This window comes from Lentimicrobium saccharophilum (assembly GCF_001192835.1).
In the GTDB taxonomy this organism is placed as follows: domain Bacteria; phylum Bacteroidota; class Bacteroidia; order Bacteroidales; family Lentimicrobiaceae; genus Lentimicrobium; species Lentimicrobium saccharophilum.
Genome location: NZ_DF968182.1, coordinates 777,419 through 892,761 on the forward strand (window position 1 = coordinate 777,419; position 115,343 = coordinate 892,761).

At 46.7% G+C, this 115,343-nt stretch carries 83 protein-coding genes and 1 tRNA gene (1 of these 84 cut by a window edge); 46 read left to right on the forward strand and 38 right to left on the reverse strand.

Annotated elements, in window-relative coordinates:
- Nucleotides 1-100: 100 nt before the first annotated feature.
- The 5 genes from TBC1_RS02755 to TBC1_RS02775 form a co-directional block, all read right to left on the reverse strand.
- Nucleotides 101-1,654, reverse strand: a complete 1,554-nt coding sequence (locus tag TBC1_RS02755; RefSeq protein WP_062038167.1) for a RagB/SusD family nutrient uptake outer membrane protein — start codon at nucleotides 1,652-1,654, stop codon at nucleotides 101-103.
- A gap of 18 nt (nucleotides 1,655-1,672) precedes the next feature.
- Nucleotides 1,673-4,768, reverse strand: coding sequence for a SusC/RagA family TonB-linked outer membrane protein (locus tag TBC1_RS02760; RefSeq protein ID WP_062038170.1), 3,096 nt, complete (start codon nucleotides 4,766-4,768; stop codon nucleotides 1,673-1,675).
- Nucleotides 4,769-4,970: 202 nt separating this feature from the next.
- Entirely contained in the window at nucleotides 4,971-6,080 is a 1,110-nt protein-coding gene (locus tag TBC1_RS02765; protein ID WP_062038173.1) for a glycoside hydrolase family 16 protein, read from the reverse strand.
- Nucleotides 6,081-6,137: 57 nt separating this feature from the next.
- The gene (locus TBC1_RS18220) at nucleotides 6,138-7,646 is read right to left on the reverse strand and encodes a PKD domain-containing protein (protein WP_082189452.1); all 1,509 of its coding nucleotides are present in this window, start codon (nucleotides 7,644-7,646) and stop codon (nucleotides 6,138-6,140) included.
- A gap of 473 nt (nucleotides 7,647-8,119) precedes the next feature.
- On the reverse strand, nucleotides 8,120-11,074 hold the full coding sequence (locus tag TBC1_RS02775) for a triple tyrosine motif-containing protein (protein ID WP_082189453.1): 2,955 nt from the start codon (nucleotides 11,072-11,074) through the stop codon (nucleotides 8,120-8,122).
- A 168-nt stretch (nucleotides 11,075-11,242) separates the two neighbouring features.
- On the opposite strand from TBC1_RS02775, the gene TBC1_RS02780 reads away from it, so the two are divergent.
- Both TBC1_RS02780 and TBC1_RS02785 read left to right on the forward strand, forming a co-directional pair.
- Nucleotides 11,243-12,379: a glycosyltransferase gene (locus TBC1_RS02780; protein WP_137305392.1), complete on the forward strand. Its 1,137-nt coding sequence runs from the start codon at nucleotides 11,243-11,245 to the stop codon at nucleotides 12,377-12,379.
- Nucleotides 12,373-12,963 carry an RNA polymerase sigma factor gene (locus tag TBC1_RS02785; protein WP_062038186.1) on the forward strand — a complete coding sequence of 197 codons (591 nt, stop codon included), beginning with the start codon at nucleotides 12,373-12,375 and terminating at the stop codon, nucleotides 12,961-12,963. The genes TBC1_RS02780 and TBC1_RS02785 overlap by 7 nt, the downstream gene beginning before the upstream one ends.
- A 49-nt stretch (nucleotides 12,964-13,012) precedes the next feature.
- On the opposite strand, the gene TBC1_RS02790 is transcribed toward TBC1_RS02785, so the two are convergent.
- From TBC1_RS02790 to TBC1_RS02805, 4 genes are read right to left on the reverse strand one after another with little or no spacing between them, the layout of a single operon-like run.
- Nucleotides 13,013-13,939, reverse strand: coding sequence for a patatin-like phospholipase family protein (locus tag TBC1_RS02790; RefSeq protein WP_062038189.1), 927 nt, complete (start codon nucleotides 13,937-13,939; stop codon nucleotides 13,013-13,015).
- Between the two features lie 4 nt (nucleotides 13,940-13,943).
- Entirely contained in the window at nucleotides 13,944-14,642 is a 699-nt protein-coding gene (locus tag TBC1_RS02795; RefSeq protein WP_062038192.1) for a 4'-phosphopantetheinyl transferase family protein, read from the reverse strand.
- A 3-nt stretch (nucleotides 14,643-14,645) separates the two neighbouring features.
- On the reverse strand, nucleotides 14,646-15,920 hold the full coding sequence (locus tag TBC1_RS02800; protein WP_062038195.1) for a dipeptidase: 1,275 nt from the start codon (nucleotides 15,918-15,920) through the stop codon (nucleotides 14,646-14,648).
- The gene (locus TBC1_RS02805; RefSeq protein ID WP_062038199.1) at nucleotides 15,908-16,522 is read right to left on the reverse strand and encodes a class I SAM-dependent methyltransferase; all 615 of its coding nucleotides are present in this window, start codon (nucleotides 16,520-16,522) and stop codon (nucleotides 15,908-15,910) included. The genes TBC1_RS02800 and TBC1_RS02805 overlap by 13 nt, the downstream gene beginning before the upstream one ends.
- 310 nt (nucleotides 16,523-16,832) lie before the next feature.
- Here TBC1_RS02805 and TBC1_RS02810 point away from each other — a divergent pair, with 310 nt between their 5' ends.
- Entirely contained in the window at nucleotides 16,833-17,996 is a 1,164-nt protein-coding gene (locus TBC1_RS02810; RefSeq protein WP_062038202.1) for an AraC family transcriptional regulator, read from the forward strand.
- A gap of 564 nt (nucleotides 17,997-18,560) precedes the next feature.
- The gene (locus TBC1_RS02815; RefSeq protein ID WP_062038205.1) at nucleotides 18,561-19,559 is read left to right on the forward strand and encodes a carboxypeptidase-like regulatory domain-containing protein; all 999 of its coding nucleotides are present in this window, start codon (nucleotides 18,561-18,563) and stop codon (nucleotides 19,557-19,559) included.
- Here TBC1_RS02815 and TBC1_RS02820 read toward each other — a convergent pair whose 3' ends face one another.
- On the reverse strand, nucleotides 19,560-21,005 hold the full coding sequence (locus tag TBC1_RS02820; RefSeq protein ID WP_062037166.1) for an IS1634 family transposase: 1,446 nt from the start codon (nucleotides 21,003-21,005) through the stop codon (nucleotides 19,560-19,562).
- Between the two features lie 88 nt (nucleotides 21,006-21,093).
- On the opposite strand from TBC1_RS02820, the gene TBC1_RS02825 reads away from it, so the two are divergent.
- The 17 genes from TBC1_RS02825 to TBC1_RS02905 all read left to right on the forward strand — a co-directional run bounded on the left by TBC1_RS02825 (nucleotide 21,094) and on the right by TBC1_RS02905 (nucleotide 47,524).
- Nucleotides 21,094-23,223, forward strand: a complete 2,130-nt coding sequence (locus TBC1_RS02825; RefSeq protein WP_062038208.1) for a SusC/RagA family TonB-linked outer membrane protein — start codon at nucleotides 21,094-21,096, stop codon at nucleotides 23,221-23,223.
- A gap of 13 nt (nucleotides 23,224-23,236) precedes the next feature.
- Nucleotides 23,237-24,808, forward strand: a complete 1,572-nt coding sequence (locus tag TBC1_RS02830; protein ID WP_062038211.1) for a RagB/SusD family nutrient uptake outer membrane protein — start codon at nucleotides 23,237-23,239, stop codon at nucleotides 24,806-24,808.
- An 88-nt stretch (nucleotides 24,809-24,896) separates the two neighbouring features.
- Entirely contained in the window at nucleotides 24,897-25,955 is a 1,059-nt protein-coding gene (locus TBC1_RS02835; RefSeq protein ID WP_062038214.1) for a LamG-like jellyroll fold domain-containing protein, read from the forward strand.
- Nucleotides 25,956-26,280: 325 nt separating this feature from the next.
- On the forward strand, nucleotides 26,281-27,072 hold the full coding sequence (locus TBC1_RS02840; RefSeq protein WP_062038217.1) for a phosphatidylinositol-specific phospholipase C/glycerophosphodiester phosphodiesterase family protein: 792 nt from the start codon (nucleotides 26,281-26,283) through the stop codon (nucleotides 27,070-27,072).
- 51 nt (nucleotides 27,073-27,123) lie between these two features.
- Nucleotides 27,124-28,776 carry an MGH1-like glycoside hydrolase domain-containing protein gene (locus TBC1_RS02845; RefSeq protein WP_062038221.1) on the forward strand — a complete coding sequence of 551 codons (1,653 nt, stop codon included), beginning with the start codon at nucleotides 27,124-27,126 and terminating at the stop codon, nucleotides 28,774-28,776.
- A gap of 3 nt (nucleotides 28,777-28,779) precedes the next feature.
- Nucleotides 28,780-30,207 (forward strand): glycoside hydrolase family 125 protein, encoded by a 1,428-nt coding sequence (locus TBC1_RS02850; protein WP_062038224.1) that lies wholly within the window; start codon nucleotides 28,780-28,782, stop codon nucleotides 30,205-30,207.
- Between the two features lie 12 nt (nucleotides 30,208-30,219).
- On the forward strand, nucleotides 30,220-33,150 hold the full coding sequence (locus TBC1_RS02855; RefSeq protein WP_062038227.1) for a GH92 family glycosyl hydrolase: 2,931 nt from the start codon (nucleotides 30,220-30,222) through the stop codon (nucleotides 33,148-33,150).
- A gap of 16 nt (nucleotides 33,151-33,166) precedes the next feature.
- Nucleotides 33,167-34,018 carry an endonuclease/exonuclease/phosphatase family protein gene (locus TBC1_RS02860; protein ID WP_062038229.1) on the forward strand — a complete coding sequence of 284 codons (852 nt, stop codon included), beginning with the start codon at nucleotides 33,167-33,169 and terminating at the stop codon, nucleotides 34,016-34,018.
- 86 nt (nucleotides 34,019-34,104) lie between these two features.
- Nucleotides 34,105-35,265, forward strand: a complete 1,161-nt coding sequence (locus TBC1_RS02865; protein ID WP_062038231.1) for an alkaline phosphatase — start codon at nucleotides 34,105-34,107, stop codon at nucleotides 35,263-35,265.
- A gap of 1 nt (nucleotide 35,266) precedes the next feature.
- Complete coding sequence (locus TBC1_RS02870) at nucleotides 35,267-37,066, forward strand: PA14 domain-containing protein (RefSeq protein WP_062038233.1); 1,800 nt, start codon at nucleotides 35,267-35,269, stop codon at nucleotides 37,064-37,066.
- Between the two features lie 9 nt (nucleotides 37,067-37,075).
- A complete protein-coding gene (locus TBC1_RS02875) occupies nucleotides 37,076-38,818 on the forward strand; it encodes a metallophosphoesterase family protein (protein ID WP_062038270.1) in 1,743 nt (580 codons plus the stop codon).
- Between the two features lie 17 nt (nucleotides 38,819-38,835).
- Nucleotides 38,836-40,335: a PA14 domain-containing protein gene (locus tag TBC1_RS02880; RefSeq protein WP_062038273.1), complete on the forward strand. Its 1,500-nt coding sequence runs from the start codon at nucleotides 38,836-38,838 to the stop codon at nucleotides 40,333-40,335.
- 140 nt (nucleotides 40,336-40,475) lie between these two features.
- Entirely contained in the window at nucleotides 40,476-41,327 is an 852-nt protein-coding gene (locus tag TBC1_RS02885) for an ROK family protein (RefSeq protein ID WP_062038276.1), read from the forward strand.
- A 24-nt stretch (nucleotides 41,328-41,351) separates the two neighbouring features.
- Entirely contained in the window at nucleotides 41,352-42,377 is a 1,026-nt protein-coding gene (locus TBC1_RS02890) for an SIS domain-containing protein (protein ID WP_062038279.1), read from the forward strand.
- 62 nt (nucleotides 42,378-42,439) lie between these two features.
- Nucleotides 42,440-43,891: a pyridoxal phosphate-dependent decarboxylase family protein gene (locus TBC1_RS02895; protein ID WP_062038282.1), complete on the forward strand. Its 1,452-nt coding sequence runs from the start codon at nucleotides 42,440-42,442 to the stop codon at nucleotides 43,889-43,891.
- Nucleotides 43,892-43,895: 4 nt separating this feature from the next.
- Entirely contained in the window at nucleotides 43,896-45,326 is a 1,431-nt protein-coding gene (locus tag TBC1_RS02900; protein WP_062042679.1) for a pyridoxal phosphate-dependent decarboxylase family protein, read from the forward strand.
- Nucleotides 45,327-45,517: 191 nt separating this feature from the next.
- Nucleotides 45,518-47,524, forward strand: a complete 2,007-nt coding sequence (locus tag TBC1_RS02905) for a urocanate hydratase (protein WP_062038285.1) — start codon at nucleotides 45,518-45,520, stop codon at nucleotides 47,522-47,524.
- Nucleotides 47,525-47,703: 179 nt separating this feature from the next.
- On the opposite strand, the gene TBC1_RS02910 is transcribed toward TBC1_RS02905, so the two are convergent.
- The gene (locus tag TBC1_RS02910) at nucleotides 47,704-49,377 is read right to left on the reverse strand and encodes a T9SS type A sorting domain-containing protein (protein WP_137305396.1); all 1,674 of its coding nucleotides are present in this window, start codon (nucleotides 49,375-49,377) and stop codon (nucleotides 47,704-47,706) included.
- Between the two features lie 226 nt (nucleotides 49,378-49,603).
- Here TBC1_RS02910 and TBC1_RS02915 point away from each other — a divergent pair, with 226 nt between their 5' ends.
- The 7 genes from TBC1_RS02915 to TBC1_RS02950 all read left to right on the forward strand — a co-directional run bounded on the left by TBC1_RS02915 (nucleotide 49,604) and on the right by TBC1_RS02950 (nucleotide 57,341).
- Nucleotides 49,604-50,338: a T9SS type A sorting domain-containing protein gene (locus TBC1_RS02915; RefSeq protein ID WP_172668811.1), complete on the forward strand. Its 735-nt coding sequence runs from the start codon at nucleotides 49,604-49,606 to the stop codon at nucleotides 50,336-50,338.
- Between the two features lie 637 nt (nucleotides 50,339-50,975).
- A complete protein-coding gene (locus tag TBC1_RS02925; RefSeq protein ID WP_062038297.1) occupies nucleotides 50,976-51,455 on the forward strand; it encodes a DoxX family membrane protein in 480 nt (159 codons plus the stop codon).
- Complete coding sequence (locus tag TBC1_RS02930) at nucleotides 51,452-53,017, forward strand: Gfo/Idh/MocA family protein (RefSeq protein ID WP_062038300.1); 1,566 nt, start codon at nucleotides 51,452-51,454, stop codon at nucleotides 53,015-53,017. The genes TBC1_RS02925 and TBC1_RS02930 overlap by 4 nt, the downstream gene beginning before the upstream one ends.
- A gap of 16 nt (nucleotides 53,018-53,033) precedes the next feature.
- Complete coding sequence (locus tag TBC1_RS02935) at nucleotides 53,034-54,101, forward strand: Gfo/Idh/MocA family oxidoreductase (protein ID WP_062038303.1); 1,068 nt, start codon at nucleotides 53,034-53,036, stop codon at nucleotides 54,099-54,101.
- Nucleotides 54,102-54,117: 16 nt separating this feature from the next.
- Nucleotides 54,118-54,969, forward strand: a complete 852-nt coding sequence (locus TBC1_RS02940) for a sugar phosphate isomerase/epimerase family protein (RefSeq protein ID WP_062038305.1) — start codon at nucleotides 54,118-54,120, stop codon at nucleotides 54,967-54,969.
- 17 nt (nucleotides 54,970-54,986) lie between these two features.
- Entirely contained in the window at nucleotides 54,987-56,471 is a 1,485-nt protein-coding gene (locus tag TBC1_RS02945; protein WP_394330749.1) for a Gfo/Idh/MocA family oxidoreductase, read from the forward strand.
- Nucleotides 56,472-56,582: 111 nt separating this feature from the next.
- The gene (locus TBC1_RS02950) at nucleotides 56,583-57,341 is read left to right on the forward strand and encodes a 3-keto-disaccharide hydrolase (protein ID WP_062038308.1); all 759 of its coding nucleotides are present in this window, start codon (nucleotides 56,583-56,585) and stop codon (nucleotides 57,339-57,341) included.
- Between the two features lie 81 nt (nucleotides 57,342-57,422).
- Here TBC1_RS02950 and metK read toward each other — a convergent pair whose 3' ends face one another.
- On the reverse strand, nucleotides 57,423-58,748 hold the full coding sequence (gene metK, locus TBC1_RS02955) for a methionine adenosyltransferase (RefSeq protein ID WP_062038311.1): 1,326 nt from the start codon (nucleotides 58,746-58,748) through the stop codon (nucleotides 57,423-57,425).
- 273 nt (nucleotides 58,749-59,021) lie between these two features.
- Complete coding sequence (gene gldA / locus TBC1_RS02960) at nucleotides 59,022-59,933, reverse strand: gliding motility-associated ABC transporter ATP-binding subunit GldA (protein WP_062038314.1); 912 nt, start codon at nucleotides 59,931-59,933, stop codon at nucleotides 59,022-59,024.
- A 240-nt stretch (nucleotides 59,934-60,173) separates the two neighbouring features.
- Here gldA and TBC1_RS02965 point away from each other — a divergent pair, with 240 nt between their 5' ends.
- From TBC1_RS02965 to tsf, 6 genes are all read left to right on the forward strand, one after another.
- A complete protein-coding gene (locus TBC1_RS02965) occupies nucleotides 60,174-61,823 on the forward strand; it encodes a nucleotide sugar dehydrogenase (RefSeq protein WP_062038316.1) in 1,650 nt (549 codons plus the stop codon).
- 704 nt (nucleotides 61,824-62,527) lie between these two features.
- Nucleotides 62,528-62,911: a GIY-YIG nuclease family protein gene (locus TBC1_RS02970; protein ID WP_082189456.1), complete on the forward strand. Its 384-nt coding sequence runs from the start codon at nucleotides 62,528-62,530 to the stop codon at nucleotides 62,909-62,911.
- Between the two features lie 626 nt (nucleotides 62,912-63,537).
- Nucleotides 63,538-63,993 carry a 50S ribosomal protein L13 gene (gene rplM / locus TBC1_RS02975; RefSeq protein WP_062038319.1) on the forward strand — a complete coding sequence of 152 codons (456 nt, stop codon included), beginning with the start codon at nucleotides 63,538-63,540 and terminating at the stop codon, nucleotides 63,991-63,993.
- Between the two features lie 2 nt (nucleotides 63,994-63,995).
- Nucleotides 63,996-64,382, forward strand: a complete 387-nt coding sequence (rpsI, locus tag TBC1_RS02980; protein ID WP_062038322.1) for a 30S ribosomal protein S9 — start codon at nucleotides 63,996-63,998, stop codon at nucleotides 64,380-64,382.
- A 118-nt stretch (nucleotides 64,383-64,500) separates the two neighbouring features.
- Nucleotides 64,501-65,409, forward strand: a complete 909-nt coding sequence (gene rpsB, locus TBC1_RS02985; protein WP_062038325.1) for a 30S ribosomal protein S2 — start codon at nucleotides 64,501-64,503, stop codon at nucleotides 65,407-65,409.
- A gap of 30 nt (nucleotides 65,410-65,439) precedes the next feature.
- Nucleotides 65,440-66,276 (forward strand): translation elongation factor Ts, encoded by an 837-nt coding sequence (tsf, locus tag TBC1_RS02990; RefSeq protein WP_062038329.1) that lies wholly within the window; start codon nucleotides 65,440-65,442, stop codon nucleotides 66,274-66,276.
- A 229-nt stretch (nucleotides 66,277-66,505) separates the two neighbouring features.
- On the opposite strand, the gene TBC1_RS03000 is transcribed toward tsf, so the two are convergent.
- The 14 genes from TBC1_RS03000 to TBC1_RS03065 form a co-directional block, all read right to left on the reverse strand.
- Nucleotides 66,506-66,955: a GatB/YqeY domain-containing protein gene (locus tag TBC1_RS03000; protein ID WP_062038335.1), complete on the reverse strand. Its 450-nt coding sequence runs from the start codon at nucleotides 66,953-66,955 to the stop codon at nucleotides 66,506-66,508.
- A 15-nt stretch (nucleotides 66,956-66,970) separates the two neighbouring features.
- A complete protein-coding gene (gene ftsZ, locus TBC1_RS03005; RefSeq protein WP_062042686.1) occupies nucleotides 66,971-68,584 on the reverse strand; it encodes a cell division protein FtsZ in 1,614 nt (537 codons plus the stop codon).
- A 95-nt stretch (nucleotides 68,585-68,679) separates the two neighbouring features.
- Nucleotides 68,680-69,942 carry a cell division protein FtsA gene (gene ftsA / locus TBC1_RS03010; protein WP_062038338.1) on the reverse strand — a complete coding sequence of 421 codons (1,263 nt, stop codon included), beginning with the start codon at nucleotides 69,940-69,942 and terminating at the stop codon, nucleotides 68,680-68,682.
- Nucleotides 69,929-70,735, reverse strand: a complete 807-nt coding sequence (locus tag TBC1_RS03015; protein WP_062038340.1) for a cell division protein FtsQ/DivIB — start codon at nucleotides 70,733-70,735, stop codon at nucleotides 69,929-69,931. The genes ftsA and TBC1_RS03015 overlap by 14 nt, the downstream gene beginning before the upstream one ends.
- Complete coding sequence (murC, locus tag TBC1_RS03020) at nucleotides 70,732-72,102, reverse strand: UDP-N-acetylmuramate--L-alanine ligase (RefSeq protein WP_262490398.1); 1,371 nt, start codon at nucleotides 72,100-72,102, stop codon at nucleotides 70,732-70,734. Before murC ends, TBC1_RS03015 begins: the two co-directional genes overlap by 4 nt.
- 11 nt (nucleotides 72,103-72,113) lie before the next feature.
- Nucleotides 72,114-73,217 (reverse strand): undecaprenyldiphospho-muramoylpentapeptide beta-N-acetylglucosaminyltransferase, encoded by a 1,104-nt coding sequence (gene murG / locus TBC1_RS03025; RefSeq protein WP_201781670.1) that lies wholly within the window; start codon nucleotides 73,215-73,217, stop codon nucleotides 72,114-72,116.
- A complete protein-coding gene (locus tag TBC1_RS03030; RefSeq protein ID WP_062038346.1) occupies nucleotides 73,210-74,382 on the reverse strand; it encodes an FtsW/RodA/SpoVE family cell cycle protein in 1,173 nt (390 codons plus the stop codon). The genes murG and TBC1_RS03030 overlap by 8 nt, the downstream gene beginning before the upstream one ends.
- Nucleotides 74,383-74,477: 95 nt before the next feature.
- On the reverse strand, nucleotides 74,478-75,821 hold the full coding sequence (gene murD, locus TBC1_RS03035) for a UDP-N-acetylmuramoyl-L-alanine--D-glutamate ligase (RefSeq protein ID WP_062038348.1): 1,344 nt from the start codon (nucleotides 75,819-75,821) through the stop codon (nucleotides 74,478-74,480).
- A gap of 3 nt (nucleotides 75,822-75,824) precedes the next feature.
- A complete protein-coding gene (gene mraY, locus TBC1_RS03040; protein WP_062038351.1) occupies nucleotides 75,825-77,078 on the reverse strand; it encodes a phospho-N-acetylmuramoyl-pentapeptide-transferase in 1,254 nt (417 codons plus the stop codon).
- An 18-nt stretch (nucleotides 77,079-77,096) separates the two neighbouring features.
- A complete protein-coding gene (locus TBC1_RS03045; protein WP_062042692.1) occupies nucleotides 77,097-78,566 on the reverse strand; it encodes a UDP-N-acetylmuramoyl-L-alanyl-D-glutamate--2,6-diaminopimelate ligase in 1,470 nt (489 codons plus the stop codon).
- 10 nt (nucleotides 78,567-78,576) lie between these two features.
- Nucleotides 78,577-80,676 carry a penicillin-binding protein gene (locus TBC1_RS03050; RefSeq protein WP_062038355.1) on the reverse strand — a complete coding sequence of 700 codons (2,100 nt, stop codon included), beginning with the start codon at nucleotides 80,674-80,676 and terminating at the stop codon, nucleotides 78,577-78,579.
- A gap of 3 nt (nucleotides 80,677-80,679) precedes the next feature.
- On the reverse strand, nucleotides 80,680-81,093 hold the full coding sequence (locus TBC1_RS03055; protein ID WP_062038359.1) for an FtsL-like putative cell division protein: 414 nt from the start codon (nucleotides 81,091-81,093) through the stop codon (nucleotides 80,680-80,682).
- Nucleotides 81,086-81,988: a 16S rRNA (cytosine(1402)-N(4))-methyltransferase RsmH gene (gene rsmH, locus TBC1_RS03060; RefSeq protein ID WP_062038362.1), complete on the reverse strand. Its 903-nt coding sequence runs from the start codon at nucleotides 81,986-81,988 to the stop codon at nucleotides 81,086-81,088. The genes TBC1_RS03055 and rsmH overlap by 8 nt, the downstream gene beginning before the upstream one ends.
- Before the next feature lie 3 nt (nucleotides 81,989-81,991).
- Entirely contained in the window at nucleotides 81,992-82,456 is a 465-nt protein-coding gene (locus tag TBC1_RS03065; protein WP_062042695.1) for a division/cell wall cluster transcriptional repressor MraZ, read from the reverse strand.
- 269 nt (nucleotides 82,457-82,725) lie between these two features.
- Between TBC1_RS03065 and TBC1_RS03070 the strand changes: the two genes are divergently transcribed.
- The 3 genes from TBC1_RS03070 to yihA are packed head-to-tail and all read left to right on the forward strand — an operon-like array spanning nucleotide 82,726 to nucleotide 85,181.
- Entirely contained in the window at nucleotides 82,726-83,592 is an 867-nt protein-coding gene (locus TBC1_RS03070; RefSeq protein WP_062038365.1) for a 1-acyl-sn-glycerol-3-phosphate acyltransferase, read from the forward strand.
- 33 nt (nucleotides 83,593-83,625) lie between these two features.
- On the forward strand, nucleotides 83,626-84,552 hold the full coding sequence (locus tag TBC1_RS03075; protein ID WP_062042698.1) for a GNAT family N-acetyltransferase: 927 nt from the start codon (nucleotides 83,626-83,628) through the stop codon (nucleotides 84,550-84,552).
- Between the two features lie 2 nt (nucleotides 84,553-84,554).
- On the forward strand, nucleotides 84,555-85,181 hold the full coding sequence (gene yihA / locus TBC1_RS03080; RefSeq protein WP_062038369.1) for a ribosome biogenesis GTP-binding protein YihA/YsxC: 627 nt from the start codon (nucleotides 84,555-84,557) through the stop codon (nucleotides 85,179-85,181).
- A 98-nt stretch (nucleotides 85,182-85,279) separates the two neighbouring features.
- Here yihA and TBC1_RS03085 read toward each other — a convergent pair whose 3' ends face one another.
- Both TBC1_RS03085 and TBC1_RS03090 read right to left on the reverse strand, forming a co-directional pair.
- Nucleotides 85,280-85,603 (reverse strand): acetyl-CoA carboxylase biotin carboxyl carrier protein subunit, encoded by a 324-nt coding sequence (locus tag TBC1_RS03085; protein ID WP_062038372.1) that lies wholly within the window; start codon nucleotides 85,601-85,603, stop codon nucleotides 85,280-85,282.
- An 11-nt stretch (nucleotides 85,604-85,614) separates the two neighbouring features.
- The gene (locus TBC1_RS03090) at nucleotides 85,615-87,162 is read right to left on the reverse strand and encodes an acyl-CoA carboxylase subunit beta (RefSeq protein WP_062038375.1); all 1,548 of its coding nucleotides are present in this window, start codon (nucleotides 87,160-87,162) and stop codon (nucleotides 85,615-85,617) included.
- A gap of 355 nt (nucleotides 87,163-87,517) precedes the next feature.
- Here TBC1_RS03090 and TBC1_RS03095 point away from each other — a divergent pair, with 355 nt between their 5' ends.
- On the forward strand, nucleotides 87,518-87,847 hold the full coding sequence (locus TBC1_RS03095) for an MmcQ/YjbR family DNA-binding protein (RefSeq protein ID WP_062038377.1): 330 nt from the start codon (nucleotides 87,518-87,520) through the stop codon (nucleotides 87,845-87,847).
- 4 nt (nucleotides 87,848-87,851) lie between these two features.
- Here the strand turns inward: TBC1_RS03095 and TBC1_RS03100 are convergent, their stop codons facing one another.
- The 5 genes from TBC1_RS03100 to TBC1_RS03120 form a co-directional block, all read right to left on the reverse strand.
- Nucleotides 87,852-88,127, reverse strand: a complete 276-nt coding sequence (locus TBC1_RS03100; protein WP_394330750.1) for a DUF6132 family protein — start codon at nucleotides 88,125-88,127, stop codon at nucleotides 87,852-87,854.
- Between the two features lie 70 nt (nucleotides 88,128-88,197).
- Nucleotides 88,198-90,666: an endonuclease MutS2 gene (locus TBC1_RS03105; RefSeq protein ID WP_062038380.1), complete on the reverse strand. Its 2,469-nt coding sequence runs from the start codon at nucleotides 90,664-90,666 to the stop codon at nucleotides 88,198-88,200.
- A 29-nt stretch (nucleotides 90,667-90,695) separates the two neighbouring features.
- Complete coding sequence (locus tag TBC1_RS03110) at nucleotides 90,696-94,058, reverse strand: CHAT domain-containing protein (RefSeq protein ID WP_062038383.1); 3,363 nt, start codon at nucleotides 94,056-94,058, stop codon at nucleotides 90,696-90,698.
- A 134-nt stretch (nucleotides 94,059-94,192) separates the two neighbouring features.
- Nucleotides 94,193-95,413 carry a T9SS type A sorting domain-containing protein gene (locus TBC1_RS03115; protein ID WP_062038386.1) on the reverse strand — a complete coding sequence of 407 codons (1,221 nt, stop codon included), beginning with the start codon at nucleotides 95,411-95,413 and terminating at the stop codon, nucleotides 94,193-94,195.
- Between the two features lie 521 nt (nucleotides 95,414-95,934).
- Nucleotides 95,935-97,149: a carboxypeptidase regulatory-like domain-containing protein gene (locus tag TBC1_RS03120; protein WP_062038389.1), complete on the reverse strand. Its 1,215-nt coding sequence runs from the start codon at nucleotides 97,147-97,149 to the stop codon at nucleotides 95,935-95,937.
- A gap of 509 nt (nucleotides 97,150-97,658) precedes the next feature.
- On the opposite strand from TBC1_RS03120, the gene TBC1_RS03125 reads away from it, so the two are divergent.
- Complete coding sequence (locus TBC1_RS03125) at nucleotides 97,659-98,243, forward strand: RNA polymerase sigma factor (RefSeq protein ID WP_062038392.1); 585 nt, start codon at nucleotides 97,659-97,661, stop codon at nucleotides 98,241-98,243.
- Complete coding sequence (locus TBC1_RS03130; protein ID WP_062038395.1) at nucleotides 98,236-98,997, forward strand: tetratricopeptide repeat protein; 762 nt, start codon at nucleotides 98,236-98,238, stop codon at nucleotides 98,995-98,997. Before TBC1_RS03125 ends, TBC1_RS03130 begins: the two co-directional genes overlap by 8 nt.
- Nucleotides 98,998-99,760: 763 nt before the next feature.
- Here TBC1_RS03130 and TBC1_RS03135 read toward each other — a convergent pair.
- Nucleotides 99,761-99,834: transfer RNA gene (locus tag TBC1_RS03135), tRNA-Pro, on the reverse strand.
- Nucleotides 99,835-100,092: 258 nt separating this feature from the next.
- Here TBC1_RS03135 and trxB point away from each other — a divergent pair.
- Nucleotides 100,093-101,037, forward strand: a complete 945-nt coding sequence (gene trxB, locus TBC1_RS03140; RefSeq protein ID WP_062038398.1) for a thioredoxin-disulfide reductase — start codon at nucleotides 100,093-100,095, stop codon at nucleotides 101,035-101,037.
- A 144-nt stretch (nucleotides 101,038-101,181) separates the two neighbouring features.
- Here the strand turns inward: trxB and TBC1_RS03145 are convergent, their stop codons facing one another.
- Together TBC1_RS03145 and TBC1_RS03150 are read right to left on the reverse strand one after the other, a co-directional pair.
- Nucleotides 101,182-103,014: a DEAD/DEAH box helicase gene (locus TBC1_RS03145; RefSeq protein WP_062038401.1), complete on the reverse strand. Its 1,833-nt coding sequence runs from the start codon at nucleotides 103,012-103,014 to the stop codon at nucleotides 101,182-101,184.
- A 171-nt stretch (nucleotides 103,015-103,185) separates the two neighbouring features.
- Nucleotides 103,186-104,457, reverse strand: a complete 1,272-nt coding sequence (locus TBC1_RS03150; RefSeq protein ID WP_062038403.1) for a YeiH family protein — start codon at nucleotides 104,455-104,457, stop codon at nucleotides 103,186-103,188.
- 135 nt (nucleotides 104,458-104,592) lie between these two features.
- On the opposite strand from TBC1_RS03150, the gene purL reads away from it, so the two are divergent.
- The 5 genes from purL (at nucleotide 104,593) to TBC1_RS03175 (ending at nucleotide 114,819) form a co-directional block, all read left to right on the forward strand.
- Nucleotides 104,593-108,306 (forward strand): phosphoribosylformylglycinamidine synthase, encoded by a 3,714-nt coding sequence (purL, locus tag TBC1_RS03155; RefSeq protein WP_262490401.1) that lies wholly within the window; start codon nucleotides 104,593-104,595, stop codon nucleotides 108,304-108,306.
- Nucleotides 108,307-108,502: 196 nt separating this feature from the next.
- Entirely contained in the window at nucleotides 108,503-109,261 is a 759-nt protein-coding gene (locus TBC1_RS03160; protein WP_062038409.1) for an SDR family oxidoreductase, read from the forward strand.
- Between the two features lie 111 nt (nucleotides 109,262-109,372).
- Entirely contained in the window at nucleotides 109,373-111,142 is a 1,770-nt protein-coding gene (locus tag TBC1_RS03165) for an AMP-dependent synthetase/ligase (protein ID WP_062038412.1), read from the forward strand.
- A 15-nt stretch (nucleotides 111,143-111,157) separates the two neighbouring features.
- The gene (locus tag TBC1_RS03170; RefSeq protein WP_062038415.1) at nucleotides 111,158-112,939 is read left to right on the forward strand and encodes an AMP-dependent synthetase/ligase; all 1,782 of its coding nucleotides are present in this window, start codon (nucleotides 111,158-111,160) and stop codon (nucleotides 112,937-112,939) included.
- A gap of 35 nt (nucleotides 112,940-112,974) precedes the next feature.
- Nucleotides 112,975-114,819, forward strand: coding sequence for an AMP-dependent synthetase/ligase (locus TBC1_RS03175; RefSeq protein ID WP_062038417.1), 1,845 nt, complete (start codon nucleotides 112,975-112,977; stop codon nucleotides 114,817-114,819).
- Between the two features lie 166 nt (nucleotides 114,820-114,985).
- Here the strand turns inward: TBC1_RS03175 and holA are convergent, their stop codons facing one another.
- Nucleotides 114,986-115,343, reverse strand: partial view of a DNA polymerase III subunit delta gene (gene holA / locus TBC1_RS03180; RefSeq protein WP_062038420.1) — the final stretch only. Its footprint extends 647 nt past the window's final position; only the last 358 of its 1,005 coding nucleotides appear in the window; its start codon lies beyond the right edge, outside the window; it ends in the stop codon at nucleotides 114,986-114,988.

Sequence of the window (115,343 nt, forward strand, 5' to 3'; positions counted from 1 at the left end):
TCACTGAAATTCTCAGAACAATCGACCCGGTACCTCACCGTGCATTACTAAACCAACCAACCAAGGTTATTTTTATGCTTTTTAAACCGGAACCAGGAGATCAATATCCCTGATTCTGGACAAATGCGCCACCCGAAAGATCCATTTCTGTTTGCGGAATCGGAAGAAATCCTTTGGTTGCGGCATTGAAGGTAACATCAAAGAGTTGCTGTTCGCCCACGTAGTTGGGCCCGCGGACTCCTGTAACGGTGAGTTCCTGCGTAGCGTAGGCTAGCCCCTTGCGCAACACGTCGAAATAGCGGATGCCTTCGAGTGAAAGTTCCAGCCTTCTTTCTTTGTAGATATTGTCAGGCGTAGCAGGAACGCTGCCCAGGCCAACCCTTGCCCTTACCCGGTCGAGGTATTGCTGTGCATTGGCGCTGCCCAGTTCTGCCGCCATCAGCAGCACATCCGAAAACCTGATGACGCGGTGATTGCAGGTACGGTTCAGTTCAAACTGTCCGCTGCCTCCCCAGTGCTCGGCATCGGAGCTGTACTTTTTGGAGAAATATCCGGTATGCTGATATCCGACGGTAAGCACCCCGTCCAGTTCCTCCTGGGTAAGTACCGTGTATTGATACCTCGGGTCATTCTTCAGGTCGTCCACCAGTTTCTGGCTGACCGTTCCGAAGCTCCAGCCGCGGTTCCAGTTTGTAGAGTTGGCTACCCTCGGGCCCTGCATCTGCGCCGAGAGGTTGCCTTCTCCGCCGCGCACATAGCCCCAGTCCCACCAGGGAGGGGTGTCGCCGTAGGATATTTCAAAAACCGATTCTTTTCCGTATTCACCAACAAGCTTGAAGTTATCCTGATAATTTTCGAAAAGATCGTGGCCGCTTGTTGCGATGAGTTCATCGAGGTAATCCACCAAAACCGCTTTATTGATGGTATTGCTTCCCGCCACAAGGTCTTTTCCGTAAACCCCGTTGTAGAACAGATAAACCCTTGCCAGCAGGGCCTGCGCGGCCCATTTGGTGATTCTTCCGGCTTCGGCCGGAGTCACCGTTGCCGGCAGGTCGGAAATGGCTTCGTTCAGGTCGAGGGCAATCTGGTTGTAAACCTGTTCAGGTGTGGCCTGGGGCTGTTTGTATTCCGAAGGGCCGCTTAAGGTACGCGTAAGCAGGGGGATGTTTTCGAAATAAGCTGCCTGCTCAAAGTAAAAATAGGCCCTGAGAAATTTACTTTCCGCAATCAGCCTTTTTTTGAACTCGTCGGAAGCTTCCACTTCGTCAATCCTTTCAAGCAGGAGATTTGCGCGGTAGATTCCGGTGTAATTTTTCAGCCAGATGGCGTGGGCTATCTTGCTGGTGGTCGGAATATTGAATGTATTGAATTCATTTTCATCCTGGCCGTCGTTGGCGTCAGAGCCCCCCGCATAAGCGTCGTCCGAGAGAATGTCGGATACCACGATAAACGGAGCCCATGATACCCCCGGGGTTTCCTGGTAACCCAGCACATCATAGATGGAAACCAGCGCCTGCATGGCCTGATCCTCGGTTTTATAAAAAGAGGTGGATACTTCCTGATCCAGCGGTTTCAGGTCGAGAAAGTCCTTGCTGCAGGCTGATAGCAGGACAATCAGAAGAAAGGTGCTGAAAGTTTTATATATGGTTTTCATGATCTTTAATTTTTGGCGTTAAAAAGTAATGGTTGTTCCCACCCGCCATGTTCTGGCCTGAGGATAAATACCACGGTCAATTCCGATGTCAAATGAGCTTCTGGCTCCGATTTCGGGGTCAGCACCCGTATACTTCGTGAGCGTGAGCAGGTTTTCGGCCGAAATATAGAACCGCCATACGGATGCGCCCATCTTTTTCAGGATACTTTCCGGCAGGGTATATCCAAACTGAATATTTTTTACCCTGAGATAAGATCCATCCTCAATATAAAGGTCCGAAACCCTGTAATTCAGGTTCAGGTTATCCTGCATCACAAACCTGGGAACGGTGTTTGAAGTGCCTTCGCCGGTCCAGCGGTCCAGAATGGTTGCGGGGCGGTTGGTGAATTCCAGGTCCTGCCGTTGACTGCCGTTAAAGATTTCATTGCCGTAAGTCCCGGTTAACAGCACAGCAAAGTCAAACCGTTTGTAGTCTGCCGAAGCATTAAAGCCAAATGTCCAGTCCGGTGTCGGATTTCCGATCATGGTCCGGTCGTCGGGGCTGAGTACCCCGTCATTATTGACATCCACAAACCTGACATCTCCGGGTCCGGCATTGGGTTGAAGCACATTGCCGGTGACTCCTATATGCTGGAATACCTCCGTCTGGTTCTGGAAAATTCCATCTGTTTTGTAGCCATAGAAATATGCAATCGGCAATCCGACCTCAGTTCTTGTTACCATGCCGGCAATCGACCAGTTTGCCCCGGGAAGAATTCCTTCGTCATTCCCGATTACTGTCATCTCGTTTTTATTGTAAGAGGCATTTATGCCAACATCATAGCGCAGGTCTTTCACCATATGACGCCAGTTAACACCAAGCTCTACACCTCTGTTCTGCACACTTCCCACATTGGCAACCGGCGGATTGTTTCCTACATGGCCGGGGATAGGAATGGTTTCCAGCAGTCCTTTGGTGGTTTTCACATAATAATCAACGGTGGCGATCAGGCGGTTGTTAAAGGCCGCCAGATCAAGCGCAATGTCTATCTGTTCTGACTCCTCCCAACGGATGTCGGCATTTTCGATGGAGAAAGGGGATGCGCCGGTGTATCTTCCGCTGCCGAAAATGTATCCCCTGGTCTTGTCAATCCTCGAAACAAACTGATAATCACCGATTTCCTGATTGCCGTTAACACCCCATGATGCCCTGAGTTTAACCTGGTCGATGTTTTTGATTTCAGGGAAAAAGGCCTCATCGCTGGCCACCCACGATACCCCTAATGAGGGGAAGATGCCGTAACGGTTGTTGGCACCGAATTTCGAAGATCCGTCCCTGCGGAGGATTCCCGTAAATGCATATTTACTTTTGAAGTCATAGGTGATACGGCCGAAGGTGGAAGCCAGGGATGAATGTGAAGCTCCGCCGGTGGCAACCCATACCGTATCCGTTGCCATATTCAGGTAAACATTATCAGGATCGGTAAGCGGTACTTTTGCATTAAAGCCGTATAGATTCTCGTAGTTGTATTTACTGGCTGTTGTTCCGCCAAGCACTGAAAAATTATGATCACCGATTTGTTTGCTGTAGGATATGGTGTTTTCCCACTGCCAGGTGAAATACCTGTCAATCTGTTTGTTAACGGAGGTTTCGTCAATGTTGAGCTGTGCGTCATTCAGGTAATAAAGCGGCCGGTACCCGTCATTCAGCACGTAGGCGAGATCAATACCCAGGCTGGTATTTACTTTTAGGCCTTTCATAATTTCAGCTTCACCGAAAATGCTTCCTACAATTTTATCCACCCGGGTTTCAGCCGTCTGGATTTCGAGCAGGGCGATCGGGTTGATAACTTCACCGCCAACCAATGTGGAAATTCCGTATACTCTTCCGAGTTTATCCCTCAGAACGGGGTTGTTGGAATAGGGCGGCTGGGCAAGAATATCGGGGTCTTCTTCGAAAAGCGGGGTCAGGGGGTCCATATTCAGGGCACTGCTGAACGCGCCGTTGAAGGACTCGTTGCTGCCGATGCCCCTTCTGATGATATGGGTATAGGAGAGATTATTTCCGAAACTGAACACCTTGTTAACCTGGCTCTTGGTGTTCAGCCTGGCCGTGATCCTGTCGAACTGCGACTTATCCCCGCCTATAATTCCCTGCTGGGAGAAATAGGACATCGAGGAAGCGTAAGTCGTTTTTTCATTGCCCCCGGTGATGGATACCTCATGGTTCTGCATGGGCGCGTTTTTCACAAACAGCAGCTCCTGCCAGTCGGTATTGTATTTCGGAATCTCATTCAGGTCAAATTTCTCTGGTCTTCCTTTATTCCTCAGACCTTCATTCATGATCATCATGTATTGTTCGGCATCCAGCATTTCAATTTTTTTGGCAACGTTCTGAAAGCCGGTGTAACCGGAATAGGTAATGTTCATTTTACCTGCTTTTCCGCCTTTGGTTGTAATAAGTACAACCCCGTTGGCGGCCCTGGCTCCGTAAATGGCAGCCGAAGCAGCATCTTTCAGTACATCAATGGATTCAATATCGCCCGGGTTCAGGTAATCTATACCGCCAACAGCGATACCGTCAACAATGTATAAAGGATCTGAATTGCCGGTTGTACCTGTTCCGCGGATACGGATGGTTGGCGCTTCACCCGGTTGCCCCGAAAGGTTGGTTACCTGCACCCCGGCCGTGCGGCCCTGCATGGCCTGCTCAATACGCAGCACCGGGGTTGAGGTGATTTCCTCGGCTCCGACACTGGCAATGGCCCCGGTTACCACCTTCTTTTTCTGGGTGCCGTAGCCGATCACTACCAGTTCGCTGAGCTGGGTAACTTCTACATTAAGGATAACATTGATTACAGACCGGTTATTTACCGGGATTTTTTGTGTCTGATACCCGATAAAGGAAACTTCCAGCGTGGCATCGGGCCCTGACATCATCAGTGAGTAATTACCGTCTATATCTGTGGTAGTTCCTTTGAAAGTACCGGATTCTATAACGGTTACGCCCGGAATACCTTGTCCCGTCTCCTTATCGGTAACGGTTCCGGTAACGGCATGGTTCTGCGCCTGCAGGATTCCTGCAGTCAACAGCAAAACCAGCAGAAACATTGTTTTATAAAAATTTGTCATCATCAGCTTGTTTAGGTTAAAATGAATTACCTGTTTTACCGGATTTATCGCAATCCCCGGCGCCCGACAGGGCGTTCCGGAAGATGGCAATAGGCATTAATAGTTAAATCCAATCAGATACAATTCCTCCGATTACATCACTGAAATCAGTAAACGCATCTCACTAAAGCCTCAGCAGAGATCAGAGGCAGGCAATAAGGATTTGTCAGGTCTTCTGAAAAACCCGGATGTAGTCAACTTTCAGTTGTTGCGGGAATGTAGTGGTTGCATTCGGATTGCCCGGCCAATTTCCCCCGACAGCAACATTGAAGATAAAGAAATGAGGAAGGTGGAATTCCGACATATGTGCCGGAGTGATGTCAACTTCATTAAATTTGGTATCGTTGACATACCAATTGATGGAGTTTTCGTCCCATATAATGGTAAATACGTGATACTCATCGGCAAAAATACCGGATGTAAGGGTATATCCCTCCCCGGTCTGGTTATGACCGTTGTTATCCCAGTGAACTGTTCCGTGTACCGTTTTTTCCCTTCCGCTTCCTCCTATCATTTCCATGATATCAATTTCGCCGCAGGCAGGCCACCCCACTGACGTTATATTGTTGCCAAGCGTCCAGAGCGCCGGCCAGATGCCCTGACCTTTTGGAAGCAGGGCCCTGATATCCACCCTGCCATAAGTAAAGGTTTTCTTGTTGCGGGTTATCAGCCTTGATGAGGTGTAATTGCTTCCCTGATAAGACTCCTTGCGGGCTTCAATGGTAAGTACGCCTCCGTCAACACTGGTATTCTCACTTCTGTAATGCTGAAGTTCGTTGTTGCCCCATCCGCCTGCACCGGATTCGTGACTCCAGAACTGGGTATTAAGCGTGTTCCCGGCAAATTCATCATTCCAGACCAGTTGATAACCAGGGTATTGCATTGGTGTTAAATAGCCATCTTCAACGGTCACCGGGTCATTGTCGGTTATCACAGCTACCTTTGTCACAGCAATAAACCTTCCTGAAGCTCCATATGCCCTCACGGTCAATTCATATGTACCTGGTTGAGTAAATACATACTCGAACTTACCGGTTACATTTGAAGCGGCAGGTTGATCAGCAGGTTCTATGAATAATTGGTATTCGGCAGCATTTTCTGCACTTGCCTCAATAAGTACCAGGCCTGAATCTGCAATGGGAATGGTAACCTCAACTACCAGATTTGATGGATTATCTGTATCAGTATTGTTTTTCTCATCTTTGCTGCAGGAGCTGAGAAAAGCCAAAACCAATAAGCACAGAAAATATACATTTAACCCAGTAGCACTTCTCATGGACAGGTTACATTAAAGCTAAGACCGGCCGGAGCCGATCTTAGCCTGATTAATTTATTACTGAAATCTGAAATTGCGGATATAGAAAACTCCTTCATCCGTATGACCCCCGCCTCCAAGTGAAATGGCAAAGAAGTCAAGGTCTGTTCTGCTGCCGGGAGTATATACACCCGTACCCGGGCCGCTGGTGGGCTCATTCAGGTTGAAAGTATATGTAACCCACTCATCCATGACCGTGGCCTCGGCATCATATTGGAGATGACCTGTCCACCATTGCTGGGTCTGACTGGCTTCACCAATAATAATTGCAATGGTTTTTGTTAACGTACCCGTATAATTGTTTGAACTGGGAACATAAACATCAAGAGACACCGTAGTAAAGTTGTCAAACTGGATGTCGTTTTCCATCTGGAACTGAAGTTCCTGATAGGTGCCTTTTCTGTCATACTGGCCGACGTTTACGCCAACGCCCGCAGGATCAGCAACGCCCATGGTGAAAGCCATGCCCCCATTTGCAGCCAGACCATTGCCCGGATATACTCCGGCGGTATCAAGCACTACAAAACTGGTAGCAGTCTCAAAAGTATTCCACATTTCAGTTGGCGTAGCATTGGGAAGGTCTTCGCCGTAGGGCGGCTCTTCACTTACTACTTCCGGCTCAAGTGCAGGGTTCGAATAACTTGCATAAGTGGCATCCCAGTATACACCATCATAAGTGAATGAAACGGTCATTAAATCATAGCCTTCTTTTTGTTCAAGTACAGCTTTGAACGTTTTGGAAGCTTCCGGAACAATTGATTCTCCGGTGGTGCCAAGCTGAGGCAGCCCGATCCAGGCGCCATTTCCGGTCAGCGTGATTTCGTTGGTTGCCGGATTGTAGGTGAAAGCGTGTGTGCCGCCGAGCCATGCGCTGACATCCACTCCGTCTTTATTGATCATATTGGCAGGAATTGCATCAAAACATACTTCGTTATTGGCAGTTCCGCTGAAAACGGCAGTTTCGCCCCAGAAAGATCCTTTATCATCAAACGTAAATGAACCATCACGGGCGAAAGTAAATTCATGATAATATACGCAAGGACGGGCACCTGTATTTTCAAGCGCAAACCATGAACGTGCATTTGCTGCGTCAGGACCAACGCCCAGGCTTGACCCCTCCCTGAAGAGCTTCCAGGTTTTGGAAGTTTCACCGGCAAGCAATGCCAGCGCGGAATTGGGATCTTTAATTTCAATAGTCTGGCTGTAATCGGCAGATGCATTTGCAGCATTCTTTGCAGTCAGTACAATCGTGTATGTTCCGGCTGAAGCATAGGTATGGACCGGATTCGCTTCGGTGGATGTACCGCCATCACCAAAATTCCACGCATAGGATGTGGCATTCTGCGAGAAATTGGTAAATGTAACTTTTAGAAAATCAGTCTGATCGATTGCATATTGAAAACTTGCAATCGGATTTTCAGGCGTATCCTCATCCTTGTCGTCTTTACACGAGGTCATGGTTGCAAGTGAGAAGATACCTGCAATGAGCAGCAACATGGTGCTCCATCTAGAAAATTTGTTTTTCATCGGGTGTGTGTTTGATTTGGTTTAAAACTGATTTGTTGGTTGATAGGTTGAATTTACAGAGTCAAAGGCGATCAGAAATCAGCATATTTGTGCTGTTGTTCATTTTATTGCATACTCCGAAACAATGAAACCAGCATGTTATCAGGAGAATTACCTGAATGGCAGCACAAATATAATTTAAGAGGCTCCCTTTGTCCATTTTATCCCTTCATCAATACCACATCAATTAAACAATACTACTACATCATTGCTACAACATTTAATTTTTAAATATTTGAAAAACAAGATATTATAATTGATAACTCCGTATTAAGTAACTCATCAGATTTTACAGATCAATATAGGAATACCTTGACTCCGGGCTGAGTTAAGGAGTATAAAAATCTTGCATTTTAATGGTTTTCGAAGAGAGGGCAGAAATCTGCTGATGGTTGGGTAATCAGACTGATATCGTAATGTGATGCCGGCAGATTTCAGAATGACATGATAAAGTCAGTAAGATTTATATTGTGTTCAATATTAAGTTTCTTTCGGAGACGATATCGGCTGATTTCCAGTCCCCTGACAGATATGTTCATCAGGGGTGCAATTTCCTTGCTCGAGAGGTTCATTCTGAGGTAAGCGCAAAGCCTGAGCTCTTTGGGGGTAAGTGAAGGGTAAGCATTTTTCAGTCTGGAGATAAAGTCCTGATGCACTTCATCAAAATAGGTGTTGAAGGCTTCGAGGTGCTGTTCGTTTTTGATTTCCCTGTTAATTTTTCTTATGAGTTGAGAAATCTGATGCTTTAAGTTATACCCGGGCTGCGGATGCAGGAGGGAGGTGAGGTTTTCTTTAAGATGAGACAGGATTTTGTTTTTATGCAGGAGGTTAAGCGTGGCATTGGCCAGTTCTTTGGTCTTGTGGTTCATCTCGCTTTGGAGCGCTTCATTCCGGAGGTGTATAATTTCCTTCTCTTTGGTAAGGGCTTGTTCTCTGAATACAAGCGCCTGGGCTTCGAGATCTTTTTCGCGTTTGAGGATTTCGCTGAGGCGGGCTTTCTCGATGCGTCTTCTCAGGAATATAATATTACCGGCCAGGATAAGCAGTAATAAAATGGCATAAATCAATTTGGCTGCAAATGACCGGTGAAAGGGCGGCCTGATGGTGAAACTGAATTTTACCGGTTCACTTTCCGCATTAAAGGCATTGATTGATTTAAGTTCGAAGGTATACTCTCCCTCCTTCAGGTTGGTATATTCTTTGAAACCCTGACTGCTCCATGCTGACCAGTCATTGTCAAACCCGCTGAGGCGGTAGGAGAAAAGCGTGCCTTCGGGAAATTCAAATGAAGGAGAAGAAAACCTGAAACTTGCTGAATTATACCGGAAAGGGATGGGAGCCTGCATGACCTGGCTGCCGTTTTTTTCTTTGTCAACCGGCGGGTCAGTAACGGCAAGTGCGGAATCCTTGCTGAAAAAGCGGATACTCCGGATATAGGCCGGATCGCTTCCTCTTTTCCTGAACTCATTAAACCGTGGCGAAAAATGGATCAGACCGTTTTGTGAGCCAATATAGACATTTGCCTGGTTGTGGATAAAAAGATGTTCAAAAGAAGGGAGCAGCATGCTGTTTATCCTGAAAAAGGGAGCTTGTTCAGCCTGATATTTACCCCGCTCAGTCTCTCTGATCACGCCCATGCGGGTGTGTGTAAAAAACCAGAAATTGCCGCTGTTGTCCCTGGTTATTTTGTCGATGTATGGAAAACCGCCAAAAATTTCGGTATATTTTGGATTTTTGTAAAAAACATCACCCTTGCTGTCGTACCTGTATAATCCGGCGCTGGTGGAAATATTCAGTTCATTTTCAATTTTGTGTATATTATATGGAAGATCCGGTGGCAAGCCCTTGGATGCTTTGTAAAGGGTCACAGATTCAGCCCTGCTCAGGTCATGGCTCAGGGAAATATGAAAGATGCCCCGGTAACCGTGCGACATCCAGATGGTATTATCCTCGTCCTGGAGAATGGTTCTGCTGGATTCTTTAAAGCCTTTCACTTCGTAAGCATAAGACCATGTTCCGGCTTTTTTTGTAAAGACCGCCAGGCCGTTATAGGTACCCGCGATCAGGGTGTCGCTGGTTTCGCGGTGCCGGATAAAGGTCCAGTATCCGGGGATGTCAGAGATCTTCAGGGCTTTTATACCATTCACCAGAAAGCAGCCAGTGTTGTGTCCGCAAAGCAATTGCTCATCGAATACCTGAAGGCTCCATACCTGCCCTTCAGTGCCGGAAATCAGCGTAAATTTTCCGCCGTCCTCATCTGAATTTCTGATGTTCGAGAGTTCGGTGTAAAACAAGCCCTGGTTTGTCCCGGTATAAAGCCGGCCGTCATGAACGATGGAAGTGTAGGATGCTTCAAGATTATAATTAAAATCGAATATCGACAGCGGGGAATTGATTTCTGCATAATCAATCCCGTTGTCGAGCCCCATCCAAAGGTTGTAGTGCCTGTCTTCGAACAGGCATAAAATGGTATTGTTCTGCAGGCCTTTTGAACGGTTAATGTGCTGATAGATTCTTCCGTTCCTGTCGGTGATATAGAGGCCATTCTGAACGGTTCCGAAGGCATAAAAGCTTTCGGAAAGGGCTATTCCGCTGAAAAGCTCATAAGTCTTCAACTTGAGGTTTACAGGCGAAGCCCAGGCTTCGAGGGATTTATTTTTCAATATGTACAGGCCTTCGGTGGAGGTTCCCAGCAGCAGTTCATCCGCCCCTCTGTAAAGCAGGCTCCTGACTTCTGTTCGCTGAAACAACGGGTCGTTGAAAACCGGCTCAAGTCCGCGTGCACTCAGCCGGTACAACCCTTTCTTCCTGTCGATGACATAGGCGCTTCCGTTTACCAGAAACGACTGGGTGAAGGACGAGAAAGGTTCAATCACCTTTATCTGATGGTTATTGTAGACAAAGAGAAACCGGAAGGATTGAAACACAATGCCCGAGGAGGTATTGTGAATTTTCCATATCTCATCAAACGCCCTGAAGTATTCCGGGATTAAGTGAACAAGGGAATTAAAATGCATTTTTCCGTCGCCCCCGGGTACGAAATAGCCGATTTCTTCAAAGGCCCCTGCGAAAATGGTATCTTCTTTTGCCAGGATTGACCGGAGAATGGTTCTTTTCGGCAGTGGGTACAATTCCCAATAACTGCCGTCAAATTCAAGCAGGCCGTCGTTATTCCCGAAATAGAGAAAACCCTTGTCATTCTGGGCGATTGACCAGTTCTGATTGCTGGCTTTGTAAGTGTTTTTATTATAGTTGTTGATAAAAGGCAGGCCCATATCCTTGATTTGTCCCAACCCTGCAACAGTGAATAAACCATTCAGGATGACCAATAGCCAGAATCTGCCGTATCGGCTGAAATAATTCCGGTTTGTATACATTTTTGATAACATACTGGTACTTGATGCGGGTTACCTGAGGTTTAGCAAAAATAACAATAATTGGTTCAACCGGGATACAGTTTAATCACTGATGGCCTGTCTGCCTGATAGATTGTTGAAAACTTGTCGGTGCCAATTCAATGCCTTTGGGTAAATTTGCCGGTCGAAATTCTGTATGTTATGTTATGGCTGCAAGGTATTCTGTCTTCTCCCTGGATTGTCCTGATATGGGTACTGTTGGCAGCCTTGCTGGTGCAAATGATTTATTACTGGTTTATTTTCAGCCGTCTTGCATTTTACAATGCCTCCAAACGGCCGGTAAGCGATCAGAAACTCCCTGTTTCGGTGGTTATCTGTGCGAAAAATGAATATCATAATCTGGTTCGTTTTCTCCCCCTGATCCTTGAACAGGAGTATCCCGAATATGAGGTTGTCGTTGTTAATGATGCCTCCGATGATGACACCTTTTACCTTCTTCGTGAACTCACCGACAAGTACAGCCGGTTGAATGTGGTAAACATCCATCAGAACCTGAATTTTTTTGTCGGGAAAAAGTTCCCCCTTTCGATAGGCATTCGTTCTGCCAGGTATGACACCGTGTTGCTGACCGACGCTGATTGCTTCCCTGCAGGGCCTCACTGGATCGAAGGCATGCAGTCGGTCTTTACAGCGAAAACCAGCATTGTGCTGGGTTATGGTGCGTATATTTCACAGCCCGGATTGCTCAACAAGCTTATCCGTTTTGATACCCTGCATGTGGCCATGCAATACATGTCGCTGGCTCTGGCGGGATTGCCCTATATGGGCGTAGGCCGGAATCTGGCCTATCACCGTGAATTATTCTTTAATTCCGGTGGATTCATGAAACATTACAAAATCACCTCGGGCGACGACGATCTGTTTATCAATGAAGTAGCCAACCGTAAAAATACCCGGATACAAACGGCGCCTGAAGCGGTAACCTTTTCAAAGCCAAAGCAGACTTTCGGAGCCTGGTTCCGTCAGAAGAAGCGCCACCTGACTACCGGAGGATTTTACCGGCCCTCGCACAAATTTGTTTTGGGGCTTTTCTCTCTTTCACAATTTGTTTTCTTTGGTTCACTCATTGCACTGGCAATTCTGAAGGTGGACTGGATACTTTTGCTGGGCATCTATATTTTACGTCTGATTACACAAACGGTAATCATAAAAAAAAGTATGATCCGCCTTGGCGAGAAGAATTTTCTGCTCTTGTTTCCTTTTTTTGAAGTATTTTTGATGATGATCAACCTGTTGCTGGGATTTACAGGATTGTTCTCACGAAAAACTCAATGGTAGAAAAGCACACCTCAGGAGAGGCCTCCATCAGGGATTATCAACTGGTAGTTCAGGCAATCAGCGGTGATCAGAAGGCTTATGCCGAACTGATGGCGCTGTATGAAGACCTGGTTTACCATGCCCTTCTCAAGCGGGTTGGTGATCCCATGGTAGCGGAAGATCTGACCATTGAGACATTTGGTAAAGCTTTCAGGAATCTTCACCGCTTTTCGCCCGATTTTGCCTTCAGTACCTGGCTGTTCCGGATTGCAATCAATCACTGCATTGATTTTCAGCGGAAACAAAAGAAGGATCCTTGTCAAAGGGATAAAGGTAATATACAGATAAGCCCTCCGGAGGTGGTGGATGATACACCCGATCCGGAAGAAAACTACATCCGGGAACAACGCCTCAACCTGATGCGCGAAACGGTGGAAAAATTAAAACCGCGTTACAGGCGGCTGATTGAACTCAGGTATTTTGATGAACTCTCTTACGAGGAGATTGCTGCGGAACAAAATCTGCCCATAGGGACGGTAAAAGCTCAACTTTTCAGGGCTAAAGATCTTCTTTTTCAGATACTTTCCGGCTCACGGGAGTTATAGTGTGGCTTCCTTTAAGGATTCCTCCGTAAAACGCTGCTTTCAGCATTAATCATTTTTTAGCGGCTTTACTGCGAAGTTTTTCCGTTTTTTTCAGTTCGGCCTTCATCTCTTCGTATCCCAAAGCGATCAGTTCCTTCGCGCGGTGAAAATCGAAGGTATCGGCCACATTCACAGGAATATTCAGGATGATGTCGGGGGTTTGCCGCTCCAGTGCGTTGAGTGTGAGCTTATGCTGCATCAGCTCGAAGGAGTTGTTCACTATGGTAAAGATGCCGCTTACATGCGAGCGCTCTTTGTGGTTGCCGGTCATGCTGTTCCATTTTTGATTGATCAGCTGTCTGGCCCTTTCGATCACCGAGTCCGATACGGAATCATGGTGCTCTTCCGGTATCTTTTCTTCTTTTACGGTCTCGGTTTTATCAATGCGCGGCGCATTTACGTTTATAGCCACAAGCAAGTTGCCTTCGGGGAGGGCAACATGTTCCATGGGGAGCGGGTTTACCACACCCCCGTCAACCAGCAGGGCGCCGTCTTTCGAAACGGGCATCAGTACGCTGGGAATGGCGCTGGAAGCGCGGATGGCCATCAACAGGTCCCCTTCCTTAAATACAACTTCCTTATGATTGCTGATGTCGGCAGCAACTGCTGCAAATGGTATGTGCAAATCTTCAATACGCTTGTCACCTATAAACTGTTTCATTTCATTGAATACCCTTTCGCCTTTGATAATGCCGGTTTTGCTGACTGCCAGGTCCATCAGCCTGATTACATCAAGACGGGTAAGACCGGTCATGAATTTTCGGTAATCGTTAAGGTTGCCGCAGGCAAACATTCCCCCGACCAATGCCCCCATAGAGGTGCCTGCGACGGCGGTAATGCGGAATCCGGCTTCCTCAAGCGCTTCGATGGCCCCGATGTGAACGAGTCCGCGGGCTCCGCCGCTCGATAATACCAGTGAAATATTTGCAGGTTTCATGCTGTCAGATTAATTCGTTAATAGTCAGGATTACCGGTTCACTGGCAAAACCCGGACTGCCGGAACAGGCAGAGAGTTTATAGCCTTCGCGGAAAGGCCAGTTTTTAAGATAATAGCGCCCGGATCCGGAGTCGTCTTCAAGGCTGAACAGTCCCCGGGCATCATTTACTATCGTAAATGTTGACAGACTGCGTGTCAGCCCGGTTCCTATGGCTTTCAGAAAGCTCTCTTTCAGCGTCCATAAGGTGAAAAATATTTCGGCTTTTTCTTTCCCGTCAGTCGCGGAGGCCAGCCAGGCTTTTTCCTTTTCTGAGAAAAACCGGTTTGCCACTCCCTCAGGAACCTTACGCATCCTTTCTACATCCACGCCGACTGCCGAGGATGACAGCGCTGCCACCACCCAGTCGCCGGAATGGGATATATTAAAATGAATTCCCCGGAAACCTGCCGGTTCGGGCTTTCCTTTTTCGCCGGCGGTAAATACCATATCTTCCGGAAGCTTTCCGAAAACCCTTTTCAGCAAATGACGTGTCAATACCTCACCCAGCAAACTTCGCTGAACATCTCGTACCTGGGCATACCTGGCGAATTTAGAGCGGCTGCTTTCGGGCACTTTTGCCAGCAACTGTTGCCGCAGATCCCCGAATTGTTCATCAGGCAGGAGTTCAATGGCATATACTTCAGTAAGGGTTAGTGCGATCATTCTTCAGGTGGTTTTTTCGTTCCCGCGGTCAGCGTTTTTCCGGGCATATTTTTCTGTTTCACGCATTACCCTGAGCAGGTTTTTACTCCAGATCAGCCGGATCTGCCTGGCCGAGTATCCCCGCTTTACCAGCTCCAGGGTAATATTACCCAGTTGTGAGGCGTCTGCACATCCCTCAACACCGCCTCCGCCGTCAAAATCGGTGCCAATGCCCACGTGCCGTATGCCCGCCGTTTTCACGATGTGGTCGATGTGGTCTGCCACATCACTTACCGTTGCCAGCTTCTGCGGATAAATATCATCAATGGCGTACCATTCCTTCCTGGCCTTGTTCATTTCCTCCTCAGTAAGGTCTCTGAATCCGTTGTATTTCAGCCTGAGCGCTGCTTGTGCCGAATCGCGGCGCGGATTGGGGTCCGGCGTTTTTACATAACTGCTCAGTATGCACATCTGGATCACACCCCCGTTTTCGGCCAGCGCCCTGAGCATGGCATCGTCCAGGTTCCGGGGGTTGTTGCACAGCGCCCGTGCACATGAATGCGAGGCGATAACGGGTGTTTTGCTCAGCCGTATGGCATCATAAAACGCTTTGTCGGAGATGTGCGACACATCCACCATCATGCCGAGGCGGTTCATTTCTGCCACCACGGATTCACCGAATTTGCTGATTCCGTTGTGCTCCGTGCTGTCGGTCGAAGAATCGCAGATATCGTTGTTGCGGGTGTGACAAAGGGTAATGTAAAGGGCCCCGAGTTTGTAAAATAATTCAACATTTCCCAATTTGTTGCCAATTGGGTATCCGTTTTCGAGGCCAATATAGATAGCCCGCTTATTTTCTTTTTCAATGCTGCGCGCGTCACCGGCACATCGTGCCATGGATATTTTATCGTCATGCAATTTCAGGTTCCTGTCTATGGCTTTGAAGGTCTGAACTGCCTGTTCGAAAGCTTTGGCATTCCCTTTTTCATTTCTGTCACCCTGCCCTGCAAAAACGGCGAAAAATGCACCGTCCAGTCCTCCCGCTTCCATCCCCGGAATATCCACCCGGTTGCGGGGCCGCTTTCCGCGATGGTCTTCGGCAAAGTTGTACGAAGTGTCTGTAAACCACATGGGCGTATCGTTGTGAGAGTCGATCGTCAGCGCCCGGGCGTGTATGCGGGCGGCTTTGCGGATATTCTTTTGATTACCCGGATTTATGCCTGCAGATAAAAAAGTATTGCAGCAACCCCAAAGGATAATTGTAAAAAAGACAGAGGTTTTATTTTTCATTGCTGACATACCGGAAAGGGTTTTTGTGCAAACAGCCTCACTACATGGGCTTCTCCCCTGTGAAGGGGGCCTTCGTCGAGTATCACTGTTGATTCTGTGAAATCAATAAATCGGAGTTGGTTAAAATCGCGCTCAATAATTTTAGAATTATACAGAAGCAGGGGCGTTTTCGGCCCTCCCGAGGTATTCTTCAGTTGCTCATCGGTAAATGCCTCAAGAATAAGGAATCCGCCCGGTTTGAGGAATCCGGTAAGATGGCGGTGGACCTGTTCACGTACTTCCGGGGGTAAATGCACGAAGATCAGTGCAATTGCATCAAACGTCATGCCGATGTCATTAAATTCATGCAGGTTGCTGATAAGGTAATCTATCCGAACCCCTTCGCGATCTGCCAGCTTCAGGGCTTTCTTTCTGCCTTCGGTACTTTGGTCAAGCGCAAGAACCTTCCAGCCGTTTTTCGCTGCAAATACAGCATTACGGCCTTCACCTTCGGCCGGCAGGAGCAGGGAGCCGGGTGTCAGCTGCAACAATTTATCCCTGAACCATAAATTGGGATTTGTACCATATATATAGTCAGTGGCCGAATACCGTTCGTCCCAGTGTTCTTTCATTGTTTATCAGTATTTCTCTATCCGGGCCGGATAAAAACGCGGGTACCCCTGTTTTAATTTCACAAAGATAGAATGGTTTTCTGAGTTTCAGGTTAATCATTTTGCTGCCTGCGAGCGGATGACACTTTACATGGTAAGTTCGTAATTTGATTCGCTGGAATTGATTTCTGACGTTTGCTTGAAAAAGTTGCCGTCAATTTCAGAGAAGACCGGAATGGCCGACAGCCAGCACATCATTTCAATAATGCCTTAAAATCCATTATTCTGCCCAACAGTAAAAAATGTATATTTACTGCTGAAACCGGATATTATGCACAAGATAATTCTGCTCTTTGATATTGGCGAAGAGTATGGTCAGAAGTTGTTGAAAGGGATTGCCCGTTATTCAAAGGAAAACGGGCCCTGGATTTTTTGCCGGATGCCGCTGTTTTATCGTGAGACCTTAGGGATGAAGGGAATTGTAAAATTTGCCAGGGAATGGGAGGCCGATGGAATTATTGGTCAGTTATATAATAATGATGACATCAAACAGATTCTGAATGCCGGCATCCATGTAATTGCCCAGGATTTTAAAGAGCGGTTTTCCAATATCCCGAACATAACCGGCGGATACTTTGAGGCCGGTGAAATGGGAGCCAGGTATTTTCTTAAAAAGGGGTTTAAAAATTTCGCCTTCTACGGGTTTAAAAATATTGTCTGGTCGCGTGAGCGGAGCGATGGGTTTGAGCATTATCTCAGGTCTCAGGGGTATAAAGTCCATTATTTTGATCAGGATATGGCTCCGACACGCGAATTGTGGTTTTACAAACCTTCGGTCCTTAGCCAGTGGTTGCAGTCACTACCCAAGCCCATTGCCATCATGACATGCGATGATGAACGGGGACAGCATATTACCGAAGCCTGTAAACAGGTGGGTATCCAGATTCCTGAAGAAATGGCTATTCTGGGCGTGGATAATGACGAGATGACCTGTAACCTCTCGGATCCGCCTCTGTCGAGCATAGCACTCAATACCGAGAAAGGAGGATATGAGGCTGCAAAACTCATGGATGAAATGATTACCGGTAAAATCGGCGTGCAGTATGATATTTATGTAATGCCGACACAAATTGTAGAACGTCAGTCAACTGACATTGCATCAACCAGCGACCGTTATATTGCCAAAGCCCTGAAATTTATTCATCAGAATATCGAAAAACGGATTACCGTAAAGGATGTGCTCAGGCAGGTGCCATTGTCGAGAAGGGCACTGGAAATGCGTTTTCAGGAAACCACCGGCACCGGAGTATATAAGTACATTTATAATCTTCAGATTGAGAAGTTTGCCCAGAAGTTGCTGGACTCTGATAAAACCATATTTGAAATCGCCATTGAATCGGGCTTTGAAAGCAGCAAGAATATTTCGAGGCAATTTAAACAAATAAAAGGTTGTACGCCTGCTGAGTACCGTCGCAGACATCTTTCAAAAAGGTAGAAATCGTCAGCATTGTAATAAGCTAAAGATATTCAGTGGTTTCCGGCCGGCATTTCAGAAGTTCCGGAAATGTTCATCTGTTGTTTGTGATTTTAATGTTAAGCAGGGTCCGTTCCGGACTTGCTGGAGTCATCGTCAGATATAGATATCTGTGTATTTGCGTAAATTGAGGATTATAATACGCAAATAATTACACAAACCCTTCCTTTCGGTCATATCTTTGGCGGTGTAATGGTGAACATTTTGCTGCATACCCCTGGCAAAAGCAAGGATGAAATAAGATGAAAATCATCAGTTTAAAGTCTTACATCAATGTGCTGTTACTAACCGGGGCAACTACTTACACTCAGCAGGTCTGCTCAGAAAGTCCGGAATCAGAATTAACATCCGGTTAATTTACAATTTCAATACAATAATTTTCTTTGCAAGCAGGATTTTAACAAATATCAGATGCTTTCAGAAAACGAAAATCAAGTCCAACCAAAAGGTAAGTGGAGCCTGCATTGCGATCGCAATGTGAAATTGCACAACACACAATTATTCACCAATCAATAACAAATCACTATGAGAATTCCTCTTTACACAATTCTGTTGCTTGCATTGATATCAGTGCAGGCGAATGCACAGGGGCTGGTAAGCGGTGTTGTTAAATCGGCTAGTGATGGCAGTACAATACCCGGTGCTACCGTAGTAGTAAAAGGTACTACAACGGGGACAGTTACTGACCTTTCCGGTGCTTACTCAGTGAATGTTCCCGGGGGCAGCAATACCCTGGTATTTTCATTTGTGGGAATGAAAACCCTTGAAGTAGCCATTGATGGCAGAACTAAAATTGACGTATCGCTTGAGACAGATGTGATCGGCATCGACGAGGTTGTGGTTATCGGTTATGCAAGTACCCGGAAACAGGACCTTTCGGTTGCTGCTTCTACCATTAAAATCGGCGACAACAATAAAGGCCGCCCTGCTTCATTGGGCAACCTTATCCAGGGGCAGATGTCGGGGGTTAAAGTAACCCAGAGCGGAGACCCTACAGCCGAAGCTGCCATCAGTATCAGGGGTAAAGGAAACAAGAGCGGCGATGCCGTTCTGATTGTTGTTGACGGTGTGCCCAATGCTCCATATAATCCCGCGGATATTGAGACAATTACTGTGCTCAAGGATGCTGCTTCATCAGCTATTTACGGTGCTCATGCCGGGTCGGGCGGAGTCATCATTATTACAACCAAACAAGCGAAGGAAGGTAAACTTTCTGTTGAAGCCAATGTTTGGCAGGGAGTTCAGCAGGCATGGCGTTTGCCCGAGGTGCTGACTTCCGAGCAATTCAATATGGTGTGGAAGGATGCTTCAGAAGCTGCCGGCAAGACTGTTCCTGCAACCTACGATCCCATTCAGTTTCCTTATGGTAATGTTACCCGAACCGACTGGGTGGATGCAATCTTCAGGATCGGACGTATGGAACATTATGATCTCACCCTCAGGGGAGGATCCAAAGACCTGAAGGCCTTGGCTTCAATCAGCTATGATAATGTTGAAGGAACCTTAATCCGTAACTTTTCTTAGTTACGTAATATGCACACCAATTTTTCCGATCAGGTCAGCGGTTTTCCGTGTGATCTCGGCATTATGCCACGATTCGTTGATTTTTACTTTGCGCACTTCGGTTAGTATTTTCAGAAAGTCAGCCGGGGAATACACTTTGTTGAGATTGTTCTTGATGAGCAGGTGGAATAACTTGTAGTACCAGTGCAAACTGATGTAGTTGATAAACATCCAGCCTTCAAGGGCTTGCTCGTCCTGCATATAACTTCTATCTGCTTCGACAACATTTTTCAATGTATCTATCATCAGTTCGATTTGGTCGCGGCTCTTATAGTCTTCATAAATTTCTTTAGGGGTTTTCTCCAGGTTGTTCAGTAAGGAGATGGTACCAAAAGTGTGTTGTTTTTGATGGAATTTCTCAATGGTAAATTTTTTAGGGCATGTTTCTATGCGGTCAAGAAAATCACGTTCTTCTCTCGTTTTCAACTCCGGATCCAAATAAACAACTGTATTGAATTGCCCTGATTGAATGGTGTAATGCCAGATAAACCTGTCTTCGAATTTGAAATAGTTGTCAAAAATCTGTTTATCTGTCTGCTTGATCTTTGAATAATCAATCCGCAAACTATCACGTTTGAGGGGGATTATAAATTTTAGCCCTTCGCCATACAACTGATTAACGTTGTTCTCGGAATAAAACCCTTTATCAGCAATTATCACGGCATCTTTTACCCCACTCTCCTTCAGGCAGAGTTTGAAGGACTTCACATCTTTTATGTTTCCTGGTGTGATCCGGTAATATATTGGCAACTGCTGTCCAACTGAGAAGACAAACATCAGGTTGATAAGTTTGTCGTAAGTCCCTTTTTTGCTCTTTCCATTCTTATTTATGCCAATCTTTTCCGAGCACGAATTAATGTCGGTGCCATCAAACAGAATACAGTCGTTGGCTTTGCTAAATTCTCTGAAAAACGCCACAATATCGCTTCGGCTATTGCCAAGTTCACGCAAAACCCATCCAAGTTCTTTGGCTGACAGAGTTGTATCTGTATATAGCTCGGATAAAAAGCTGTGTTGAAAATGAAATGCCATGTTTTTTAATGGCGCCTGGTGAAGTATCCGGCCATAGGCAAGAGCCATGATCGTTTGCCAATGTAAGGGGAAGTGTTTTTGCAGAAGTTTTGGATATTGCTCCAATATCTCTGTAATAAAATGAGTAACTCCATATTCCTTAACCGAGAGGTGAGAAATCATGGGTTCTTTTGTTCGAAGCCGGTCTTTATCGGACATAACAAAACCGTCTTCCTCAGTAATCTTTCCCAGGAGTTTTCCAGTAATCTTTTGGGGTCTCTTTTTCTCCGGGTTCCATTTACTGCTAACCTCATAGAGGTAGTAATGACCGTTGAGCAGTCTAAGCTCAGTTCCTTTACGTTTGTGGCGGGTTGCCCACTCTGGATGTAAAACCATAATGTAACGTATTTACGTAATATCAAAGTAACACTAAAAAACCTGAAATGTCAAGCAAATCAGGCCTTTTGTTAATAAATATTACGTATTGTTGAAAAGTTACGGCTTAATCAATACATACAACAAGAAACTTACTACCCGTATGGGGGTTGAGATGGCCGTCAATAAATGGACCACACTCCGCCAGAACCTTGTTTATGATTATTCAAACGGAAAAAGCGGTATCGGGGACGGACACACCGGGACTATTTTCGGAGCAATGGCATATCCGAGATTCTCCACCGTTTACGAATATGATGCCGATGGAAATAAACTTTATGGTGGTACTGTTCCCCGCTGGGCGCTTGCCGAAGGATACAGTGTGGAGGCCGACCTCCGCAATCCGGTGGCTATGCTTGAAAAAGTAAGACAAAACAATCCTGCCAACAGGATTTTCTCCAACACTTCACTCGAGATCAAACCCATTGACGGACTCAGCCTGAAGTCGGATTTCTCCATTGAACTGAACAGCCTTCGCAATGAATCGTTCCAGCAGCGTTTCCTTGAGCCTGGCCGGACCATTGACCAGAACTACCGCACCATTTCCAATTCACTTTACCGGGGATGGAACTGGGACAATATTCTTTCGTATTCCAAAATCGTGAATGAAAAACATTATTTCTCCGCACTGGCCGGGTTTACCATGAATCAGAAGAATTACAGATACAACAGCAACCAGGTGAGGGGATTTGCATTCGAAGACGAATATCAGGCAATTTTCCTGAATGGTACCGACTGGACAGTTAAACCGATCGAAGAAATCTGGGATGAGGCTTACGTTTCAGTCCTCGGACGTGCTTCCTATTCATACGATGACCGCTATTTTATTACCGGTAGTCTCCGCAGGGATGCTTCATCAAAACTCAGTCCGGATAATAACTCAGATATTTTCCCGGCAGTTTCGGCATCCTGGAAGTTGTCGTCAGAATCATTTATGAAACAGGTGACGGCTGTTAGTTTCGCCAAACTTCGTATCAGCTGGGGTCAGGTAGGTAATATCAACTCAGTAAGAAGATTCATATATGCCCCGCCTTATCAGGTAACCAGCTGGCCTTTATTCCTTGGCCCTGACGGTGAAAATCAGGGGTATGGTATTTTCCAGCCTACTATCCCGAATCCTGACCTGAAATGGGAACGTACCGAGCAAACCAATATTGGTATTGATGTTGGTTTCCTGCAAAACAGGCTGATGCTTACTGCTGATTATTTCTTCAAGCACACCAAAGATCTTATAGAAGAAATGCCTATCTCTTCTGTTGCCGGTGTTGCCTCCCCGCCTGAATTCAATATCGGAGAAGTTGAAAACCGCGGATGGGAATTTACGCTTAACTACAATGAAAAAGTAGGGGATGTAAATCTTAACTTCAACGGAAACATCGGATTTGTTAAAAACGAAGTGATCAGCATTGGTGAAACCGAATTTATCGCCCACACCAATGATGTTAACTCCATGAAACCATTGCAGTCGACAGCAGGTCAGCCATGGCATTCCTATTACCTGATTGATGCAGTTGGAATTTTCAGGAGTCAGGATGAGATTAATGCCTACACCTGGACCGATCCCGAAACCAACACGACATCACTTATTCAACCCAATGCCAAACCCGGTGACCTCAAATTCCTTGATGCCAACAATGATGGCAAGATCAATGATGAAGACCGCATATACATGGGTGCTTACGACATGCCCGATTTCATCTACGGTTTTAACGTCGGTGCCAACTGGAGAAACTTCAGCCTTAATATGTTCTTCCAGGGAGTTAAGGGCGTAATGGTATTCAATGGTGTTAAAGCCATGACATACTCAGGCCTGAAAGGCTGGAACATGAGCACAGATATTCTGGATTCATACAATTACGATCCAAATTCAGAGATTCCCCGCTTGTCAGTAGTTGAAGATCCCAATGGCAACTATTCAAAGGTTTCTGACTTCTTCCTTGAAAAAGCCGATTACCTGAGGCTTAAAAATCTGAATTTCTCTTATACCCTGCCAAAGAGTCTGGTAACCAAAGCCGGCCTTGCTTCTACCTCGAACATCAGGTTGTATTTCAACGGAGAGAATCTGGTTACTTTCACCAACTACTCTGCATTTGACCCCGAAGTCGGCAACCTTGGAGTTGACGGCGGCAGATTCCCTGTCTCGAGGATGTACAGTTTTGGCATCAATGTTTCATTCTAAATAACTGAAAATCATGAAAAAGAACATAATAATTATATCAACACTTCTGATTGCACTGATGTTCTCATCATGCGAGAAGTTTCTGGAATATGAGCCTTACGGCCAGCCCAATCAGCTGTCGAACATGACAGACGAGCAGGCAATGCAGGCTGTTTATTCACTCTTCTACTGGCAGTATCGTGAGGGAACCATGGGTCGTGGTTTCATGTGGTACGAAAACTGCAGCGATAACCTGATTACCGGTCGTACACAGGCTGAGGCCCAGAATATTAAAAATTTCCTTGATAATGGATCAGCATCCCGCGATGTACGCGACAACTGGCCCCAGATGTACCAAACCATCAATTATGCAAACCAGTTGATCCGTTCGGCTCCGACGGCCACCAAATTATCCGAAAAAGTTCGCAACAGTGTGCTTGGACATGCCTATTTTATGCGCGCATTTGCTTACCTGTGGCTGGCTCCCTGGTACGGCGACAATGGTCCCAACGGTGGTATCCCTATCGTGACTGAGAATACAGGTATTGATGAGATTGACGTTCCCAGGCCGCCCTCAGTATTGGATAATTACGATATGATCATTGAAGATCTGGATAAAGCGGCTGAATTATTGCCCTATTTTGATGAAATTCCATCGAATGACTGGGGCCTGATGCACAAAACCGCTGCCTGGTCATTAATGGCCCGCGCTGCCCTTTATGCCGCCCAATACGACAATTCCTATTATCAGAAAGTAATTGAATATACCGACCGTGTTATCAATACAGGTAAGCATTCGCTCGTTACTAACTATGCCGATGTGTTTACCATTGAACAGAACTGGAGCCCTGAGTATATCATGAGTGTTACCAGCACTGAAATCGACGGTTCAAAACTTCCGGGGGTGCTCTTCCAGAATGGCGGTTTCGGAATTTACAATACCTGGGGATATTTCCAGCCGACGCTGGAACTTTACAATGCATTTGAAGAAGGCGACACCCGTCGAGCAGCAACCATACTTGCCCCGGGTGAAACCGTTCAGTTTGTCGGAAACGAAATAGTATGGGCAGTAAATCCTGCGTCTGTTTCAAGCCCGTCAGCACTTACTTTCCGTAAGTATCTGGCCCCTTTCGCTCCGGCTGACGCCGTTGGAACTACGGTCAATCCAAACAGCGACAACGGAACCACTGATCTTAATATTCCGCTTGTAAGGTATTCCGATGTACTGCTTATGAAAGCAGAGGCCCTTATCTGGACAGGCCAGAATGGCGATGGTCCGCTCAATGAGGTAAGAGTTCGTGCCGGACTTACGCCCAAAACCAATGCAACCAAGGCTGACCTGAAAAACGAACGCAGGTGCGAATTTGCATTGGAGTTCGGGGTCTTCCGTCATCTTGACCTGGTTCGCTGGGGAGATGCTCAGGCAGTTTATGCTCAGCCATTACACGGTTATAAAGTTAACCTCGGCGGGAACGGTATTGAATCACTCGAAGTTATTGAAGTATGGCCGGCCCGTAATTTCAATCCTTCCATTCACCACGTATTTCCGATTCCTGCCCGCGAAATTGCAAAGAGCACGAATCTTAAACAAAACCTTGGTTATTAATATGAGGAGGGAAAAGAGAGGGGTTAATACCTGATGGTTTTAATACCCCTCTCTTACCAGACTTTTTTAACATTAAAAACGCTGAACAATGAGAAAAATATTCACCTTTTTATTCATTGCCATTACCATAGCCTTTTTGGGTTGTACCGATGAGGAAAATAAGGTAGATGGCCGCCTTCTCGGACTTGATATTAAATTCAAGCATACCAGCCCCAGAACCGGTGAGGTTTTAACCAACGTTTACGAAGATGCTTACCGCGATGGTGACATGGTTCAGATCAGCATTGAATCAAGCTACGAAATTGAAAGGATTGAAGTGGTAAACGGAACAACCAAAACCGCCCTGACAACCATTGATGTTAACGGCACAACTGCTTCATTCAGTTATCCCGCTGCAGATCTCGAAATACCGTTCGGACAGCGGGCAGCACTTAAGTTTCATTTCTATTTTAATGATGCCGGGAAAGACGGATTTGATTACCCTTCAATGAAGTCCATCACCTTCAATGCCAACAGCGATATCCCTTCCATCGTAAATTTCAAAAAATCTGATGGAAGTGTTGTGGAGCTGAAAACTACAGATTACAACATTGTTGGTTTTGCCGAAGATGAAGTTCATGGTGTTTATGCAACAACCATTCCTGATGAGATCTCTTATCTGGAAGTCGAGAACTCTTCATTACTCAATTTTGGTGCCAGCCGCAACTTCTCCATCAGTTTCTGGATTCAGTCAGACCATGATGAAAGTGATCCTGCAATTATGGGAACCCAGGACTGGAACAGTTCAAACAATAAAGGTTGGGTAATTGCATGGCTCAATGGCCGCATCAGGGCGGTTGCCTGCGATGGCGATGGAAATAAAACCGACCTGCGCACGGCAGAGGAACAATCAATTTTAGGGGCTGACTGGCATTTTGTTACCGTTGTTTTCAATCGCACCGCGAATGCCGAGATATGGATTGACGGACAACTGGCTGTTTCTACCGTTATGGTTAACGGCAACATTGACACAGGGCTCCCTGTGAAAATCAACCAGGACGGAACCGGGACTTACAGCCCGAGGCTGGGTGCAAAATACAGCGATATTTTCTTTTACGACTATGCACTCACAGAAGCACAGATACAGGCAATTTTTAACGCCAAATAAATGATCTCCTGCTGCAGGATTGAAGTAACGATTCGTTCTGATGCACAATTAATCAACCCATTGATGAATAATACTGCTTTTGAAGGCATATATTGAATAAACACGTTTTGGTTGGTTGCGTGTGGTGGCTTGTACACAGTTTTTGCGGGATGTAGTGCCTTTTTCCTGTAGAAATGGCGAAAGCGGATAAGGTTGGATGATTGTTGATTCTGACCTTATCCGGTACAAGCATATGGTTCAGCGTACTTTTCCTGATGAATCCGATAATGACCAACATTCCGGTTTTAGCATACGAATTTATTAAAACCTTATTAAACCCGCCTTTATGAAAATCAGGAACATATTTATCCTGTTATTACCCGGCATAATCATGATGCAGGGAAGTCATTGGCTGCATGCTCAATCGCTTACCCTGCGCGGACATTCGCACAACGATTATGAGCGGGAAAGGCCGTTTTTCTCTGCGTGGGAGAACCGGTTGGGTTCGATTGAGGCAGATATCTGGGCGGTGGATTCAGTTTTATATGTTGCGCACGACCGGGAGGAAGTAACTCCCGGGATTACCCTTTGGTCATTGTATCTGAATCCGGTCATTGAATTGTATACTGCAAACCACGGAAAAGCATGGAGTGAAGATAACGGTTCATTCCAGTTGCTGATCGACCTTAAAAGCCCGGTTGTACCAACGCTGGATCTGCTGGTTGAAGTGTTGCTGCCGTATCCTCAGGTTTTTGACAGAGACATAAATCCCGGTGCGGTGGAAATCGTAATCAGCGGTTCGAGGCCAGCTCCTGATGATTTTAAAAAATATCCGGAGTTCATAAGGTTTGACGGAAATATCGGGGAAACTTACAGCCTGCAACAACTCGAAAGAATTTCACTGCTTAGCGCGTCTTTCAGTGATTTCAGCAACTGGAACGGAGAGGGTGCCCTGCCGTTGGCCGACCGCCGGAAACTTCAGCGCATAGTTGATGAAACACATCAACTGGGTAAGAAAGTCAGATTCTGGGGCGCACCGGATACTGAAAACGCCTGGGCGCAATTTATGGATTTGGGCATCGATTTTATTAATACCGATAAACCGGCACAATTTGCTGCTTTTTGTTTCAAAAAATGACAGATACGGTGAAAACCCGTATTTTCATAAGCAAAAACAAATTTTGTGATCATGACCTCAAGAAGGAATTTTTTAAGGAACGCTGCCTTGCTGGCAGCCTCGGCGGGGGCTCCCTCCATTGCCATGAAGGCAGCCGGTTTATCAGCCGGGAGCAGTTCAGATGCGCAAGCACCTGCCGACAGCAATGCCCGGTTCAAGAATACCTATGTTAAGAACGTATTTGTAACCGAAAACGAATTCCGCAATGCGCGTCCATCCATAACTCCATCTCCCGGGTTCGATATGGCGCGCGAAATTCTGCCCGTGCCTTTCTGGGAAGGGAATCCTGCAGCTGCTGAAATGTATTGGAAAGCATGGGAAATCGCATTCCGGAATATTAAAGATCCAGCACCGGCGTCCGGTTTTATCAGTTCGTACCTCGACACAGCTTACAACGGCAACATTTTCATGTGGGACTCGGCCTTTATTACCATGTTCGCACGATATGGAAGCCGGGCATACCCGTTTCAGAAAACTCTGGATAATTTCTATGCCAAACAGCACCCGGATGGATTCATTTGCAGGGAAATATGGGGCGATTCGGGTGAAGATTGTTTCCATCGTTACGATCCTACAAGCACAGGACCCAACATTATTCCCTGGAGCGAAATTGAGTATTATCATCATTTTGGCGACCTCGACAGAATTCATAAAATATTTCCGGTTTTAGTTGCCTATTACCAATGGTTACGCCTGAACCGGACGTGGCAGGATGGCTCGTACTGGTCGAGTGGATGGGGCACTGGTATGGATAACCAGCCCAGGGTGCATAAAAACTACAGCCCTATTTTCTCTCACGGGCATATGACCTGGCTCGATACCTGCCTGCAGCAGCTGTTTATCGGGAAAATTCTGGTTGACTTTGGTTTTTATACAGAGCGCTGGCAAGAGATTGAAGACATTGAGGACGAAACCAAGTTCCTGAAAAAATTCATCAAAGAAAAATTGTGGGATCCCAAAACATCCTTTTTCTATGATAAATATGCCGATGGCAGCCGTGGCAACTTCATGGGTATAGGTGCTTTCTGGGCGTTGTGGACGGATATTCTGGAGAAGCAGGAACTGGATTCTTTTGTAAAGCATCTGGTTAACAAAGATACCTTCAGCCGGCCTCATCCTGTGGCATCCATGCCGGCAAATCATGAAAAATATCAGTCCGATGGCAGGTACTGGCAAGGCGGGGTTTGGGCGCCCACCAATTATATGATCATCAGCGGACTCCGGTCCAAAGGATATCATGATGTTGCTTTTGACATCGCCGGCAGGCACTACAAACAGGTGGCTGAGGTTTTCCGCAAAACCGGTACATTCTGGGAATATTATTCTCCCGAAACTCCGGACCAGGGATTCTTAGCCCGCCCCGATTTTGTGGGCTGGACAGGCCTGGTACCTGTTTCTGTGCTTTTTGAAGGCATTTTTGGTATCAAAGTAGCGGTAACCAGCAAAACATTGAACTGGGATGTGCATCTGACCGACGCCCATGGAATTGACAGATATCCTTTTGGAAAAGATAACCTGCTCAATCTGAAGTGCAACGCCAGAAAAAATGCAGGCCATAAACCGCTCATTGAAATTCAGTCGGATACAGAGCTTACCTTGAACTATTCGTGGAAGGGAGGCAAAGATTCCATGAAAATTGTTCCCGGTACCAATCAAAACTTTTAAGCCATGAAAAGAAGGGATTTTGTGCTTACATCGGCTTTGGGCCTGAGTTACATCGGATTGGCGGGTACCCCTCTGAATGTATTTGCAAATCAGGGTTTTGTCGGAATGAGGCCCGCAAGGGAAAAACGCACATACATCAGTAAGGCAGTTGAAGAAGAGCTTGCTTTGATAAAGAAAGAAATTGCTGACCCGGAGATTGCCTGGTTGTTTGAAAACTGCTACCCGAACACCCTGGATACAACAGTAAGGTTTTCATTAAAAGGGGAAGAGCCCGACACTTTTATCATCACCGGTGATATTAATGCCATGTGGCTGCGCGATTCAACCGCCCAGGTATGGCCTTACCTGCATCTGGTGAACAAAGATGAAGCGCTTAAGGAATTATTCAAAGGGCTGATCAACCGCCAGGCCGGTTGCATCATTCTTGATCCTTATGCCAATGCCTTTAATCATGGTGCTGAAGGAAGTTATTGGGAAACTGACCTCACCGAGATGAAAAAGGAATTGCACGAACGCAAATGGGAGATTGATTCACTTTGTTACCCGGTGAGGTTATCCTATCATTACTGGAAAGAAACCGGTGATGCCTCGCCTTTTGGTGAAAAATGGCAGAAAGCGGCAAAACTGATCGTGCAAACCTTTAAAGAGCAGCAGCGCAAAGATGGCAAAGGTCCTTACAGTTTTATGCGGGTGACCGAACGCGCAACCGATACTGTGCCCGGTCAGGGTTATGGGAATCCGGTGAAGCCGAACGGGTTGATATGTTCAACCTTCAGGCCATCGGACGATGCCACCATTTTTCTTTTTCTGATTCCTTCCAACTATTTTGCCCTGGTTTCGCTCAGGCAGTTGGCCGAGATATCAGTAAATATCCATGGAAATGCTCCGTTTGCTGCTGAATGCAATGCCCTGGCCGATGAAGTGGAAGCGGCACTTAAAGAGTTTGCCATAGTCAGGCATCATAAACTCGGTGAATTTATTCCTTTTGAGGTGGATGGTTTCGGGAATTATCACCTGATGGACGATGCCAATGTTCCCAGTCTGCTTTCGCTGCCATACCTCGGTGCACTGAAGAATGATGATCCCCTTTATCAGCAGACCCGCAAGCTTTTACTCAGCGAACATAATCCCTGGTTCAGCAGGGGGAAATATGCCGAAGGCATTGGCGGCCCGCATGTTGGTGAACATATGATCTGGCCCATGAGTATCATTATGCGGGCCATGACTTCCACTGACAAACAGGAAATCAGGCAGTGCCTGGGCTGGCTGAAACGCACCCATGCCGATACCGGATTTATGCATGAATCATTTCACAAAGATGACCCGAAGAATTTCACCAGGTCATGGTTTGCATGGGCAAATACCTTGTTTGGTGAACTGATTGTCAAAGTACACCAAAATCATCCTGAAATTCTAAAAGAGATTCTGTAAAAACCTGCTGACATGAAAAAAATTCTTGTTTTACTCACATTAACAGTAATTCTTTTTACTTCCTGCTCCAGAAGCAGGCAAAAACCTGCCGATTACGTCAATCCGTTTATAGGAACCGGCTTTCATGGACATACCTATCCCGGAGCAACCACTCCATTCGGTGCAGTGCAGTTGAGCCCCGATACCAGGCGCGGAAACTGGGATGCCTGTTCAGGATATCACTACAGCGACAGCAGCATGTACGGGTTTTCACATACCCATCTGAGTGGAACGGGATGTATTGACCTGGGCGACATACTGTTTCATCCTACCATAAAGGATGTGGCCCTGAAACCGGAAGGCTATATTTACGATATGCTTCCGTTTTCACACGATAATGAGAAAGCATCTCCCGGATTTTACGAAGTAAGTTTCCCTGAAACCGGTATCAAAGCTTCTTTAACTGCTACGCCAAGGGTTGGAATTCATCAGTATACTTTCCCTGAGTCGGCCGGATCAAAGATTATTATTGATCTGGCACACAGCCTTGACAATGAAAGAATAGACCATCTGGATCTTAAGGTGGTGAGTGATACTGAGATTGCCGGGGCCAGGCTCACCAGCGGATGGACCCCCAATCAGCACATATACTTTGTTGCCAGGTTTTCAAAGCCATTTGGCAATGTAAGGTTGGTTTCGTCGGGTATTGAGATTCAGGACTCCATCAACATCAGCGGTAAAAATATTCAGGCCATCATTGGCTTCGAAACCGGAAAAGGCGAAAAAATTGACGTGAATGTCGGCACATCGCTGGTAAGTATTGACAATGCAAGGCTGAATCTTGAAGCCGAAGCCCCTGATTTCGGCTTTGAAAAATACAGAAAAAAAGCTGAATCCCTTTGGGATGAAGCATTGTCATCAATTCAGGTAGATGGCAGATCCGAATCTGACAAGGAGATCTTTTACACAGCCATGTATCACACCATGGTGGTGCCCAATCTTGTGAGCGATGTCAACGGAGATTTTCGCACGCACGATATGCAGATAAAGCGACTGCCGGAAGGCCGGAATATGTACTCAACGCTTTCGCTGTGGGATACTTACCGGACCTGGCATCCGCTGATGACATTGGTTAACAGCAATTTGACAACCGATATCGTCCATTCCATGCTTGAAATGTACGAAACCACCGGAGAATTACCGATCTGGCCTTTGGCTTCCGGCGAAACAGGAACCATGATTGGTTATCACTCGGTTTCTGCAATCTGGGATGCCTGGCAAAAGGGAATCAGGGATTTCGACGGAGAAAAGGCGCTGAATGCGATGGTTGTTTCTTCACAAAAGCCCAGAAAGGGAGGAAGCCACTACCTTACGCAGGGATGGATTCCTGCAAATATGGAAAAGGAATCGGTTTCATGTCTGCTTGAGTATGCCTATGATGATTGGTGTATTGCAATGATGGCCAAAGAGTTGGGTAAGGAGGACATACATAAGGAATATACCCGCCGGGCATATAATTATCTGAATGCTTTCGATGGAAATACTGGCTTTTTCAGAGGGAAGCGCTCCGATGGAAACTGGGTTACTCCTTTCAGTCCAGTGGTGGTGAGCCGCGATTATACCGAAGCCACAGCCTGGCAATACCGTTTTTATGTACCGCATGATGTTCATGGATTTACCCAGCTATTGGGCGGATATGAGCAGTTTAATGCTGCCCTCGACCAGTTATTCAGCGAGAACACAAAGTTTATTGCCGAAATACCTGATATTACCGGACTTATCGGGCAATATGCACATGGCAATGAACCGAGCCATCATGTGGCTTTTCTCTATAATTATTCCGGCGAGCCATGGAAAACCCAGGAAAGGGTGAGATACATCCTTAAAGAATTGTATCAGGCCGCCCCTGAAGGTATTCCGGGTAATGAAGATTGTGGACAGATGTCGGCCTGGTACATTATGAGCAGTCTTGGGATTTATCCGGTTTGCCCCGGAAGCGGTGAGTATGCCCTATCTTCACCCCTGTTTGAGAAGGCCAGTATGAAACTTCATAATGGCAAGACATTGGAAATCAAGGCGAATGATCCTCAAAAGAACGCTTATATCAGCAAGGTTACCTTTAACGGCACTGAAATTACTGCCAATTTTATCACTCATGAAATGCTGATGCAGGGCGGAGTGCTGGAATTTACCCTTACCGGCAAACCTGTTAAAACACGTGGAGTAACCGATGCTGATGCGCCTTATTCGCTTACGGCAAATAATATGGTTTCAACAGTTTATTGCCCCAACGATCTGCACTTGTTTATTGATGAAACCATGCTCGAACTGGGCTGTATCACCCCCGGTTCGGAGATCAGATTTACGCTGGATGGCTCGGAGCCCATGCAAAATTCAACGTTGTATGCCAATCCTGTTAAACTGACTCAATCTGCGCAGGTGAGGGCGAGGGCTTTCAGGGAAGGCTATGCTCCCGGCCCTGAGTTTAATGTAAAAGCTACCAAAGCGCTGATGCGCCTGCCCGAAAAGAAATCGGCCACTGAAAACGGGGTGCGTTTCAAATACTTTGAAGGAAAGTTTAAACGTACAGATGACATGCTGGGAGCCACCGCTCTGAAAAGTGGAATCCTTCCCGAACCATCTATTGACGGAGCTGAGGTTGAAGATTCCTTTGGCTTTGAATTTACAGGATACCTTTTTATTCCTGCTGATGGAATTTACGATTTCTATACCGAATCAGACGATGGCAGTGTGCTGATGATTGGATCCGAAGTGGTGGTGGATAACGACGGATCACACGGAGCCATCCGGGCAACCGGAAAGATTGCCCTCAGCAAAGGTTATCACAGCTTCATACTGCGGTATTTTGAAGATTACGAAGGCAACTCCCTGGAATGGGGCTGGAAAAAGCCCGGCAGTTATGCGATGGAGTTAATTGCCGCAAAAGACCTGTTTCTGAATTAGTTAAAATTGTTTCTCAATGAAGAAGATACTCTTTCTGGTAATATTAGCGCTGCCACTTGTTTACAGTTGTAAAAACAATGAGCTGGTCAGGATCAATGTGCTGAGTTTCAACATCAGATACGATAACCCGGACGATTCGCTCAATAACTGGAAATACCGCAGGGATTTTGCTTCAGAAATGATTCGTTTTTACGGGGCTGATATTATCGGTGCCCAGGAAGTGCTTAAAAATCAATTAGATGACCTGGATAACGCATTGCCCGGGTTTTCTTACATCGGTGTTGGTCGCCTGGATGGCAAGGAAGATGGAGAATTTGCACCCATCTTTTATAATTCCGGCAGGTTTTCGGTGCTTGAAAGTGGTCATTTCTGGCTCAGTGAAACACCTGAAATTCCCGGATCAAAAGGTTGGGATGCTGCCTGCGAGCGCATTGTAACCTGGGCGGTTTTCAAAGATAAACCGAGCGGTAAATCCTTTGCTTTCTACAATACACACTTTGATCATGTGGGAGAAACCGCTCAGCAGGAGAGTGCCATCATGCTGCTGGCTCATATCCGGGAAAATGTCAAGGGAATTCCGGTAGTTCTTACCGGAGATTTTAATGTAATCCCCGGTTCTGAAGCCGTGAACACCCTGCTTTCGGGTGATCTGCTGGTTGAAGCCGGTAATATTTCCGGAATCAACTATGGCCCGTCATGGACATTTCATGACTTCGGCCGTGTTCCTTTAAAGGATCGTGTAAAAATTGATTATATGTTTGTCAGTCAACCCATAAAGGTCGAATCTTATGCATCAATTTCAGAACAGAAAGACTCGGTCTACCTGTCTGACCATAATCCTGTCTTTGCAAAACTGGTTCTTCAATAAATAATTTTCGGAAAACCAGATTGTCAAATTAATAACAAACTGTTTGGTCTCCTTAAGTTCAACAACAAGATAAAATTGATCTCACAATGAAGAAAAAATATTTTCTGTTTGTCTTTGCCCTGGCTATTGCCTGGTTATTTATAAGTCCTGCTGTTTTTGCACAATACGAAAAAACGGAAGAAAGCGGCGATAAACTGGCTTATGTTAAGCAGCAACCTTACGAAACGGTAAAGGTAACTACTCCTGCGGGAAAAGTTGTTAAGAATGTGATACTTATGATTGGCGATGGTATGGGTTTGACTCAGGTTTCAACTGCCTGGGTTGCCAATCACGGAAATTTGAACATAGATAACTTCCCTGTTATCGGGCTTAAAAGGACTTATGCTGCCAATAAGCTGATCACCGATTCAGGAGCAGCCGGCACGGCCCTGGCAACCGGAAAAAAAACCAATTACCATTCGGTGGGGGTGGATACTGCGGGCAATTCCATTCCTTCGCTCACCGATCTGGCATCGGAAAAGGGATTGTCAACCGCTGTGGTTGTTACCTGCAATCTTTCAGATGCTACGCCTTCGGCCTTCTGCGCAAGCAACAAAGACCGGGATAACGAGGAGGAAATTGCCGCCGATTATCTCAACTGCAATGTAGACTATATTTTTGGCGGAGGACGCAATCAGTTTTATAAAAGGAAAGACGGTCGTAACCTTTTTAAGGAAATGGAGGCCAAAGGTTATCAGGTGTGTTTCACCTGGGAAGAGACCGCCAAAATAGAAACAGGGAAGGTTTTCTCTGTGCTTGATGATGGTCAGTTGCCATTGTATCCCGAAAGGGGAGAGGTTTTTAAAGATGCCACCCTGCATGCGCTGAGTCTGCTTTCCGGAAGCGAAAAAGGATTTTTTGCCATGTTCGAAGGGTCGCGTATTGATGATTGCGGACACTGGCATGATATTCCCGCCCTCATCAATGAGATGGCTGATTTTGATCAGACCATAGGCAGAGTGCTGCAATGGGCCGAAAAGGATGGAGAAACGCTGGTGATTGTGCTGGCCGACCACGAAACCGGAGGACTTACCCTGCTGGGAGGTGACATCAGCAAAGGTGAAGTAAAAGGGCATTATTCTACCGGAAGTCACTCGGGCATTCATGTGCCGGTGTATGCCTGGGGACCCGGAGCGGAGGAGTTTGCCGGAATCTATGAAAACACCGACATCTTCAACAAAATCGCAGGACTCCTCAAATTAAAATAGCATGAGAAAAACCTTTATATTACTATTTGCTTTTTTTACTGCCGTTGCTTTACAAGCTCAGGAGCGCGACATTCAGTTTGAATGGATTGAAGGCTTTCAGAAGGTAGATTCCCGACGTGAGATAAAGATTCCGGACATACCAGGTTATAAAACGCTGAAAGGTGATTTTCACTCCCACACCATTTTCTCAGATGGGATTGTTATGCCTTCGGAGCGCATTCATGAGGCCTGGCGGGAAGGACTCGATGTGATTGCCATCACCGACCACACCACCAGGCAGCCATCCTATCTTACCTCCGATTACAATACTTCCTTTAAAATGGCAGAATCAGTTGCCAAAAGGCGGGGTATCACCCTTATTCCTGGTATTGAATACACTAAAAGTGAGCCGGTAGGGCACTTGAATATTTTGTTTTTAAAAGATGCCAACTACTACGCCCGCCCTGATATTACCCCGGATGAAGCGCTGGATTATGCCGGAAAGGAAGGTGCTTTTGTTATTTACAACCACCCCGGATGGCCAGATAAGGACAGCAGACTTGATGCGTTTCAAATCAGGCATCTCGAAAAAAAGAACATCAGGGCCATGGAAGCCATCAACGGAAATGAGTTTTATCCTGTTGTGCTTGACTATTGCGCTCAATATCAGATTTCACCTTTCAGTAACACAGATATTCATTCCCCCATTTATGCTTCCTTTCCGGTTGACCAGACCATACGAAACCTGACCCTTGTTTTCGCAAAGGAAAACTCAGAAGAAGCAATAAAGGAAGCGATGTTTGCCGGCAGAACCCTGGGATTGGCCAATAATATGCTGGTTGGTAACGGATTGTACATCAGTCAGTTGATCAAGGAGTCGCTTCGTGTAACCAATTTGATTCTGGATGACTACAACTTCTCGTGCAATGTTACCAATCTAAGTGACATCACCTGGGTACTTTACGGGCCAGGCCACAGACGGTATGTCTTTCCCGCGGGAAGAACTGTTCAGCTAAGCGACTTATTGTCGGATGCCGAACTGGTTTACAAGGTTAAAAATACATGGGTGGCTTCTGATCGTCACCTGGAAATACCGCTTATGTATATTCTGGCAGAAAAAGAAGAAGTTCACATGCCTGTAGTCGGGCAAAATCTTACCCTTATCGATAAGGATCAGGCCATTTTTGCTGAATGCCTCACCCAGGGAGCCGAAATCAGGTACACAACCGATGGCAGTGTGCCGGATCAGAATGCTCAGCGCTGGCAACAACCACTTCGACTGAATCAGTCCGCAACCCTCACCCTGAGGGCATTTAAGGAGGGAATGAAACCCAGCAGGTTATTCCGCAGGCAGGTAATTATCAATCAGTTGCATGAACCATCAGGAATCAAAGCCAAGGAAAGGGGACTGAATTATCAGTATTATGAAGGTGAAATTCTTTCAGTGGTTGAGATACCGGTCAAAGGGAAAAAAATATCTGAAGGAATATCAGAATCTTTAGATATTAAACTTGCCAAAGCTGATGACCACTTTGGAATAATTTTTACCGGTTATCTGTACGCCCCTGTTTCCGGGCTGTACACCTTTGCGCTGGAAAGTGACGACGGGGCAACCTTCAGCATTTCAAATGTTGAATTACTTGACAATGATGGTTCACACAGCCTCAAGCGCGTGGAAGGAAAGATTCAGTTGAAAAAAGGATTTCACCCGATCACAGTCCGGTATTTCGACGACTACGAGGAACAGGAAATCAGGCTTTTGTGGTCATTTCCGGGAAAACCCGAAACGGAAATTTCGCCAGAGTATTATTTTGCAAGATAAGCAGCATCAATGCACCTGAAATATATCTTTTTCATTCAATTACTGATTTTTTCCATAAACGGAAACAGTCAGTTTATTCATCAAAGGCAGGTTTCAGGGGCAAATCCATGGACGTCAGCGCCTGAGATTTCAGGAGATAATTACAGGTTTATTGTTGCCGGAGATATTACCGGAGGAGAAGAACCCGGAGTTCTGGCAGAAGCGGTGCATAGAATTAATGAACTTTCTCCCGATTTTGTTATTACGGTTGGTGATCTGATTGACGGTTACACTACCGACAGCCTGCGGGCCGAGAGACAGTGGGATGATTTTCTGAAAGTGATCGGAAATCTTGAAATGCCCTTCTTTTTTACAGCCGGAAATCATGACATCACCAATCCAATGCTTGAGGATATCTGGAATCGCAGGTTTGGAAGCCTTTGGTATAGTTTTAAGGTTGGCAGTTCTTTATTTTTTGTAATCAATCCTGCAGGAATAGCCAACAAAGGTTTTGATGCCGGACAGCTTGAATATTTTAAGAGCAGGCTTGAAAATCATAATGCAGGTGCTCCGGTGTTTATTTTTATGCATTATCCGGCAAAGGAAATGGCTGACAATGATCATTTCGTCGAGTTCAGCCGTTTGCTGATGAATTACAATGCTTACTGGTTTTGCGGACATGAGCACCGGTATGTTTATGAAAAATTCAATGGACAGCCACATATTATGCTCGCCGGACTTGCCACCGGAGGACCGGGAATACGCGGGCACAAACTGGGAGAGTATCATAATCTTATGCAAATCTCAGTGCGGGGCAGTGAAGTGCGCATAGCAAACCTCGATCTCGCAGGACTATTGCCCGTGGATGCGGTGAACCCGTCAACAATAAAACAGGTTGATGTGTTGCGCCGCGGCAGTTGGGCTGAAGCTGAAGTTGTGTATTCAACGGACAGAATGGTTTCATCTGTTTTCACAAGAATGTTGCTGAAGAATGAAGGTGAATTCCCTTTACATGTCAGCGGCTCATTTATGTCAGAAAAAAATATCTCAATTAATCCGGTCCGGATTGATACGTTGATTCAGCCAGGTGAAACTTCACTCATTCCGGTGGAATTTTCAGCCCCGGAGAAGTTTGATTTAGCCGGCTTAAACGGAATTACATTCAATTCAACCGCTGAGTTTTATCAGCCGGGAGCAGCTTTAATGACTACGCATGAATTGATTGTTTTATCTGATTATCTCAGAATTTGCCATTATTCCGTTGATCCTCAGGTAAGTTTCACGGATACTGAAGTGCCTTTTGAAATTGAAGAAGACTGGGACTGGAAAGGGAATCATGATGCCTCATTCTCGCTTGAAACAACGCACGATGAAAAGCACATTCATATCAGCGTTAAAATAACCGATGACCGGTGGGTGTTGTCTGACCATAGGGCGCATGATAAACTGTTGGTTTATTTTTCTCCGGAAACCACATCGAAACCACAGCAGGCTTTTCAGTTTCAGTTCAATGCGGGCGAAGGCAGTGCCAGGGTTGTTTCCGCATCCGGAAGAAAAATCAAATTCAGGTCATCTGCTGAAATGCATGGTGAGGAAATGTATGTAAATCTGTCTGTTCCTGCCGGCCAGGTTAAAACGGGTTATTTCAGGCTGAACCTGATATACACCGATGTGGATGACCCGTCTGGTATTGATCATACAAAGTTGAACTGGCGTCCCTGGGAAACCTCCGGCAGGTGGAACAAGGGAGCCGGAATTTTTCTGGTAAAATAACTTTATTCAAAGATACTATGAGTATACCCTCTTTTATTCATTTCAGGACCAGGTGGCCAATGTCGCTGCTTTTGTTGCTGTGGTGCGGTTTTTCTGCTGCCCAGAATTCAGCAGTTCTAAGATTCCGTCATGGTGAACCATTTAAAATCGTTCAGTTTACTGATGTACATTGGGACAATACTCAACCCAATTGTGCTGAAACAGCATCGGTAATTAAGCATGTACTTGCCGCTGAAAAACCCGATCTTATAATCTTGACCGGAGACATCGTAACCTATTCTCCGGCTGCAAAGGGATGGGATGCCATTGCGGCTATAATGTCGGAGTCGGGTATTCCATGGGCTGTGACACTGGGCAATCACGACGATGAACCCGGGTTGTCCCGGTCAGAGATTTTTGATTTACTCGAACCCAAAAAGGGTTTTATCGCTCAAAAAGGGCCCGAAGAAATTTCCGGCACCGGCAACTATATACTGGAAATAAAAGCTTCAGATTCCGATAAAACCTCGGCGCTGATCTATTGCATTGATTCACATAGTTATCCTGAGGATAAAAAGTTGGGTAGTTACGACTGGGTCAAGTTTGATCAGATTGAGTGGTACAGAAAACAAAGCCGGAAGTTTACCGAAGTCAACGGTGGTAATCCATTGCCTGCACTGGCTTATTTTCATATTCCAACTCCTGAGTACAAAGAGGTATATGACTCAAAATCAAGCCTTGGAGAAAAAAACGAGGGAGTTGCTTCCCCATTGTTAAACTCGGGTTTGATTACTTCCATGATTGAGATGGGTGATGTAATGGGCACTTTTACCGGTCACGACCATGAAAACAATTACATAGCCTTGTATCACAGTCTGGCGTTGGCGTACGGACAGGTTACCGGAGTAAATGCTTATGGCAAGTTTGAACGCGGGGCCCGGGTGGTTGAAATTAGCGAAGGAGCTCACAGTTTTAATACCTGGATCAGGACAAATTCCGGAGTTAGCTTTCCCTATAATTTTCCTTTCGGAGGTACTTACGATGAATCAGCCTACGATTTTCTGAAAGCTGAGCAACTTTCAGACATGAAACCTGGCATCTCATTCAGTTATTTTGAGGGGGAATTCAAATCCACTGATGATTTTACAGGTTCTGAGCCCGTTAAAAATGGCCTTGTCAGGGAAATAACGCTGGAACCCCGGCAAGCAGAGGATCATTTCGGTTTTGAATTCAACGCCTGGATTGAAATTCCGGAAAAAGGGCTCTATCGCTTCTCTACTTATTCCGACGATGGATCCAGACTTTATATAGGAGGGAAATTGGTGGTTGATAATGACGGTTCGCACAGTGCAAGGCGAAAAGAAGGGGCTGTTGCACTGGAAAAAGGCCTGCATCAGTTCAAACTTTTATACTTTGATGACTATATGGGCCAAACCCTTGAAGCCGGGATTTCGGGACTTACGTTCAGAGAAAAACCGGTCACCGGGGCTATGCTTTTCATCCCGGAAACTAAAAGCAAGCCGGACCACAAAAAATAAACCTTCTCTTGTGTCTCTCCGGTTAGGGATTGCCCGGTTTTTAATCCGGAGAAATACTCTAAATAACAGTTAATCAATGCAATGCTTGTTTGTTTGCTGTACCTTGTAAGCAAAGGAGATTGCCCGAAATATGTTCTTTTATGACAAAAAGCAAAATGCTGGGTTTCGATATCGGCGGAACCAATCTAAGGGCCGGAGTAATTGAAAACGGAAGCGTTCTGAGCATTTACCGCGAACCCATTGGCGATCAGTTTGACGAACAGGGGACCATAAATCAGGTTATTAAACTGATATCTATGGCCATGTCGCCGGGAATAATTTCAATAGGTGTTGGAGTGCCCTCTGTGGTGGATGTCAAAACAGGGATAGTTTATGATACTGTCAACATCCCGTCCTGGAAGGAAGTGCCACTGAAAGACATTCTGGAAAAACAATTCGGAATTCCCGTTCTGATCAACAACGATGCAAATTGTTTTGTACTCGGTGAAAAATACTTTGGTTCGGGTAAAAACGTGAGTAATCTTACCGGACTTATTCTGGGAACAGGGGTAGGGGCCGGCCTTATCATGAATAACAAACTCGTTCCTGGCCATAATTGCGGAGCCGGCGAATTTGGGATGGTTTCCTACCTGGAGCACGATTATGAGTATTATTGCGGAGGAGGGAATTTCGAACTACTCTATGGTAACAGTGCTGTTGAAATATCCAGACTGGCCGGAGCGGGCAATCCGGAAGCATTGAGAATCTGGAACACTTACGGAAAGCACCTGGCCGAATTGATTAAACTTGTGCTTTACACGGCCGATCCCCAATCCATTGTTCTGGGAGGTTCACTTTCGCAGGCATATCCGTTCTTTAAGGAGAGTATGCTGCAATCACTGCAAACATTTGCCTTCAGAAATACACTGAAAAACCTGAGTATTCATGTTTCGGAGCTTGAATATGCCGGCGTGCTCGGGGCGGCCTGCCTGTACAACGATTCCGGGATATGAACGGCAACTATAATTAAAACAGCAATGAAAACCACTGAGGAAAGATACCAGCGTTTCAGCTTATGCCGTGAGATGTCTGAAACCATCGGCATTGTCAGAAATTTTGATCCGGGCAGATTAATTCCACTGGCTGAAGAATTATCCTCGAAGGATAAACTGATGCTGGCCGGGGAGGGGAGCAGCCGGATTTTTCCGGCCATGAATGCCATCAGCAACCTGCTGAAAAATTCTGCAAATAAAACAATCATCACCGAAGGCTGTCTTCAGGCAATGGAATATAATCTTGGTGATTTTGCTGTTTTGGGGTTGAGCAACTCGGGCCGTACCCGTGAACTGCTCAATCTGTTCGGGAAACTGCGTCATGAAAAACATGATGCACTTTATTCCGTCACTGCTTATGCGGACTCGCCGGTAACAGGAATTTCCAGGGCATGCGTTCTGAATTGCGGACCCGAGAAGGCTGTTGCTGCAACAAAAAGCGTGGTGGAACAGGCCCTGACACTGCAGGTTTTAACAAGTTTCTATGCCGGTGATTTTTCTGCATTGAACGATGATTTTAAAGAAACCACCCGGAGACTCGCAAATGCACTGGAATACACATTGACTGCTGATATTGAAACAGATATAATAAAGGTTTATGCCGGGGCTTCAAAGGTCTATTTTGCAGGGCGAAACAATGGAGTAGCCGAAGAACTGGCTTTAAAGGCGAACGAGATTACCCGTAAAAAGTCAATGTATCTCGGGGGGACCTTTCTTTTACATGGGATTGAAGAAGTAATGGATGCCGGTGAAATAGTGATCCTGGTTGACCCCTGGCAAAGTGAAGAAGAGAAAATCAGGAAGGTGATCAGTCATGGCGCGGGCCTGCAGGTATTTGCCATCAGCAGCCGGCAGACTTCTTTCCCCACCATCCTGGTGCCGGATTTGAAGAAATTTCAAGGTTATATTCAGCTTCTTGCCGGTTGGAATCTGCTGGTGGAAGCGGGATTATCCATGGGGATTAACATTGACAAAGGCCTTCGGGCCAGAAAGATTGGCAACGAAGGGTGATTTTGCATTCCAGGCCGGGTGGGGAGAGAAAATATTTAATTTTACCACCCAAACCTCCTGCAATGAAACCATTACTCGAAAAAGCCTTTGATCCTGAAGATTTTCGCCGTGAAGGCCATAAGCTCGTTGATCTGCTCACCTCTTATCTCGAAAGCTGCCGGCAAAAAGCTCAGATGCCGGTATTACCACCTTCTGATCCGGAAACGATGGCAGGATTCTGGAAGAATGACCTGCTGAATCCCGGGTTTGAACTTCAGTCCTTTTACTCAACCCTCATTGCGCAATCCAATCATATTCACCATCCCCGTTACATGGGGCATCAGGTGGTGCCTCCGGCGCCGCTTTCAGCATTGACTGAGCTGCTGGAAGCCTTGCTGAATAACGGAATGGCGATTTACGAGATGGGTCCGGCTGCCACGGCCATCGAGCGGGTTGTACTGCAATGGCTGGCACAGCGCCTGGGAATGCCTGACGCCGCTGATGGGGTGCTAACCTCCGGAGGTTCGGCTGGAAACCTTACAGCCCTGCTCGCTGCCCGTCAGGCTGTGTGCGGGCATAACATCTGGGAAGAAGGTAATCAAGATCATGCACCGCTGGCAATTATGGTATCTGACGAAGCCCATTACAGTATGGCACGGGCTGCCCGCATCATGGGTTGGGGTGAAAAGGGTGTAGTGAAGGTGCCGGTAAATGACAGAATGCAGCTTGATGCCGGCAAACTGAAAGAAGCATTACATGATGCCAAAGCCCGCGGACTCCAGGTGATTGCATTGGTTGGAAACGCTTGTTCAACATCAACGGGTTCATACGATCCTCTCAATGAGATGGCTGATTTTGCGCAGGAAAACAATCTCTGGTTTCATGTGGATGGCGCGCATGGCGGGGCTGCAGCCCTTACAAATAAATACAGCCATCTCACCAAAGGAATTGAAAAGGCAGATTCGGTGGTGATCGATTTCCATAAAATGATGCTGGCGCCGGCCCTGACTACTGCAGTGCTTTTTAAAAACGGAGCGCATTCCTACGAAACATTTGCACAGAAGGCCGCTTACCTCCTGGCTTCAGGGGCTCAGAAGCCCTGGTACGACAGTGCCGGGCGTACCCTGGAATGCACAAAAAAGATGCTGGGAGTTAAAGTTTATGCAATGATCAAACTATACGGAGATCAACTCTTCAGCGATTATGTTGAAAGCGCTTATGATCTCGGGCAGGAGTTTTTTAACCTGCTCAGCCTGCAAAGCGATTTTGAACCTGCCCTTAAACCCGACGGGAATATTGTGTGCTTCAGGTTTAAGCCTGAGGGTTTTAACGGCAACCTCTGTGTGCTGAATGCCGAAATCAGAAAGAAAATTCTGAATGATGCAGGATTTTATGTTGTGCAGACACAAATACTGGGGCAGGTTTATCTCAGGGTAACCCTGATGAACCCTTTCACTGAAATCAATGATCTGAATGATTTATTGCTGTTAATCAGAGAATTGGGTAACGGGATTTTAGAAACTGCTAATGCTTGAAGTTATGGACAGCAAAGAATTCCGGAAACAGGCGCATGTCCTTGCCGACAGAATGGCTGATTATTTTGAAGAGATTTCGGATTATCCCGTCAAATCTCAGGTGAAACCGGGCGAAATACTTTCAGCTTTGCCTTTATCAGCGCCGGTAAATGGGGAATCTTTCGAAACGATTATGTCTGATTTCGAAAGAATTATCATGCCGGGAATTACTCACTGGCAAAGCCCGTCTTTCTTTGCTTTCTTCCCGGCAAATTCAAGTTATCCATCGGTATTGGCCGAAATGCTCACTGCCGCTTTGGGCCAGCAGGGAATGATTTGGGAGACATCGCCTGCAGCTACCGAACTTGAACAGCGTGTTATGGAGTGGCTGCGCGAACTTTGCGGTCTCCCGGCTTCCTGGACAGGTGTAATCCAGGATACGGCTTCGGCATCAACGCTCACGGCGCTGCTGAGCGCGCGCGAAAAAACTACCGGATTCAGAACAAACCTTGAAGGCTTCACTGGCATGGGAAAGCTCAGGGTGTATTGTTCTTCCGAAACACATTCATCCATTGAAAAAGCCGTAAAGATTGCCGGTTTCGGAAAAAACAATCTGGTAAAGGTAGCGGTGGATGAAAATTTTGCCTTGATTTCCGCTCAGCTTGAGATGGCTATCAAAGAAGATCTGAAGAAAGGATATACGCCGTGTGCTGCGGTTGCCAGCATCGGCACCACAGGTTCTACGGCTGTGGATCCGGTAGATGAAATCGGTAAAATTTGTGAACGCTACAAAATCTGGCTGCATGTGGATGCCGCCTTTGGCGGAACCGCTTTCCTGCTCCCTGAAATGAGGCATTTTGCTGCAGGACTGGAATATGCCGACAGCTACGTTTTTAATCCGCACAAATGGATGTTTACCAACTTTGATGCTTCGGCCTATTTTGTGCGTGATCCTGAATTGCTGATCCGGACTTTTGAAATACTGCCCGAATATCTCAAAACCCGTACACGCGGACTGGTAAACGACTACCGCGATTGGGGCGTTGCCCTTGGAAGAAGGTTCAGGGCACTCAAACTCTGGTTCGTTATCCGGAGCTTTGGTGCAGAAGGACTCAGGGAAAAGATCAGACTTCATAACTCCCTGGCCGGCTGGCTGAAAGACAGAGTCAGCGAACATCCCGATTTTGAACTTATGGCCCCTGTAGACTTCAGCCTGGTTTGTTTCAGGTATAAACCCAAAGTGCTATCCGCCGGAGAAGATCTTGATCGTATAAATGCTTCCCTGCTATCAGAACTTAACGGGAGCGGAAAACTTTACCTCTCCCACACCCGGCTCAATGGCAGATTTGTCTTAAGGATGGTCACTGCCCAGACAACCATCACCAGAGACCATGTGCTGCGGGCCTGGGACCTGATACAACAAACAGCGTTGAAGTTGTCCTTAAAAATTGAGTGATCTGAGCTATTCTTCATATTGGTGCTGATATTTCTCATTCTTTAACCGGTATTCTTTCACCATACCGGATGGTATGCCAATATCTGCAACCAGCGTGTTTGTTACTCCCGGCCGGTTGTTCACAATTTCTTGCCACACCAGATTCCTTTATTACCTTTGCGGCATTAAAAGCTACCAAATAAATTATTATCATGCAACTTGCTGATTTCCGGAAATCTGTAATGGAAGGAATTCCTTCGGAACTTCCTTTACCTCAACCTTTCGACGACGCCGTGAGCCATGCTCCTGTGCGCAAGGATATACTTACAGCCAATGAGAAAAAACTGGCACTGCGCAATGCACTCCGTTATTTCGATCCTGTGCATCACCCGGTGCTGGCTCCCGAGTTTGCCGATGAACTGAAGAAGTACGGCCGGATTTATATGTACCGGTTCAGGCCGTCATACCCCATGTACGCGCGGCCCATTGAAGAATATCCGGCGAAATCAAAACAGGCGGCAGGCATTATGCTGATGATACAGAATAACCTGGATCCAGCCGTTGCCCAGCATCCGCATGAACTCATCACCTATGGAGGCAACGGGGCTGTGTTTCAAAACTGGGCGCAGTACCTGCTTACCATGAAGTACCTTTCAGAAATGACGGATGAGCAGACACTGGTAATGTATTCGGGCCACCCCATGGGGCTTTACCCGTCGCACAAGGATGCCCCAAGGGTGGTGGTTACTAATGGAATGGTTATCCCCAACTACTCCAAACCCGACGACTGGGAGCGTTTCAACGCGCTGGGCGTTTCGCAGTACGGGCAGATGACGGCCGGCAGCTACATGTACATTGGCCCCCAGGGCATCGTACACGGAACTACCATTACCGTGCTCAACGCAGGGCGTAAAATCGCCGGTGCGGGTCATGGGCTGGGAGGAACGCTCTTTGTAACTTCGGGACTTGGCGGGATGAGCGGCGCTCAACCCAAAGCAGGGAACATTGCCGGTGTGGTGACCATCTGCGCCGAGATAAATCCCCATGCCGCGCACAAACGGCATAGCCAGGGCTGGGTGGATGAGATTTCCGACGATGCGGATACCGCCATTGACCTGGCAATGAAATACCGGAAGGAGAAAAAAGCCCGTTCCATAGCCTACCTGGGCAATATCGTAGACCTCTGGGAACGGCTTGCAGAACGCAATATCCCTGTTGATCTGGGCTCCGATCAGACCTCGCTGCATAACCCCTGGGCCGGAGGTTATTACCCCGTGGGACTTTCCTATGAAGACTCCAACGAAATGATGGCGCATCAGCTGGAGGAGTTCAAAAAGCGGGTGCAGGAAACCCTCAGGCGTCACGTTGCTGCAGTTAACAAGCTCTGCAGCCGCGGAATGTACTTCTTCGACTACGGCAATGCCTTCCTGCTTGAGTCGGGCAGGGCGGGTGCCGATATCTTCAAAGCCGATGGCAGTTTTAAATATCCTTCCTACGTACAGGATATTATGGGGCCCATGTGCTTCGACTATGGGTTCGGGCCCTTCCGCTGGGTGTGTACATCGGGCAGCGCAGCCGATCTGGATACCACCGACCGCATTGCCATGGAGGTACTGGAAGAAATTGCCGCCACTGCTCCTGCTGAAATCAGTCAGCAGATGAAAGACAATATACAATGGATCCGGGGAGCCAAGGAAAACCGTCTGGTAGTCGGCTCGCAGGCAAGAATCCTTTATGCCGACTGCGAAGGACGGACTAAAATAGCCGCTGAATTCAACAAAGCCATTGCCGACGGGCGGATCTCCGCACCGGTAGTGCTGGGCCGCGACCATCACGATGTATCGGGTACCGACTCACCCTTCAGGGAGACCTCCAACATTTATGACGGCAGCAGCTTCACCGCCGATATGGCCATCCATAATGTGATCGGCGATTCCTTCAGGGGTGCAACCTGGGTTTCCATTCATAACGGTGGCGGTGTAGGCTGGGGTGAAGTCATCAACGGAGGTTTCGGTATGCTCCTCGATGGCAGCGCCGACAGCGACCGCCGTCTGCGCGCAATGCTTTACTGGGACGTGAACAACGGCATCAGCCGCCGCTCCTGGGCAAGAAACGAAGGCGCCGTTTTCGCCATTAAGCGGGCCATGGAGGCGGAACCCCTGTTGAAAGTGACCCTGCCCAATATGGCGGATGACAAAATTATTGATGCACTCTTTTAGTTTTTTTTGAATTGTATTTCTGCCCGGTTGAATCATGCGAAGCAACCGGGCAGTTTTGTTATTTCCGAATCAGGAGGCCCTTCGTCTGTTATCAATAGATTATAAAGTCATTCCGAAGTACACATAAAAAAACCTGCGTTGAAGGCCGCAGGTTTTTATATTTTTTCAGAACCGGGTTCTTATCTGCTGACGCTCAGCTTGCGACTGCTGATCCCGTTTCCGTTATCCAGTTGTATCATGTAGATACCGGCCGGCCAGTTTGAAGTATTGATATCAATCTTCTGTATCAGATCGGCTGGTGCATTCATTTCATTGATATACACCCGTTGTCCGAGCTGGTTGATGATACTGATCTTTACGGTCTGGTTTCTTTCAGGAGTAAATCCGATGAATACCTGTTCTCCGGCGGGGTTGGGATAAACCTCAAATTCGGTCAGAACCGGCAGGTGGCTGACACCCACACTCACCACATTAAACTGGGCGGTAAGCATTGAACCGAAATCAGTGCCCTGGGCGATGGTTTGCGAACCGGATGAGAGCCTGACAAAGCCTGCGCCATTGGTACAGCAGATTCCGTTACCGCCGGCATCGTAAACGAAGAAATCATAGCAACCGTCAGCCTCAAGCTGCACATCGGTATTGATGACCGTTCCTGACTCGGTATAAGGCCCTCCGCTGGCAACCACCTCTCCGGCCATATTTTTGATTTCCCAGGTGGTTTCATGAGGATTGTTATCGGTTCTTACCTTCACGAGCAGGTCGCGGGTTGTCTGAAGGGCTGTTGCAAAATCATGTACAAGGGTATCGTTGCGGGTGTATCCGTCGCTTCCTCCATTAACACTGGCTGCCCATACTTTCAACTGATTGTTTTCCTGAAGCTGGTAGTTCAGCGCGGGAAGTTCAATTTCAACCGACTGCAGCGGATCCAGATTACCTGTCCAGTTGTAAACAAAAGTCTCCTCATCATTCACCTGGTAATTAAGTTCTACGGCAGTTACAGCATTGTTGCCGTTATTGCGGAATCTTAACAGAGGATTGAGGGTTTCATTGCAATAGCGGTCTGTCATATTGGGCAGCGAAAGCACTTCCACATCATTGGCATACAAACCGACATAATTGCCCGGGGTAAGGTTGCACGACTGATAAATTTCTTTTGACAGCGTATTCTGCACATATCCGACAAGGCTCAGCTCATTGATATTGTATACGTTTGCTAAAACCCAGTATGACTCAATAATCAGGTAGTCGCCGGCAGCCATCGGGGTAGGAAGGGATTGCCCGGATTTGGAAGGAAGCAGTTTCTTCATCACATTATAGAAGTCCTTTTCGCCGTTGCTTCCCGGAGCTGAGTTAAAATGAATATGTTTTTCAATCACGGCTGCCGTTGCAGCAATTTGTCCGGTAATTTCCGCTGTAGCCTCTACCACCAGGGTAACAAACAAGGTGTCCTGACCGGACGAAAGCCGCTGAAAAGCCATAAGATTGCAGGGTGAAGGTACCGCATACCGCTGGTTTACGGAGTTGATATTCCATCCGTTAGGATGGCCATTGTAAAAATTGCCATCGAGTACTGAGTTCGGGACGCTGCTCACATTGTAATAAGAGGTTCTGCCTGCATTATCAACGGTATTGTGGTTATACATGGGGTCGAATCCCGGCCAGCTGGTATGGTAATTAATGGAGGTAATCTTATCCGGGTTGTTCACCAGCAAAGTATGGATGGAGGGGTTGTAGGTGGCACAGGGCCCGCAGCTTGCCTGTGTAAAGTGCTCAAGCAGCACCAGCCGCTGAGATTGTGCATAAAGACCGGAGGAAAGCAACAGCACGGCTGCAATCAGGGTTAATCTTTTCATAAGCTGTGTTTGTTTGTCGTTATGCAAATATCTGCATTTTTAAATAGCAAAACCGGAGGTTGAAAAGTTTTTAATATTTTTTTTGAAGATTGATTGCAATTATGAAGCTGAAAGTATTAGTTTTGCAATGCTAATTGGGGGTTCTTTGTTAGCGTTATTTTTTTTGAATCAGCCAATGTTTTGCATGGTTTTTGCATTAAATTTCTTGTTTCTCAAAAACAATCCTATGAAAAAAATATTACTCTCACTGATTATCGGCACTTTTATTCTGTCGGTTGGTAATGCCCAGTCATTAGTCATTAAGGATAAAACCGGAGTGGATGTATCCGGGCAGACCATTGATCATTACTGTACTCCGGGTGTTGGATTTGTTTCTCTTGGCCTGGATGTTTACAATGTTTCTGAAACTGCGAAAAATGTCAAAGTGAGGAAAAATGATATGGCCCTGGTAGAAGGTTCTTTCTCCAACATCTGCTGGTTGTCCTGCTATCCTGATTTTATATTGGAAACACCGGATCCTTTGCTTATCGAGCCTGGCTCTTTTGTAACCAACTTTACTGGTGACCTTACCTATGGCAGTATTCAGGGGACTTCAACCGTGAAATTTACCTTCTTCGATATGGATAACGATTCAGATTCGAGTTTTGTAGTTATTAACTTCATCATCGGTACTTTGGGGATTAATAATAACGTCTCGCTCAAAGCTGCAACCGTTTCAAATGCTTATCCCAACCCGGCTGTGTCAGTGGCTGCCATTGAATACAAATTGCCCGCCGGAGTAAGAAATGCAAGCATTAAAGTCAATAACCTGCTTGGCAACATCATTCAGGAAATAGCACTCAGCAATGCAGAAGGCAAAGTAACCTTAGATGTTGCAAACCTCAGCAATGGCGTATATTTTTACTCACTGATCATAGATAATTCTGCCGTTTCCACACGAAAATTCATTGTGAAGCGTTAGATACTCAATACTTGGATTACTTGGATTACTTGTTTAGCTTAATGTGAAGAGATTCCCCGGTGATGCCGGGGATTTTCTTTTTTGTACCGGGCCATTTCTTCCAGAGAAAGAATTTTCTTAACTCCGGATTTTAGTAAAGCCGGTAAAAGTTCAGTGCCTGATTCTCTTTGTCTGCCTGCATCCCCACTGAGGCCTTTCCCTTTATAAGTGGCCGGGATCCCTCACATTTTAAGTGAATACCAATAAATCCCCACTCTTCTTTAAAGTCTTATTATTCCGGCAATTATCCCATATATGTACAGGTAATCCTGTCATTGACCTGTCTGCTTGTGTCATTGGCCTGAATTACTGTTATCTTCAGACTATAAAATTTATAAACAAAACCTTAAATTTTTTCAATACAATTCCTTTAAAGGGAAAGAAAGGAAGCATTTTTCCTTAAATTTGAAGCAGGCATTTTTCTTTAAGGATGGCGATATGGTTTGACTTTCCTGAATAATGATTTTGCCTTTGGTGGTTCCATTACAGTGACGGAAGAATCCGGAAGGATCAGGTAAAATCCCGGATATCACTGACGGTTCCGGCCTGGTGGACGATCCGGGATTAGAATTAGTAAAGTATAAGTTATTCATTCTGCATGAAATACTCCAAAACCGGTCTGGTTGCACTTGTCGTACTCCGGCTTGCCACAGGATGGCACTTTTTTTATGAAGGGATGGTAAAAGTTCTGAATCCCGACTGGACTTCAAAGGCCTACCTGCTCGACTCCGGCGGGTTCCTGAAAAGCATGTTTGAATGGATGGCGTTGAATGACAGCGTATTGCCCGTAGTTGATTTTCTGAATGCCTGGGGCCTTACCCTGATCGGGCTTTCCCTGCTACTGGGTATTTTCTGCCGGGCCGGAGCTTTAGCCGGGATGCTGTTGCTGCTTTTCTATTACTTGTCGCATCCGGCATTCCCGGGCATCGAATACCTGTTCCCGACCGACGGTAGCTATTTTATCATCAATAAAACACTTGTAGAACTCTTTGCCCTGTTTGTGATTTTTGCCTTTCCCACTGCGCATATTATCGGAGTGGAAAGGTTTTGGGCTGCGAAAAACAGAAGACCTGAATGAAAAAGGATGAGCAAAATGATAAAAAAGGGATCAGCCGGCGCGATATGCTGGCCGGTCTGGCTTCCCTTCCGGTGCTTGGCGCTTTGGGCTATGGACTTTTTCTTCATGCAAGCGAGCGGAATAAGTATAAGTCAGGCCTGCTGAAAGGCATAAAACCGGTTTTGCCATCCGGAATTCCTCCATTGGTTGATGGTCCGGTTTTGCGCCTGGGTGTTGTCGGCACGGGCGGCAGGGGAATGTATATCATGAAAGCACTGGGATTTGTCCTTCCTGAGCGGATCGACGAATGGAAATCCCGGGCAGCCACCGACAAATACTGGAGGGATTACCTGGATGAATTTATGGCCCAGGAGCAGCTCAATGTGAGGGTTACCGGGGTTTGCGATGTATTCGGAAAGCATGCCGCGGAGGGAATGGCCGCCGGTTCCAACCTTTACCGGAACGGGCAGTCGGGTGAAATGGCGGATGTGCCCCGCCGTTACCTTACTTATCAGGAATTATGCGCCTCGCCTGATGTGGACGCGGTGATTGTCGCCACCCCCGACCATCTTCATGTACCCGTTGCCCTCGAAGCAGCCCGCAACGGAAAGCATGTGTACTGTGAAAAGCCTTTGTCATGGACGGTTGAGGAGACTTTTGAGGCAAGAAAGGTAGTTAAGGATACCGGCATCGTATTTCAACTGGGGCATCAGGGCAGGCAGACCGAAAGTTACCAGGTGGCGAAATCCCTGATTGAACAGGATGTTATCGGCAAGATATCGCTGATTGAAGTCTGCACAAACCGCAACGACCCCAACGGCGCATGGGTTTATGATATTGATCCCGAAGCCAATGAAAATAGCATTGACTGGAAACAGTTTATCGGTCCGGCCCCGTGGCACGATTTCAGTCTGGAACGCTTTTTCCGCTGGCGCTGCTGGTGGGATTACAGCACAGGCCTGAGCGGGGATCTCTTCACCCATGAATACGATGCCCTCAACCAGATACTTGGCCTGGGCATCCCGCATTCAGCCATGGCTTCTGGGGGTATATATTTTTATAAAGACGGCCGCACTGTGCCCGATGTACTCAATATGGCCTTCGAATACCCTGAGCGGGACCTTACCCTGCTCTACAGCGCCACCCTGAGCAGTGAAAAAAACCGGGGCAAGAGCATCATGGCCCACGATGCCTGGATGGAGCTGGATGAAACCCTCACCGTTTACCTTGACAGAAGTTCCACCCGCTACAAAGACCAGATTGAAAAGGGATTGCTGGAACCAAATAAACCCATATTCTCTTATGTTCCCGGGCAGGATAAAATTGATGCCATCACAACACCTACCGAGAAATATTTTGCCGGCAGGGGGCTGCTCTACACTTACCGTGACGGAAAGGCGGTAGATACCACGCACCTGCATCTTCGCGAATGGCTGAACTGCATCCGGCTGAACAACGGAACACAGCCCAGTTGCGATATTGATCAGGCCTTTGAAGAAGCGATTACTGCCCATATGGGAACCATTTCTTACCATGAGAAAAGGCGCACATTCTGGGATGCAGTCAATGAACGCATTATATGATTAATAGCAAAAGCAGATGAATCTGACAACCGCACAGTCCGGGCACATTATTCCGACGGGAATCGCTGGTTTCGGTTTTTCCGGGAAGGTGTTTCATGCGCCTTTCGTCCATGCGCATCCGGGCTATCGTTTGTCTGCATTTGTTACTACCGGAAATGAAGCGGCTCAATTGTATCCGTCTGCAAAGATTTACCGGAGTTTTAAAGAGGTCCTCGCGGTTGAGGACCTTGAGATGATTGTCCTGTGTACCCCGCACCCGCTGCATGTTTCCCAGGCCATTGAGGTTATGAGGGCAGGCAAGCATGTGGTGATCGAAAAACCAGTGGCCATGAACAGCCGTGATGCCGGGAAACTGATCAGTGCCGTTTCGGAAACGGGCAGGCAGTGGTTTCCTTATCATAACCGGCGCTGGGATGGGGATTTCCTTACCGTCCGTCAATTGATTTTATCCGGCGTCCTCGGGCAGATCGTTGAGTTCCGATCGCACTTCGACCGGTATAATCCGGTAGTCGGAAGGGCCGGATGGCGGTACCTCGATGATGACGGGGGCGGAACCCTTTTTGATCTCGGGCCTCACCTGATCGATCAGGCGGTTGCCCTTTTCGGGAAGCCGGATTCGGTATGGTGTAAATTATACCGCCAGCGGAAGGAGAGCAAAGCATCCGACGGCTTTGACCTGAAACTTTTTTACCCTGAAACCACGGTTTCACTGGGTGCCGGAGTGTTTATGTCGGAACCGGGCCCGCGGTTTGTGGTGCATGGCACTAAGGGTTCATTTATCAAATATGGCACGGATCCGCAGGAAGCCCGGTTGAAAAACGGCCGGAAAGCCGGTGCCCCGGCAACCGGCAGGGAGTTGAAAAAGCATTACGGTACGCTCACCACAGTCAGCGACGGGGTGATAAAACGTCAGCGGATCCCGACATTAGAAGGGAATTATCTGAGTTTTTATGATAATGTTTATAATGTTCTCACATCAGGACAGGCGCCTGAGGTAAGCCGGGAAGACGCCCTGCTTAACCTGCAGGTCACCGAAACTGCCATCCGGAGTGATGCTGAGGGCAGGGTCATTGCCATGGTCTAACTTTAATTGGAAAAATATGTCTGGTCGCCGCGATTTTTTAAAGTCACTCACACTGGTCTCAGGCTCGGTTGCCCTGGGTTTATCTTCCGCTTGCAAGAACACTTTGAAGCAGAAAAAACTTCTTGCAGGGATTCAGTTATGGACATTGAGGAATGAGATGGGAAATGACCCGGAAGGAACGCTGAAAAAACTGGCCGTGATGGGATACGACACGTTGGAAGCCTATGGCTTTGATGGACAGTTTTATGGACGGGATGCAAAGGAATTCAGCCGTTTTTGTGCTGAACTGGGCCTGGAACTGATCAGCAGCCATACCGGGATAACGGATGAAAATGCCACAGCATATGCGCGGGCTGCCGCCGAAGCCGGCCTTGAATACCTGATCCTGCCATCGATGATGGGCAGGCCGGAAAAGAGTGCGGATGATTTTAAGCGGGTCGCCGGAGAAATGAACCGTATCGGAGCAGCCTGTAAACAAGCCGGGATAAAATTTGGCTATCATAACCATGATTTTGAATTCCGCGAACTTGACGGAAAACTGCCTTATCATATTTTGCTGGAGGAGACCGATCCGTCTCTGGTGTCGTTTCAGCCCGATTTGTACTGGATGGTAAAGGCCGGGCAGGATCCGCAGGAGTATTTCGCTGCCTTTCCCGGGCGCTTCACCACCTGGCATCTCAAGGATATGGGGAATGATGGGGATAGTTGTATCATAGGAAACGGGTCGGTTGATTTCAAAGGATACCTGATGGATCGTGATCAGGCCGGGCTTGAGTATATTTTTGTTGAACAGGAGCAGTATGCCGAAGGCCCGCCGCTTTATTGTGCAGAACAGAGTTTGTTATATATCCGGAAGAATTTGCTGTAACCTTAAAAGTCAGGAAGATGGAAGAAAAATCCAACACAAACAACGGAATGGACCGTCGTGAGTTTATACGCAACACCGCGTTGACGGCTGCCGGTTTTATGATCATGCCCAGTCATGTGATTTCGGGCCTGGGCCACATCGCGCCAAGCGATAAGCTGAACATCGTGGGCATAGGTGTGGGCGGCCGCGGCGGTGGAGTTATCCGCGCGGTAAGCAGTCAGAATATCATTGCCCTGTGCGATGTTGACTGGAAGTATTCAAAGAAGATTTTTGAAGAGTTTCCGGATGCGAAAAAGTACTACGACTGGCGCAAAATGTTTGATGAGCTTGGTAAATCCATTGATGCCGTGGTGGTTGGCACCCCTGACCATACCCATGCCATCATCAGCATTAATGCCATGAAGATGGGCAAGCATGTTTACTGTGAGAAACCTTTGACGCATTCGGTATGGGAATCAAGACAGATGGCGGAGATTGCCCGGGAATACAAAGTGGCAACCCAGATGGGAAACCAGGGTAATTCAGGAGAAGGCATCCGGCAGGTGTGCGAGTGGGTCTGGGACGGAGCCATCGGCGAAGTGCGCGAAGCCCACGCCTGGACCAATCGCCCGATCTGGCCGCAGGGGCTTGAACGTCCGAAAGAGGTAATGCAGGTGCCCGATACCCTCAATTGGGATCTTTTCCTGGGCCCGGCAAAGGAACGCCCTTACCACTCGATTTATACACCCTGGAATTGGCGAGGCTGGTGGGATTTCGGAACCGGAGCGCTCGGCGATATGGCCTGCCACATCATGGACCCGATCTTTATGTCGCTCAATCTGAAATATCCCGTGAAGGTGCAGGGAACATCCTCGCAGTTTAACACCGAATCGCCTCCTTTGGCTGAAGTGGTAAAATATGTTTTCCCGGCAAGGGAGAAGTTCCACAGGCTGAAAATGCCGGAAGTCAGTGTAACCTGGTGGGATGGCGGGTTGCTGCCTCCCCGTCCCGAGGAGTTGCCCGACGGTGAAATTATGGGCAGGGATTCAAACGGAGGTTGTTTGCTTATCGGAAGCAAAGGGAAAATCATGACCGGTTGTTATGGCAAGGATCCTTTCCTGCTGCCGCTCGATTATGATAAGGACTATAAACGTCCGGCCCCTTCCATGCGCAGGGTAACTACAAGTCATGAGATGGATTGGGTGAGGGCATGCAAGGAAAGTCCGGCCAGCAGGGTGGAAGCCAGCTCGCATTTCGGCTACTCCGGGCCTATGAACGAAATGGTGGTGATGGGCGTTGTGGCTGTCAGGTTGCAGGACCTGAAGCGTGAACTGCTTTGGGACGGTGAGAATATGCGTTTCACCAATATCAGCGACAGCGATGAGATCAGGGTAGTGAAGAGCGATAAATTTGAAGTGATCGACGGGCATCCGCACTTTGATACCCAACACGAAACCATGAATGCAAAAGCCGCGGCAGAGGAATATATCCGGCATACTTACCGGCAGGGCTGGACGATGTAACGGAAGACAGTCCCCGGTGTATGCGCTGCCACCTGCCGGAATAGCACCTTATACCTGGCAGTGTGTTTCAAAAGATAACTCAATCGTTGATTAACCTTAAAACCAAATCAGATGAAAAAAGTAATGTTGATGTTTGTCGTGATGTTTTCATTGTATGCGTGCAACCAGCCGGGGACAAAGCCCGGAGAGGAAAAGGCAGAAGCTCCGCTGGTGAATGCGCTTACCGAAGCCGAAATTGCCGATGGATGGATGCTCCTCTTTGATGGAAAAACTCCGGGCAAATGGCGTGGATATGGCAAGGATTATTTTCCCCAGGGGTGGGTGATCGAAGACAGCACCCTGCGTTGTATCGGTTCCGGAAGGGGTGAAGCCGGATCGCTCGAAGGGGGTGACATTATCTACGACGAGAAGTTTCAGAATTTCGAAATGACCCTTGAATGGAAAATATCCCCGGGAGGTAACAGCGGAATTTTCTACCTTGCCCAGGAACTGCCCGACCTCACTATCTGGCAGACAGCCCCCGAGATGCAGGTACTCGACAATACTACGCATCCTGACGGCCGCGACGGTCTCCACAGCGCCGGTGCACTCTACGATATGATCGGAGTATCCCAGGATAAAGTGAAACCGGTTGGTGAATGGAACCAGGTGAAATTACTGGTTTTTAAAGGCCTGGTTGAGCATTGGCTGAACGGTGAAAAAGTGGTGGAATACCATTTGTGGACGCCCGAATGGAATGAAATGGTGGCCAAAAGCAAATTCCCCCAGTATAATCCCGATTGGGCCAAGATCGCGCAGGAAGGATTTATCGGCCTGCAGGATCACGGCGATGACGTCTGGTACAGGAATATCAAAATCAGAAAACTATAGGGACAAAACAGACTTAACGATAAGAGGCCGGAATCACTTCCGGCCTCTTGTCGTTTCAACTTGTATCTGCAAGGATTTGTATTATATTCCGAAAGCAGCCCTGATCTTTTCAACGTAATCGGTTTCTTCCCAGGCGAAAAGCTTAACCTTTTTAAAGTGCTTGACGATTCCGTCTTCGGTTCTGTCATAGGTTTCGCCGTTATTGTAGTATACCTCAACTTCTTCAAAACGCGGGTCGCGGCCGAAGTGGCCATAGCTGGCCGTCGGGGTATAAATGGGATTGCGCAGGCCGAAACGGTTGATGATGCTGTATGGCCTGAGGTCGAAAAGTTTACTGATTTTTTCGGCAATTACACCGTCAGTGACAGGATTGCCGCTGGCGTCGGCTATTTTACTGGTACCATAAGTGTTGACATAAACGCCAACCGGTTCGGCAATGCCGATGGCATAGGCCAGCTGCACCAGTACTTCATCAGCAACCCCGGCAGCGACCAGGTTTTTGGCAATGTGACGTGCGGCATAGGCTGCCGAACGGTCAACCTTCGAAGGGTCTTTGCCGGAAAATGCACCGCCGCCGTGAGCGCCTTTGCCGCCATAAGTATCCACAATAATCTTACGTCCGGTCAGTCCCGTGTCGCCGTGTGGGCCGCCAATCACAAACTTGCCTGTCGGGTTGACATGTAATTTGAAATTGCCGTCAAACAGTTTCTGAATGTTGTCAGGGAGTGTGGCAATAACGCGTGGTAACAGGATATTCCGGATATCATTTTCGATGGCGAGGCGCATTTTTTCATCCCCTTCCTTTTCGGGCAGGCTTTTGTCGGCAAAGTCGTCATGCTGGGTTGAAATCACAATGGTATCAATACGCACCGGATGGTTGTTGTCGTCATACTCAATGGTGACCTGCGATTTGGCATCCGGCCGCAGGTAGGTCATTTCCTTTCCTTCTTTCCGTATAGCCGAAAGCTCCTGAAGCAGGATATGTGCCAGCTCAATGGGCATGGGCATGAGGTTCCTCATGTCACGGGTGGCATATCCGAACATCATTCCCTGGTCTCCGGCTCCCTGGTTTTCGGGGTCGCTTCGGACTACGCCGCGGTTGATGTCTGCCGACTGTTCGTGAAGAGTGGAGATAATTCCACATGACTCTCCTTCAAAACGGTATTCATTTTTGGTGTAACCAATTTCTTTAATGGTTTTCCGGACTACCTTGTGAAGGTCGACATAGCCATCGGTAAGCACTTCACCGCTGCACACGGTAAGCCCTGTAGTCACCAGCGTTTCGCAGGCGACTTTCGAATTGGGATCAAAACGGAGGAATTCGTCGAGCAATGCATCAGATATCTGATCGGCAACCTTGTCGGGATGCCCTTCCGAAACGGATTCGGATGTAAATAAATAAGACATTACAGTTAATTTTATAGCGTAAATAGTTAAATGGAATCAGTTGATCAATGGCGGGAACTGCTTTAGCATTTTTTTTAATGGTTGCAATCAATCAAATCTCTCCATTCCGGGGTAACCGGCGCTGCAAAGGTAGAAATTTTTATGAAATGATTGAGGATGATCAAAAAAGGAGGGATGATTTAATGATTTTTGGAAGAACATGCTTGAGTCTTGTCCATGACTGAACATCATTATTAACAATTCACATAATATTAGGATAAAAAAATCCTGAAGCTACTTCCTGGTCAGTTGCTGAAACACATCCTCCAGTCTGTTTCCCTGCTTCTGCATCGACAATACAGTGAAGCTGTTTTCTACGGCAAACCTGAATATATCCTGCCTGACATCATGATCTTTGCCTGCCTCAATCAGCCAGCTGTTCCCGCTGATTTTTTTCACATTTACTACACCGGGTAATCCTTTTAGCATTGAGGGCTTCACGTCCTTATCAAATTCTACGGCTATCTGTTCAGTGTTTTCATTGCTGTTCAGCAGATGACCGGTGCTGTCGTCGGCCACGATTTTTCCGGAATTGATGATGATGGCCCGGCTGCACATGGCTTCCACTTCCTGCATAATATGGGTGGAGAGCATTACGGTTTTTTCCTTGCCGATTTCAATGATCAGGTTGCGGATTTCCACAAGCTGGTTCGGGTCCAGTCCTGAAGTCGGTTCGTCAAGAATCAGTACCTCCGGATTGTGGATCATCGCCTGGGCCAATCCCACCCGCTGCCGGTAACCTTTGGAGAGGGCGCCGATTTTTTTCTTTCTTTCGGGCATCAGACCGGTTACCTCCATCATTTCATCCACCCTTTTGGCTGTGTTTTTGCCCAGCTTGTGCACACCGGCCACGAATTCAAGATATTCCCTGATATACATGTCGGTGTACAAGGGGTTGTTTTCCGGAAGGTAGCCCACTTTTTGCCGCACTTCCAGCGATTGTTCCCTGATATCAAATCCGCAAACGCTTACATCGCCGGCGGTTGGCGGAATAAAGCAGGTGATAATTTTCATCATGGTGGATTTGCCGGCGCCGTTGGGGCCGAGCAGACCGACGATTTCACCGGGTTTGATACTGAAAGATACCTGATCCAGCGCTTTTTGCTGACCGTACTGCTTGGAAATATTGCTTACTTTGATCGACATTCAGATAATTTTATTTTTGGACTCACGCAGCAAAGGTATGAAACATAAGGCTATAAGCCGATGGTTTGAAAAATACAGGGCAAGTAAAATAATAAGCATTAGCTGAAAATGATTGTCAGTGTATTACATTTGACGCCTGAAAAATGAACACCTGATTTTTTGAGCCTGGTGCTCAGGTTTATTACCTTTGTTTGTTAATTTCGCAAATATTCATCATCGTTTATTCGTAAATAACTTACTATGGCAACTGAAATTCGCTATTCGGTAAATCCCTCTGGTGAAAAATTCCCGATACCTCAGAAGAAAGATTATGAACTTGAAAAACAAAGGATAGGCAGGCTTGTGGAAACTGCCCGCAGTGAGGGCAAGGAGATTGTGGTTGTGATGGGTGTTGGCTTTGTCGGCGCGGTTATGGCTGCCATTGTTGCCGATACGGTAGATGCAGCGGGCAAGCCTTCGAAATTTGTTATCGGTTGCCAGCGGCCAAGCCAGCGCAGTTACTGGAAGATTCCCATGCTCAACCGGGGCGAATCACCGGTGAAGGCCGAAGATCCTGAAGTTGACCGCATCATCAGCCGTTGTGTGAATGACAGGAAAACCCTCACGGCATCTTTCAACAGCGATGTGCTGGAGTTCGCCGATGTGGTTGTGGTGGATGTGCAGTGTGACTTCTCGAAGCAGGATCTGGGTTATATGAAATCGGGCGAAGCCGATATGGCTGCACTCGAGGCAACCCTCAAGACCATTGGCGAAAAAATTCAGCCACATTGTCTTACCCTGATAGAGACCACGGTGGCGCCCGGAACCACTGAATTTGTTGCCTGGCCGATCCTGAAAAAGGCATTTGCCAAACGCGGTATTGAATCTGTACCCCTGCTGGCCCACAGCTTTGAAAGGGTAATGCCCGGCAGGGAATATGTATCGAGTATCCGCGATTTCTGGCGGGTGTGTTCGGGTTGTGAATCGGAAGCCCGGAAACGGGTGGAGAAGTTCCTGCACGAAGTGCTGAATACAAAAGATTTTCCCCTTACAGTTATGGACCGGCCTATTGAATCGGAAACCACCAAGATTGTGGAAAATTCATACAGGGCAACCATTCTTGCCTATCTGAATGAATGGAGCCTGTTTGCCGAGCGGAACGGGGTGGATCTGATCAAGGTGATCAATGCCATAAAGATGCGGCCAACGCACAGCAACATCATTTTCCCGGGTCCCGGAGTCGGGGGGTATTGTCTGCCAAAGGACGGAGGCCTTGGTTACTGGGCATACCGGCATATACTCGGATTTGAGGACGGTGACGAAGTTTTTAAAATCACCCCAACTGCCATCGACATCAACGATACCCGCTCGCTGCATGTGGCTGAGCTTACCCGGGATGCCCTGCGCAATATGGCCCGTTACATTGCCGGTGCGGAAGTGGTACTTTGCGGAGCGAGCTACCGACAGGATGTCGGGGATACACGCTACAGCGGAAGTGAAATGGTGGTGCGCAAACTCACTGAAATGGGGGCGGAGGTGCGCATCCATGATCCTTATGTCGAGCATTGGTACGAACTGGAGTCGCAGGATACCTATCCTGCCCCCGGACTTTCGTGGAGCCGTTTCTTCCGCAATCAGGAGCACCTGAAAGAGGCCAGGGTAGAAAAAGACCTTCCGGCTGCCCTTAAGGGCGCCGAAGCCATGATTCTGGCAGTGCCGCATAAAGAATACCTGAATCTGAATCCTGATGACATCGTGAAGTGGGCTGGTCAGCCGCTTGCCATCATCGATTGTTTCGGAATTCTGACCGACGATGTGATAAGGCGTTACTTTGAGTTGGGTTGCGAGGTTAAGGCACTTGGCCGCGGACACATACAGCGGATCAAGAATGAGGTGAGGAACACGCTCTGATCATTCACTGGTCTTCACAATCCTTCAAAAGATGCAGGTGCAAGTCTGTGACTTGTACCTCTTTTTCCAGGTGTCTGTTTGGGATTCCTATTGCGTCGAAATAACGGCTAATCTTCCACCCTTTCCCTCTATAAAAGCGGCCTGTCATTTCAAATCCCGCCAAGCGGGATGAGAAATCTGATAAAATTAAAACAGATCTTCAATTTTATCAGAATAATGCAGGCATAAGTCTGTGACTTGTGCCTTGTTTTCCGATTGCCTGTTTGAGATTCCTCCTTCGTCGGAATGACGTTTTAACTGTTGATTAAAGGGGGGTGGCAGTGGGTGGCGGTTTTTCCGCCACCCACTGCCACCCCCCTTTCCCTCTATAAAAGCCACCCACTGCCACCCCCCTTTCCCTCTATAAAAGCGTCCTGTCATTTCGAATCCCGCTCATGCGGGATGAGAAATCTCCGGATAGTTAAACTACTTCATCATAAACATTAACTGTTGTCCGGCTATATTATGAGATTCTTCTTCTGCATGATTGGGACAGTGAAGTGAAGAAATGTCCAAAGAGCCAGTCCCGACACTTTTTCGGGCGGGTTCATAGAAGGTAATCACATCACCCCGTAAAAAGTCTACCGAATAATTTTGACAATTATTCTTAACTTGCACTTATTTAATCCGTTTGTAACATTTTAGCCATTAAACAAATTGTAGTTATGAAGAAAGGTGGATATGTATATATAATGACAAATACAAACTGTTCAACACTATACATTGGTGTAACAAATGATTTATGTCGCAGAATAGGTGAGCATAAGAATCATTTAATCAAGAACTCTTTCACCGATAAATACAATCTTGAGCATTGCATCTATTTTGAGGAATTTGCATCTATAATTGATGCGATTAAAAGGGAGAAAGAAATAAAAAAGTGGAATCGTCAAAAGAAAGAAAATCTAATCAACAGTCAAAACCCCGATTGGAAAGTACTTGTTACAGAACATGGATTTAAAAGGGAGAATGTATCATTTGGCAGGCAAATGGATGATATAGTTCAGGAGTTGCAGGCAAAGGGTGAGATTCCCCCTTCATCGGAATGACGTTTTAACTGTTGATTAAAAGAGAGGCAGTGGGTGGCGGTTTTTCACCCGCCCACTGCCACCTCTTCCCTCAATAAAAGTGGCCTGTCATTTCGAATCCCGCACATGCGGGATGAGAAATCCGATAAAATTAGAACCGATCTTCAGTTTTACCCGAATAATGCAGGTGCAAGTCTGTGACTTGTACCTCTTTTTCCAGGCGTCTGTTTGGGATTCCTATTGCGTCGGAATAACGGCTAATCTTCCACCCTTTTCCTCTATAAAAGCGGCCTGTCATTTCAAATCCCGCCAAGCGGGATGAGAAATCTGATAAAATTAAAACCGATCTTCAATTTTATCAGAATAATGAAGGCGCAAGTCTGTGGATTGTGCATCACTTTTTCCCATCAAAAAATGCGCACCGGTTTTATCAACAATTAATTGTTTACAAATTTGTTAAATAGAAAAAATACTTCTACCTTTGCACCCCTTTTTAAGGGATAAGTGTGTCCGTGAATGGCCGTAACCTGAAGCGTGAGCAGCTTATTCACTTTAAAGGCAGGGTCGTAAATTGCTGTATCTCATGCCCGTGATCAGTAATGCTGACGGCTGGTTTTATTGTTTTTCATCAATAATTCATTTAACAAATGGACACATTAAGTTATAAAACTTTGTCGGCCACACCCGATAACATTCAGAAGAACTGGGTGCTGGTTGATGCAGAAGGCGAGACACTGGGCCGCCTTGCAAGCAAAGTTGCCAACCTGATCAGGGGTAAATACAAAACTAATTTCACTCCCAATCTTGACTGTGGCGACTATGTAATTGTCATCAATGCCGAGAAAATCAAGCTCACGGGCAAAAAACTCACTGATAAGGTTTATGTTCGTCATACCGGTTACCCCGGCGGGCAGCGTTTTGCCACCCCGCAGGAACTCATGCAGAAATTCCCTGAGCGGATTATCGAGCATGCAGTAAGGGGAATGCTGCCGAGCAACAAGCTTGGCGATGCCCTTTACCGTAACCTTAAGGTGTATGTCGGGCCTGAGCATCCGCACCAGGCGCAGCAGCCACAATTGATTAACCTTAATTCAATCAAATAACAATGGAAGTGATCAACGCCCTTGGCAGACGTAAAACTGCCGTAGCCCGTATCTATATGAAAGACGGGAATGGATCCATTACAGTCAATGGAAGGGATTACAAGGAATATTTCCCCACAGGTACATTGCAGTATGTAGTTACCCAGTCGCTTGAAATTTCTGATGCACTTGGCAAATATGATATCAAAGCCAATCTTGATGGTGGTGGAATTACCGGTCAGGCAGAGGCCCTTCGCCTTGCCATTTCAAAAGCGCTGTGTGAACTGAATCCTGAAAACCGTCCTCCCCTCAAAGCTAAAGGATTGATGAGAAGGGATCCGCGAATGGTTGAAAGGAAAAAGCCCGGCCAGAAGAAGGCCCGCAAAAAATTCCAGTTCAGCAAGCGTTAATCCTGAATGGTGTTTAGTATCTAAATTGCCGGGACCTCTGATTTATTCAGCAGTCGCCTGAAACAGCGCTACCCGGTGATTGATTTTCACAGAATGTAAACAATTAACAAAAATTTAAATGGCAAGAACAACTTTTGACGAATTACTGGATGCCGGTTCACATTTCGGACATCTCAAACGTAAATGGAATCCCAATATGGCTCCCTATATTTTTATGGAGCGTAACGGCATTCATATTATTGACCTTTACAAAACCATAGCCAAGATTGATGAAGCTGCCGCAGCGATGAAGCAGATCACCAAATCAGGTAAAAAAGTCCTTTTTGTTGCTACAAAGAAACAGGCAAAGGAAATCGTTGCCGACCATGTGAAATCGGTTGCAATGCCTTATGTTACTGAGCGCTGGCCTGGTGGAATGCTGACCAATTTCGCAACCATCCGTAAGGCGGTTCGGAAAATGTCATCCATCGACAAGCTGATGAGCAGTCCCAGTTTCGAGAATATCTCCAAACGTGAGCGCCTGCAGATTGCCCGCGAGCGTGCCAAACTGGAGAAGAACCTTGGTTCCATTGCCGATCTCAGCCGCCTTCCGGCCGCATTGTTTGTTGTTGATATCGTAAAGGAACACATTGCTGTGGCAGAAGCCCGCAAGCTCAATATTCCCACTTTCGCCATCGTGGACACTAATTCTGATCCCAACCTGGTTGATTTCCCGATTCCCGCCAACGACGATGCTTCCAAATCAATTTCCCTTATCGTTGGAAAAATGGTTCAGGCAATCGAAGAAGGACTTATGGAAAGAAAGATTGATCGTGATAAACGTGCTGAGGAAGACCGGGAAGAGGGCGCATCAGGAAGGCTTGACCGCGATTTTGACCTTGACGAGGATGAAGATGAGGATGCCGTTGGCGGCACTGAGCGTCTGCGCGCTAAAGCAACCCCTGCTGACGAAGCCGGTGGAGACAGCCGCTCACGTAAGCCTGGCACCCGTAAACCGTTGGGTAAAAAACCCGGCCCCCGCAAATAATTCATTAACTTTACTTAATTGTCTGAATTTATGGTAAATATAACTGCTGCTGACGTCAATAAACTTCGCCAGATGACCGGTGCCGGTATGATGGATTGCAAAAAGGCGCTTCAGGAAAATGATGGTGATTTTGAAAAAGCCATCGACTATCTGCGTAAGAAAGGTCAGAAACTGGCCACCAAGCGCGCTGATAAAGATGCCAACGAAGGTATTGTGCTTGCTCGTACCAATGAGTCCAAGGATTATGCCGCCGTATTTATGCTCAATTGTGAAACCGATTTCGTGGCAAAAAATCAGGAATTTGTCGATTTTTCAAATCTTCTGATGTCAAAGGCCATTGAGCATCTGCCGTCGACCATTGAAGAATTTAAAGCGTTGGACGTTAATGGCCGCAATGTTGAGGAGAATATTACTGAAATGGTAGGTAAAACGGGTGAAAAAATGGAGCTGGCTCATTTTGAGGTGATCCGTGCGCCCCGCGTATTTGCTTACAATCATCCGGGTAACCGTCTTGCAACCATTCTCGGGCTGAACAAAACCGGAGCAGAAGGCATTGACCAGGCCGGACATGAAGTGGCAATGCAGATTGCTGCCATGGCTCCCGTGGCTGTTGACAAGGATGATGTACCGGCTGAAACCATTGCCCGCGAAATTGAAATCGGCAAAGAACAGGCCCGTCAGGAAGGAAAACCCGAAGAAATGGTTGAGAAAATCGCCATTGGCAAACTCAACAAATTCTACAAGGAAAGCACCCTGCTGAATCAGGAATTTGTCAGGGATAACAAACTTTCAGTAGGCGAGTATCTCCGTAAACTGGATAAGGACCTTACCGTTACAGGATTTAAGCGCTTTATGCTTGGTGCATAATTTTTACTGAAATTAACTGAGAGGCTATCCGGTGAGGATAGCCTTTTTTGTATTTCCACAGATGGCAATTTGGGTTATGATAAGCAATGTTCCGGTTCTGAAATACTTAATTTTGCTGAATATCTTGTCTACCAGGATAATCCTGACCGCCGGGAACCTCAGGCCCGGAAATATAACAAAAAAAGGCCGCCCTCCGGACAGCCTTCTGCGAGCAATGAATAGAAATATTTCAGGGGTTTAATAGTTCCTTTACAATGCCTGCAATCATTTTATTGTCAGCCTTTCCGGCCAGTTGCTGTGAGGCTGCGGCCATCACCTTACCCATATCCCTGATACCGGTCGCGCCGGAATCCAGGATAATAGCCTTTATCAGCGGGATAATATCTTCCCTTTCGAGTTGCTTTGGCAGGTAGGATGCAATAATATCAGCCTGAAACAATTCTGTTTCCGCCAGATCGTTGCGTTGCTGACCGGAATAGATCTCTGCGGTTTCACGGCGCTGTTTTACCAGTTTCTGAAGAAGCTTCACTTCAACTTCTTCAGTGATTTCGCCGCCACCTTCGCTGGTCATCGCCAGCAGCAGGGCCGACTTTACCGCCCGCAACGCCTCAAGCTTTTCCTTTTCCCGCGCCAGCATGGCTTTTTTGATGTCTTCGTTTATTTTGTCTGTCAGGCTCATGGCTGATGAAAATCATTAATCTACATTATCGTGCAGGAAAGCGTTGTTTTGCCGCATTTCCACCGGATTGTTCTCTGTTTTGAAAAGGGTGTAACGCGATACTTCCGAAGTCCCGGATGACGGAGTGTCCCGTAACTCAACATTCCTGCGTAGGTAGGCTGGTTGGTTTTCCATTTCGGCCAGTCCGTCGGGCGAAGCAATTTTAATGCTGATTTCTTTCAGCCTGGCATATCTGGCATTGGCAATCTCTTCCTGTTTTTCAAGATTGTCCGCATCTTCAGCATCATCTGGATTTTCAGGCCTGAATGACCGCAGGAAATCGAATCCGGGTTCTTTTTCACGGGTTGTTCTTACCGGAGCAGCGATAAAACCATCAGCCTGTTTATCATTGTTTTGTGATGGGTTAACCTTACTCCTTGACGGGTTAAGGTCAAATGTGAAGGTACGCTGCGGTTCCGCCGGTATTTTGGCTTCTGCCGGTGGTTCGGGGGCCGGGGTGGGGGCCGGTGATGGTGCGGTTTTGTCCGTTTCTACGCTCCTGTTGACCAGGGTGATCTCTTCAATCTGTGCAGGCGCCGGCTTTGCCGGTTCTGCCGATTTCGGACCAGCCTGAGCCGGCTCCTGGTTCAACGGATAAACAATGACTTCGGGTTTTCCGGATTCTCCGGTATTCTTGTTTTTGGAATCGAAACCAGTGGCAATGAGGGTAATGCTGATCTTACTGCCCAATGTTTCATCGGTACCGTTACCCCAGATGATGTCAGCGCCGGATCCGGCCTCATGCTGAATATAATCGGTGATTTCCATTACCTCATCAAGGGTGATTTCTTCAGTCCCTGACGAGATATAAAGCAGGATATTGCTGGCGCCGCGGATATTTGCATCGTCGAGCAGGGGAGAGGTCATGGCCATCTGAACGGCTTCCAGCGCTCTGTTTTCTCCTTCGGCCAGTCCGGATCCCATGATGGCTTTGCCGCTGTCCTTCATTACCGTTTTTACATCCTCAAAGTCAACATTGATGTAACCGGTAACCGTGATGATTTCAGCTATTCCTTTTGCAGCCACGGTAAGGATGTTGTCGGCTTTGCTGAAAGCTTCCGAGAGTTTGAGGTCTCCTTCCAGTTCGCGCAGTTTGTCATTGCAGATGATCAGCAAGGTATCTACGGACTTACGCAGTTCATCGATACCTGCACGGGCCTGCTGAGCGCGCTTTCTGCCCTCAAATGAAAAGGGGAGGGTTACAATACCGACGGTGAGGATGCCAAGCTCTTTTGCCAGGGCTGCAATCACGGGAGCGGCTCCTGTGCCGGTACCTCCACCCATACCGGCGGTGATAAACACCATTTTGGTATTACTCTCCAGTATCTTGCGAATATCGTCAATGTTTTCGGAAGCAGCTTCTTTGCCTACCTGAGGGATAGAGCCGGCTCCGAGACCTTTATTACCTAACTGAATTTTCAGGGGCACCGGGCTGGTGTCAAGGGCCTGGCAGTCGGTGTTGCATATCATAAAGTCAACCCCGCGGATACCTTGCTTGAACATATGGGTAACTGCATTGCTGCCGCCACCTCCAACGCCGATTACTTTTATGATGGATGATTGATTTTTGGGCAAATCGAATTTGAGCATATCCGGCATCTTTTGAATCTCCTAAATTAAGTTAATATTAAACGATGATCTACCTGAAAATTGTTGTTTTTATCAACAGTCAACCTGTTAATATCTCAGGTGTTTCCATCTTCTTCAAAGAATTTTTTGATGATATCGAGGAATGATCCCCTGGGTGGTTTTTTGGGTTTTTGTGCAGGCTTCTCCGTCTTGAGTGATTCCTTTTCAAGGCGTTGCAGGCCGATGATGACCAGCCCTATCCCTGTGGCATACATCGGACTGGCCATTTCTTCCGGAACGCCCGGGGCAAGGTGCTCGTTGGGGTAGCCTATGCGGGTGTCCATACCGGTTATAAATTCCGTTAACTGGGTGATATGCTTCAGCTGGGCCCCGCCGCCGGTAAGCACAATCCCCGCAATCAGTTTCTTCTCGTAACCCGAGTTTTTGATCTCGAAGTAGATGTGTTCAATAATCTCTTCCATCCGGGCCTGAATGATACTTGCCAGGTTGCGGAGGGTGATTTCCTTGGGGGGCCTGCCACGCAGTCCGGGGATGGCCACCACTTCTTCATCCCTGTTTTCACTGGCCAGGGCTGAACCGAATTTCACTTTGAGGTCTTCAGCATGTTTCTTGATGATGGTACAGCCTTCCTTGATATCTTCGGTAATAATGTCACCGCCAAAAGGAATGACTGCTGTATGCCTTATGATACCATCCTGAAATATGGCGATGTCAGTCGTTCCTCCGCCAATATCAACCAGCACCACACCGGCCTCTTTTTCCTCATCGCTCAGTACCGCCTCCGCAGATGCCAGGGGCTCAAGCAGGAGCGATTCAACCTCCAGGTTGGCTTTTTTGATGCATTTGAAAATGTTCTTTGCTGCCATGGTCTGGCCGGTGATGATATGAAAGTTTGCTTCCAGCTGATGCCCAAGCATTCCTTTGGGCTGCTTGATCCCGCTCTCACCATCCACAGTATATTCCTGCGGGATAACATCGATGATCTCTTCTCCCGGGTTCATGGCCAGTTTGAACATGTTTTCGTTCAGCCCGTCTATATCTGACTGGCTGATTTCTATGTCAGCGTTCGGCCTGATAATGGACCCGCGGTATTGAATACTTTTTATGTGCTGTCCGGCTATCCCGACATTTACTGTAGCGATATTGGTTTCGGAACGGTTCTCGGCCTCCTTCACTGCAGCGACAATACTCTGTACAGTATCATCTATGTTGGCTACGACACCCCTTTTCACACCGATCGAGTCGGTACGGCCAAAGCCCAGGATATCGATCTTGCCGTTCTCGTTGCGGCGGCCAACGATGGCGGCTATTTTAGTTGTGCCTATATCAAGGCCGACAATAATTTCAGATGGTTCCATATTGTGATGATTTTGAGCATACAACCTGGTCGCGGAACTTGAGGTTAATCATAACATACTTGTTCCATGCGTCATTCCGGATTCCCTGCTTGTAAAACAATTTTAGTTTATTCAGTTTGTCATTCAGTATTGTGGTATCACCCAATAAAATGGTGTGATTCCCCAGCTTGGGGATAAGTTCTATTTCACCGGCTGTATTGATGAAAATCTGTTCAGTCAGTGCCTCCGAAAAAGCGTCCTGTTTGACAGCTTTTGCTGTAAGAAAAACTTTCTGTAATTCCGGGTGCAGGTTCTTCTCCGGTTTAACGTCCCGGTTACGGTCGTTTCCTGATTTTAATGATATGTCAGGTATTTTGCCGTTGGCAACCACCACCCTGGTTGCGAATTCAGCATTTACGGGCATGATAAACCCTTCTGAGTCAATGTAAAACTGCCTTCCGGTTTCGGTAAAAACCCGGAGCAATGGTTGACGCTGCCGGATATGTGCTATTACTGACCCGTTTACTCCAATGGTAATATTGGCCGATCTGATATAAGGATTTTTCCTGAGCAACTCCTGAATTTCTTCAGCCTTGATATCCGCGAGTCTCTGCTTTTTAATCCTGTATCCGGCCCGGGTAATCTGTTGTCTGATGTATTGCTCTGATATCAGCTGGTGCGGGCCGTCGTTGCTGATTCCGATGATAAATTCAGGACAGGTTACTTCCTGCTGCTTTTGATTGGCAAATACAAACAGACTGGCCAGGCCTCCGACCAGTATACTCCAGAAAAATATGACAAAAGCTTTTCTCATTTTTCTTCGTTTCTGTTCAGTAATGCAGTGATTGGCTCAACCAGCTGGTCGATATCGCCTGCGCCCAGGGTAAGCAATAAATCCGGTTTTAACTTGCCTATCAATTCCAGTACACCTGTTTTAGGGCAAAGTTGTTTATCGTTCAGCGTTATTTTATTCAGCAACATGGCAGAATTTACGCCTTCAATGGGCAATTCTCTGGCCGGGTATATGTCAAGCAGGATTACCCTGTCGAGCATCGACAGGCTTTCAGCAAATCCATCGGAGAAGTCTCTGGTTCTGGTATACAGGTGTGGCTGGAAGATACCGGTAATATGGCGCCCCGGGTACAAATCCCTTACCGATTTTATACAGGCTTTTAATTCTTCCGGGTGATGGGCGTAATCATCAATGTATATTACATTTTTGTTTACCACCTGGTGGTCAAAGCGGCGCTTTACCCCGGTGAAGGAGTTGATTCCTTTTCTGATTTCCTCTTCTGTGGCCCCGTTCAGCCAGCTCAGGGCTGCAGCGGCAATGCTGTTCTCAATATTGAAGAGTCCCGGCAGGGCGGGTTTGATTCCGGTAATGATTCCTCCTGGTGTTTTGATGTCGTAATGGTATTGTCCATCAATCATCCTAAGGTTTAATGCAGCAAAATCAGCTTCCCCTGACATTGAATACCGGTATATTTTAACTCCGGGTTTAGTCTTCAGGTTCAGGTCCAATCCCATTTTGATAACCATCTGGCCGTTTTCACGGATTTTCTCTGAAAAGTTGGTAAATGAAGCCTTAAGATTATCATGCGTTTTGTAAATGTCCAGGTGATCTGCATCAACCGAAGTAATCACCGCTGCCTGCGGGTTTAGTTTCAGAAATGAGCGGTCAAACTCATCGGCTTCGGCTACCATAAATTTGCTTTCGGGCATTAGCAGCAGGTTGCTGTTATAATTTTTGGCAATTCCACCCAAAAAGGCAGTACAACCTTGGGCCGATGAATACATGATGTGGGCGAGCAGACTGCTTACAGTGGTTTTGCCATGCGTTCCTGCAACGGCAAGGGTATGCTTGCTGTCGGTTATTTCTCCCAATAGCGCTGAACGTTTAATCATTCTGAACGAGCCCGAGGATGCTTTGCGGAATTCTTCCAGGTCAGCCGGAATGGCGGGGGTATAAACAATGAGATCGGTATCATCGGGAATCAGGTCCGGCCGGTCATCATAATGTATTTTCATCCCCTCCTTTTCAAGGGCAGTAGTCAGGCTGGTAGGCGTTTTGTCATAGCCATGCACTTTCACCCCTGCTGCATTCAGGTAGCGGGCAAGGGCGCTCATTCCGATGCCTCCGATCCCCAGAAAGTAAACAGTGTGCAGTGCTTCAGTTTTCACAGTCCAGCTATTTATTTGATGATACAACTTAGTATAATTTCTGCGATCTCAGCGGCAGCTTTACTTTTTCCCATAGTCAATATGTTTGCAGATAATTGCATCTTCCTTTCATTGTTACCGGCAAGTTCGATGGTGGTCTTCACCAGCTCCCGGGCGCATTCACTGTCCTTTACCATAATAGCGGCATCAGCAGATACCAGGGCCATCGCGTTTTTTGTCTGGTGGTCCTCGGCTACATTGGGTGAAGGAACGAGGATGCCGGGCTTGCCGGTGACACAGAGCTCCGATATGGCGATGGCTCCCGCCCGCGATATTACAAGGTCGGCGGCGGCATAGGCAAGATCCATGCGTGCTATAAAAGTGTACTGCCGGATGCCTGAGTTTTCGAACGGCAAAACAGCCGCCGAAGCCTGATCAGCATAATATTTTCCTGTTTGCCAGATCAGCTGGATGCCGGAATCGGCGATTTCTTTCAGGCCCTGATGGATGCTCTGGTTTATGGTAAATGCGCCCAGACTGCCTCCGACAGCGAGGATGGTTGGCTTATTTCTGTCCAGTCCGAAAAATTCAAGGGCTTCCTCTTTTTTGGCATTGGCATGTACAATTTCAGCCCGCACCGGATTCCCGGTCAGCACAAGCTTGGATGCCGGGAAGTATTTTTCCATTCCGGAGTAAGCCACGCAGATTTTCTTTGCCTTGCGCGCCAGCATTTTATTGGTAATTCCGGGATAGGAATTCTGTTCCTGCAAAATGGTCGGGATTCCTAATGCTGCAGCAGCTTTCACGGTCGGTCCGCTGGCATATCCGCCCACACCGACAACGGCATCTGGTCTGAATTTTTTAATAATGGACCGCGCCTTAATACTGCTATGTATCACTTTCACCGGGAATAACAGGTTTTTCCAGGTGAGTTTCCGCTGAAGACCGCTGATCCATAAGGCTTCAATCGGATAGCCGGCCGCCGGAACCTTTTCCATTTCCATCCGTCCTTTTGCCCCTGTAAACAGGATGTTGATTCCCGGTTCCAGATTTTTCAATGCATCAGCAATGGCAATAGCCGGGAAGATGTGTCCGCCCGTCCCTCCACCGCTGATGATAATCCTTTTCTCAGGCAACGGCATGTTCAGCTTGATTTTGTTGTTTAACTTCTTTTTGTTCTTCTTCAATTTCCCGGCTTACGCTTAGAATAATTCCGATAGAAATACTGGTAAACCAGATGGAAGTACCGCCCATACTGATTAGCGGGAGTGTCTGACCGGTGACCGGTATCAGGTTAACTGCCACCATCATGTTAATCATCGCCTGAAACACCAGACTGAATGCAACGCCAAAGGTGAGAAAAGCGGCAAAATTGCGCGGACTCCTGATTACAATTTTAATAGCCCTGAAGAGCAGCACCAGGTAAAGCAGCACGACCAGTATTCCGCCGATCAGACCATACTCTTCAATAATTATGGCAAAGATGAAGTCGGAGTATGGATGTGGCAGGAAGTTCTTTTGTGTTGAATTGCCGGGCATTCTGCCGGTCAGTCTGCCATTGGCGATGGCTATTTTCGCCTGTTCCACCTGATAATTCCCGTCGCTGTCCCCGCTTCTGAAGTTTTCTATCCTGTTTTGCCAGGTGCCAACGCGCTTGCCGAGTTGAGGAACATTGATAACAATAACAATCAACAGGGTCATACTTACAAGACCTATACCTACCAGGGCAAGGATATAGCGCAGCCTGACCCGCCCTATAAACATCAGCACCAGGCAGGTGATGAAAATCATCGCGGCTGTAGAGAGATTTGCCGGCAAAATCAGCAGTGTTATTAGCAACACCGGCAGCAGGATGGCAATAAAACCTTTTTTGAAATCTTCAATGTTTTCCTGTTTTTTAGCCAGCAAGCGGGCGACAAAGATGATCAGCGCCAGCTTGGCAAAATCGGATGGCTGAAAAGTCAGATTGATCAGTGGCAGCGTGTACCAGCGGCTGGCTTCATTCACATTGGTGCCGAACATCAGCGTGTAGGCGAGGAGGGGTACAGATATATATATGGCAAGCTGTGAAATACGCGCGTAGTATTTGTATTTCACCTGATGGGCCAGGTACATAAGGACAAAACCGAGCAGCAGAATCCCGAGATGCTTGATCAGATAATATTCAGTGTTGCCTGACTGATAGCGGAAGGCAAGCGTTCCTGTAGAGCTGTACACCGCCAGCACCGAGAAAATTGAGAGCAGAAAAACCACCGCCCAGATTACCTTATCGCCTTTTATATTATTCAGGATTGTTTTCATCCGTTTTGCTTAACATTCATGCGGTTGAACTCTGTTTATGATTGCCGTTTTTATTCGGGATGTGTTTTGTTCAATGGGTTTCTAAGATCAATTGCTTACAAGGCGTGCACTGCTGCCTTGAACTGCCGGCCGCGGTCCTCGTAATTTTCGAAAAGGTCAAAACTGGCGCAGGCGGGGGCAAGCAAAACCACATCATCCTTCTGTGCCAGGTAATAGGCAGCATTTACCGCATCGGCCGCCGACCTGGTTTCCGTAATTACAGGAATGATGTCTTTGAATGCTTCAACCAGGGGCCTGTTATCTACACCAAGGCAAATCAGGGCTTTTACCCTTGACTTCACAACATCATAGAGCTTGGTGTAGTCATTCCCTTTATCTATGCCTCCGGCTATCCAAATCACGGGTTTGTTCTGGCTTTCGAGCGCCCACCATGCCGAGTTGATATTGGTTGCCTTGGAATCATTGATAAATTCAATGCCATGGATATTGGCCACATGTTCCAGACGGTGTTCAACATGCTGGAAATCTGACAGGCATTGCCTGATGGTCTCTTTTCTGATGCCGACCAGTTTGGCTGCAACGCCTGCTGCCATGGAATTGTAGATATTGTGCTTGCCTTGCAAAGCCAGTTCTTCGATTGTCATACTGAACGTTTCCCCTTTTATGTTGAATATTATTTTATTGTCTTCTATGAATGCGCCCTCATGCCCCTGGTCATGAAGGCTGATGCGGAATACCTGCTGATTCAGCGGCGTGTTTTTGATCATTTTCGACGATACTTCATCGTCACTGCACCAGATGAAGGCGTTATCAGCTGTCTGATTCCTGATGATGCGCATTTTTGAAGCAGCATATTTCATCAGGTCATGTTCGTACCGGTCAAGGTGGTCAGGGGTGATGTTCAGCAGTATGGCCGTGTCAGCGCGGAAACGGCTCATTCCGTCCAGCTGAAAACTACTCAGTTCCAACGCGTATACATCGTAATCCTGACCAGCTACCTGACGGGCGAAGCTGTTGCCTATATTTCCGGCAAGTCCTGCATTCAATCCTGCCGTATGCATCATATGCCACAGCAGGCTGGTAGTGGTCGTTTTGCCATTGCTCCCCGTTATGCATATTTTGGAGGCATTGGTGTAGCGGCTGGCAAATTCGATTTCGGAAATGACACGAATGCCTTTATCAATGGCTGACTTCACCAGCGGTGCACTATCGGGAATGCCCGGACTTTTAATGATCTCCGTAGTGTTTTCGAGCAGGTTTGCGCTGTGCCCCCCTTCTTCAAACGGAATCCCGTTTTGGATCAGTTCATTTCTGTATTTTTCATTAATGGGTGACTGATCTGAAACAAATACTTCCAATCCCCTGCTCCTGGCGAGCAAAGCAGCTCCGGTCCCGCTTTCGCCGGCTCCGAGAATGACTGTTTTGGGGTTGGAATACATAAATTATCTGATTTTAAGAGTTACTATGGTGAAAATTGCCAGCATAATGCCAACAATGAAAAAGCGCATCACGATCTTAGGCTCGGCATAACCCAGCATCTGGTAGTGATGATGAAGCGGCGACATCCTGAATATGCGCCTTCCTTCACCGTACTTCCGTTTTGTTCTTTTGAAATAACTCACCTGCAGGACCACTGAAAGATTTTCGGCAAGAAAAATTCCGCAGAGAATGGGAATCAGTAATTCTTTCCTGATCATGATCGCCAGTACCGCGATGACACCTCCCAGTGAAAGAGAGCCGGTATCACCCATAAAGACCTGAGCCGGATAAGTGTTGTACCATAAGAATCCGGTACACGCCCCGACAAAGGCACTGACAAAAATGGTCAGCTCTCCGGTGTCGGGCAGGTACATGATGTTCAGGTAATCGGCAAATACAAAGTTGCCTGATACCCATGCCAGTATACCCAGGGTTGCCCCGATGATCGCTGAAGTGCCGGTAGCCAGACCATCGATCCCGTCGGTCAGGTTGGCGCCATTCGAAACCGCTGCAATAATCAGGATTACAATGGGTACAAATACAATCCAGGCATGCTTCATGGCCTTTTCGCCTAATGGCTTCAGGATGAGCGCGTAATCGAATTCATTATTCTTGAAAAATGGTATGGTCGTCTTGGTTGATTTAACACTGGACCGTGAAAATCGCTGATCATGGTCGTCTACCTTTTCAAATTCGCTGAGTTCAGAGGCTGAGCGGGAGCTTGTCTGCATGATTTTTTCACGGATTACCACATCATCATGGAAGTAGAGCGTAAAACCAACGATCAGACCGATGATAACCTGGCCCAGAATCTTAAATTTGCCTGCAAGTCCTTTTTTGTCCTTTCTGAAAACTTTTATGTAATCATCAAGAAAACCGATAAAACCCAGCCATACAGTGGTGATCAGGATGAGAATAATATAAATGTTGTTGAGTTTGGCAAAGAGCAGCGTTGGGATTACAATCGCACTGAGAATGATCAATCCACCCATGGTAGGAGTGCCTTGTTTTTGTTTTTGGCCTTCCAGGCCAAGATCCCTGACAATTTCGCCTACCAGTTTCTTTTTAAGATAATTAATCAGTGATTTTCCGAAGAGCAACGATATGGTGAGCGAGGTAATTACCGCCAAAGCAGCCCGGAAGGAGATGTATTGAAACATTCCGGCTCCCGGGAAATCGAAGGTCTTGTCCAGATAGTCAAACAGATAGTATAACATATTCTGCCGGTTTGGTAATTAATCCTCTTTTCTTGGAATTCCAAAGCATTCACGCAATTCTTCCCTGTCATCAAAATGATGTTTCACGCCCATGACCTCCTGATAGGTCTCATGCCCTTTTCCTGCAATCAGGATAATATCTTCCTTGGTCGCCATGGTGCATGCGGTGCGGATGGCTTCGCGACGGTCACTGATTACCAGGCAATGTCTCTTCCTTTCGGGAGACACACCGGAGCGCATATCGTTCAGTATGTCTTCAGGGTTCTCGGTCCGGGGATTGTCAGATGTAAGAATGGTTAAATCGCTGTTTTCTGTCGCTATAGAAGCCATGACCGGTCTTTTTGACCTGTCTCGGTCACCTCCTGCTCCAACCACTGTAATCAGTTTTCCTTTTCCTTCGCGGATGGCGTTAATGGTGCTGATCACATTCAGCAGGGCATCGGGGGTGTGCGCGTAATCCACAATACCCACCATGCCTGATGGTGATTTTATGTATTCAAACCGGCCGTCTACAGCCTTCAGTTTACTTAATGCTGTAAGACAGGCCTCCTCGTCAGCGCCCAGCATTACAGCGGTTGCGTAAATATTCAGAAGATTGTAGGCGTTGAAGTTTCCGACCAGCCGGCACCAGACTTCGTGACCATTTATATTGAGCTGAAGCCCGTCGAAATGGTTTTCCAGAATCCGGCAATGGAAATCAGCCTGACGCTTGATGGCGGCTGTTTTTACCCGGGCGCGTGTATTCTGCACCATCACCGGACCGTTGCGGTCATCAATGTTCACAACGGCAAAAGATTCAGCGGGGAGATTATCAAAAAATGTCTTTTTGGCTTTCAGATAGGCATCGAAAGTCTTATGGAAATCCAGGTGATCATGCGTAAGGTTTGTGAAAACACCTCCGGCAAAGGTAAGGCCGGTAATACGTTGTTGAACTACTGCATGTGAGCTTACTTCCATAAAGCAGTATTCGCAGCCTTCATCTGCCATGGCCCTGAGAAGCGCGTTAAGGGCTACTGCATCGGGTGTTGTATGTGTTGCCCGGATCTCCCGCTCATGAATTTTATTTCTTACCGTTGAGATCAGGCCGGTTTTATATCCCAGGTTTTCAAAAAGCTGATACAGCAGTGTGGCGGTCGTAGTTTTTCCATTGGTACCGGTTATTCCGGTAAGCCGGATCTCTGCCGAAGGATTGTCATAAAAGTTGGAAGCCATCATTGCAAGTGCCTCAGCACTGTTCTCAACTTCAGCGTAAGTAATGTCTTCCCTGATATTTTCAGGCATGCGCTCGCAAATCACCGCTTTTACACCTGCCTTAATTACCTCATCAATAAAATTATGTCCATCGGTCAGGGTGCCTCTGGTGGCTACAAATACTTTCCCGCTTGCAGCTTTCCGTGAATCGAAGATGATTTCATCAACAACAACTTCAAGGCTGCCGTTTATTCTCCGGATCCTGCATTTGTACAATATTTCCTTCAGCGTTTTCACTGCTATCAGTTTATCCGAGTTCAATAACACATTGGCTTCCGGCGGTAATCCTTGATCCGGGGGGCAGCGACTGCCGTTTCACTTTCCCCTTTCCGCTTATTTTCACTTTAATCCCTGCTGATTCGAGCAGAAAAACAGCATCTCTGGCTCCCATACCGCTAACATCCGGGGTTTTGTCTGAGGCTGACTCTATGGATATCACCTTGTGAGCTGAGTCCTGACCTGAATAGGTAATCCATTCGCTTTGATTCCCTGCCGGAAAAGCTATGTTCATCTCTTTCATCAGCATTTCCAGTTCATTCCCTTTGCCTGAAGCGAGAAGGGGGAAAGTTGCGGGAATAGAATCCGTTCTTTTTATTACGGGGTCAAGGCGGGTGGCGTATACCTTATCCGCAACCTCACGGAATACCGGACCTGCAATTGAGCCGCCGTAATAGATACCCTTCTGCGGATTGTTGATGACCACAATCATTGAATACCTGGGCGCATCAGCCGGAAAATAGCCCACGAAGGAGGCTTTGTAGTTCGATTTGTTATACCCGGCATTGTTTTGTGCAATCTGGGCAGTTCCGGTTTTGCCGGCTATTTTATATATGGGATTTTTCAGGTGTGTGGCTGTTCCTGTTTCTACAACCCCCTCCATCATTGATTTTGCAAGTGCAATGGTTTCAGGATTTTTCACAATGGATGGTGAAAGGACTTCAGGCCCGAATGTTTGGATGGTTTCACCGGCCAGCCTGATTTCTTTTACGAAACGCGGCTTAACCATCACGCCGTTGTTGGCAATCGCGTTGTAAAAGGCCAGGGTCTGCAAAGGAGTAATGGCAACTTCATATCCGATTGACATCCATGGCAATGAAACCTTCGACCAGTATCTGTGTTCCGTACTCTTGATGGATGGCTTACCCTCTCCGGCAATCTCCAGCCCAAGCGGAAGGTTCAGGCGCATGGAATAGAGTTTGTCAATAAACTGCTGGGGCTTGTCTTTATAAGCTTTGTGGATGACTTTTGAAATGCCGACATTGGAGGAAAGCTCAAATGCACGTCTTACGCTGATCCTTCCATAGCCTCCATGATGGGAGTCCCGCATGATTCTGTTGGCAAATCTGACAGTCCCGCCTTCGGTATCAACGGTGTCATTCAGGCTGAGCAGGCCTTCGTCCAGTGCCGCGATGAGTGAGGCCAGTTTGAAAGTTGACCCCGGCTCTGAACTTTCTCCTATGGCATAATTGTATTTTTCCTCGTATTCTCCTTTGCTGTTTTTACCCAGGTTGGCAATGGCAAGGATATTGCCGGTGGCAACTTCCATGAGTACCACCGAGCCATGGTCTGCTTCATTTGCAATGAGCTGACGCATCAGTGCATCTTCGGCAACATCCTGTATATTGATATCGATGGTGGTAACGATGTCGTGTCCGTCACGGGGTTCAATTTCGTTTTCATCGTTCAGCGGGCGCCAGACTCCTTTACCGATCAGTTGTACAAGCCTTTGCCCTTTTTCGCCTTCAAGAATATTGCTGTAAGCACCTTCAAGACCGATGTCATTTTTCTCTCCTTCTTTATCCCACCCGATAGTGCGGAAGGCCAGCCACCTGAACGGAAGTTCCCGCTTGTTTTTGGCTTCGGCAATCAGTCCTCCCCTGTATTTTCCCAGGCGGAAAACCGGGAATTTCCTTACTTTCTTCAGGTCATCGTAGGTCACATTTCTTTTCAGCAGCAGGTACCTGTTGTTGTTCTTTCTGCCTTTTACAAGCAATTGCTTGTATTCCTGTTTGCTTCTGTCCCTGAAATGATTGGAAAGATGCCAGGCCAATGAATCAACATTTTCGAAGAAAAACTCATCATTATAATGGGTGTTGCCTGCATCGATGCGTAACTCAAATACAGGAACCGAAGCTGCAAGCAGACTGCCGTCGGAAGCCAGAATATTCCCCCTGTTGGCCTCGATTTTATCATAACGGATGGTTTCTTTTTCCGCCTTTTCGCGCCATTTATCTCCTTCAACAAATTGAATATAGGCCGCCTTGCCGATAATCGCCAGGCCAACAGCGACCATAACAAAATAGACCAGATAAACCTTCTTTAATATTTCCCGCTTATTGTTATCCATCCTCTATTTCTCTGATTGATAAATTTTTACAGGCGGTTCCAATGACTCTTTCAGTCCGCTGTTCTTCAACTTGGAAGCAACTTCCGACTGTTTGCTGTGGAACATCAGGTTCGATTTGGTTGTAATGTATTCGTAGCGAAGCTCCTGCAACTCCCTTTTAGTCCGTGATATGTCAATGATTGTTTTCTCGGCATTGTAAGAATTGGCTATATAGAATATTGCGATCAGGGTGAGAAACAGGATAAAAGGGACCTGTTTCACAAGGTTATCCCGCGTGAGAAAACTCCCGTCAACGATGCTGTGCAGTGAACTTCCCACATGCATTTTGCGGTTAAGCGTGGTGAATGCTTTCAGTCGTCTTTTGCGGGCCGGTTTTTCAACCTGTTTGGGCTTGAGTGTATTCCTGACGCTACTCATCGTTGCTCCTTTCTGCCACTCTTAGTTTGGCACTGCGTGCACGATTATTGGCGGCCAGTTCTTCCTCTCCGGCAACAATCGGCTTTCTGTTGACAGGGCGGAAAGGCGCTATAAGGTTACCGAAGAAGTCTTTGTTTTCGATGCCTTCGAAATTCCCGGTTTTCATGAAATTCTTTACCGGCCTGTCTTCCAATGAATGATAGGTCAGAACCACCAGCCGTCCACCCGGTTTCAGCACTTTCGTGGTTTGAATCAGCATTTCCTTCAGGACATCCAGTTCGGCGTTTACTTCAATGCGCAATGCCTGGAAGACCCTGGCAAAGAACTTGTTTTCCCTTCCCCTTTCAGCCAGGGGCTGCAGGACGTCTTTTAGCTGTGTTGTTGTTACAATTTCCCCGGCCCCCCGTGCATCAGCAATTCTCATCGCAATACGGTAGGCATTTGGCAATTCGCCGTAATGGCGGAATATCCTTATAAGCTCATCGGTGGTATACTGATTGATCACCTGCCGGGCAGTCAATCCGGATTTCCGGTCCATCCTCAGGTCCAGTTCCGCGTCGAAACGGGTAGAAAAGCCCCTTTCTGCCTGATCGATCTGGTAAGAAGAAATGCCCAGGTCGGCGAGTATGCCGTCAACAGGAACAGCCTTGTAAAGGCGAAGAAAATTAACCAGGTATCTGAAATTCTGATTAATCAGCGTAAATCTGGGATCATCCGGGGCATTGGAAACTGCATCTGCATCCTGGTCAAAAGCGATCAGCCTGCCGGTGCTGAGCCTGCTGAGAATAGCCCGTGAATGACCACCGCCACCGAATGTGAGATCCACATAGGTGCCTGCCGGATCAATGGCCAGGCCATCAATGCATTCTTTCAACATCACCGGATTGTGATACATAAGCTAATCCTCGGTTTCGTTTATCTGCCCCATTACATCCTCGGCCAGTTGCGAAAAGTCAATGAGACTCTCGCTGATGGATGCTTCATACTTTTCTTTGTCCCAGATTTCAATCATGTTCAGGGCCGAAGCCAGAACGATATCCCTGCTGATTGATGCAAATACGGCAAGGTCTTTCGGAATCAGCAGCCTCCCGGTGTTGTCAGGCTCTATTTCCCTTACCCCTGCCATGAAAACCCTGATAAAATCATTGTTCTTCTTCACGAAACGGTTCAGTTTATTCACCCCTTTCACTGCCCTGTTCCATTCGGATTTTGGATACAATTCAAGACAGGGCTGAAAAATGCTCCGCTTCAGGATAAAACCATCGGCAATAACGGCGTCAAGCTGCGCCTTAAGGGCAGCAGGCAACATCAGCCTCCCCTTGGCGTCAACTTTACAGTCATGTACTCCAATGATTTCTACCATGATAGATTTTATCATTTTGTGGGGTAAATATAGTATGCTTTTACCACTTTTTACCACTTTTTACCACCATTGTTGATAACTTTTTGACTACCCCTGCCTGTTTCGGGAATTAGAACTTCCTAAATATTTGAATATCAATAATTAAGGGTAGGCTTACCAAGGGTCTACCCTCCGGAAACTTAAATGCAGTATTTTGAGGGGTAAGGGATTACCGGGTAAGGCCGATTTTCATAAATTTGTATAAATTTTTAAGAAGAAATTTTTTCGATATGACGGAGTTTCCGGATCGGGTAGATAAAAATTCAGAGCCAGGTTTTATTAATCTGGAGCGGGTTATTGCGGGTAAAAACCCCCGCTTGCTTAAAATATTGCCGAAATTTATCATCAGCTATCTGAAACGCGTTATTCATCAGGATGAGCTGAATAAAAGCCTGAATGATCACAAGGACAAGGTAGGTCAGCCGTTTCTTGAATCCATACTCCGGGATTTTGGCGCGAACATAGTTATCAGGGGCGAACAGAATCTCCTGAAATCCGAACGCATTGTGGTTGCCTCAAATCATCCGCTGGGTGGTCTTGACGGAATGGCACTGATGTATGCAGTTGGTAAAGTCAGGCCTGATATCGTGGCACCCGTGAACGATTTCCTTATGCATCTTCCCAATCTTAAACAATTGTTTATTCCTATAAACAAGCATGGGTCAAATGCTGAAAATATCGAGCTGTATGATGAAGCCTTCGCCTCCGACAGGACTATTCTTTATTTTCCTGCCGGCTTGTGTTCACGGAAAATAAAGGGTGAGATTATTGACCTGGAGTGGAAGAAGACCTTTTTGAGTAAAGCAAAAAAATTCAACCGCGACATCCTGCCGGTGCATATCAGCGGAAGAAATTCTGATTTTTTTTATAATCTGGCCAATGTTAGAAAATTTCTGGGCCTGAAAGCCAATATTGAAATGCTTTATCTTGTTGATGAGATGTACAGGCAAAAAGATAAAGATATTGTCATTACTTTTGGCGAACCGGTCCCCATAGCTATTTTTGATAAGCGTTTCAGGGACGGGAAATGGGCAGCGCTGCTCAGGGAGTATATCTATAAACTGAAGGATGATCCTTCGGCCACATTCAAAATCTAAACACAGGATTGTTCTAAATTGCTAACCATGAAGATGGAACAGATTATACCGCCGGTTGACCGGGAGTTGCTTGAAGCTGAATTGACTGCCGAAAGAATGATACGGAAAACCAATTCAGGGAATAACCAGATATATATCGTCAATCATTTCAATGCACCCAACGTTACCCGTGAGATCGGGCGGTTGCGCGAAATTACCTTTCGTGATGCCGGTGGAGGGACAGGGCTGTCCTGTGACCTTGATTATTATGATACCTGCGAAAATCCTTTTGAACAGTTAATTGTCTGGAATCCGGTCGATAAGGAGATTGTGGGTGGTTACAGGTATCTCCACTGCAAATTCCTTACAAAAGGTGAAGATGGGGAATACCACACACCTACCTTTAAACTTTTTCACTATTCCAAAGAGTTTGTCGAGAACTATCTGCCTCATACCATTGAATTGGGCAGGTCCTTTGTACAACCGGCCTACCAGCCTACCAACAACATCCGCAAAGGGATGTATTCTCTCGACAATATCTGGGACGGACTCGGTGCGCTGGTGCTGATTTATCCGGATGCAAAATACTTTTTCGGTAAAATTACCATGTATCCTGATTTCAACCGGAAGGGCCGTGATCTGATCCTTTGGTTTATGAATAAGTACTTTGGAGACCGCGACCGGCTGGTTTATCCTGTTCATCCCCTGAAGATCGAAACGGATGTGACTGAACTGGAACAGGCATTCCCCTTTGATGTGTATGATAAGGATTATAAAATGCTGATACAGCAGGTGAGGGGATTGGGCGAAAATATTCCTCCGCTGGTAAATGCATATATGAATCTCTCCTCAACCATGAAGTATTTCGGGACGGCCATCAATGATGAGTTCGGGGAGGTCGAGGAGTCGGGTATTATCGTTACTATCAACGATATTTATGAGATTAAAATTGAGCGCCACCTGACCATTACTGAAAAATAGGGATGATCATTCGCACAGCAGAGTTTCATGTCAGCAATTCAGACCCGGCAAAGTGTCCTGAGCCGGTAAAGCCGGAATATGCCTTTATCGGCCGGTCAAATGTGGGTAAGTCCTCGCTGATCAATATGCTGCTTGAGCGAAAAAACCTTGCCCGTACTTCGGCAACACCCGGGAAAACCAGATTGATCAACCACTTTATTATCAATGCCGAGTGGTACCTGGTTGACCTCCCCGGATACGGTTATGCAAGAATTTCGAAGAAGGAGCGCGAAAAGTGGGAATTGATGATAAGAAAATATTTTCTGAAAAGGCCCAATCTGGTCAATACCTTTATTCTTGTTGATGCGCGTATTGAGCCTAAAAAGGCAGATATTGAGTTTATAAACTGGTTTGGTCAGGAGCAACTTCCTTTTTCTGTTGTTTTTACCAAGGCTGACAAGCTTACGGCCAATCAGCTTGCTTCAAATGTTGCCGACTTTAAAGCAAAACTTTCAGAAACCTGGGAGGAACTTCCTTCCACCGTTATTACTTCGGCTGAAACAGGTGAAGGCCGGGGTGAACTGCTAAGCCTTATCAGTAAAGGAAATGAAGCCTACGCGGCTTTTCTTGAAACAGAGCGGAAGGAATAGTTCTGCATTTTTCAGGCCCGGGGCAGGTAGGTTGCCGGGAGGCATAAATTAAAACGGGACAGTCAACGCTGTCCCGTTATAAATTTGGCAGGGTTTCTTTAATTAAGTTCAATCAGAAGGAAGTTTTTGGCCACCAGATCCCCTGTTTTCACATTGATCCTGGCAACCACTCCATCGATGGGGGCGGCGATATTATTAACCATTTTCATGGCTTCCAGTTCGAGTAGATTAGTTCCCTGCTTTACCCTGTCACCTTCCTTAACGAATACTTTGCGGATGGTGCCGGGGATAAAGGAATACACCTTATTGTAATCGACAGGTTCGTACGTTTTCCGCGCCATGAATTTTTTAGTAAGCGTGGTTTTGTACTTGATGTTGTCGATTATGATGGTTTTAAATGCCTGACTACTGTTTCCTTCCATAATGTGCTGGATTAAAATGGTGGAATTCCATGTTTTTTATTCGGACGAACTTCAATTTTCTCTGCAGAGATTTCGAGGGCGTGAATCAGCATGTTGCGGGTTTCGGCGGGTTCAACCACCGCGTCAACATAACCGTATGCAGCAGCCACATAAGGGTTGGCAAATTTCTCCTTATACTCCTTGATTTTGAGTTTACGCATCTCTTCCGGATTTTCGGCATTCTTGATCTCATTGCGGAAGATGATATTGGCGGCGCCTTCAGGGCCCATTACAGCGATCTCGGCGGTTGGCCAGGCAAAGACAAAGTCAGCCTTCAGATGGCTGGAACACATGGCGATATAACCGCCTCCGTATGCTTTGCGAAGAATCACCGTCATTTTGGGTACAGTAGCTTCAGAGTAAGCATACAATACTTTAGCGCCGTGCCTGATAACACCTGCATGTTCCTGATCAACGCCAGGAAGATAGCCCGGCAGGTCAACCAGGGTTACCAGCGGAATGTTGAAAGCGTCGCAGTAACGGATAAAACGTGCGGCCTTATCCGAGGAATCCACGTCAAGCACGCCGGCGAGCACCAGTGGCTGATTGGCGACAAATCCTGCAGTATGGCCGTTGAGGCGGGCAAAACCGATCACGATGTTGGCTGCGAACATACTTTGTACCTCAAAGAATTCCGAATCATCCACGATTGACCGGATAATATCCTTTACATCGTATGGCTGCCGCGGGTTTGTCGGGAAAATTTTATCAATATTGTAGCTCCTGGAGCGGGGAGGTTTTTTCGGGAAAGCTTCCGCCTTTTTAATGTTGTTCCAGGGGATAAAACTGCAAAGGGTTTTGATCTGGTCGAAGCATTCCTGCTCGCTTTCTGCAAAGAAATGAGCATTTCCGGTAATTTCGCTCTGAACGCGGGCCCCTCCCAGTTCTTCCATTGAGATTTCTTCGCCCAGTACGGTTTTGATAACCTCGGGGCCGGTGATAAACATCTTTGAAATCTTGTCAACAACGAAAACGAAGTCGGTGAGTGCCGGCGAATATACGGCGCCTCCGGCACAGGGACCGAGTATAACACTGATCTGCGGGATTACACCCGAGGCCTGGGTATTGCGGTAGAATATCTCTCCGTATCCGGCCAGCGAGTTCACGCCCTCCTGAATACGGGCACCACCGGAGTCGTTGATCCCGATGATGGGCACTTTCAGTTTCATGGCATGATCCATGATTTTGGTAATCTTCTTGGCATGCATATAGCCAAGCGATCCTCCGGCAACAGTAAAGTCCTGCGCGTAAATGCATACAGGGTAACCGTTTATAGTGCCCGTTCCGGTAATAACTCCGTCACCGGGCAGATATTTGTCGCCCATGTTGAAGTCCTTACCTGCATGCTCCACAAACAGGTCATACTCGTGAAATGATTTGGGGTCAACCAGCGCAATGATTCGCTCACGGGCGGTCATTTTTCCCGTTGCTTTCTGCTTCTCAATAGCTACCTGGCCACCTCCCATCAATGCATCACGCATCCTCTTTTTGAGGTCAGATGTTTTTTTGGTTAATGACATATCCGAAGATTTAGATAATGTTCTGTTTATCCCTGATTCCGGTCTGAGATACCGGCAAAGCACACAAAGGTAACATATAATTTAAATTCTGACCAACGTTGTGGATAAATAACTGGAAACTGGGATGGTCGGAGTGGTTAATGAATTGGTAAAGAGCCTGATAAAAGCCGGAAGATAAAATTAATAGTTATTGGTGCAAACGATTGAAAAAATTTGACCGGGTACAACAATATGGCTCATTCCGGCCTGAGAATTCCGGATTTGACCTGTTATGAACATGACAGCTGTTCAATGTCTGTGTAAATCATTTGGGGCTTACCATTGTTCTTTATACTTTTGTCTTTTTCACTTACCTATGAATATTGAAGAACTCCGTGACTTCTGCCTCTCACTGCCCGGGGTAACCGAGCACTTTCCCTTTGATGAGACCACCCTGGTTTTTAAAGTAAATGGAAGGATGTTTGCATTGACGGACCTTGAAGGCCCGTTATCGGTTAACCTGAAATGTGACCCTGAACTGGCCCTTGAGTTGCGTGAGCATTATCCTGCTGTGAGGCCGGGTTATCATATGAACAAACAACATTGGAATACCGTGGATATCGACGGATCGGTTTCCGATGGCCTGCTCAGGGAATGGATTATGATCTCCTATAAACTGATTTCGGAGAAAAGCAGGAAAAAGTAATCCTTCAGGAATTCTTTTCAGCGGGGTCTTCCGCTTTTGTTTTTTCCCTGATTTTAAAAATATCCGCCAGCAGGTACCCCATGGCTGCCCCCCATAAAATGCTTATATATGGATTGGATGTGATGGCGCATCCGCCTGAATTACAACCAACAAGGCGGTAATATAAGAATCCGCCGAGGGCACCAAGGATAAGCCCGGCAATATTCTTCTGTATGTTCCGGGAGGTAAGCCGGTTTTTTAGTTTTGTAAAAGTATCGTTGTTGTTTTGTGAGTCTGACATAATTTACATTTATATAATTAGTTACCTGCATATCAACAATGATGCCAACCGGAAGTTCAGCAATAGCCATTTATCTGAAGTATACCAATGTAACGCCATGGCCTCCACGTTCCAGGCTTTCATCCTCAAATTTCACAACTTCGGGTGTGTCGCGCAGGTAAGCGTGCAGGATATTCCGCAATACACCGTCACCTTTGCCGTGTAATATGCGTACTTCATTAACCCTCAGCAGAATAGCCTGATCGATGTAACGGGCAATGGCCTCCTGGGCTTCATCGGCCTTTTTCCCGCGGATATCAATGGACATTTTAAAGTCGGCCATTTTGTCATTCAATTGATGGATCACACTGACTGGCGGTTTGCTGAATCGCTGACCGGCTTCCCAGGTGCGTATTTCAGCATAGGTGGCCGGCACGAGCTTTTCGAGGCTGGTTCTGAGTTTTACCGAGCCGAAAAGTACACTTGCCTGCCTGCCCCGGATTTCCTCGATTTTTCCGACTGTTTCCTGTCCCTCAATTTTGACGAAACTGCCCTTTTTCAATGGCCCGCCGGGTTTACCTTCCTGCTTGGTCCCGGGCTCTTTATTTTGCGCAGCAATTGTATATGTTTCTGATTCGGTAATAAAGCTGGCTTCATCGCTGATCAGATCTGTTTTTGCTTTTTCAAGTTTTTCGCGTAATACGCGGGTTTTTTCCTTGTCGGCTTTGCTTTCTTTAATCTGGCGAATGGTATTTTCAATGATGCGGTTCGACTGTTCGAGCAACTGCTGTGCTTTGATTCTGGCTCCCTTCAGCATTTCATTGCGCTGTGATTCAAGGTTTTTAAGCAGTATTTCATACCGGCTTACCAATGCTGAGAGCGTTTCATCGGCAACCTTCAACTCTGCTGTTTTTTGTTCAATGAACTTTTTATCAACTTCCAGCTGAGCAAGTTGCTTCTCAAAGTCCAGTTGACTTTGACTGATTTTGGATGTGGCATTCACCAGAACTTTTTCAGGAAAGCCTATTTTTCTGGCAATTTCAAAGGCAAAGGAACTGCCGGGTTTACCGGGGCTGAGTTTAAAGAGTGGCTGCATGGCCTGAGTGTCAAAAAGCATGGCAGCGTTGAAGACGCCGGGAAATTTATCGGCCATCAGTTTCAGATTTGTATAGTGGGTGGTGATAATCCCGAAACAACCGTTTTCATTTAGTTTTTCGAGACTGGCTTCGGCCATGGCCCCACCGAGCTGAGGTTCAGTTCCTGCTCCGAATTCATCGATCAGTATCAGGGACCTTCTGTCAGAATTTTCGATGAAATTGCGGATGTGGATTAAATGGGAGCTATATGTACTCAGGTCATTTTCAAGAGATTGTTCATCGCCGATTTCAAGGAATATCTTACTGAAAATGCCGGCTTTGGAATCATCGCTTACGGGAATAAGCAAACCGCACTGAAGCATATACTGCAAAAGGCCGGCAGTTTTAAGGCAGACCGATTTACCGCCTGCATTCGGGCCGCTGATTACCATGATTCTCTGCGCTCCCGAAAGTTCTATGTCTTGTTCTACAATTTTCCTTCCCTGCTGTTTGAGGGCGATCATCAGCAGCGGGTGAACTGCTTTGCGCCATCGGATCATGGGCTCGTTTATCAGTTCAGGCCTTACGGCGCCGATTTCAATGGCCAGTAGCGCCTTGGCGCGGATAAAATCCATTTCGCCCAGAAAACTGTAATATTGCAAAAGGTCATTGATAAAAGGTCTGAGAAAGTCTGCCAGATCAACAAGTATGCGGGCGATCTCCTGTTTTTCCTCCACCCTGAGGTTCTGGATTTCATTATTGATTTCAAAGACTTCCGCAGGTTCTACGAAAACCGTATGCCCTGTTGCGGATGTATCGTGCACATAGCCGTTGAGCTTCCGTTTGTTTGAAGCCGGCAGCGGTATCACCAGCCTGCCGTTCCGAATGGTCAGCTCGGTGTCATCCTGGGCAATGCCTTCGCGCCTGGCCGCAGCCAGAATCTGGTTGATCCTTCGGTCGACTCCCGAAATACGGCTGCGGATCTCCTTTCTGATGCTGAATAGCTTCTCACTTGCTTTATCCCGTATTTCTGATTTGTCATCAATGATGGATTCGATTTTATTAATGATTGACTGGTCAGGGATTGCTTCTGGAGTCAATGATTTCAGGTAAGGAAAGTCTGCGGCATCAAGCCTGTTCAGATAACGGACGATTTCAGTTATGGCAATCAGCGAAAGGCGAAGCTCTGAGAGGGTTTCCGGCTCACAGAAAGTGCCGGGTACCCTGATCTGCACAAGTGCATCCGAAAGGTCGTAATAGTCCTGGGCCGGAAAGTTGCCGGTAAACCGGAGCAGATAGACCATTTCGGCAGCTGTCCCGGTCAAGCGGCCGATGGTGTTAAAATCATCCGTAAATGATGTCTGCATAGCCATTGCGGCACCTTTTCTGTTCAGGCAATAGCGTTGCAGCATAATCCGGATCTGCTGAAATCCGGTTTTAACCTCGAAATTGTCAGGGTAAATCACATTGATATTTTTATGCAAAATTAGGCATTATCGCGAAGGAAGGACGCTTATCTCCCGACGGATGCTTTTGGCCGCCTGAATCGGCGGATTAGCAGCTGGATCAGCGCAACGGTTGAAGTGATAAGGATCAGGACATAAAGGATATTCAGCCAAACAGGCCTGATGAGTGTTATCGGGTGATAATCTCCGATGGTGACATAAGCCGCCCAGTAGTAAGGATGAGACCTCAGCAAATCTCCTTCGGCAAGCATATCTAGTTTTGCCTGCCTCAATGCTTCGTCCTTGGGCAGCCCTTTGTTGAGGTAACGGTAGAAGCTGTTCACAATCTGCGCACTTGCCTGGTCTTCAACCGACCACATAGTCATCACTATACCCGGAACTCCGGCGTAGATAAAACCACGTGCAAGGTTCATTACCCCTTCTCCCTTCATCAGTTTGCCGCTTCCCGTGTTGCAGGCGCTCAGCACTGCCAGATTTGCATTGAGTTCCATTCCGAAAAGTTCATAAGTATTCAGCATGCCATCCTCGATGCTGTCGCCGTCCTGATAGAAAACCAGCTTTGAAAGCATGGGTTTCTCGCTGTTAATCAGGGTGTGCATGGCAAAATGCAGAATATTGTATTTTGAGGCCCGCTGTTTGAAAGCATGTTCCGTTGCATTTTTTCCGGTAAAGGAAGAGCCTGAGAGTACTTTTCTGATTTCCCGGATTTCATTTTCTACCCCGGGTATAGGAAGCAGATACACCGTGTTTCCCGACTCATCGGTAAAGCCGTCGGTCTCAAGGTTGGTAAGGTTGTCGTACGAGGGAGCCATTGCCAGCAGATTCCGGGTAGGTGTCTTTTCTGATCTGTTAAGCTTGTTGAACTGTAATATGGCTGAAGCGCTGTAGTTAATAATATAATCATAGATCAGGAAAGGCAATTTTCTGAAGTCCATTCCCAGGGTGTCGGGAGGCGCATTCAGCAACATGTCGAAAGAGATGAAGCTGATTTCAGCATCAGGAATAATGATCAGCTTTTTCTTATCCGTAATATGTTTTACCGGCTCAATCAAATCATTATACAACGAATAGGCTGCCCCGGTGTAGCTGATGTAGTCTTTTTTGCTGATGCTCATCAGGTCACCGGCAGAAGTCGATGAGGTAAGGGCTCTGATGTTACTGAAGAATTTTTCATCCAAAGCGCGGGTAACTACCTCAAAACGATCATGATTCAAAACGAAAATATAAAGCAGGGTGTCAGTCAGCGCATATTCTATCAATGCCCTGTCTTTATCCAGGTTTTTCCTGATGTTTTCAAGATCCAGCACAGGCTCCTGGTATTTCAGGGAGTAATAATCGGGATATTTCTCCTCCAGAATCCTGACCAGACTGTCATATCTGGTTTCCAGTTCAAATACTTTTTCCTCCCAGAATTTTATCTTCCGGCTATCCGGGCTGGTTTTCTGACGCTCTTCATATATAAACCGGTTATAGGAACCCAGGTCCAGACGGAGTTTTTTCTCATGATCCTGTACTTCAGCCGGAACACCGCCGTACTGTCTGGCTTCTACATCCTGCATTGAAGAGAGCAGCACGGTTGACTTACCTTTATCTGAATAAAGAAAGCCCTCTTCCAGATATCCTTTTTTGCCGGTAAGCTGATAGAGCTTGGTAGCAACCTTCACGGTATTGAGATATGAGTTTTTTTCATCCCCTGAAAGCAGGAATTTGCTCTCCTCATTCAGGTAACTGGACCGTAACATATCCACTACTTTTACCGAAAGTTTGTAGGTGCCCAGGCTGAGATCAAGTATTTTTTCATCGGTTTTTGCTGAGGCCTGAAGATACAATGCATCGGCTTTGGCATTAAGCGTATTGATAAGGTAACGATCGGGAATAAGCTGGCCGGGCGAAGGATTGGAGTACGGAGAAGTGTCAGTAAACCCCGGGACAATGGCAATAATGGCATTCTGATAAAATTGCAGTGCTTTGTCGGGTTGATTGTTGATCAGGTAATAATTGCCGATGTGGGTAAGATTATTGGATACCTCCCGGCTTGATTTACCATAATGGGTTTCGGAAATTGCCAGCGCCTTTCTGAACATTCCGATCCCAAGGTCCCCCATGGCTTCATTCAACTGGAAATATCCGTATCGGGTGTACAGAAGGCCGGTTTCAGGATGATCGGGCCCCAAAAGTTTAACTGCCAGATCAATTGCCCTGTTGTAGTAATCAGCAGCCTTTTCAGTATCATCCATTGCATTATAAAGACTTGCCAGGTTGCTGAAAGTCTTAATGGCGGATGGATTGTTGTCATTTTCGGGAATACTTGCAAGATAATACTTCAGGGCATTCTCAAAGTCACCTTTCTTTTCATGAATATACCCGATATTCATATTGGCTGAAAGGATCATCGGATGGCCCGGGCCAAAGTTTTCTGTTGCTATGGCCAGTACTTTGTTAAAAAAAATCAGGGCTTTTTCGTAGTCGGCCATATGGACATATGTCTGACCTTTATTCAGATAAATACTTCCAAGGTCCTGATGATTGGCTCCCACTTTTTTCAGCAGGATTTCCTCAGCACGATTATAATATGTGAGGGCGTCATTGTCTTTGTTGGCCAGAGCAAGCAACCGGCCCATATTCAGGTAAAGCATGGCCAGGTCAGGAGCGTCCTGCGCCATAATTTTTTCATTGATTCTGAGTGAATTGGTAAAAGCGGCTTCTGCTTTCTCGTAGTCTCCTTTTTGGGCATAAATAATTCCGGTATTCTGGATAAACATAGCCAGATCAGCGTCTTCAGGAATTTTCCTTTTCAGGGCCAGCTCATAGGCGCGGGTATAGGAATTAAGGGCCCCGTCATAATCGCCTTTGAAAAAGAGCAGGTTTCCCAGGCCGTTATAGGTCATGGCCAGGAGAGTGTCTTCACTGCCGCTGGCCGCAATTCTGATCTCAATGCTCTCATTAAGCAGGCCGATGGCCTGGTCGAATTGCCCGCGGTCAATCGACAACACGCCCTGTTTGTGCCTGATATCAGCCAGTAGCTGCCTGTTGGAAGAAAGGTGGCGGTCAAGAATTATTTCGGCCGTGTCAACCAGTTGACGCGCTTTGTCCGTATTTCCTTTCGACCGCTGAGCGTCAGTCATTTTCAGAAGAGTCCTGATGTACGCTTCCCATTCTTGCCTGGTTTCCAATGATCTGAGGGCAAGGCTGAAATACTTGTAAGCGCTGTCGTATTCTGCATTTTTGAGGAAGCCCCCGGCGATGATGCTGAAATCCTGCTGACTGCGGGTGTTGATAAAACCGTTTGGTGCTGGTGATGATTGCTTCTTATTGCTATCAGAACAGGCAAAGCAAAGAAATAAGAGAAGGGATGCTGCAACGATACGGTGGATAAAATATAGCGGACAATGAATGGTTTGCCTTTTCATTTTTAGCTTGGAATGAAATACAAGTCACCGGATGGGCAAATATACAAATTGTCAGGATAATACCAATACAACTGTGATCAATAAAAAAGCGGGAGGCAATCAGCCCCCCGCTTACCACAAAACCAGCATGATTATTAACGGGTAATGATCATTCGTTTCGTTTCGTTGATAGCGTTTGTTCCGTTGGTTTTCAGGTTATAATAATAAATACCGGGCTGGATGCCTTCAGCATTGAAAGTAAACGTGTGTGAGCCGGCTTGCTGATGGCTGTCAAGCAGTGATCTGACTAATTGTCCCTGCTGATTGAAGAGCAATAAGCTGACTTTACTGTCTTCCGGCAGTATATAATCAATCCGGGTTGATTCCCTGAAGGGGTTGGGGTAGTTTGCTCCCAGGTAATTCTCTACGGCTGTCATTGCCGGAAGAGTGTACCGGGTCTCAATCTGCTCTCCTTTGGCGTCGCAGAAGTGACTTACGGGATTAATGCCGAAAAGAATTTCCTTACCATTGTAACGGTCTGTCAGGGAGGCCTGAATCGTTAATACCGGTTTTCCGGGATCAACGGAAGTAGTGCCAAAAAGCTGATTTATCCATGAAAGCCTGATAGAACCATCATTGATTGACATATTTGTTTCACCCAGTTGGCATGAAACATTCGTAATTTCAATCATTTCAGCCGGATAATCTATAACCATTCCCATAGCAGAGGCTTCTGTTATGTCATTAGCGTAAATCTCGACAGAGAAGTTGTGGCTTATGGCTTGTTTGTTGTAAGTAATTTCAGGCAAAGCAATGAAATCGCGGGTTGTAGGGACAAAGGTTCCATTGACGTCGCCAGAACTTGAACCTCCCATTGTCGGGACATTGGTTTTTGCGCCGGTATGATCAAATACCACATCCTCGAAAACCCAGGGGCCAACCGGGAACGGGTATCCCTGAATAAACCAGCCAACTACCACTGTCCAGTAGTCATCCCATGTTACTGATCCGTCACCGTTAACATCGGCTGCAAGAGACTGGATCGGCGTAAAGGAATAAATATTGCAGAGGTGAAGAAACATCAGAAAAGCGTCACCCATGGTAATGCCCCCTGCTGAAATTTCCGTTGTAGCATGCAGGGTATAGGTTCCGAAAGGTACATTCGGGAAGGAATAAGTTCCGTTAAGTTCTGTAGTTGCAGTCCCGACAACGTCTCCGTTTAAGTCAATCAGTTCAAGATCGACCGAGGGGATCGGCTTATTTGCTTTGAAGTGGTAGAGAACCGAACCACTGATGTCTGACTGGGCATAGGATTGTCCGGTCAACAGAAGTGCAGCAATGAGCACAGTTAATGATTGTGTAATTTTCTTTTTCATTTTTCACGGGGTTTTTTGTTAATAATCAGGTTTTGTTGTTTGCGGTTTATCTTGAAGTTTCTTGAATTTTTTCAGGTCAGGGTTATCAGTGCTTTAGAGAATTGCTTCAAATTTCAGTTCTTCCTGTCACTGCAACCAGAAGTTAATGCACGTTTTTTCCGAAAGTAATCCTCTTTGAGTTCATAACTTTTATTTTTCAGATTAACTTTTCCTGTAAAGTTGTTCAATTGATGATCATGTGGCAATGCTAAACAGCAGAAGACATCTGACTAATGATTTATCATAAATCAGTCAAAAGGTAATATCTTAAACCCTGAGAATGACAGATTTCGCTCCTGGATATGTTAACGAAACGGCAATGTGAATTTTATAAACAATTGAATATCAAAGATATACTGCTAAATATTAATTTTTAGTAAGATGATAGCAAAATCAGCCACATTCAATGATTTTTCCATAAAACAAATGATTAAAAAAAACAGGGGCTTTTGGCCCCTGTTACCACAAAACAAATAAACTCATTAACGGGAAATAATCATCCGCTTTGTTTCATTGACGGGAGAAACCCCGTCTGTTTTCAGGGAATAGAAATATATACCGGGCTGAAGCTCGCGGGCATCAAAGCTCACGTTATACATTCCTGCCTTCATAAAACCATCAGCAATTACCCTGACCAGTTTCCCTTCCATGTTGTATAGGCTGAGGGTAGCCCTGCCATCTGAAGGGATGACATAGTCAATACGGGTAGTGGTGAAAAAGGGATTAGGATAATTAATTCCCAGGTAGTCGCCTGAGTTTTTCAGGACCGGAAGGCTGTAGCGGGTTTCGATTTCCTCTCCGTCAACGTTGCTGAAATGGCTTGCGTTGCCGAGGTTAAACCTGATTTCTTCGCCTTTGTATTTTTCCGTGGTATTACCTTCCAGAACTATGACCGGTTTGCCCGGGTTGAGCTGTACTTCCTGACCTGTCTGGCTGATCCAGCTTATCCGGAGTTTGCCGTTTCCTGTGCGTGTAATGGTTGCATTCACCTGTCCGCTTACAGTGTTTATTTCAACAAGGGATTCAGGGTAAAGGATCTCTAATCCCATGGCAGAGGCTTTGGCAATGTCGCTTGCATAAATCTCAATGCTGAAGTTTTCGCTTACAGGTTTATCAGTGTATGAAACCTGCAATTCCACGAGATTGCGGGTTGTGGGTACAAAGGTTCCGTTCACATCTCCGGAGCTTGAACCGCCCATGGTAGGCACATTGGTTTTGGTTCCGTTATGTTCAACATTTATAGGCTCAAAGACCCATGGGTTTGTTACCGGAGGATTTCCCTGCATGAACCAGTCGATAATTGCAAAGTAATCTTCCCAGCCGATACCGGCGGGAAAAACCACATCTGCAGCAAGCTGTTCAATCGGGTCAAGAAGATTGGTTCCTTCCAGGTGATGACGGATTTTCTGGGCATCAGCCATATTACTTCCACCCGGAATGATGGAGGAGGACGCAGAAACGCTGTATGACCCAAAAGGAACTGCAGGGAAAATGTAGCTGCCGTTCAGGTCGGTAGTGGATGTTGCAACCACAGCATTATCGGAATTAAGGAGGGTGACAACAACTTCCGGAATCGGTTTGTTGTCCTGTAGATGGTACAAAATAGTACCAGTGATGTCAGACTGGGCAAAAATAAGCCCATTAAGCATCAGCACCAGTAAAAGTGCCGAGCTTAATCTCGTAAGATTTTTTTTCATTTACGCGGGGTTTGTGGTTAATAATCGGGTTTTTGTTTGTGGTTATATTTTTTTTGTTTTCCGGGTTACTTTTTCTTTCCCGGATGATTAATTGTTTCGCGGATTATAAATAGGAGCATTCTATATACATGAATAATGTAGATATGAATGCGCCTCAAAAGTAATTAAAAAATTTCTGAAACGGAAAAACAAATTGCAATCTGTTTGATTTTTAGTTACAAAAGTTGTTGGTACAGGGTTGGTTAAAAGAAAGTTGCCGTTCGGAGATGTATTAATTGCCAAATTATCCGTAAACTTGTAGTAGAAATTCAATCCTTGTAATGACAAGATCGAATTTGCGAGTACAAGAGTTAGAATATTGTATTACAATAAGATAGCAGATCGGTGAAAGAGATTCCCTCTGCATTTTGCCTGCTTCAGATATTAACAAAGTATGGTTAATAACTAAAACGAAAAAAAAAGCTGAACCGGTATTACCTTTTTGTGAAAACCGGATAAAGATACAGAAAATGATTCACTACTCTGATGAAGCAATCATTGAGGGCCTTCGTTTAAGGAGCGATTACATCATCAAGTACATTTATCAGGAGTTGTTTCCTACGATAAAGTACCTGGTAGTGAAAAACAGTGGCAATGACGAGGATGCGGAGGATGTATTTCAGGATTCCCTGATAGTTATCTTCAAGAAGATCAGGGACAATGAACTGGAGTTGACTTGTTCTTTTCGTACTTATTTATATTCTGTCAGTCGTAATATCTGGCTTCAGAAATTGGCGCGCAGCAGGCAATTTGCCAGGGAGTTCAGTGATATTGAGAACTTTGTGGATCTTCCCGATAAGGTGATGGATCAGCTGAGTGACAATGAGGAGATGGAGAAATACCGGCTTTACCAGGAGCATTTCCTTACCCTTGGTGAAGATTGCCAGAAAGTACTGCTGTTGTTTATGAAGAAAATGCCCCTCAGGGATATTGCTACTGAAATGGGTTACAAAACTGAAAAATATGCGAAAACGCGTAAATACCTCTGCAAGGAGGAATTAAAAAAGAGAATTATCAATGATCCGAAGTGCCATAAATTCCTGTCCGATGACTAGAAAACTCAAGTATTCCCAGCTGATCGAAAGATTTATTGCCGGGGAAATGAATGAGGACGAACTCCGGTGGTTTGGCAAAGAGTTGCAAACCAATGCTGAACTATCGGCAGAACTGAAGCTGGATAAAGATCTTGACAACATTCTTCTCGACGAGGATGTGGTTGAGTTCCGAAGAAAGCTGATCAGTGTATTTAACGAGTCCAAACAGCAGGATGCTTCACCCAAAATTGTCAGAATGCAGCCACGAAGGTGGCAGCTGGCCGCAGCCGCAGCCATCGCTGTTCTGGTGATTGCAGGAGGGGCAATTCTGTTGACTCAGCAGCGCTCCTACACGGCAGAGAAGTTGTTCAGTATGTACTACGATTCAAATCGTACGATTGAACTGACCCGTTCAGGCAACGCTAACATAGTGGAGGCTATTCTTAAATTTCAGCAAAAGGATTACCAGGGAGCTTCCCTGCTTTTTGCCGAAATTCTCGATAAGGACAGCTCCAATATCGCAGTATGGTTCTATAACGGAATCTCTTATATCGAGACAAACCGTATCGAAGATGCCGTAAAGGCATTCAAATACATTGTTGAAGATAAGAATAACCTTTATGTCGAACATGCCGAATGGTATCTCGGGCTGTGCTACCTAAAAAACGAGCAAATTGATTTTGCCGTTGAACAATTTCGCAAGATTGCGGCCGACCAAAAGAACTACCATCACAAAGAAGCTGATAAAATTCTCGAAAAGCTGGGCCGTAAGTAAACACACCCCGCATCTAAGATCATTGATAATAAAAAGAAGCCGGACATGGTCCGGTTTTTTTTTGCTTCATGTATTACATATCAGGTGATTGATCCGGGATTTTTCGCAGAGGTCTGAACCGGAACTGTAGACCACTTCCCAACTGAAAGAGCGGGAATTGAAAATAAAAAAGGTGCTTTTCAGCACCTTAGTTTGTCGGAGTGGTCAGACTCGAACTGACGACCATCCCGGCCCCGGCCGGGATACGCGGACCAACTGAAAATTTCAGGATTGAAAATAAAAAAGGTGCCTTTCAGCACCTTAATTTGTCGGAGTGGTCAGACCCGGACTGACGATCATCCCGGCCCCGGCCGGGATACGCGGACCAACTGAAAATTTTAGGATTAAAAATAAAAAAAGGTGCCTTTCAGCACGTTAATTTGTCGGAGTGAACAGACCCGGACTGACGACCATCCCGGCCCCGGCCGGGATACGCGGACCAACTGAAAATTTTAGGATTAAAAATAAAAAAAGGTGCCTTTCAGCACCTTAATTTGTCGGAGTGGTCAGACCCGGACTGACGATCATCCCGGCCCCGGCCGGGATACGCGGACCAACTGAAAATTTTAGGATTAAAAAAAAAAAAGGTGCCTTTCAGCACCTTAATTTGTCGGAGTGGTCAGACTCGGACTGACGATCATCCCGGCCCCGGCCGGGATACGCGGACCAACTGAAAATTTTAGGATTAAAAATAAAAAAAGGTGCCTTTCAGCACCTTAATTTGTCGGAGTGGTCAGACTCGAACTGACGACCACTTGCACCCCATGCAAGTACGCTAGCCAACTGCGCCACACCCCGTACCGGTTTGTTAAGAACACAAACCCTGCCAGGGCAGGGAGAATTTTAACGCTGCAAAAGTACAAAAGTTTTTATTCAACCGGCAAGAAAATTGCAAATTTTGTGGATTCATGACTTATGTCAAAATGTCTATATGTTAATACTCTGATAAACAGTTGACTAATTTATGGCACAGTTTTGGGCAAGTGGCGGCAAAACCGTAATTTTGACAGCCGGTTGTCTGCCAGAATATATATAACCTTAAATATCTTAATTGAAATGAGTGAAGAAATTGAAAAAGTAGAATGCCTGATCATTGGTTCAGGGCCAGCAGGGTACACTGCCGCTATTTATGCTGCCAGGGCCGACCTCAAGCCGGTTTTATACCAGGGGCTTCAACCCGGTGGGCAGTTGACTTCCACAACTGAAGTAGATAATTTTCCGGGTTATCCGGATGGGATACAGGGCCCGGAGATGATGATGGATATGCAGCGTCAGGCTGAGCGATTCGGAACCGACATGCGCTGGGGCATTATTACTTCGGCCGATTTTTCGAAGCGTCCGTTCCGGCTGGTTGCCGATGAGACCAAAACCATACTTGCCGAAACTGTCATTATTGCTACAGGTGCGACGGCGCGCTGGATGGGTCTGGAGTCAGAAGCCAGATATAACGGGCATGGTGTTTCGGCCTGTGCCACCTGTGACGGATTTTTCTTCCGCGGTCAGGATATGGCTGTGGTCGGTGGCGGTGACACCGCCTGTGAAGAGGCTTCTTACCTGGCCAAACTCGGCAGGAAGGTTTATATGATTGTCCGCCGAGATGAACTCCGCGCCAGCAAAGCCATGCAAAACCGGGTTATGAATACCCCGAATATTGAAATTTTGTGGAATCATGTTACCAGGGAAATTCTTGGGGACGGCAAAACAGTTACCGGAGCTTTGCTTGAAAATGTGAAAACCGGAGAAACCAGACAGATTGATGTTCAGGGATTCTTTGTGGCAATCGGTCATACGCCGAATACCGATCTGTTCAAAGGGCAGATTAACCTTGATGAAAATGGTTATATAAAGACCATTCCGGGAACTACCCAGACCAATATCCCAGGCGTATTTGCCGCAGGAGATGTTCAGGATCATGTTTTCCGTCAGGCGGTGACCGCTGCGGGAACCGGCTGTATGGCCGCTATTGAGGCTGAGCGATTTTTGGCAGCGCAGGAAGACTGAAATTACCTGCAGCGGGGAACAACCCGGATTGTGAAACAAAATTGAAAAAGCCTGACCGGAAGCATTGCAGCTGGTCAGGCTTTTTCAATATTCATACTGTATATTGGTATGACAAATAGTCAGTAATCATGAAATACTGCAGCGCTATTTGTTTTTCTTGTTTTTACCCGGCCCGCCCTTTCGTTCAGGCTTTTTCCAGGGGGAATCCTGCTCGGGCTTATTCCGGAAAGGTTTTCCTTCTGAACGGAATGACTTGTTTTCGGAACGGAAAGATTTACCTTCAGGCCGGAATGATTTTTCCTTACCCGGATTCGATCTTCTTTTCCGGTCAGCGGGGGCGAATTCCCTTTCTGATGCACGTTCCACCCTGATCCCTCTCGGGTTGGAGGTTTCATTTTCAAAAGCTTTCATGATGCGGCCAACGGATTTGGAATCAACATCCACAAAGGAATAATTGTCCATGATGTCGATACGGCCGATTTTGATCTCCCTGGAGCGGGTCACTTCATTGATGAGGCCGATGATCTGCGGTGGCAGCACCTTGTCTTTCCTGCCGATACTCACAAACAGGCGGGTAAACTGACCGTCATCACTCCTGCGCTCAGATTTTCTGTCACGGCCTTCCCTGGGTTCCCTTAAGGGTTTGTTGTCATCTTCAACATTCAGATCCCGTGCATCACGGTAGTATTCCAGGAAACGGTTGAATTCAAGTGAAACAAACCGTTTGATGATTTCCTCACGATCCATCCATTCCAGTTTACGATAAATCACCGGAAGGAAGGATTCGATTTCCACGTCAATGGCCACGTTTTCCATGCGGTCGATGTGATGGAACAGTTGTTTCTCACAAACCTGAACTCCTGTCGGGATTTTGGCTTTACCGAACTCGCGGTTGATTTTCTTTTCAATCTGCCGGATCTTGAATTTCTCTTTCAGGTTGATGATGGAGATGCAGGTGCCTGTCTTGTCTGCACGTCCGGTTCTGCCGCTCCGGTGGATATATACTTCCGAATCATCGGGCAGGTTATAGTTGATTACATGGGTGAGGTCGTTTACATCGAGTCCGCGGGCGGCCACATCGGTCGCCACAAGCATCTGAAGGGTTTGATTCCTGAAGCGGTTCATAACATTGTCGCGTGCTGCTTGCGAGAGATCTCCATGGAGCGAATCGGCATTATAACCGTCGCGGATCAGCGAATCGGCGATTTCCTGGGTTTCGATGCGGGTGCGGCAGAAGATAATGGCATAAATGCGGGGATTGAAGTCCGCAATTCTTTTCAGTGCGGCATAGCGGTCTTTGGCCTGAACCAGGTAATAGATATGCTTGACATTAGCAGTTCCCGTGTTTCGTTTTCCCACCGTTTTCACAACCGGATTGGTCATGTATTTGGCAAGGATGCGTTCAACTTCTTCAGGCATGGTGGCAGAGAAGAGCAGGGTGTGCTTTTCTTCGGGTGTATGTTCGAGGATGGTATCCACTTCTTCCTGGAAGCCCATATCGAGCATCTCATCGGCTTCGTCGAGCACCAGCCATTGCACACGACTGAAATCCACCTTTTTACGCCGGATCATGTCATTCAGACGACCGGGAGTAGCCACGATGATCTGCGGGCCTTCATTTAATTGCTTGATTTGCAGTTCAATACTGGCTCCTCCGTAAACGGCTGAAACTTTTACTCCGGGAATGAACCGGGCATAACTTCTCAGGTCTTTCGATATCTGCAGGCAGAGTTCACGCGTTGGGCAGAGGACCAAAGCCTGGGTTTTCTGAAGTTCCGGATTGATGTGATGCAACACAGGCAATCCGAAGGCAGCCGTTTTTCCTGTTCCGGTCTGGGCAAGTCCTACAAGATCGGAGGGTTGTTCAATGAGGGAGGGGATCACTTCAGCCTGTACAGGCATGGGGTCTTTAAACCCGAGGGCTTCAACCGCCTCAATTAAGCGGGGGTTTAAGCCAAGTTCTTGAAAATTAGGCATAAAATTGTTTAGAAAATTGCGCGCAAAGGTAGAATTAATATTCAGGCAAATTGTTATGTGATGAAAATAAATACCAATTGCTCCGGATTAATCATGCGGATCTGGCTTACCGGAACAGTCTTATGGCCCGGATCAGCTGAGAAATTTCTGAAAAAAGCCCCCCTGATTATATTACCAGAAGATGCCGAACAATATGTAAGCCACAATCAGGGTTATGATGATATTGAACCCCTGTGCGATAAGGAAGGCATAGAGCGGTCGTCCTTTATCCAGGGTTACCAGGTCTTTGAAGCGGGTTTCGAGGCCGATACAGACAAAGGCCAGGTTGAACCACAGTGATTGGTAGCTCTTTATGGTTTTGCCCGCATTCACAGCTGTTTCGCCATCGATCATGAAGGAAAAAACCAGGGAAGCGGCAATGAAACCCAGCACAAATTTCGGGAAGCGTTCCCAGATAACGCCCAGGGTCGGTTTTTCATCCGTGCCGTTTTTTTCTGCCTGCCGGTAAGTCCAGAAGATTGAGATCAGGAATGCAGCGACACCGAGCAGCACATTTTGTGAAAACTTGATAATAGTACTGAATTTCAATGCGGTATCGCCTGCAATGGTGCCCCCTGCCACCACAGCCCCGGTGGTGTCGATGGAGCCACCCAGCCAGGCACCGGTAACTTCGTCAGATAATCCTATCCACCTGGCAATCAACGGCATAAATATCATCATGGGGATGGCTACCACCAGGACCAGTGAGATTACATAGCTGAGTTTCTTGCTGTCGCCTTTAATGGCTCCTGCTGTTGCAATGGCTGCTGAAACTCCACAGATGCTGACCGCGCTGGCGAGCATGATGCCAAGTTCTTCGTCAACTTTAAGCTTGCGTGCTATCCAGAAAGCAAAATACCACACTGAAACCACAACGATCACCGCCTGAAGGACACCAAATAATCCGGCTTTCATAATTTCGGAAAATAGAATGGTGGTTCCGAGCATAACCAAACCTATTTTGATATAGAATTCACTCTGGATTCCGGCTTTCAGCCAGGCGGGTGTGCTTAAAACATTGCTGATAAACAGTCCGATCAGCAGCGAAAAGAGCACTGTTTCCAGTCCCAGGTTCTTCATTGAGCCGCTGGAGGCAATCAACTGGGCAAGCATCGAAAGGATGAAGACTACAGGAAATGCCGTTATCAATTCTTTGCCCCGCTTGCCCATCATCCAGGTGCCGGCAAGTGCAAAGAACAGGAAATAGAGAAATGTCATACCCAGGCGGAGGGTGTTGCCGGTGGTAAATACTTCGGCGCTCAGCACAGTCCATCCTGTCCATCCTGTTTTAGGCCCGAATTTCGGGAGTTCGGGAAAAAATGAAGTTGCTACAACGGCTATGATCAATGCGATTCCAACGACAACAGATGCCCAATCTTCAGTAAGTTTGATTTTTTTTAACATACCCCCTTAAATTAATCATGACAAATTTAAGAAGTTTTGTTTCTTCCCGTTAACAGATTGAAGCAGGGTTTTTTCTGCAAAACACTTCACGTATTTCAATATTTGCACTTCTCCTTTTAATTTCCTTTTTTAACTTTGCCACATCAAAAAATCAAGAAAATGATCAGGTTTTTTAAGGGGAATGCCATTTATGCCGTTGGTTGCGAAAAGGAGCTCACATTAAACGATATACAGAAACTGAGTTGGCTGTTCAGTGGCGCAGCATATATTGAAGCCCGGTCGATATCGGGCTTTTTTATTGGGCCGCGGCGCGAAATGGTAACTCCATGGAGTACAAATGCCGTAGAGATTACCCAGAACATGGGAATTTCAGGCATCTTCAGGATTGAAGAATATGTTGAAGTGCAGGGGGCCGATGCACCTTACGATGCCATGCTGCAGGTATTGAACCATAACCTTGATCAGGATATTTTTACAGTCCTGCATGAGCCTGATCCGGTGAAAGAAATTGAAGATATCGCTGCTTACAACCTTCAGGAAGGCCTCGCCCTTTCGCAGGATGAAATTGAATACCTCAATGAGCTGAGCCGTAAAATCGGCAGACCATTGACTGACAGTGAAGTATTTGGCTTCTCCCAGGTTAATTCGGAGCATTGCCGGCATAAAATTTTCAACGGTACTTTTGTGCTGGATGGCAGGGAAATGCCGGAGACCCTTTTCTCGATGATACGCAAAACCTCCGGCACGAATCCCAATTACATCGTATCAGCGTACAAGGATAATGTAGCATTTATAAAGGGGCCGTCTATCAGGCAGTTTGCACCTGTTAATCCTGACCGGCCCGATTTTTTCAGGGTTAAAGAGATTGATTCTGTTATTTCGCTGAAAGCGGAGACCCATAATTTTCCGACAACAGTTGAGCCATTCAACGGGGCGGCAACCGGCAGCGGGGGAGAGATCCGCGACAGAATGGCCGGGGGGAAAGGTTCCATGCCTATTGCCGGCACCGCGGTATACATGACCTCTTATCCTAGAAATTGTGAATTACATGGTTGGAAAACGGTTGTAAAACCCCGGAAATGGCTTTATCAGACTCCTGAAGAGTTGCTGATCAAGGCATCGAATGGGGCCAGTGATTTTGGCAATAAATTCGGACAACCACTGATCTGCGGGAGCCTGTTGACTTTCGAGCATCAGGAAGGTGCCATGACCTATGGTTATGATAAAGTAATTATGCTTGCAGGCGGGGTGGGTTATGCCCGGAAATCTGACAGCCTGAAAGAGGATCCGGCACCAGGAGATAAAGTAATCGTGCTGGGTGGAGATAATTACCGTATCGGGATGGGTGGAGGAGCTGTGTCATCGGTAGCCACCGGCCAGTTCAGCAATGCCATTGAACTGAATGCCGTGCAACGGTCGAATCCCGAGATGCAGAAACGGGTGTATAATGCCATCAGGGCAATGGCTGAGATGGATGAGAATCCGGTTGTCTCAATACATGATCATGGTGCCGGCGGACACCTGAACTCACTATCCGAGTTGGTTGAAGTCACCGGAGGGAGAATTGAAATTGATAAATTGCCGGTAGGTGATCCTACACTTTCGGACCGGGAGATTATCGGAAACGAATCGCAGGAGCGTATGGGACTGATCATGCATCAGCCGGATGTTGATCTGCTTCAGAAGGTGGCCGTAAGGGAAAGGGCCCCCATTTTCGTGGTCGGAGAAACAACAGGTGATCAGCAGCTTGTATTTATAAACAGCAAAACGGGAAACAAGCCCATTGATCTGCACCTGGCCGATATGTTCGGCAAGCCACCGCGCACCATTATGGAAGATTCATCCCTGGCACAGGTTCATGCTCCGCTGAAGTACAAGGCAGCCGGACTAAAAGGCTATGTGGAGCAGGTTTTACAGTTGGAAGGGGTTGCATGTAAAGACTGGCTTATCAATAAAGTTGACCGTTCAGTGACCGGCCGTGTGGCAGTTCAGCAAACTGCAGGCCCGGTTCAGTTACCGCTGAATAATTGCGGGGTAGTTGCGCTTGACTATCATGGTGAAAAAGGAATTGTTACTTCCATAGGCCATGCTCCGGCTGCCGGTCTGATTGATGCGGCTGCGGGTTCGGTACTGGCTGTCGCGGAATCGCTAACCAACCTTGTGTGGGCGCCGCTGGAGCATGGTCTGAAGGGTGTTTCGCTGAGTGCAAACTGGATGTGGCCCTGCCGGAACCCGGGAGAGGATGTGCGGCTTTATGAGGCAGTGAAGGCAGCCAGCGATTTTGCCATTGCACTGGGTATTAATATTCCCACCGGAAAGGATTCCCTTTCGATGACCCAGAAATATCCGGATGGGGAGAAAGTGCTTTCGCCGGGAACAGTAATTATCTCGGCAGTAGCTGAGGTAAGTGATATCCGGAAGGTTGTGAAACCTGTGCTGGTGCCTGAATTTACTTCTTCGGTGATTTATCTCGATTTTTCAGCCGACCGGCTAAAAACAGGAGGCAGTGCACTGGCACAGGTGCTGAACACCCTTGGTGATGAAGCCCCGACAGTGGCAGATACCGGTATTTTCATCCGGGCATTTGAAGCTGTTCAGGCGCTGATCCGGAAAGATATTGTCCTGGCGGGACATGATATTTCTTCAGGTGGTTTGGTAACAGCGTTGCTTGAAATGCTTTTTGCCCAGCCGGGCATCGGGCTGGATATTGACCTTGACGGATTCGGCGAAAGTGATATCATCAAACTGCTTTTCAGCGAAAACCCCGGTGTTGTTATGCAGGTAAACGACATAGATTACGCATCGGTGCTTTTAAAGGAAGCAGGGCTTAAATTCCATATCCTTGGGAAACCGTCATTCCGGAGAAACCTGGTTCTTCGCTTCCACAAGGGCATTGTGGAGATGGAAGTCGATCAGTTGCGCAAACTCTGGTTTAAGACGTCGTACCTGCTCGACAGGCAGCAAAGTGGTGAAGATCATGCCCGCGAGCGTTACCGCAATTTCGATAAGCAACCGCTTTCCGGTGAATTTGGCGACGATTTTACAGGCGCTTTGTCGCAGTATAATATTGATATTAACCGGACTTCACCCTCCGGAATAAGGGCTGCCATTATCCGGGAGAAAGGGGTGAACGGTGATCGCGAAATGGCCTGGTCGCTTTACCTTGCCGGTTTTGACGTGAAGGATGTTCATATGACAGATCTGATCAGCGGGCGGGAAACCCTGGATGATGTGAATATGATCGTTTTTGTGGGAGGCTTCAGCAATTCTGATGTGCTGGGTTCAGCCAAAGGCTGGGCCGGGGCATTTATCTATAATGAACGTGCCAAAGCTGCGCTGGATAATTTCTATGCACGGCCAGACACCCTGAGTTTAGGGGTGTGTAACGGCTGTCAGCTGATGGTAGAACTGGGGCTGATTTATCCGGAGCATGATCACAAGCCTGCTATGCTTCACAATGCCTCAGGAAAGTTCGAATCTGCGTTTCTGAATGTTGATATTCCGGAAAACAGCTCGGTGATGCTGGGCAGTATGGCCGGGAAAAGGCTTGGTATATGGATTGCGCATGGTGAAGGACGTTTTAACCTGCCGCTTGATGAGCATCAGTATCAGATACCAATGAAATACAGCTATAATGCTTATCCCGGTAATCCAAACGGATCGGATCTTGCGGCAGCGGCCATCGCTTCACAGGACGGGCGCCACCTTGCCATGATGCCACATCTTGAACGTTCAGTCTATCCCTGGAACTGGGCCTGGTATCCTTCGGGAAGGTCAGGTGATGAAGTTTCTCCCTGGATTGAGCCCTTTGTAAATGCCAGGGAGTGGATCAGGCGCAGGATTGGTTGAATAGTTTTCAAAAAATGCACTAAAGACAAACAGATGGATTATAAGTCTTAAGGAAGTTTTTCAGATTCCGGGACAGTCAATTGTTAATTTTCTTAAAAAAGTTGTTTGTCTTATTATTTATTATTCCATACTTTTACCCTTCGGAGGGACTGACTCCTGCATTCTGAATTTTTACGGGAGATCATGACGAGCATTTATGGGTAAAATTGTATTTATTACCGGCGCCAGCAGTGGTATCGGCCGGTCATGTGCCAGCCGTTTTGCTGAATCAGGTTACGATCTGGTTATTTCGGGCCGGAGAATAGAGAAACTGCAGTCAATTGCATCGGAATTGGCTGTCAGGTTTAAAGTCGTGGTTATTCCCCTGCAGCTCGATGTAAGCCGACAGGAAGAAATAAACCGTTCACTAGCCTCTCTGCCCGAAGAATTCAGGATTCCGGATATTCTTATCAACAATGCCGGCCTGGCCCTTGGACTTGAACCTTTTCATAAAGGGAATATTGAACAATGGGATCAGATGATCGACACCAATGTCAAAGGTCTTGTATACCTCAGCAGGGCTCTGGCGCCTGCGATGGTCAGCCGGGGCAGCGGGCACATCATCAACATCGGATCAATAGCCGGGCGTGAGGTTTATCCTAACGGAAATATTTACTGTGCAACCAAAGCGGCTGTCGACAGCATTACAAAAGCCATGCGCATCGACCTGTTGCCATATGGTATTAAGGTGAGTCAGATCGCTCCCGGAGCTGCCGAAACGGAGTTTTCCACCGTTCGGTTCAGCGGTGATGAAATCCTTGCACAAGCAGTATACGAAGGATTCGAACCGCTTCGTCCCGAAGATATTGCCGAAGCCGTGTACTATGTTGCAAGTCAGCCGCCGCATGTAAATATTAACGATCTGCTCATTATGCCGGCAGCCCAGGCGGCGGCCGGAATAATTCACAGGAAATGACTTTCTGGAGATTGACTATACCAAATAAAGCACGCATTTTCGTTTCGAATATTAATTTATCGAAGTTCACCAGGGTAATCATATGAATATTCATTTCTAAAACTGAGCGAAATGACGACCATCACCAGAATTTTCGATCTTTTACCGAATTATGTGGCTTCCTATAAGCCAAAGGATGATGCACTTGCCTGCAAGGAGGATGGAGTCTGGAAGAAGTATAGTATAGAACAATACATCCGCATGGCGGATGATCTGACCTATGGCTTACTTTCACTTGGTGTGAAAAAGGGCGATACCATCGCTACAATTACCAATAACAGGCCTGAATGGAATTTTCTGGATATGGCCATCATGCAGGCGGGAGCTATTCATATCCCGGTTTATCCTACGATCAGTCCTGCGGATTATCAGTATATTTTCAATCATGCCAGCATCAAATTCGTATTTGTTTCCGGTGATGAGCTGTCAAGAAAAATAAAGGAAGTGTCGGCTAACTGTCCTTCGGTTGAGGAGGTTTTTACCTTCAAACATCGGGAGGGTTTCCGGAATCTGTATGATCTGGTTGGAATTGGTCAGGCCGGCCCTATGCCGGAACAGGTTCAGGCTATCAAGGACAGCATTCAGGGAGACGATCTTGCAACGATTATTTACACTTCCGGCACTACCGGCAATCCCAAGGGAGTAATGCTTTCGCATACGAATATTATTTCCAATTTCATTGCTGTTTCTTATATCCCGACTTTTGGAGAGGAGGGCAAGGCACTGAGTTTTCTGCCATTGTGCCATGTTTATGAGCGAATGCTCAACTACCTTTACCAGTACCTTGGCATTTCGGTTTATTATGCCGAGAGTCTGGCAACGATTACCGATAATATCAAGGAGATTCATCCGGACATGATGTGTTGTGTACCCCGTTTACTTGAAAAAATTTATGATAAAATTCAGGCAAGCGGACGTAAACTGAAAGGGGTGAAACGGATGATCTTTTTCTGGGCGGTTGATCTTGCGCTTCATTACGATGTTCAGGGTAACAACAATGCCTGGTACATGTTAAGGCACCGTATTGCCGACAAACTGATATACAGCAAGTGGCGCGAAGCATTGGGCGGGAACTTCAAGATTATCGTGTCGGGAGGTGCATCCATTCAGCCGAGGCTTGTGAAAACATTCAGGGCCGCCGGTTTGCCGATCTATGAGGGTTACGGACTTACGGAAACCTCTCCTGTAATAGCGGTAACCAGCACCGACAGTAATGGAATCAAGATCGGTACGGTAGGGCCTCCGCTCAGGGGTGTAGAGGTTATGATAGCCGAAGACGGGGAAATTCTGGCCCGCGGGCCTAATATCATGCTGGGCTATTACAAAGATCCTGAACTCACCGCGCAGGTCATTGATCAGGATGGATGGTTTCATACAGGAGATATAGGTCAGTTTGAGCCGGAAGGACAACTGCGGATCACAGGCCGGAAAAAGGAAATTTTCAAGACCTCGCTTGGCAAGTATATTGCTCCGGAGCTGCTTGAAAACAAAATTAAAGAATCGCCGTTTATTGATAATATCATGGTAGTGGGTGAGAATCAGAAGTTTGCTGCCGCGTTGGTGGTTCCGGATTTTAACCACCTGAGATCATGGTGCAGGATTAAAGAAATTGAATACACTACGGACGAGGAAATGGTGGCATTGCCAAGGATAAGGCAAAGGCTGCTTAAGGTGATTGACAAGTACAATACGGAGTTTGGAAGCACGGAGCAAATCAAGAAAATTGACATTATGAGCAGCGAATGGTCAACGGCCAGTGGGGAACTCACCCCGACACTCAAACTCAGGCGCTCATTTATTGCAAAAAAGTATCAAACCAGGATAGAAAAACTATTTGCCTAAACAAACCGACAGCGTATGACAAAAGTTTCCCGTTTGTTCGATCTTTTGCCACACTATTCAGAAGTCTATCAGCCTAAGGATGATGTCATTGCCGGAAAGGAAGACGGAATCTGGCGGAAATATTCCATTACCGAGTACCGCCGCATTGCTGACGCCATCAGTTATGCCTTGCTTTACTCGGGAATCGGGAAAGGAGATATGGTGGCCACCATTATGCCCAGCAGACCGGAATGGAATTTTATTGATATGGGCATTATGCAGGCAGGTGCGGTGCATGTCCCGATTTATCCGACCATCAGTGAGTCAGATTATAAGTATATCCTGAGTCATGCCGGGATTAAGATGCTGTTTATTTCCGGGAAGGATATATACAGGAAGATTGAACATATTATTCCTGAAGTGCAGAGCCTGACTGCGGTATATTCGGTTAAAGAAGTTAACGGGTTGCGCCTGTTGGATGATTTTATAACTATGGGGCTTGAACATCCTGCGGTGGAGGCTTTGTCAGATATCAAAAAAACGATAAGGCCTGACGACCTGGCAACACTTATCTATACCTCCGGCACTACCGGAAATCCTAAAGGGGTAATGCTTTCGCATGACAATATTCTTAGCAATGTGATAGCAGTTTCTCACATACCTCCGGTAGGTGAAAATGGGAAAGCTGTAAGTTATCTGCCGCTCTGTCATGTGTATGAACGCATGCTTAACTATATGTACCAGTATCTGGGAATATCGGTTTATTATGCCGAGAATGTGGCTTCCATTGCCGAGAATATGCGCGAAGTGAAACCAGATATACTTTCTACCGTTCCCCGCCTGCTTGAGAAGATTTACGATAAAATCATCATGAATGGCAGGAAACTCGGCGGTATCAAAAAGATTATCTTTTTCTGGGCTGTGAACCTGGGTCTTAAATATGAACTCTACGGAGCCAATGGGTGGTATTATGAACTGAAGCTAAAACTGGCCAATAAGCTTGTTTTCAGCAAATGGAGGGCAGCCCTGGGTAACAACATGAAAGTCATAGTGTCAGGAGGTGCTGCCCTGCAACCAAGGCTTTCGAGGGTCTTCTGGGCTGCGGGCATTCCCGTACTGGAAGGTTATGGCCTTACGGAAACCTCTCCGGTTATTGCTGTAAGTGATTTCAGCGAACAGGGCATAAGTTTCGGAACCGTGGGGCGGGTGCTGAAAGGCGTGGAGGTGATGATTGCCAACGATGGTGAAATTCTGGCAAAAGGCCGGAATATCATGATGGGCTATTACAAAGAAGACGAACTTACAAAGTCGGCCATCGATCCGGAAGGTTGGTTTCATACCGGCGATATCGGGAAAATTGAACCTGAGGGTCACCTGAGGATAACCGGACGAAAGAAGGAAATTTTCAAGACCTCACTCGGGAAATACATCAGCCCCGAGCAACTGGAAAACAAGTTCAAGGAATCTCCCTTCATTGATACATTGATGGTGTTGGGAGAAAACCAGAAATTTGCAGCAGCACTGATCGTCCCTGATTTCAATCACCTTAAAAGCTGGTGTGCCATCAAGGAAGTGCCTTATACCACCGATGCGGAAATGGTTAATCTGCCCCGTATCAGGAAACGGTTTCAGGTTGAAATTGACAAGTACAATAAGTTTTTCGGGGCAACTGAGCAGGTTAAGCGCTTCGAACTCCTTGATAAGGAATGGACTGTTGATACCGGAGAACTTACAGCCTCGCTTAAACTGCGGCGCGGTTATATCTCGGAAAAATACAGTGAGCGGATTCAGAAGATTTTTGACATAGAAGAAGCGTAAGCCGTTAATAATTTAACCGGTTAATTTTAGTGCGGATGGAAATGGTGACCCGCATATTTGATCTTCTTCATCTATACCGGGGAACGTATGCCGGTAAAGAAGATGTATTTGCCTCGAAATCCCAGGGGAAATGGGTTAATATTTCTGCTTCGGGCTACATCAAACAAGCTGATTGTGTCAGTTACGCGCTTATGGCGCTTGGAATTTGTCCGGGTGACAGGGTTGCTACTATTATGGGCAACAGTCCTTTATGGAATTTTCTGGATATGGGCATTCTTCAGACCGGTGGTGTGCATGTGCCGGTTTATCCTACTTTAAGTATTGAAAATTATCGATTTATTTTTAGGGATGCGAGGGTAAGGGTCTTGTTTATCGGTTGCCGGGCTGCCTATCAGCGGATCAAACCTGTTTTGAATGAACTGCCCGATCTCCAGGCTTATTTTGTACTCGAAAAGCAGAAAGGACTGAAAGATTGGTCAGACCTGATAAGACTTGGCAGAAAAAATTCCAATAAGGAATTGCTTGGGTCAATCCGGTCAGCAATAAGGCCGGAGGATCTTGCCACCCTGATCTATACTTCCGGAACAACGGGCAGACCTAAGGGAGTGATGCTTTCTCATTTCAATATGGTAAGTAATTTCACTGCCGTAAGCCAGATACTGGATGGCAGGGAGGTTAACCGGGCATTGAGTTTCCTGCCGCTCTGTCATGTTTATGAGCGGATGCTCAACTACATGTATCAGTATATGGGAATTTCGGTTTACTATGCTGAAAGCCTTGACCGCTTGCGTGAGAACATGCGTGAAGTAAGACCTGAAATGTTTTGTGCTGTACCCAGGGTAATTGAAAAGAGTTATGCCACCATTCTCAGAAAAGGTCGAAACCTGAAGGGAATACAAAAACTCATTTTCTTTTGGGCACTCAACCTCGGACACCGGTTCGATTTCCATCTTACCCGCAGGTGGGCCTTCCGTTTGAAGCTGCTTCTTGCCGACCGGCTTGTATTCCGCCATTGGCGACGGGCATTTGGTGACAGGTTAAAAATCATCGTTTCAGGGGGAGCACCCCTTCACCCAAAACTGGCAAGGGTTTTCTGGGCCGCCGGAATTCAGGTAATCGAAGGGTACGGGCTTACGGAAACTTCTCCGGTAATTGCCGTGGGTACCTTTGAGCAGGGAGGAGTCAGATTCGGTACGGTGGGCCGGCCTTTGCCGGGGGTGGAACTGAAACTGGCTGAGGATGGCGAAATTCTGGTTAAAGGTCCTAATGTGATGATGGGTTATTATAACCGGCCCGACCGCAATGCGGAGGTTTTTGATGAAGAGGGGTGGTTCCATACCGGTGATATCGGAGAACTTGTAAACGGACAGTATCTGAAGATCACCGACCGTAAGAAGGAAATATTCAAAACCTCATTGGGAAAATATATTGCCCCTCAGGTGATTGAAAACCGGATCAAAGAATCTCCTTTTATCGAAAGTGCGATGGTTATCGGGGAGAATCGTAATTATCCATCAGCACTGATTGTGCCCAATTTTGAATATCTCCGTTCGTGGTGCGAGGCCAAGGGCATTGAATACAGCACAAATGCTGAAATGTCGAAAACTGAACTGGTGATTCAGAGAATTCAGCGTGAAATCAACGAACTGAATGAAACCCTGGATCATACCTGGCAGGTGAGAAAGTTCATCCTGATGGAAAAAGAATGGTCGGTAGAGTCGGGAGAACTCTCGCCTACCCTGAAGGTGAGAAGAACCTATATGCAGGAAAAGTATGCCGCACTTATCGCCGGTATGTATGGAGAGCAGATCAATTATCAGCCGCGGCGCCGTGGCAGGAAAGAAAAAAAAACGGGGAAAGGATTTATCCGTAAGAAATAGGCTGTGTTTCACGGCTTCCTGTTAGCCTCCTTCCCGGCAATTTCACTCCATAAGAATTCCGTTAAAACTAAGGCAGTCTCAGAATCTCTTTTGCCGATAAGGGGTAACCATAATTATATTCATTTATTATACCCGTTTTTCCGGCACCCCAGTGGTTCTGGCCCTGTTAATGCAGAATCTTGTATATGAGTTCTTTCGTTAATTCTCCGTCGGTAGCTGAACCTGCATCAACGCCCTTGCTTTTAAGGTCATATTCCCTGAGCAGGCCGATAATCTCTACGACCTTTCCAGGGCTGTAACAGCGAACGGCAGTCTTGTAGTCATTCAGAAAATATGCCTGAACACCCAATACCGATGCGGCCTCAGCATCAGATTTACTTCTGACTGAATGATAGAGCAGCACCTTTGAAAAAAAGTGAAACAACAGGATCACATTTTTTATCAGGGGATTCTCCTTTGGATTTGAAGCAAAGTAGGCGATGATCCGGTTTGCTTTAGGGATATTTCTGTTAACCAGCGCTTTC

Bases quoted from the DNA above. Each gene is read 5' to 3' on its own strand.
- TBC1_RS02755 (WP_062038167.1), bottom strand. From the start codon at position 1,654: ATGAAAACCATATATAAAACTTTCAGCACCTTTCTTCTGATTGTCCTG.
- TBC1_RS02760 (WP_062038170.1), bottom strand. From the start codon at position 4,768: ATGATGACAAATTTTTATAAAACAATGTTTCTGCTGGTTTTGCTGTTG.
- TBC1_RS02765 (WP_062038173.1), bottom strand. From the start codon at position 6,080: ATGAGAAGTGCTACTGGGTTAAATGTATATTTTCTGTGCTTATTGGTT.
- TBC1_RS18220 (WP_082189452.1), bottom strand. From the start codon at position 7,646: ATGAAAAACAAATTTTCTAGATGGAGCACCATGTTGCTGCTCATTGCA.
- TBC1_RS02775 (WP_082189453.1), bottom strand. From the start codon at position 11,074: ATGTTATCAAAAATGTATACAAACCGGAATTATTTCAGCCGATACGGC.
- TBC1_RS02780 (WP_137305392.1), top strand. From the start codon at position 11,243: ATGTTATGGCTGCAAGGTATTCTGTCTTCTCCCTGGATTGTCCTGATA.
- TBC1_RS02785 (WP_062038186.1), top strand. From the start codon at position 12,373: ATGGTAGAAAAGCACACCTCAGGAGAGGCCTCCATCAGGGATTATCAA.
- TBC1_RS02790 (WP_062038189.1), bottom strand. From the start codon at position 13,939: ATGAAACCTGCAAATATTTCACTGGTATTATCGAGCGGCGGAGCCCGC.
- TBC1_RS02795 (WP_062038192.1), bottom strand. From the start codon at position 14,642: ATGATCGCACTAACCCTTACTGAAGTATATGCCATTGAACTCCTGCCT.
- TBC1_RS02800 (WP_062038195.1), bottom strand. From the start codon at position 15,920: ATGTCAGCAATGAAAAATAAAACCTCTGTCTTTTTTACAATTATCCTT.
- TBC1_RS02805 (WP_062038199.1), bottom strand. From the start codon at position 16,522: ATGAAAGAACACTGGGACGAACGGTATTCGGCCACTGACTATATATAT.
- TBC1_RS02810 (WP_062038202.1), top strand. From the start codon at position 16,833: ATGCACAAGATAATTCTGCTCTTTGATATTGGCGAAGAGTATGGTCAG.
- TBC1_RS02815 (WP_062038205.1), top strand. From the start codon at position 18,561: ATGAGAATTCCTCTTTACACAATTCTGTTGCTTGCATTGATATCAGTG.
- TBC1_RS02820 (WP_062037166.1), bottom strand. From the start codon at position 21,005: ATGGTTTTACATCCAGAGTGGGCAACCCGCCACAAACGTAAAGGAACT.
- TBC1_RS02830 (WP_062038211.1), top strand. From the start codon at position 23,237: ATGAAAAAGAACATAATAATTATATCAACACTTCTGATTGCACTGATG.
- TBC1_RS02835 (WP_062038214.1), top strand. From the start codon at position 24,897: ATGAGAAAAATATTCACCTTTTTATTCATTGCCATTACCATAGCCTTT.
- TBC1_RS02840 (WP_062038217.1), top strand. From the start codon at position 26,281: ATGAAAATCAGGAACATATTTATCCTGTTATTACCCGGCATAATCATG.
- TBC1_RS02845 (WP_062038221.1), top strand. From the start codon at position 27,124: ATGACCTCAAGAAGGAATTTTTTAAGGAACGCTGCCTTGCTGGCAGCC.
- TBC1_RS02850 (WP_062038224.1), top strand. From the start codon at position 28,780: ATGAAAAGAAGGGATTTTGTGCTTACATCGGCTTTGGGCCTGAGTTAC.
- TBC1_RS02855 (WP_062038227.1), top strand. From the start codon at position 30,220: ATGAAAAAAATTCTTGTTTTACTCACATTAACAGTAATTCTTTTTACT.
- TBC1_RS02860 (WP_062038229.1), top strand. From the start codon at position 33,167: ATGAAGAAGATACTCTTTCTGGTAATATTAGCGCTGCCACTTGTTTAC.
- TBC1_RS02865 (WP_062038231.1), top strand. From the start codon at position 34,105: ATGAAGAAAAAATATTTTCTGTTTGTCTTTGCCCTGGCTATTGCCTGG.
- TBC1_RS02870 (WP_062038233.1), top strand. From the start codon at position 35,267: ATGAGAAAAACCTTTATATTACTATTTGCTTTTTTTACTGCCGTTGCT.
- TBC1_RS02875 (WP_062038270.1), top strand. From the start codon at position 37,076: ATGCACCTGAAATATATCTTTTTCATTCAATTACTGATTTTTTCCATA.
- TBC1_RS02880 (WP_062038273.1), top strand. From the start codon at position 38,836: ATGAGTATACCCTCTTTTATTCATTTCAGGACCAGGTGGCCAATGTCG.
- TBC1_RS02885 (WP_062038276.1), top strand. From the start codon at position 40,476: ATGACAAAAAGCAAAATGCTGGGTTTCGATATCGGCGGAACCAATCTA.
- TBC1_RS02890 (WP_062038279.1), top strand. From the start codon at position 41,352: ATGAAAACCACTGAGGAAAGATACCAGCGTTTCAGCTTATGCCGTGAG.
- TBC1_RS02895 (WP_062038282.1), top strand. From the start codon at position 42,440: ATGAAACCATTACTCGAAAAAGCCTTTGATCCTGAAGATTTTCGCCGT.
- TBC1_RS02900 (WP_062042679.1), top strand. From the start codon at position 43,896: ATGGACAGCAAAGAATTCCGGAAACAGGCGCATGTCCTTGCCGACAGA.
- TBC1_RS02905 (WP_062038285.1), top strand. From the start codon at position 45,518: ATGCAACTTGCTGATTTCCGGAAATCTGTAATGGAAGGAATTCCTTCG.
- TBC1_RS02910 (WP_137305396.1), bottom strand. From the start codon at position 49,377: ATGAAAAGATTAACCCTGATTGCAGCCGTGCTGTTGCTTTCCTCCGGT.
- TBC1_RS02915 (WP_172668811.1), top strand. From the start codon at position 49,604: ATGAAAAAAATATTACTCTCACTGATTATCGGCACTTTTATTCTGTCG.
- TBC1_RS02925 (WP_062038297.1), top strand. From the start codon at position 50,976: ATGAAATACTCCAAAACCGGTCTGGTTGCACTTGTCGTACTCCGGCTT.
- TBC1_RS02930 (WP_062038300.1), top strand. From the start codon at position 51,452: ATGAAAAAGGATGAGCAAAATGATAAAAAAGGGATCAGCCGGCGCGAT.
- TBC1_RS02935 (WP_062038303.1), top strand. From the start codon at position 53,034: ATGAATCTGACAACCGCACAGTCCGGGCACATTATTCCGACGGGAATC.
- TBC1_RS02940 (WP_062038305.1), top strand. From the start codon at position 54,118: ATGTCTGGTCGCCGCGATTTTTTAAAGTCACTCACACTGGTCTCAGGC.
- TBC1_RS02945 (WP_394330749.1), top strand. From the start codon at position 54,987: ATGGAAGAAAAATCCAACACAAACAACGGAATGGACCGTCGTGAGTTT.
- TBC1_RS02950 (WP_062038308.1), top strand. From the start codon at position 56,583: ATGAAAAAAGTAATGTTGATGTTTGTCGTGATGTTTTCATTGTATGCG.
- metK (WP_062038311.1), bottom strand. From the start codon at position 58,748: ATGTCTTATTTATTTACATCCGAATCCGTTTCGGAAGGGCATCCCGAC.
- gldA (WP_062038314.1), bottom strand. From the start codon at position 59,933: ATGTCGATCAAAGTAAGCAATATTTCCAAGCAGTACGGTCAGCAAAAA.
- TBC1_RS02965 (WP_062038316.1), top strand. From the start codon at position 60,174: ATGGCAACTGAAATTCGCTATTCGGTAAATCCCTCTGGTGAAAAATTC.
- TBC1_RS02970 (WP_082189456.1), top strand. From the start codon at position 62,528: ATGAAGAAAGGTGGATATGTATATATAATGACAAATACAAACTGTTCA.
- rplM (WP_062038319.1), top strand. From the start codon at position 63,538: ATGGACACATTAAGTTATAAAACTTTGTCGGCCACACCCGATAACATT.
- rpsI (WP_062038322.1), top strand. From the start codon at position 63,996: ATGGAAGTGATCAACGCCCTTGGCAGACGTAAAACTGCCGTAGCCCGT.
- rpsB (WP_062038325.1), top strand. From the start codon at position 64,501: ATGGCAAGAACAACTTTTGACGAATTACTGGATGCCGGTTCACATTTC.
- tsf (WP_062038329.1), top strand. From the start codon at position 65,440: ATGGTAAATATAACTGCTGCTGACGTCAATAAACTTCGCCAGATGACC.
- TBC1_RS03000 (WP_062038335.1), bottom strand. From the start codon at position 66,955: ATGAGCCTGACAGACAAAATAAACGAAGACATCAAAAAAGCCATGCTG.
- ftsZ (WP_062042686.1), bottom strand. From the start codon at position 68,584: ATGCTCAAATTCGATTTGCCCAAAAATCAATCATCCATCATAAAAGTA.
- ftsA (WP_062038338.1), bottom strand. From the start codon at position 69,942: ATGGAACCATCTGAAATTATTGTCGGCCTTGATATAGGCACAACTAAA.
- TBC1_RS03015 (WP_062038340.1), bottom strand. From the start codon at position 70,735: ATGAGAAAAGCTTTTGTCATATTTTTCTGGAGTATACTGGTCGGAGGC.
- TBC1_RS03030 (WP_062038346.1), bottom strand. From the start codon at position 74,382: ATGAAAACAATCCTGAATAATATAAAAGGCGATAAGGTAATCTGGGCG.
- murD (WP_062038348.1), bottom strand. From the start codon at position 75,821: ATGTATTCCAACCCCAAAACAGTCATTCTCGGAGCCGGCGAAAGCGGG.
- mraY (WP_062038351.1), bottom strand. From the start codon at position 77,078: ATGTTATACTATCTGTTTGACTATCTGGACAAGACCTTCGATTTCCCG.
- TBC1_RS03050 (WP_062038355.1), bottom strand. From the start codon at position 80,676: ATGGATAACAATAAGCGGGAAATATTAAAGAAGGTTTATCTGGTCTAT.
- TBC1_RS03055 (WP_062038359.1), bottom strand. From the start codon at position 81,093: ATGAGTAGCGTCAGGAATACACTCAAGCCCAAACAGGTTGAAAAACCG.
- rsmH (WP_062038362.1), bottom strand. From the start codon at position 81,988: ATGTATCACAATCCGGTGATGTTGAAAGAATGCATTGATGGCCTGGCC.
- TBC1_RS03065 (WP_062042695.1), bottom strand. From the start codon at position 82,456: ATGGTAGAAATCATTGGAGTACATGACTGTAAAGTTGACGCCAAGGGG.
- TBC1_RS03070 (WP_062038365.1), top strand. From the start codon at position 82,726: ATGACGGAGTTTCCGGATCGGGTAGATAAAAATTCAGAGCCAGGTTTT.
- TBC1_RS03075 (WP_062042698.1), top strand. From the start codon at position 83,626: ATGGAACAGATTATACCGCCGGTTGACCGGGAGTTGCTTGAAGCTGAA.
- yihA (WP_062038369.1), top strand. From the start codon at position 84,555: ATGATCATTCGCACAGCAGAGTTTCATGTCAGCAATTCAGACCCGGCA.
- TBC1_RS03085 (WP_062038372.1), bottom strand. From the start codon at position 85,603: ATGGAAGGAAACAGTAGTCAGGCATTTAAAACCATCATAATCGACAAC.
- TBC1_RS03090 (WP_062038375.1), bottom strand. From the start codon at position 87,162: ATGTCATTAACCAAAAAAACATCTGACCTCAAAAAGAGGATGCGTGAT.
- TBC1_RS03095 (WP_062038377.1), top strand. From the start codon at position 87,518: ATGAATATTGAAGAACTCCGTGACTTCTGCCTCTCACTGCCCGGGGTA.
- TBC1_RS03100 (WP_394330750.1), bottom strand. From the start codon at position 88,127: ATGTCAGACTCACAAAACAACAACGATACTTTTACAAAACTAAAAAAC.
- TBC1_RS03110 (WP_062038383.1), bottom strand. From the start codon at position 94,058: ATGAAAAGGCAAACCATTCATTGTCCGCTATATTTTATCCACCGTATC.
- TBC1_RS03115 (WP_062038386.1), bottom strand. From the start codon at position 95,413: ATGAAAAAGAAAATTACACAATCATTAACTGTGCTCATTGCTGCACTT.
- TBC1_RS03120 (WP_062038389.1), bottom strand. From the start codon at position 97,149: ATGAAAAAAAATCTTACGAGATTAAGCTCGGCACTTTTACTGGTGCTG.
- TBC1_RS03125 (WP_062038392.1), top strand. From the start codon at position 97,659: ATGATTCACTACTCTGATGAAGCAATCATTGAGGGCCTTCGTTTAAGG.
- TBC1_RS03130 (WP_062038395.1), top strand. From the start codon at position 98,236: ATGACTAGAAAACTCAAGTATTCCCAGCTGATCGAAAGATTTATTGCC.
- trxB (WP_062038398.1), top strand. From the start codon at position 100,093: ATGAGTGAAGAAATTGAAAAAGTAGAATGCCTGATCATTGGTTCAGGG.
- TBC1_RS03145 (WP_062038401.1), bottom strand. From the start codon at position 103,014: ATGCCTAATTTTCAAGAACTTGGCTTAAACCCCCGCTTAATTGAGGCG.
- TBC1_RS03150 (WP_062038403.1), bottom strand. From the start codon at position 104,457: ATGTTAAAAAAAATCAAACTTACTGAAGATTGGGCATCTGTTGTCGTT.
- TBC1_RS03160 (WP_062038409.1), top strand. From the start codon at position 108,503: ATGGGTAAAATTGTATTTATTACCGGCGCCAGCAGTGGTATCGGCCGG.
- TBC1_RS03165 (WP_062038412.1), top strand. From the start codon at position 109,373: ATGACGACCATCACCAGAATTTTCGATCTTTTACCGAATTATGTGGCT.
- TBC1_RS03170 (WP_062038415.1), top strand. From the start codon at position 111,158: ATGACAAAAGTTTCCCGTTTGTTCGATCTTTTGCCACACTATTCAGAA.
- TBC1_RS03175 (WP_062038417.1), top strand. From the start codon at position 112,975: ATGGAAATGGTGACCCGCATATTTGATCTTCTTCATCTATACCGGGGA.